96 protein-coding genes and 3 tRNA genes (1 of these 99 only partly in view) are annotated in these 114,111 nt (G+C 64.4%); 67 read left to right on the forward strand and 32 right to left on the reverse strand.

Annotation, left to right across the window (positions count from 1 at the left end):
• The 8 genes from lpxD to tilS all read left to right on the forward strand — a co-directional run.
• Nucleotides 1-867 carry the 3' portion of a UDP-3-O-(3-hydroxymyristoyl)glucosamine N-acyltransferase gene (lpxD, locus tag ACFODV_RS09410; RefSeq protein ID WP_379758128.1) on the forward strand. 171 nt of this gene lie to the left of the window's left edge, so the window shows 867 of its 1,038 coding nt (coding positions 172-1,038); its start codon lies beyond the left edge, outside the window; it ends in the stop codon at nucleotides 865-867.
• 105 nt (nucleotides 868-972) lie between these two features.
• Nucleotides 973-1,416, forward strand: coding sequence for a 3-hydroxyacyl-ACP dehydratase FabZ (fabZ, locus tag ACFODV_RS09415; protein WP_290784159.1), 444 nt, complete (start codon nucleotides 973-975; stop codon nucleotides 1,414-1,416).
• On the forward strand, nucleotides 1,413-2,180 hold the full coding sequence (lpxA, locus tag ACFODV_RS09420; protein ID WP_379758132.1) for an acyl-ACP--UDP-N-acetylglucosamine O-acyltransferase: 768 nt from the start codon (nucleotides 1,413-1,415) through the stop codon (nucleotides 2,178-2,180). Before fabZ ends, lpxA begins: the two co-directional genes overlap by 4 nt.
• Before the next feature lie 2 nt (nucleotides 2,181-2,182).
• Nucleotides 2,183-3,421 (forward strand): lipid-A-disaccharide synthase, encoded by a 1,239-nt coding sequence (lpxB, locus tag ACFODV_RS09425; RefSeq protein WP_379758135.1) that lies wholly within the window; start codon nucleotides 2,183-2,185, stop codon nucleotides 3,419-3,421.
• A 38-nt stretch (nucleotides 3,422-3,459) separates the two neighbouring features.
• Complete coding sequence (rnhB, locus tag ACFODV_RS09430) at nucleotides 3,460-4,044, forward strand: ribonuclease HII (RefSeq protein ID WP_379758689.1); 585 nt, start codon at nucleotides 3,460-3,462, stop codon at nucleotides 4,042-4,044.
• A 25-nt stretch (nucleotides 4,045-4,069) separates the two neighbouring features.
• Entirely contained in the window at nucleotides 4,070-7,576 is a 3,507-nt protein-coding gene (gene dnaE, locus ACFODV_RS09435; RefSeq protein WP_379758137.1) for a DNA polymerase III subunit alpha, read from the forward strand.
• Between the two features lie 112 nt (nucleotides 7,577-7,688).
• Nucleotides 7,689-8,642: an acetyl-CoA carboxylase carboxyltransferase subunit alpha gene (locus ACFODV_RS09440; protein WP_379758140.1), complete on the forward strand. Its 954-nt coding sequence runs from the start codon at nucleotides 7,689-7,691 to the stop codon at nucleotides 8,640-8,642.
• A 4-nt stretch (nucleotides 8,643-8,646) separates the two neighbouring features.
• On the forward strand, nucleotides 8,647-9,924 hold the full coding sequence (gene tilS, locus ACFODV_RS09445) for a tRNA lysidine(34) synthetase TilS (protein WP_379758143.1): 1,278 nt from the start codon (nucleotides 8,647-8,649) through the stop codon (nucleotides 9,922-9,924).
• 25 nt (nucleotides 9,925-9,949) lie between these two features.
• On the opposite strand, the gene ppx is transcribed toward tilS, so the two are convergent.
• A complete protein-coding gene (ppx, locus tag ACFODV_RS09450) occupies nucleotides 9,950-11,464 on the reverse strand; it encodes an exopolyphosphatase (protein ID WP_379758146.1) in 1,515 nt (504 codons plus the stop codon).
• Between the two features lie 425 nt (nucleotides 11,465-11,889).
• On the opposite strand from ppx, the gene rho reads away from it, so the two are divergent.
• The 6 genes from rho to ACFODV_RS09480 all read left to right on the forward strand — a co-directional run bounded on the left by rho (nucleotide 11,890) and on the right by ACFODV_RS09480 (nucleotide 18,051).
• Complete coding sequence (rho, locus tag ACFODV_RS09455; RefSeq protein ID WP_379758692.1) at nucleotides 11,890-13,149, forward strand: transcription termination factor Rho; 1,260 nt, start codon at nucleotides 11,890-11,892, stop codon at nucleotides 13,147-13,149.
• Nucleotides 13,150-13,263: 114 nt separating this feature from the next.
• Complete coding sequence (ubiD, locus tag ACFODV_RS09460; RefSeq protein ID WP_379758149.1) at nucleotides 13,264-14,751, forward strand: 4-hydroxy-3-polyprenylbenzoate decarboxylase; 1,488 nt, start codon at nucleotides 13,264-13,266, stop codon at nucleotides 14,749-14,751.
• 18 nt (nucleotides 14,752-14,769) lie between these two features.
• Complete coding sequence (locus ACFODV_RS09465; RefSeq protein ID WP_379758152.1) at nucleotides 14,770-15,549, forward strand: NAD(P)H-flavin reductase; 780 nt, start codon at nucleotides 14,770-14,772, stop codon at nucleotides 15,547-15,549.
• A complete protein-coding gene (gene folM, locus ACFODV_RS09470; protein WP_379758155.1) occupies nucleotides 15,546-16,259 on the forward strand; it encodes a dihydromonapterin reductase in 714 nt (237 codons plus the stop codon). Before ACFODV_RS09465 ends, folM begins: the two co-directional genes overlap by 4 nt.
• Before the next feature lie 111 nt (nucleotides 16,260-16,370).
• Entirely contained in the window at nucleotides 16,371-17,471 is a 1,101-nt protein-coding gene (locus tag ACFODV_RS09475; protein WP_379758158.1) for a 3-deoxy-7-phosphoheptulonate synthase, read from the forward strand.
• Between the two features lie 67 nt (nucleotides 17,472-17,538).
• On the forward strand, nucleotides 17,539-18,051 hold the full coding sequence (locus ACFODV_RS09480; protein ID WP_379758161.1) for a DUF3087 family protein: 513 nt from the start codon (nucleotides 17,539-17,541) through the stop codon (nucleotides 18,049-18,051).
• Nucleotides 18,052-18,143: 92 nt separating this feature from the next.
• Here ACFODV_RS09480 and ppk1 read toward each other — a convergent pair whose 3' ends face one another.
• Together ppk1 and hemB are read right to left on the reverse strand one after the other, a co-directional pair.
• Nucleotides 18,144-20,354, reverse strand: a complete 2,211-nt coding sequence (gene ppk1, locus ACFODV_RS09485) for a polyphosphate kinase 1 (RefSeq protein WP_379758164.1) — start codon at nucleotides 20,352-20,354, stop codon at nucleotides 18,144-18,146.
• A 43-nt stretch (nucleotides 20,355-20,397) separates the two neighbouring features.
• On the reverse strand, nucleotides 20,398-21,396 hold the full coding sequence (hemB, locus tag ACFODV_RS09490; RefSeq protein WP_379758695.1) for a porphobilinogen synthase: 999 nt from the start codon (nucleotides 21,394-21,396) through the stop codon (nucleotides 20,398-20,400).
• 218 nt (nucleotides 21,397-21,614) lie between these two features.
• On the opposite strand from hemB, the gene elbB reads away from it, so the two are divergent.
• On the forward strand, nucleotides 21,615-22,277 hold the full coding sequence (gene elbB, locus ACFODV_RS09495; RefSeq protein WP_379758167.1) for an isoprenoid biosynthesis glyoxalase ElbB: 663 nt from the start codon (nucleotides 21,615-21,617) through the stop codon (nucleotides 22,275-22,277).
• A gap of 120 nt (nucleotides 22,278-22,397) precedes the next feature.
• Here the strand turns inward: elbB and tatC are convergent, their stop codons facing one another.
• The 13 genes from tatC to ACFODV_RS09560 form a co-directional block, all read right to left on the reverse strand.
• Nucleotides 22,398-23,174 carry a twin-arginine translocase subunit TatC gene (tatC, locus tag ACFODV_RS09500; RefSeq protein ID WP_379758170.1) on the reverse strand — a complete coding sequence of 259 codons (777 nt, stop codon included), beginning with the start codon at nucleotides 23,172-23,174 and terminating at the stop codon, nucleotides 22,398-22,400.
• Nucleotides 23,171-23,611 carry a Sec-independent protein translocase protein TatB gene (tatB, locus tag ACFODV_RS09505; RefSeq protein ID WP_379758173.1) on the reverse strand — a complete coding sequence of 147 codons (441 nt, stop codon included), beginning with the start codon at nucleotides 23,609-23,611 and terminating at the stop codon, nucleotides 23,171-23,173. The genes tatC and tatB overlap by 4 nt, the downstream gene beginning before the upstream one ends.
• Nucleotides 23,612-23,617: 6 nt before the next feature.
• Complete coding sequence (gene tatA / locus ACFODV_RS09510) at nucleotides 23,618-23,887, reverse strand: Sec-independent protein translocase subunit TatA (protein WP_379758176.1); 270 nt, start codon at nucleotides 23,885-23,887, stop codon at nucleotides 23,618-23,620.
• Nucleotides 23,888-23,988: 101 nt separating this feature from the next.
• On the reverse strand, nucleotides 23,989-24,324 hold the full coding sequence (locus ACFODV_RS09515) for a phosphoribosyl-ATP diphosphatase (protein ID WP_379758179.1): 336 nt from the start codon (nucleotides 24,322-24,324) through the stop codon (nucleotides 23,989-23,991).
• Between the two features lie 61 nt (nucleotides 24,325-24,385).
• Entirely contained in the window at nucleotides 24,386-26,008 is a 1,623-nt protein-coding gene (gene ubiB / locus ACFODV_RS09520; protein ID WP_379758698.1) for a ubiquinone biosynthesis regulatory protein kinase UbiB, read from the reverse strand.
• Complete coding sequence (locus ACFODV_RS09525; RefSeq protein ID WP_379758182.1) at nucleotides 26,008-26,658, reverse strand: ubiquinone biosynthesis accessory factor UbiJ; 651 nt, start codon at nucleotides 26,656-26,658, stop codon at nucleotides 26,008-26,010. Before ACFODV_RS09525 ends, ubiB begins: the two co-directional genes overlap by 1 nt.
• A gap of 7 nt (nucleotides 26,659-26,665) precedes the next feature.
• Nucleotides 26,666-27,433, reverse strand: a complete 768-nt coding sequence (gene ubiE, locus ACFODV_RS09530) for a bifunctional demethylmenaquinone methyltransferase/2-methoxy-6-polyprenyl-1,4-benzoquinol methylase UbiE (protein ID WP_379758185.1) — start codon at nucleotides 27,431-27,433, stop codon at nucleotides 26,666-26,668.
• A 91-nt stretch (nucleotides 27,434-27,524) separates the two neighbouring features.
• Nucleotides 27,525-27,908 (reverse strand): gamma-butyrobetaine hydroxylase-like domain-containing protein, encoded by a 384-nt coding sequence (locus tag ACFODV_RS09535; protein WP_379758188.1) that lies wholly within the window; start codon nucleotides 27,906-27,908, stop codon nucleotides 27,525-27,527.
• Nucleotides 27,905-29,227, reverse strand: a complete 1,323-nt coding sequence (gene hslU, locus ACFODV_RS09540; RefSeq protein WP_379758190.1) for an ATP-dependent protease ATPase subunit HslU — start codon at nucleotides 29,225-29,227, stop codon at nucleotides 27,905-27,907. Before hslU ends, ACFODV_RS09535 begins: the two co-directional genes overlap by 4 nt.
• A gap of 11 nt (nucleotides 29,228-29,238) precedes the next feature.
• On the reverse strand, nucleotides 29,239-29,757 hold the full coding sequence (hslV, locus tag ACFODV_RS09545) for an ATP-dependent protease subunit HslV (RefSeq protein WP_379758193.1): 519 nt from the start codon (nucleotides 29,755-29,757) through the stop codon (nucleotides 29,239-29,241).
• 131 nt (nucleotides 29,758-29,888) lie between these two features.
• On the reverse strand, nucleotides 29,889-30,599 hold the full coding sequence (locus tag ACFODV_RS09550; protein WP_379758195.1) for an SPOR domain-containing protein: 711 nt from the start codon (nucleotides 30,597-30,599) through the stop codon (nucleotides 29,889-29,891).
• A gap of 3 nt (nucleotides 30,600-30,602) precedes the next feature.
• The gene (gene argS / locus ACFODV_RS09555; protein WP_379758198.1) at nucleotides 30,603-32,288 is read right to left on the reverse strand and encodes an arginine--tRNA ligase; all 1,686 of its coding nucleotides are present in this window, start codon (nucleotides 32,286-32,288) and stop codon (nucleotides 30,603-30,605) included.
• Nucleotides 32,289-32,442: 154 nt separating this feature from the next.
• On the reverse strand, nucleotides 32,443-34,680 hold the full coding sequence (locus ACFODV_RS09560; protein ID WP_379758201.1) for a primosomal protein N': 2,238 nt from the start codon (nucleotides 34,678-34,680) through the stop codon (nucleotides 32,443-32,445).
• Between the two features lie 173 nt (nucleotides 34,681-34,853).
• On the opposite strand from ACFODV_RS09560, the gene rpmE reads away from it, so the two are divergent.
• Nucleotides 34,854-35,066, forward strand: coding sequence for a 50S ribosomal protein L31 (gene rpmE / locus ACFODV_RS09565; protein ID WP_379758204.1), 213 nt, complete (start codon nucleotides 34,854-34,856; stop codon nucleotides 35,064-35,066).
• 260 nt (nucleotides 35,067-35,326) lie between these two features.
• Nucleotides 35,327-36,595, forward strand: a complete 1,269-nt coding sequence (locus ACFODV_RS09570) for a malic enzyme-like NAD(P)-binding protein (RefSeq protein WP_379758207.1) — start codon at nucleotides 35,327-35,329, stop codon at nucleotides 36,593-36,595.
• Nucleotides 36,596-36,708: 113 nt separating this feature from the next.
• Here the strand turns inward: ACFODV_RS09570 and ACFODV_RS09575 are convergent, their stop codons facing one another.
• Nucleotides 36,709-39,237 carry a penicillin-binding protein 1A gene (locus tag ACFODV_RS09575; protein WP_379758210.1) on the reverse strand — a complete coding sequence of 843 codons (2,529 nt, stop codon included), beginning with the start codon at nucleotides 39,235-39,237 and terminating at the stop codon, nucleotides 36,709-36,711.
• 258 nt (nucleotides 39,238-39,495) lie between these two features.
• Here ACFODV_RS09575 and pilM point away from each other — a divergent pair, with 258 nt between their 5' ends.
• The 12 genes from pilM (at nucleotide 39,496) to eno (ending at nucleotide 56,642) form a co-directional block, all read left to right on the forward strand.
• Complete coding sequence (pilM, locus tag ACFODV_RS09580) at nucleotides 39,496-40,554, forward strand: type IV pilus assembly protein PilM (RefSeq protein ID WP_379758213.1); 1,059 nt, start codon at nucleotides 39,496-39,498, stop codon at nucleotides 40,552-40,554.
• On the forward strand, nucleotides 40,554-41,144 hold the full coding sequence (locus ACFODV_RS09585; RefSeq protein WP_379758216.1) for a PilN domain-containing protein: 591 nt from the start codon (nucleotides 40,554-40,556) through the stop codon (nucleotides 41,142-41,144). The genes pilM and ACFODV_RS09585 overlap by 1 nt, the downstream gene beginning before the upstream one ends.
• Nucleotides 41,141-41,764: a type IV pilus inner membrane component PilO gene (gene pilO, locus ACFODV_RS09590; RefSeq protein ID WP_379758219.1), complete on the forward strand. Its 624-nt coding sequence runs from the start codon at nucleotides 41,141-41,143 to the stop codon at nucleotides 41,762-41,764. Before ACFODV_RS09585 ends, pilO begins: the two co-directional genes overlap by 4 nt.
• On the forward strand, nucleotides 41,761-42,282 hold the full coding sequence (locus ACFODV_RS09595) for a pilus assembly protein PilP (RefSeq protein WP_379758222.1): 522 nt from the start codon (nucleotides 41,761-41,763) through the stop codon (nucleotides 42,280-42,282). Before pilO ends, ACFODV_RS09595 begins: the two co-directional genes overlap by 4 nt.
• Before the next feature lie 83 nt (nucleotides 42,283-42,365).
• A complete protein-coding gene (gene pilQ, locus ACFODV_RS09600; protein ID WP_379758225.1) occupies nucleotides 42,366-44,492 on the forward strand; it encodes a type IV pilus secretin PilQ in 2,127 nt (708 codons plus the stop codon).
• Nucleotides 44,492-45,034: a shikimate kinase AroK gene (gene aroK, locus ACFODV_RS09605; RefSeq protein ID WP_379758227.1), complete on the forward strand. Its 543-nt coding sequence runs from the start codon at nucleotides 44,492-44,494 to the stop codon at nucleotides 45,032-45,034. The genes pilQ and aroK overlap by 1 nt, the downstream gene beginning before the upstream one ends.
• Before the next feature lie 4 nt (nucleotides 45,035-45,038).
• Nucleotides 45,039-46,145: a 3-dehydroquinate synthase gene (gene aroB, locus ACFODV_RS09610; protein WP_379758230.1), complete on the forward strand. Its 1,107-nt coding sequence runs from the start codon at nucleotides 45,039-45,041 to the stop codon at nucleotides 46,143-46,145.
• 461 nt (nucleotides 46,146-46,606) lie between these two features.
• Nucleotides 46,607-51,058: a glutamate synthase large subunit gene (gene gltB, locus ACFODV_RS09615; RefSeq protein ID WP_379758233.1), complete on the forward strand. Its 4,452-nt coding sequence runs from the start codon at nucleotides 46,607-46,609 to the stop codon at nucleotides 51,056-51,058.
• 199 nt (nucleotides 51,059-51,257) lie between these two features.
• Nucleotides 51,258-52,676, forward strand: a complete 1,419-nt coding sequence (locus ACFODV_RS09620; RefSeq protein ID WP_379758236.1) for an FAD-dependent oxidoreductase — start codon at nucleotides 51,258-51,260, stop codon at nucleotides 52,674-52,676.
• A gap of 126 nt (nucleotides 52,677-52,802) precedes the next feature.
• Nucleotides 52,803-54,458, forward strand: a complete 1,656-nt coding sequence (locus tag ACFODV_RS09625) for a CTP synthase (protein ID WP_379758239.1) — start codon at nucleotides 52,803-52,805, stop codon at nucleotides 54,456-54,458.
• Between the two features lie 5 nt (nucleotides 54,459-54,463).
• Nucleotides 54,464-55,315, forward strand: coding sequence for a 3-deoxy-8-phosphooctulonate synthase (gene kdsA / locus ACFODV_RS09630; RefSeq protein ID WP_379758242.1), 852 nt, complete (start codon nucleotides 54,464-54,466; stop codon nucleotides 55,313-55,315).
• A gap of 34 nt (nucleotides 55,316-55,349) precedes the next feature.
• On the forward strand, nucleotides 55,350-56,642 hold the full coding sequence (gene eno / locus ACFODV_RS09635; protein WP_379758245.1) for a phosphopyruvate hydratase: 1,293 nt from the start codon (nucleotides 55,350-55,352) through the stop codon (nucleotides 56,640-56,642).
• A gap of 491 nt (nucleotides 56,643-57,133) precedes the next feature.
• Here the strand turns inward: eno and fdxA are convergent, their stop codons facing one another.
• The gene (gene fdxA / locus ACFODV_RS09640) at nucleotides 57,134-57,457 is read right to left on the reverse strand and encodes a ferredoxin FdxA (RefSeq protein ID WP_379758248.1); all 324 of its coding nucleotides are present in this window, start codon (nucleotides 57,455-57,457) and stop codon (nucleotides 57,134-57,136) included.
• A gap of 153 nt (nucleotides 57,458-57,610) precedes the next feature.
• Complete coding sequence (gene mutS, locus ACFODV_RS09645) at nucleotides 57,611-60,187, reverse strand: DNA mismatch repair protein MutS (protein WP_379758251.1); 2,577 nt, start codon at nucleotides 60,185-60,187, stop codon at nucleotides 57,611-57,613.
• Between the two features lie 105 nt (nucleotides 60,188-60,292).
• On the opposite strand from mutS, the gene ACFODV_RS09650 reads away from it, so the two are divergent.
• The 9 genes from ACFODV_RS09650 (at nucleotide 60,293) to ACFODV_RS09690 (ending at nucleotide 67,435) form a co-directional block, all read left to right on the forward strand.
• Nucleotides 60,293-60,805 carry a CinA family protein gene (locus ACFODV_RS09650; protein ID WP_379758254.1) on the forward strand — a complete coding sequence of 171 codons (513 nt, stop codon included), beginning with the start codon at nucleotides 60,293-60,295 and terminating at the stop codon, nucleotides 60,803-60,805.
• Between the two features lie 105 nt (nucleotides 60,806-60,910).
• Nucleotides 60,911-61,975: a recombinase RecA gene (recA, locus tag ACFODV_RS09655; protein ID WP_379758257.1), complete on the forward strand. Its 1,065-nt coding sequence runs from the start codon at nucleotides 60,911-60,913 to the stop codon at nucleotides 61,973-61,975.
• A 3-nt stretch (nucleotides 61,976-61,978) separates the two neighbouring features.
• Nucleotides 61,979-62,485, forward strand: a complete 507-nt coding sequence (locus tag ACFODV_RS09660; RefSeq protein WP_379758260.1) for a regulatory protein RecX — start codon at nucleotides 61,979-61,981, stop codon at nucleotides 62,483-62,485.
• A gap of 111 nt (nucleotides 62,486-62,596) precedes the next feature.
• Nucleotides 62,597-65,209 carry an alanine--tRNA ligase gene (gene alaS, locus ACFODV_RS09665; RefSeq protein ID WP_379758263.1) on the forward strand — a complete coding sequence of 871 codons (2,613 nt, stop codon included), beginning with the start codon at nucleotides 62,597-62,599 and terminating at the stop codon, nucleotides 65,207-65,209.
• Nucleotides 65,210-65,315: 106 nt separating this feature from the next.
• Entirely contained in the window at nucleotides 65,316-66,566 is a 1,251-nt protein-coding gene (locus ACFODV_RS09670; RefSeq protein WP_379758266.1) for an aspartate kinase, read from the forward strand.
• A gap of 199 nt (nucleotides 66,567-66,765) precedes the next feature.
• Nucleotides 66,766-66,963, forward strand: a complete 198-nt coding sequence (csrA, locus tag ACFODV_RS09675; RefSeq protein WP_379758269.1) for a carbon storage regulator CsrA — start codon at nucleotides 66,766-66,768, stop codon at nucleotides 66,961-66,963.
• A gap of 115 nt (nucleotides 66,964-67,078) precedes the next feature.
• Nucleotides 67,079-67,171, forward strand: a tRNA-Ser gene (locus tag ACFODV_RS09680).
• 51 nt (nucleotides 67,172-67,222) lie between these two features.
• A tRNA-Arg gene (locus tag ACFODV_RS09685) sits at nucleotides 67,223-67,299 on the forward strand.
• 59 nt (nucleotides 67,300-67,358) lie between these two features.
• Nucleotides 67,359-67,435 (forward strand) — tRNA-Arg (locus ACFODV_RS09690).
• 169 nt (nucleotides 67,436-67,604) lie between these two features.
• Here the strand turns inward: ACFODV_RS09690 and ACFODV_RS09695 are convergent.
• Nucleotides 67,605-68,531 (reverse strand): tRNA dihydrouridine synthase, encoded by a 927-nt coding sequence (locus ACFODV_RS09695; RefSeq protein ID WP_379758272.1) that lies wholly within the window; start codon nucleotides 68,529-68,531, stop codon nucleotides 67,605-67,607.
• On the opposite strand from ACFODV_RS09695, the gene ACFODV_RS09700 reads away from it, so the two are divergent.
• The 4 genes from ACFODV_RS09700 to ACFODV_RS09715 are packed head-to-tail and all read left to right on the forward strand — an operon-like array spanning nucleotide 68,530 to nucleotide 72,191.
• Nucleotides 68,530-68,724 carry a hypothetical protein gene (locus ACFODV_RS09700; RefSeq protein ID WP_379758275.1) on the forward strand — a complete coding sequence of 65 codons (195 nt, stop codon included), beginning with the start codon at nucleotides 68,530-68,532 and terminating at the stop codon, nucleotides 68,722-68,724. The genes ACFODV_RS09695 and ACFODV_RS09700 overlap by 2 nt on opposite strands.
• Nucleotides 68,711-68,965, forward strand: coding sequence for an OadG family protein (locus ACFODV_RS09705; protein ID WP_379758278.1), 255 nt, complete (start codon nucleotides 68,711-68,713; stop codon nucleotides 68,963-68,965). Before ACFODV_RS09700 ends, ACFODV_RS09705 begins: the two co-directional genes overlap by 14 nt.
• Before the next feature lie 54 nt (nucleotides 68,966-69,019).
• On the forward strand, nucleotides 69,020-70,858 hold the full coding sequence (oadA, locus tag ACFODV_RS09710; RefSeq protein ID WP_379758281.1) for a sodium-extruding oxaloacetate decarboxylase subunit alpha: 1,839 nt from the start codon (nucleotides 69,020-69,022) through the stop codon (nucleotides 70,856-70,858).
• A 10-nt stretch (nucleotides 70,859-70,868) separates the two neighbouring features.
• Entirely contained in the window at nucleotides 70,869-72,191 is a 1,323-nt protein-coding gene (locus tag ACFODV_RS09715; RefSeq protein ID WP_379758284.1) for a sodium ion-translocating decarboxylase subunit beta, read from the forward strand.
• Nucleotides 72,192-72,295: 104 nt separating this feature from the next.
• Here ACFODV_RS09715 and ACFODV_RS09720 read toward each other — a convergent pair whose 3' ends face one another.
• Entirely contained in the window at nucleotides 72,296-72,913 is a 618-nt protein-coding gene (locus ACFODV_RS09720; protein WP_379758287.1) for an IMPACT family protein, read from the reverse strand.
• Complete coding sequence (locus tag ACFODV_RS09725; protein ID WP_379758290.1) at nucleotides 72,913-73,398, reverse strand: LexA family protein; 486 nt, start codon at nucleotides 73,396-73,398, stop codon at nucleotides 72,913-72,915. The genes ACFODV_RS09720 and ACFODV_RS09725 overlap by 1 nt, the downstream gene beginning before the upstream one ends.
• Before the next feature lie 217 nt (nucleotides 73,399-73,615).
• Between ACFODV_RS09725 and ccmA the strand changes: the two genes are divergently transcribed.
• From ccmA to ACFODV_RS09790, 13 genes are all read left to right on the forward strand, one after another.
• Nucleotides 73,616-74,263 (forward strand): cytochrome c biogenesis heme-transporting ATPase CcmA, encoded by a 648-nt coding sequence (gene ccmA / locus ACFODV_RS09730; RefSeq protein WP_379758293.1) that lies wholly within the window; start codon nucleotides 73,616-73,618, stop codon nucleotides 74,261-74,263.
• On the forward strand, nucleotides 74,250-74,993 hold the full coding sequence (gene ccmB / locus ACFODV_RS09735; protein WP_379758296.1) for a heme exporter protein CcmB: 744 nt from the start codon (nucleotides 74,250-74,252) through the stop codon (nucleotides 74,991-74,993). Before ccmA ends, ccmB begins: the two co-directional genes overlap by 14 nt.
• A gap of 29 nt (nucleotides 74,994-75,022) precedes the next feature.
• Nucleotides 75,023-75,763, forward strand: a complete 741-nt coding sequence (locus tag ACFODV_RS09740) for a heme ABC transporter permease (protein ID WP_379758701.1) — start codon at nucleotides 75,023-75,025, stop codon at nucleotides 75,761-75,763.
• The gene (gene ccmD, locus ACFODV_RS09745; RefSeq protein WP_379758299.1) at nucleotides 75,763-76,002 is read left to right on the forward strand and encodes a heme exporter protein CcmD; all 240 of its coding nucleotides are present in this window, start codon (nucleotides 75,763-75,765) and stop codon (nucleotides 76,000-76,002) included. The genes ACFODV_RS09740 and ccmD overlap by 1 nt, the downstream gene beginning before the upstream one ends.
• Nucleotide 76,003: 1 nt before the next feature.
• Nucleotides 76,004-76,537: a cytochrome c maturation protein CcmE gene (gene ccmE / locus ACFODV_RS09750; protein ID WP_379758704.1), complete on the forward strand. Its 534-nt coding sequence runs from the start codon at nucleotides 76,004-76,006 to the stop codon at nucleotides 76,535-76,537.
• A gap of 12 nt (nucleotides 76,538-76,549) precedes the next feature.
• Nucleotides 76,550-78,568 (forward strand): heme lyase CcmF/NrfE family subunit, encoded by a 2,019-nt coding sequence (locus ACFODV_RS09755; protein ID WP_379758302.1) that lies wholly within the window; start codon nucleotides 76,550-76,552, stop codon nucleotides 78,566-78,568.
• Nucleotides 78,565-79,098, forward strand: a complete 534-nt coding sequence (locus ACFODV_RS09760) for a DsbE family thiol:disulfide interchange protein (RefSeq protein ID WP_379758305.1) — start codon at nucleotides 78,565-78,567, stop codon at nucleotides 79,096-79,098. The genes ACFODV_RS09755 and ACFODV_RS09760 overlap by 4 nt, the downstream gene beginning before the upstream one ends.
• Nucleotides 79,089-79,565 carry a cytochrome c-type biogenesis protein gene (locus ACFODV_RS09765; RefSeq protein ID WP_379758308.1) on the forward strand — a complete coding sequence of 159 codons (477 nt, stop codon included), beginning with the start codon at nucleotides 79,089-79,091 and terminating at the stop codon, nucleotides 79,563-79,565. The genes ACFODV_RS09760 and ACFODV_RS09765 overlap by 10 nt, the downstream gene beginning before the upstream one ends.
• Nucleotides 79,562-80,809 (forward strand): c-type cytochrome biogenesis protein CcmI, encoded by a 1,248-nt coding sequence (gene ccmI, locus ACFODV_RS09770; protein WP_379758311.1) that lies wholly within the window; start codon nucleotides 79,562-79,564, stop codon nucleotides 80,807-80,809. The genes ACFODV_RS09765 and ccmI overlap by 4 nt, the downstream gene beginning before the upstream one ends.
• A gap of 19 nt (nucleotides 80,810-80,828) precedes the next feature.
• The gene (smc, locus tag ACFODV_RS09775; RefSeq protein WP_379758314.1) at nucleotides 80,829-84,329 is read left to right on the forward strand and encodes a chromosome segregation protein SMC; all 3,501 of its coding nucleotides are present in this window, start codon (nucleotides 80,829-80,831) and stop codon (nucleotides 84,327-84,329) included.
• A gap of 907 nt (nucleotides 84,330-85,236) precedes the next feature.
• On the forward strand, nucleotides 85,237-86,325 hold the full coding sequence (gene zipA, locus ACFODV_RS16800; RefSeq protein ID WP_449271893.1) for a cell division protein ZipA: 1,089 nt from the start codon (nucleotides 85,237-85,239) through the stop codon (nucleotides 86,323-86,325).
• 139 nt (nucleotides 86,326-86,464) lie between these two features.
• On the forward strand, nucleotides 86,465-88,612 hold the full coding sequence (gene ligA / locus ACFODV_RS09785) for an NAD-dependent DNA ligase LigA (RefSeq protein WP_379758320.1): 2,148 nt from the start codon (nucleotides 86,465-86,467) through the stop codon (nucleotides 88,610-88,612).
• Entirely contained in the window at nucleotides 88,609-88,875 is a 267-nt protein-coding gene (locus ACFODV_RS09790) for a YheU family protein (protein ID WP_379758323.1), read from the forward strand. The genes ligA and ACFODV_RS09790 overlap by 4 nt, the downstream gene beginning before the upstream one ends.
• A 15-nt stretch (nucleotides 88,876-88,890) precedes the next feature.
• Here ACFODV_RS09790 and mnmC read toward each other — a convergent pair whose 3' ends face one another.
• Together mnmC and ACFODV_RS09800 are read right to left on the reverse strand one after the other, a co-directional pair.
• Nucleotides 88,891-90,945 carry a bifunctional tRNA (5-methylaminomethyl-2-thiouridine)(34)-methyltransferase MnmD/FAD-dependent 5-carboxymethylaminomethyl-2-thiouridine(34) oxidoreductase MnmC gene (gene mnmC, locus ACFODV_RS09795; protein WP_379758326.1) on the reverse strand — a complete coding sequence of 685 codons (2,055 nt, stop codon included), beginning with the start codon at nucleotides 90,943-90,945 and terminating at the stop codon, nucleotides 88,891-88,893.
• A gap of 187 nt (nucleotides 90,946-91,132) precedes the next feature.
• A complete protein-coding gene (locus ACFODV_RS09800; protein ID WP_379758329.1) occupies nucleotides 91,133-91,432 on the reverse strand; it encodes a YciI family protein in 300 nt (99 codons plus the stop codon).
• Between the two features lie 115 nt (nucleotides 91,433-91,547).
• Between ACFODV_RS09800 and ACFODV_RS09805 the strand changes: the two genes are divergently transcribed.
• Together ACFODV_RS09805 and ACFODV_RS09810 are read left to right on the forward strand one after the other, a co-directional pair.
• Nucleotides 91,548-92,462 (forward strand): PHP domain-containing protein, encoded by a 915-nt coding sequence (locus tag ACFODV_RS09805; RefSeq protein WP_379758707.1) that lies wholly within the window; start codon nucleotides 91,548-91,550, stop codon nucleotides 92,460-92,462.
• 31 nt (nucleotides 92,463-92,493) lie between these two features.
• Nucleotides 92,494-93,117, forward strand: coding sequence for an L-threonylcarbamoyladenylate synthase (locus tag ACFODV_RS09810; protein WP_379758332.1), 624 nt, complete (start codon nucleotides 92,494-92,496; stop codon nucleotides 93,115-93,117).
• A gap of 31 nt (nucleotides 93,118-93,148) precedes the next feature.
• Here ACFODV_RS09810 and ACFODV_RS09815 read toward each other — a convergent pair whose 3' ends face one another.
• Both ACFODV_RS09815 and ACFODV_RS09820 read right to left on the reverse strand, forming a co-directional pair.
• Nucleotides 93,149-94,099, reverse strand: a complete 951-nt coding sequence (locus ACFODV_RS09815) for an ion transporter (protein ID WP_379758335.1) — start codon at nucleotides 94,097-94,099, stop codon at nucleotides 93,149-93,151.
• Nucleotides 94,100-94,134: 35 nt separating this feature from the next.
• A complete protein-coding gene (locus tag ACFODV_RS09820; RefSeq protein WP_379758338.1) occupies nucleotides 94,135-95,001 on the reverse strand; it encodes a CYTH domain-containing protein in 867 nt (288 codons plus the stop codon).
• A gap of 104 nt (nucleotides 95,002-95,105) precedes the next feature.
• On the opposite strand from ACFODV_RS09820, the gene ACFODV_RS09825 reads away from it, so the two are divergent.
• From ACFODV_RS09825 to glrR, 6 genes are all read left to right on the forward strand, one after another.
• On the forward strand, nucleotides 95,106-95,786 hold the full coding sequence (locus ACFODV_RS09825; RefSeq protein WP_379758341.1) for a TIGR00153 family protein: 681 nt from the start codon (nucleotides 95,106-95,108) through the stop codon (nucleotides 95,784-95,786).
• Between the two features lie 80 nt (nucleotides 95,787-95,866).
• Nucleotides 95,867-97,132 (forward strand): inorganic phosphate transporter, encoded by a 1,266-nt coding sequence (locus tag ACFODV_RS09830; RefSeq protein WP_379758344.1) that lies wholly within the window; start codon nucleotides 95,867-95,869, stop codon nucleotides 97,130-97,132.
• A 180-nt stretch (nucleotides 97,133-97,312) separates the two neighbouring features.
• Nucleotides 97,313-98,638: an amino-acid N-acetyltransferase gene (argA, locus tag ACFODV_RS09835; protein WP_379758347.1), complete on the forward strand. Its 1,326-nt coding sequence runs from the start codon at nucleotides 97,313-97,315 to the stop codon at nucleotides 98,636-98,638.
• A gap of 893 nt (nucleotides 98,639-99,531) precedes the next feature.
• The gene (locus ACFODV_RS09840; protein ID WP_379758350.1) at nucleotides 99,532-101,016 is read left to right on the forward strand and encodes a sensor histidine kinase; all 1,485 of its coding nucleotides are present in this window, start codon (nucleotides 99,532-99,534) and stop codon (nucleotides 101,014-101,016) included.
• Nucleotides 101,003-101,572, forward strand: coding sequence for a hypothetical protein (locus ACFODV_RS09845; protein WP_379758353.1), 570 nt, complete (start codon nucleotides 101,003-101,005; stop codon nucleotides 101,570-101,572). The genes ACFODV_RS09840 and ACFODV_RS09845 overlap by 14 nt, the downstream gene beginning before the upstream one ends.
• A 96-nt stretch (nucleotides 101,573-101,668) precedes the next feature.
• Nucleotides 101,669-103,027, forward strand: coding sequence for a two-component system response regulator GlrR (glrR, locus tag ACFODV_RS09850; RefSeq protein WP_379758709.1), 1,359 nt, complete (start codon nucleotides 101,669-101,671; stop codon nucleotides 103,025-103,027).
• A gap of 75 nt (nucleotides 103,028-103,102) precedes the next feature.
• Here the strand turns inward: glrR and ACFODV_RS09855 are convergent, their stop codons facing one another.
• From ACFODV_RS09855 to ACFODV_RS09865, 3 genes are all read right to left on the reverse strand, one after another.
• Entirely contained in the window at nucleotides 103,103-103,756 is a 654-nt protein-coding gene (locus ACFODV_RS09855; protein WP_379758356.1) for a peroxiredoxin, read from the reverse strand.
• Nucleotides 103,757-103,927: 171 nt separating this feature from the next.
• On the reverse strand, nucleotides 103,928-105,304 hold the full coding sequence (gene xseA / locus ACFODV_RS09860; protein ID WP_379758359.1) for an exodeoxyribonuclease VII large subunit: 1,377 nt from the start codon (nucleotides 105,302-105,304) through the stop codon (nucleotides 103,928-103,930).
• 133 nt (nucleotides 105,305-105,437) lie between these two features.
• Nucleotides 105,438-105,989, reverse strand: a complete 552-nt coding sequence (locus ACFODV_RS09865; RefSeq protein WP_379758362.1) for a PRC-barrel domain-containing protein — start codon at nucleotides 105,987-105,989, stop codon at nucleotides 105,438-105,440.
• A gap of 166 nt (nucleotides 105,990-106,155) precedes the next feature.
• Between ACFODV_RS09865 and guaB the strand changes: the two genes are divergently transcribed.
• The 4 genes from guaB (at nucleotide 106,156) to ACFODV_RS09885 (ending at nucleotide 110,531) form a co-directional block, all read left to right on the forward strand.
• Nucleotides 106,156-107,625, forward strand: coding sequence for an IMP dehydrogenase (guaB, locus tag ACFODV_RS09870; protein ID WP_379758365.1), 1,470 nt, complete (start codon nucleotides 106,156-106,158; stop codon nucleotides 107,623-107,625).
• A gap of 82 nt (nucleotides 107,626-107,707) precedes the next feature.
• A complete protein-coding gene (gene guaA, locus ACFODV_RS09875) occupies nucleotides 107,708-109,285 on the forward strand; it encodes a glutamine-hydrolyzing GMP synthase (RefSeq protein WP_379758368.1) in 1,578 nt (525 codons plus the stop codon).
• An 89-nt stretch (nucleotides 109,286-109,374) separates the two neighbouring features.
• On the forward strand, nucleotides 109,375-109,836 hold the full coding sequence (locus tag ACFODV_RS09880; RefSeq protein ID WP_379758371.1) for a YchJ family protein: 462 nt from the start codon (nucleotides 109,375-109,377) through the stop codon (nucleotides 109,834-109,836).
• A 143-nt stretch (nucleotides 109,837-109,979) separates the two neighbouring features.
• Entirely contained in the window at nucleotides 109,980-110,531 is a 552-nt protein-coding gene (locus tag ACFODV_RS09885; protein WP_379758374.1) for a hypothetical protein, read from the forward strand.
• Between the two features lie 156 nt (nucleotides 110,532-110,687).
• Here ACFODV_RS09885 and ACFODV_RS09890 read toward each other — a convergent pair whose 3' ends face one another.
• The 3 genes from ACFODV_RS09890 to ACFODV_RS09900 all read right to left on the reverse strand — a co-directional run bounded on the left by ACFODV_RS09890 (nucleotide 110,688) and on the right by ACFODV_RS09900 (nucleotide 113,730).
• Nucleotides 110,688-112,304, reverse strand: coding sequence for a sensor domain-containing diguanylate cyclase (locus ACFODV_RS09890; RefSeq protein WP_379758377.1), 1,617 nt, complete (start codon nucleotides 112,302-112,304; stop codon nucleotides 110,688-110,690).
• A 175-nt stretch (nucleotides 112,305-112,479) separates the two neighbouring features.
• Nucleotides 112,480-112,695 (reverse strand): TIGR02450 family Trp-rich protein, encoded by a 216-nt coding sequence (locus ACFODV_RS09895; protein ID WP_379758380.1) that lies wholly within the window; start codon nucleotides 112,693-112,695, stop codon nucleotides 112,480-112,482.
• 36 nt (nucleotides 112,696-112,731) lie between these two features.
• A complete protein-coding gene (locus ACFODV_RS09900; protein WP_379758383.1) occupies nucleotides 112,732-113,730 on the reverse strand; it encodes an NADP-dependent oxidoreductase in 999 nt (332 codons plus the stop codon).
• Nucleotides 113,731-114,111 lie beyond the last annotated feature (381 nt).

Below are 114,111 nucleotides of genomic sequence, written 5' to 3' on the forward strand. Positions count from 1 at the left end.
GAAACCCGCGCCGCGGCGGTACTGTTGCATCCCCAGCATGGCGAGGCCTGCCCTGCCGCCCGGTTGGAGCTCGACAACCCCTACCTGGGTTATGCCGCACTGTCGCGGCTCCTGGATCCTCTGGTGGGTCGCGAGCCCGCCGGTGTGCATGCCTCGGCGGTCGTGGACCCCAGCGTCAATCTGGGTGAGCGGGTCGAAGTGGGTGCCAATGCCGTGATCGAAGCCGGTGCAGCATTGGGCGACGACGTCATCGTTGGCTCCGGCTCGGTGGTCGGGGCAGACGCAGTGATTGGTGAGGGTTCGCGGCTGCACGCCAACGTCACCGTCTGCCATGGGGTGGTGATCGGGGAGCGGGCCATCCTGCATAGCGGCTGCGTGATCGGCGGCGACGGCTTTGGCTTCGCCCATGACGGGGCTCGCTGGCACAAGATTGCACAGCTCGGCGGGGTGGTTCTGGGCAATGACGTTGAGGTGGGCAGCTGTTCGAGCATCGATCGCGGAGCCCTGGGAGATACCTTGATCGGTGACGACGTCAAGATCGACAGCCAGGTGCAGATCGCCCACAACGTGCAGATCGGGGACCACAGCGCCCTGGCGGGCTGCGTGGGGATCGCTGGCTCGACGAAAGTTGGCAGACACTGCATGCTGGGCGGCGGTGTCGGGCTCTCCGGCCATCTGACGATTTGCGATGGCGTTCAGGTTACCGGCATGAGCCTTGTCACCAACTCGATCACCGAGCCCGGTGTGTATTCCTCCGGCACCGGGGCGATGAAGAACGTTCAGTGGCGCAAGAATGCAGTACGATTCAAGCAGCTCGACGACATCGCCAAGCGGCTTTCGCGTCTCGAGAAGGAGCGTGACGGTTGAGGGTAGCGCCCGGGGCGCTATAATTCACCGCCTGTTCGACGGCTCCGGCCGTCGGCTCGCACCCGTTAGCAAGGCGGGTCTACCGACACCCCAGAGGTTGTAACGATGGTAATGGACATCAACGAGATTCGAGACTATCTGCCTCACCGCTACCCCTTTTTGCTGGTGGATCGGGTCACGGAGATTGCCCTCGGTGAATCCATCGTCGCCTACAAGAATGTCAGCATCAACGAGCCCTTCTTCAATGGCCACTTCCCCCACCATCCCATCATGCCCGGCGTGTTGGTGTTGGAAGCGCTAGCCCAGGCCTGCGGGATCCTCGGCTTCAAGACCGTCAATAAACTGCCCGCCGATGGCTATGTCTATTACCTGGTGGGTAGCGATAACGTGCGATTCAAACGTCCGGTGATGCCAGGCGACCGACTCCAGCTGCGCGCTGACGTGATACGCGAGAAGCGTGGCATCTGGAAGTTTGCCTGCAAGGCGACCGTCGACGGTGAGCTGGCCTGCGAGGCAGAGATCATCTGTGCCGAGAGGAAGGTCGCTTGATTCATTCCACCGCCCTCGTCGACCCCGCCGCGCGCCTCGCAGATGACGTAGAGGTGGGCCCCTTTACCGTAATTGGCCCCGACGTGGAGATTGGTCCCGGTAGCCGAATCGGTCCCCATGTGGTGATCAAGGGCCCCACGGTGCTCGGTGCGCGCACGCGCATCTTTCAGTTCGCCTCGGTTGGCGAGGACTGTCAGGACAAGAAATACGCCGGCGAGCCCACCCGCCTGGTGATGGGTGATGACAACGTCGTGCGCGAGGGGGCAACCCTGCATCGCGGCACTGTCCAGGACCGCGGCGAGACCACCATCGGTTCGCGAAATCTTTTCATGGCCTATGTGCACGTGGGCCACGACTGCGTGATAGGCAACGACTGCATCCTGGCCAACCAGGTGACGCTCGCTGGCCACGTCAAACTGGGCGACTTCGCCATCCTCGGCGGCCTCGCTGCAGTGCACCAGTTCTGCCACTTCGGGACCCACGCCATGGCCGGCGGAGGCTCCATCATCACCAAGGACACCCCCGCCTTCGTGATGATCAACGGCAATCCGGCCCAGGTCCACGGACTCAACCTGGTGGGTCTGAAGCGCCGCGGCTTCTCCCGCGAGGCGCTTAAGGCCCTTAGTGAGGCCTATCGGCTGGTCTACCGCCAGGGGCTCACCGTGGAGCAGGCGCTGTACGAGATCCGCAGCCGCTTCCCGTTTGCCGAGACCGAGACCTTCGCCGCCTCCATCGAAGTTTCTACTCGCGGCATCATCCGCTAAGCATGGCGGCGCCCGAGCGACAGGCGGTCAAGCGGGTCTACCTGGTCGCCGGCGAGCTCTCCGGCGACACCCTCGGCGCAGGCTTGATGCGCGCCCTCAAGGCACGCCACCCCGGCGTCGAGTTCCGTGGCATCGGCGGTCCGCGAATGATCAGTGAGGGTATCGACAGCCGCTTTCCTTTGGAGACCCTCTCGGTGATGGGCCTGGTGGAGGTGCTCAAGCACCTGCCGAGGCTGATTGGGGTTCGACGCACCCTCAAGGCCGATGCTCTGGCGTGGCGCCCGGATATCATGGTGGGTATCGACGCCCCGGACTTCAATCTAGGCCTGGAGCGACAGCTGCGAGAGACCGGGCTCACTACCGCCCACTATGTCAGCCCCTCCGTCTGGGCCTGGCGCCAGGGCCGGGTCAAGGGCATCGCGAAGTCCGTAGACGCCATGCTCACCTTTCTGCCCTTCGAGGCGGCCTTCTACGCCCAAAACCGTGTGCCGGTGGCCTTCGTCGGCCACCCGCTTGCCGATGAATTTCCTCTGGAAAACGATCGCACCGCCGTACGGGCCGAGTTGGATCTTGCGGCTGATGGCGAGGTGCTGGCGCTGCTGCCCGGTTCCCGGTCCAACGAGATCCGCTTCCTGGGCAAGACCTTTCTCGAGGCCGCCGAACGGCTCTGTGCCTCTCGGCCCGACCTGCGGGTGCTGGTGCCGGCGGCTACGCCCGAACGGCGCGCTGAACTGGAGGTGTTGCTGGGCGAACACCCTACCCTTCAGGGCCGTCTGATCCTGCTCGACGGCCAGGCCCGGGAGGCCATGGTGGCCAGCGATGCCGTGCTGCTCGCGTCTGGCACCGCGGCGCTGGAGGCGATGCTCTGCCATCGACCCATGGTGGTGGCCTACCGCCTGGCGCCGGCCACCCACTGGCTGGCCAAGCGTCTGGTCAAGACCGAGTGGATCTCGCTGCCCAACCTGATCGCCCGCGAGACCCTGGTGCCGGAGCTGATCCAGGACGAGGCGAGTGCCGAGACCATCGCACAGTGCCTCGGTGACATGCTCGATGATGCCACGGGCCGCGCCGAGTTGGAGACGCGCTTCGCCGAGATGCACCAAGGCCTGCAGCGCGATGCCAGCCGCCGCGCCGCGGAGGCCATCGAGGCTCTGGTGGCGGGCCTGCCGCTGCCAGCGAGCGTGGCCCCGGAACGCGCCGACGAGAGCGTTGGCAAGAGGGCTGGCGGGGGTGCGCAGTGACCTCGGCCAGGAAACGGTCCAGCGAGCTGCCACCGCTGATGGTGCCCTATGTCGGCGAGCGTCTGGCGGGGGTCGACGAGGTGGGGCGCGGGCCCCTGGTGGGTGCGGTGGTCGCCGCTGCGGTGATCCTCGATCCGGCCCGGCCCATTCCGGGGCTTGCCGACTCCAAGGTGCTCTCCGCCAGGCGCCGAGAAGCGCTGGATCTAGAGATACGCGAGGGCGCGCTGGCGTTCGCCGTGGCCGAGGCCTCGGCCGCCGAGGTCGATGAGCTCAATATCTTCCACGCCACCCACCTCGCCATGCGGCGTGCCATCGATGCCCTGGCCCCGGCGGCGGAGTACCTGCTGGTGGACGGCAATCGTCTGCCCGGGCATCATGTTCCGGGCCAGGCGGTGGTCAAGGGCGACGCCCGCCATCCGTCGATCGCCGCCGCCTCGATCCTGGCCAAGGTGGCCCGAGATGCCCAGATGGCCGCGCTTGGCGCCCGCCATCCCGACTATGGCTTTGCCCGCCACAAGGGCTACCCGACCCGCGAGCACCTGGCCGCCCTGGAACGATTGGGGCCGTTGCCGGAGCATCGCCGCTCCTTCGGCCCGGTGAGGCGCCAACTGGCGCTGTTTTGATATTTCTTAACCCCCCGAGCCCATCATGACCACCCCCTTTGTTCATCTTCGCGTCCATACCGAATACTCCCTGGTCGACGGCCTGGTGAGGCTCAAGCCGCTGGTCAAGGCGGCTGCCGGTCATGGTATGCCGGCGCTGGCGGTGACCGACGAGGCCAATCTGTTCGGCCTGGTCAAGTTCTACAAGGGCGCCCATGGCGCAGGGCTGAAGCCGATCATCGGCGCCGACCTGTGGCTGGCCAATCCCCATGACGAGGGGCACCCCTACCGGCTGACGCTGCTGGCCATGAATGATGTGGGCTATCGCAATCTCACCGAACTGATCTCCCGCGGCTGGATGGAGGGGCAGCGACTGGGGCACGCCGAGCTGAAGCGTGATTGGGTGTTGGCCCAGAGCGAGGGTCTCATCGCGCTCTCCGGTGGCCGCGATGGCGAGATCGGTCGCCACCTGCTGAGCGACCATGGCGTTGAAGCGCGGTCACTGCTCGACGAGTGGAACACCGCCTTCCCCGGCCGTTTTTACCTGGAACTGGCGCGCACCGGTCGGCCCCTGGAAGAGGAGTGCGTGCACCTCTCGGTGGCGCTGGCCGTGGAGACCGGCACTCCGGTGGTGGCCACCAACGACGTGCGCTTCCTCGACAAGGAGGACTTCTGGGCCCATGAGACTCGCGTCGCCATCGGCGAGGGGAGAGCCCTAAACGACTCTCGGCGCGAGCACAAGTATACCGAGGAGCAGTACCTCAAGAGCCCCGAGGAGATGGCGGAGCTGTTCGCCGATATTCCCGAGGCGCTGACCAACAGCGTGATGATCGCCGCGCGCTGCAGCGTCGAGGTGCGCCTCGGGGAGATCTTCCTGCCGGAGTTCGAGATCCCCGAGGGCATGACCCAGGACGAGTTCTTCCGCAAGGTCTCCCACGACGGCCTCGCCGAGCGCCTCGACTTCCTCTTTCCCGCCGAGCGCTATCCCCGCGACGGCGACGAGTTCGCCGAGATCGACGCCCGCTACCGCCAGCGGCTCGATTTCGAGCTGGACATCATCATCCAGATGGGCTTTCCCGGCTACTTCCTGATCGTGATGGACTTTATCCAGTGGGCCAAGGACAACGACGTCCCGGTGGGGCCGGGGCGCGGCTCCGGCGCCGGCTCCCTGGTGGCCTACTCCCAGAAGATCACCGATCTGGATCCTATTGGCTACGATCTGCTGTTTGAGCGCTTTCTCAACCCCGAGCGTGTCTCCATGCCTGACTTCGACGTCGACTTCTGCATGGAGAAGCGTGACCGGGTGATCGAGTACGTGGCCGACCGCTACGGCCGCAACGCCGTGTCGCAGATCGTCACCTTCGGCACCATGGCCGCCAAGGCGGTGGTGCGTGATGTGGCCCGTGCCCAGGGACGCCCCTACTCGCTGGGCGATAAGCTTTCCAAGTTGATTCCCTTCGAGGTGGGCATGACGCTGGGCAAGGCCATCGAGGCGGAGCCGGCCCTGCGTGAATTCGTCGAGAATGACGACGAGGCCGCCGAGATCTGGGAGATGGCGCTCAAGCTCGAGGGCATCACCCGGGGCACCGGCAAGCACGCCGGCGGCGTGGTGATCGCGCCCACCAAGCTCACCGACTTCTCGCCGCTGCTGTGCGACGAGGACGGCTCGGGGCTGGTCGTGCAGTTCGACAAGAACGACATCGAGGAGGCCGGGCTGGTCAAGTTCGACTTCCTCGGCCTGCGCACCCTGACCATCATCGACTGGGCGCTGACGATGGTCGACAAGGTGCGGGCCGTGGAGGGCCAGGGGCCGCTGAAGATCGAAAGCATCCCGCTGGATGACGCCCCCACGTTCGAGATGCTCAAGCGCGCCGAGACCACGGCGGTGTTCCAGCTCGAGTCCCGCGGCATGAAGGAGCTGATCAAGCGCCTGCTGCCCGATTCCCTGGATGACATGATCGCACTGGTGGCGCTGTTCCGCCCTGGCCCGCTGCAGTCGGGCATGGTGGACGACTTCATCAACCGCAAGCACGGCCGGGCGGCGATCTCCTACCCCCATCCTGACTACCAGCACGAGCTGCTCAAGCCGGTGCTCGAGCCGACCTATGGCATCATTCTCTACCAGGAACAGGTGATGCAGATCGCCCAGGTGATGGCGGGATATAGCCTGGGCCAGGCCGATATGCTGCGTCGAGCGATGGGCAAGAAGAAGCCAGAGGAGATGGCCAAGCAGCGCGCGGGCTTCATGGAGGGCTGCGCGACCAACGGCATCGACAAGGACCTGGCAGGCAACATCTTCGACCTGGTAGAAAAGTTCGCCGGCTACGGCTTCAATAAGTCCCACTCTGCGGCCTATGCCCTGGTCTCCTACCAGACCGCCTGGCTCAAGGCGCACTATCCCGGCCCCTTCATGGCGGCGGTGATCTCCACCGAGATGGACAACCTCGACAAGGTGGTGCCACTGATCGAGGAATGTCGTCACCAGAAGCTTACGGTGACCCCACCGGACGTCAACGTCGGTGAGTACAAGTTCACCGTGGATACCGAGGGACGTGTGGTCTACGGACTGGGGGCGATTCGCGGCGTAGGCGAGGGGCCCATCGGCGCCATTGTCGAAGCGCGCGAGGCGGATGGTCCCTTCAACGACCTTTTTGACTTCTGCCGCCGCGTTGATCCCAAACGCATGAACAAGCGCACCCTCGAGGCGCTGATCCGCTCCGGGGCCCTGGACACCCTCGGCCCCAACCGCGCGGTGATGGCGGCGGCCCTGGACGACGCCCTCAAGGCCGCCGCCCAGACTCAGACTAACCAGAACCTGGGCATGATCGATATGTTCGGCGAGGCCTTCGTTGACGAGGAAGCGTCGGGCGGCGACGTCTACGACGAGTATCGGCGGGTGCGTGAATGGACCGACAAGGAGCGCCTGGCCGGCGAGAAGGATACCCTGGGGCTCTATCTGACGGGTCACCCCATCGATGAATACGAGAAGGAGCTCGAGCGTTTCGTCTCCACCCGCATCAGCGACCTCAAGCCGTCGCGGGAGCCTCAGCGTGTGGCGGGCCTGGTGGTGGGGGTGCGCACCATGAAGTCGAAGCGCGGTGACACCATGGCCTTCCTGACGCTGGACGACCGTACCGGGCGCATCGAGGCATCGCTGTTCGGCGAGCTCTACGATCAGCTGCGCGGCCAGATCGAGGCGGACCAGGTGCTGATCGTCGAGGGAGAGGTCTCCTCCGACGACTACTCGGGCGGCCTGCGCCTGCGCGGCAAGGAAGTCACCCCCATGGTGGCTGCACGCACTCGCTTCGGCCAGGCGGTGGAGCTCTCCCTGGACGGCGCGGCCATCAACGGTCGCCTGGTCGACTCCCTGCGGGCGAGCCTCGATCCGCACCGCGACGCCGACGGCCTGCCGGTGCGTCTGCGCTACCGCAACGCCGAGGCCACCGGCTGGCTGGAGCTCGATGCGGCGTGGAAGGTCTCGCCCACCGATGATCTGTTGATCCGCCTGCGCGAGGTGCAGGGGCAGGACGGCGTGCGACTCAAGTACCGCTGAGGTGCCGCCTTGCGCCGCGCGTTTAGGGTGCGATAATGCCAAACACTTTATTTTTCGCGCCGCGCCTGGTCTCGACGGGCAGGGCGGTGAAACACGACAAGGCATTCGGCCAATGAATCCCAACTATCTCGACTTCGAACAGCCCATCGCTGAACTTCAGGCCAAGATCGAAGAGCTGCGTCTGGTTGGCAATGACAGCCAGGTCAGCCTCAGCGACGAGATCGGTCGCCTTGAAGAGAAGAGCCGTCGGCTCACCGAATCCATCTTCAAGGACCTTTCCCCCTGGCAGGTCTCCCAACTCTCCCGCCATCCCCAGCGCCCCTACACGCTGGACTACCTGGAGCACGTCTTCACCGACTTCGACGAGATACATGGTGATCGCCAGTTTGCCGACGATGCCGCCATTGTCGGGGGCGTGGCCCGCCTTGATGGGCGCTCGGTGATGGTGATCGGTCACCAGAAAGGCCGCGACGTGAAGGAGAAGGTTCGTCGCAATTTCGGCATGCCGCGCCCCGAGGGCTATCGCAAGGCGTGCCGACTGATGGAGATGGCCGAGCGCTTCATGATGCCGGTGCTGACCTTTATCGACACGCCGGGAGCCTATCCGGGTATCGACGCGGAGGAGCGCGGCCAGTCCGAGGCCATTGCCCACAATCTGGCCGTCATGTCGCGCCTGCGCACGCCGATTATCGCCACCGTGGTGGGCGAGGGTGGTTCCGGCGGGGCGCTCGCCATCGGCGTCTGCGATGAACTCGCGATGCTGCAATACTCCACCTACTCGGTGATCTCTCCTGAGGGCTGTGCCTCTATCCTGTGGCGCAGCGCCGAGAAGGCCTCCGATGCCGCCCAGGCCATGGGCGTCACGGCTGAACGACTCCAGGAGCTGGGCTTCGTCGATACCCTGATACCCGAACCGTTGGGCGGTGCTCATCGCCAGCCGGTCACCACCGCCGAGCGGGTCAGGGAGGCGCTGCTGGCGAGCCTCGACCGCCTCGACGCCATGGATGCCGACGCCCTACTCGAACGACGCTACAAGCGTCTGATGAGCTACGGGGCGCCTGCGTAACAGGATGCCCGTGCAAGCTTTTATCGACAGCGCCCTGGCCCATACTTCGCCGGGGCGCTGCGTGTGGGTGGCGCTCTCCGGCGGTCTCGATTCTTCGCTGCTGCTGACGCTGGCCACCGAGGCGTGCCGTCGTCACCCTCGCCCGCTGCATGCTCTGCATGTCCATCACGGACTCCAGGCTGACGCCGACGGCTTCGAGATCCACTGTCGCCGGCTTTGTTCGCGGCTCGGCGTGCCGTTGTTCGTTGAACGGGTCAGTGTCGACACAGCGGCGGGGCAGGGACTCGAAGGGGCGGCCCGAGAGGCGCGCTACGCCGCCTTTGCTCGCCGCGTGGCGCCGGGCGACACCCTGTGGCTGGCCCAGCATCGTGACGACCAAGCCGAGACCTTTCTGCTCGCCGCCCTGCGCGGCAGCGGCGTACGCGGCCTGGCCGGCATGCCTCCGGTACGGGCCTGGCGGGGCCGCCGGCTGGTGCGACCGCTGCTAGGCATTGCCCGGGCCGAGCTCGAAGCGGAGGCGGCGCGCCTGGGGCTCGACTGGATGGAGGACGCCTCCAACGTCGATGAAAGTCTCGATCGCAACTATCTGCGCCACAGCGTATTGCCGAGATTGGCGGCGCGCTGGCCCCATGCCGCCGCGTCGCTGTCACGTAGCGCCGCACTGGCCCTTGAGGCCGAAGGGCTGCTCGGTGAACTGGCAGAGCTCGATCTCGAGCGCCTGGGCGGAGAGCCGGCCCGCCTGTCCACCGAGGGGCTGAAGGCCCTGTCTGCGGCCCGACAGCGCCTGCTGCTGCGCCACGCCTGCGCGAGATTGGGGCTGCCGAATCCGCCGGCGGCTCGCCTGACAACGCTGCTGGATCAGCTGGCATCGCAGCGGGATGCCGAGGTGCGGGTAGCCTGGGAGGGCGTCGAGGCGCGGGTCTGGCGCGAACAGCTTTACCTGTTGGCACCACTGCGACACATGCCGGAGGGCTGGGGAACGAGTTGGAGTGGCGAGACGCCGCTGATGACGCCGCTGGGTATTTGCGCCGTGGGACTGAGCCATACGGCGGAAGAGACAGATCTGCTTCTGCTGCGGCAACGCCAGGGAGGCGAACGGATTCGGCTGGCGGGTCGCGGCTCTCGCGACCTCAAGCGGCTGCTGCAGGAACTGGAGGTGCCGCCATGGGAGCGCCAGCGTCTGCTGGTGGCCTGGAGCGGTGAGACGGTGGTGGCGGTTCTCGACCCGGTGACCGAGCGCTGGCTAGTGGTAGCGTCAGGGTGGCGGGGCGAGTCGCCATAGAGACTATCGCTCAGGGTTGTCAGGCTCAGGGCGCGGACATTAGCGTCAGTGTGAAGCCGGCAGCCTGCTGGTAGGCGCACTCCTGCTCCAGGTCCGTGAGCAGCAGCATGGGATCCTCGCCGGGCGCGAGCCAAAGCTGCAGCGTCTCGCCGTCGGCCTCCAGGCGGGGTGTGCCGGGCGGCTGCTCCGGCCGACTGTGGTTGAGCAGCATCGCCAGGCGCAGAAGCCGGGCCAATCGGGCGTGGGAGCGCTGCACGGAGGCGGGCAGTGCCTGCCATTCCCGGGTCGGGAACTTGCGGCGGTGGGCGCGTACCAGAAAGGCCAGCAGGCGCTGCTCCGGGCGCGAGAAGCCCGCCATATCGGAGTGCTCCAGCAGGTAGGCACCGTGCCGATGAAACTGACTATGGGAGATCGCCAGCCCGATCTCATGAAGCCGGCTGGCCCAGCCAAGGAACCGGGCCTGGTCGTCGTCGAGCCCCCAGGCGTCGCGTACCTGATCGAACAGGGCCGCGGCACTGGTGGCAACGTTGGTCGCCTGACGCTCATCCACCCCGTAGCGGCGTTCGAGCAGCTCCAGGCTCTTGAGTCGAGAGTCCTCCGGGCTGTTGCGCCCCGCCATGTCGTAGAGCACGCCCTCGCGCAGAGCGCCGTCGGCGTAACGCATCTGTTCCAGGCCGAAGGCCTCGAAGACAGCGCCGAGTACCGCGATGCCGGCGGGAAAGACCCTGGCCCGATCGGGCTTGAGACCCTCCATGGAGACCTTGTCGAGGCGCTTGCAGCGGATCAGCCGCTCGCGCAGGGCGGCTAGCCCTTCCCGGGTGATCACACCTTCGGTGGCGTCCCCGGCGGCGTGGATCACCGCAGCGGCCGCCTTGATAGTGCCGCTGGAGCCTACCGGGTCTTCCCAGCCCAACTCGCGGTACTGACGCCGGATATTGGCCAGCTCCGAGAGCGCGGCGAGTTCTGCCTTGCGCATGCGCTTGTCGGTGATTTCTCCGTTTTCGAAGAAGCGCCGGGTGAAGGTCACGCAGCCCATTCGCAGACTTTCCAGCGCCAGCGGCTCGAAGCGTTCGCCGATGATGAATTCGGTGGAACCCCCGCCGATATCGACAATCAACCGGCGCCCTCCCTCGGCCAGGGCATGGGCAGCCCCCAGGTAGATCAGACGTGCTTCTTCACGTCCGGCGATGATCTCGATGGGGCATTTGAGCAGTGCCTCGGCGCGTTCGATCAACGCCTGGCTGTTGGCGGCATCCCGCAGGGCATTGGTGCCTACCACCCTGAGCTGTCCCGGGGCGATGTCTTCCACGAAGGGGGCAAAGCGGGCCAGACAGTCAAGGGCTCGCCCCATGGTGACCTCGTCGAGCAAGCCCTCCTCGTCGAGGCCGGCCGCCAGCTGCACCTTTTCTCCCTGTCGTGCCACCACCTGCAGACGCTCATCCTGATAGTTGGCGACCAACAGGTGAAAACTGTTGGAGCCCAGATCGATAGCGGCGAGGCGTCGTGTGGGGGGCAGAGCCGGCTCCACTGGCGAGGTCATGGTGAGTCCTTGAAATTGTCTTGGTGAGAAAGGTTGCGGTGCGACCCTCGCTCTGTCAATCGCCGCGGGGCTTGCGTTACCCTAGGGCCTTGTCTAGTATCGAAGCGTTCACCTGTTTTGTATGCTCCATGACCGTCTTGCGGTAATCCCGTCTCGGTCAATTCCAAGTCGTCAGTCAGCCCACTATTCCCAGCGATACCCAGACAAGTCGTAGCCGCTGGTCAGGCGAAAACGCATCTATTCCCTCGACTTCCTATCGGCCGGCCATCCCCTGCGGTTGCCTATCCCATGGCCATCTGGATACAAAAATGACGAGTGATACCTCTCCGGGCTCTGAACGCACCTCACAAGGCGTTATCGTCTCGCCTCCCGCCACACGCGGCGCCCCGACGCCCGGCTTCCACGAGCAATCTCTGATCACACCGATGAATCTTACCGACCTCAAGCAAAAGTCCGTGCCGGATCTCCTGGAGATCGCCCGCGAGATGGGCATCGATAACCTGGCGCGCTCCCGCAAGCAGGACATCATCTTTGCCATTCTCAAGAAGCACGCCAAAAGCGGTGAGCCGATCTTCGGCGACGGCGTGCTGGAGATTCTGCAGGATGGGTTCGGCTTCCTTCGCAGCGCCGACAGCTCCTATCTGGCCGGACCCGATGACATCTACGTCTCGCCTTCCCAGATCCGGCGCTTCAACCTGCGCAAGGGTGACTCCATCTCCGGCAAGATTCGGCCGCCCAAGGAGGGCGAGCGCTACTTCGCGCTGCTGAAGGTCAATGATATCAACTTCGACCGCCCGGAGAATGCCAAGCACAAGATCCTGTTCGAGAACCTCACGCCGCTGTTCCCCGATGAGCGCCTGCGCATGGAGATCGGCAACGGTTCCACCGAGGATCTCACGGCGCGGATCATCGATCTTACGGCGCCTATCGGCAAGGGCCAGCGAGGTTTGCTGGTCTCTCCGCCCAAGGCGGGCAAGACGCTGATGTTGCAGAACATTGCCACCTCTATTACCCGCAACAGCCCCGAGTGCCACCTGATCGTGCTGCTGATCGACGAGCGCCCGGAAGAGGTGACGGAGATGTCGCGTACCGTGCGCGGCGAGGTGGTGGCCTCGACCTTCGACGAGCCGCCGGCACGCCACGTGCAGGTGGCCGAGATGGTGATCGAGAAGGCCAAACGGCTGGTCGAGCACAAGAAGGACGTAGTGATTCTGCTGGACTCCATCACCCGTCTCGCGCGCGCCTACAACACCGTGGTCCCGAGCTCCGGCAAGGTGCTCACCGGCGGCGTGGATGCCCATGCCCTGGAGAAGCCCAAGCGCTTCTTCGGCGCGGCGCGCAACATTGAAGAGGGCGGCAGCTTGACCATCATCGCCACGGCGCTGGTGGATACCGGCTCCAAGATGGACGAAGTGATCTTCGAGGAGTTCAAGGGCACCGGCAACATGGAAGCTCACCTGGATCGCAAGCTGGCCGAGCGCCGCGTCTACCCGGCGATGAATATCCGCCGTTCCGGTACTCGCCGCGAGGACCTGCTTGCCTCCGAGGACGAGATGCAGCGCATGTGGATCCTGCGCAAGCTGCTCAACCCCATGGAAGACACCGCCGCCACGGAGTTCCTGATCGATCGCCTCAAGGATACCAAGACCAACCTCGAGTTCTTCGAGGCCATGAAGCGGCGTTGAGACGCGTTCGGCGCGGGCAGTGCGTGCAATAAAATTGTGCAATAGTTGTACGAATTGCCGGGAGGTAGCATGCTATGCTACCTCCTTTTGTCGTATTGGAGCCGGGAAAACCGAATGAAGTACAAGGACCTGCGAGACTTCATCAGCGCCCTGGAGGCCCGGGGCGAACTCCAGCGCATTACCGCCGAGGTGGACCCCTACCTCGAGATCACCGAGATCTGCGACCGCACCCTGCGTGCCGGTGGCCCGGCGCTGCTGTTCGAGAACGTCAAAGGCCATGATATGCCGCTGCTGGGCAATCTTTTTGGCACGCCGAAGCGGGTTGCCCTGGGTATGGGCCAGGATTCCGTGGCCGCCCTGCGCGAGGTGGGCGAGCTGCTGGCCTTTCTCAAGGAGCCGGAGCCTCCCAAGGGTTTCCGCGACGCCTGGGACAAGCTGCCGATCTTCAAACAGGTGATGAGTATGGGGCCGAAGAAGGTTCGCTCGGCACCGGTACAGGAGATGGTCTATGAGGCCGACGAGGTGGACCTCGGTCGATTGCCGATCCAGCACTGCTGGCCGGGCGACGCCGCCCCGCTGGTCACCTGGCCGCTGGTGATCACCCGGGGTCCCCACAAGAGGCGCCAGAATCTAGGCATCTATCGCCAGCAGAAGCTGGGCAGGAATCGCCTGATCATGCGCTGGCTCTCCCACCGCGGCGGCGCCCTGGACTTCCAGGAGTTCCAGAAGGCCCACCCCGGCGAGCCCTTTCCGGTGGCGGTGGCACTGGGCGCCGACCCGGCGACTATCCTCGGCGCGGTGACGCCGGTGCCTGACTCGCTCTCCGAATATGCCTTCGCCGGGCTGCTGAGAGGTTCGCGCACTGAGCTGGTCCAGTGCGGCCACGCAGATCTGGAGGTGCCGGCTTCGGCAGAGATCATCCTGGAGGGTTTCATCTATCCGGATGATACGGCCCCGGAAGGCCCCTACGGCGACCACACCGGCTACTACAATGAGATCGATCACTTTCCGGTGTTCACGGTGACGCGCATGACCATGCGCCGTGACGCCATCTACCACTCCACCTACACCGGTCGGCCACCCGACGAACCGGCGATACTGGGGCTGGCGCTGAACGAGGTGTTCGTGCCGATTCTGCGCCGCCAGTTCCCCGAGATCGTCGATTTCTACCTGCCGCCGGAAGGCTGTTCCTACCGCATGGCGGTGGTGACCATGAAGAAGCAATACCCGGGCCACGCCAAACGGGTGATGATGGGCGTATGGAGCTTCCTGCGCCAGTTCATGTACACCAAGTTCGTGGTGGTGCTCGATGATGACGTCAGCGCCAGGGACTGGAAGGATGTGATCTGGGCCATCACCACGCGCATGGATCCGGCCCGGGATACTGTGCTGGTGGAGAATACCCCCATCGACTATCTGGACTTCGCATCGCCGGTCTCCGGTCTGGGTTCCAAGATGGGCATGGACGCCACCAGCAAGTGGCCCGGTGAGACCGACCGCGAATGGGGAGTGCCCATCGTTATGGACGAGGCCGTCAAGGCCCGCGTCAGCGAGCGCTGGAACGAGCTGGGTATCGAGCTCCCCGATAACACGACCCCCTGACAACCGCATGAGGTATGCATGACGCCAAGGACCCTGACCTGCCTGGTCGAAGAGGTCGAGGACCTCACCCCGGATGTTTTCCGGGTACAGATGGAGGGCCGCCCCGAGGCGGTGGCCCACGCTCCGGGCCAATACCTGGAGCTCAGACTCGACGACGAGACCTGGGTACCTTTTTCCATCGCCAACGCCCACTGCGGCGACGGCATGATCGAGCTGCATATCCAGCACTGGCCGGAGCGCGAAAACTCCGCGCGGATGCGCGAGCTGGTCCAGGTAGCCAGCCGGCTGACCCTGCGTCTGCCCGGCGGGGACTGCGCACTCGATCCGGACAGTACCCGCCCGCTGCTGCTGATTGCTGCCGGCACCGGTTTTTCCCAGATGAAAGCGATCTCGGAAGCCGCCCTGGCACAGAACCCCGGGCGTCAGATCGACCTGTGGTGGGCGGCCCGCGAGCGGCGTCAACTCTATCTGGAGCGCCTGCCCGTGGAGTGGGCCGAGGCCTATCCCGGCTTTCGCTTTCACCCGGTGACCGAGCTGGCGCCCGAGGAGCCCTGGGCGGGAGAGGGAGTAATCGGCCACCGCGGGCGCATCGACGAGGCCCTGGCCGAGGGGCTCGACGATGTCTCGGGCCAGGACGTTTATCTCTCTGGGTCGCCGGGCATGGTCTACGCCTGCGTAGACGTGCTGGCCTCGCTGGGGTTATCGCCCTCGCGGACCTTCTCAGACGTCTTCGCCTATGCGCCCCGTGACCCGCTGGTCCCGGTGACCGGCAGCCTGGTCAAGGAGCGCCGTGAATGAGCGCCTCGCCGATCCTGATCACCGGTGGCGCCCAGCGTCTCGGGCGTCACTGCGCCGAGCGTCTGGTCGACGACGGCCATCCGGTGATCATCAGCTATCGTCGTGAGCGGCCCGAACTCGACGCGCTGCGGGAGCGGGGCATCGTCACCTTGCCGGCCGATTTCTCGACCGAGGCGGGCATCCTCGATTTTCTCGAACGGCTCAAGGCCGAGACCTCGTCGCTGCGTGCCATCGTCCACAACGCCAGCGACTGGGCGCCGGATTCCAGCGGGCCGGAGGCCGGCGCCACCTTCGAGCGGCTGTTCCGGGTGCATATGCTGGCCCCCTATCTGATCAATCTGCACGCCCGCGGACTGCTCGAGGCGTGCAGCGAGCCTCAGTGCGATATCGTGCACATGACCGACTATGTAGTGCAGAAGGGCTCAAAAAAGCACGCGGCCTATGCGGCCAGCAAGGCGGGGCTGGACAACCTGACCCTGTCGTTCGCTGCCATGTATGCGCCGGCGATTCAGGTCAATGCCATCGCACCGGCGCTTATCATGCTCAACGAGGGCGACGACGAGGCCTACGCGGAGAAGGCCAGCGCCAAGTCTGCCATGGAGATGGTCCCAGGGCCCGGGGTGATCTATCAGAGCCTGCGCTACCTGCTCGACAACCGCTTTGTAACAGGTGTTACCCTCCCCGTGGACGGTGGGCGACACCTGCGCTGAGCCGCGCCCCACGGCGCTCTTGTCAGGCCCGCCCCGGGAGTTTTGCGTTCTGGGCCAGTCGATTGCACCCGAACATCACCACATTTGACCGCAACTCGGAGTTGATGACCCATGAGCGCTTCCCTTGACGCCGCTCCCACCCGGACTGATTCGGACGCCGTCGCGCATGAGGCTGCCAGTTCAGGCGCCGCCGCGTCTCACATCACCCGCCGTCAGCTGCCAACGGCCGGTGAATTGCGCCGCGCGCTCCCGCTGGGAGTCGACTTGGCTCGACAGATTGAGGATCAGCGTCAGGCCATCCGCGACATTCTCGCCGGCCGTGACGATCGCCTGCTGGTGGTCGTCGGGCCCTGCTCCATCCACGATCCCCAGGCGGCTCTGGAATACGCTCGCCGCCTGGCCGCGCTTTCCGCGCAGGTGTCCGACCGCCTGCTGCTGGTCATGCGGGTCTACGTGGAGAAGCCGCGCACCACCGTGGGTTGGAAGGGGCTGGCCTATGATCCGGATCTGGACGGCAGCGATGACATGGCCCGCGGCCTCAAAGTCTCTCGGGAGTTGATGCGCGAGATAACCGCGCTGGGTTTGCCGGTGGCCACCGAGCTGTTGCAGCCGATGCTGGCGCCCTACCTGGAGGACCTGCTGGCCTGGGTGGCCATTGGTGCCCGCACGACGGAATCCCAGCTGCATCGCGAACTGGCCAGCGGCCTCGATGCCGTGGTCGGTTTCAAGAATGCCACCGGCGGTGACATCGGAGTCGTTCTGGACGCGATGCGCGCCGCTGCTCACCCTCACAGCCATTTCGGCCTGGACCCGGAGGGGCGCCCAGTGGTCCAGCAGACGGTCGGCAACGCCCACACCCACCTTGTGCTGCGCGGGGGCCACGGCGAGCCTAACTATCAGACCGCGCACGTACAGGCGGCGCGCCGCGCGCTGGAGGAGGTCGGGCTCACACCGAGAATGATGGTGGACTGCAGCCATGCCAACGCCCGCAAGGACCACCGCCGCCAGAGCCAGGTGTTCCTCGATGTGCTGGCCCAGCGCCTGGCAGGGGAGACGGCCCTGGCCGGGCTGATGATCGAGAGCCACCTGCACGAGGGCAAGCAGGCGTTAGCGCCTGGCCGGTTGCGCCACGGGGTCTCGGTCACCGACGCCTGCATCGGCTGGGAGACCACCGAGCATCTGCTGCAAAGTGCCGCCGAACGCTTGCGTTAACCCTATACCCCGCGAGGCGTAGTCGGGATAATCCTGTTCATTTCCGATTCACCACCCAGGAGTCCTCATGTCCTTCCGGTTCAAAGAGCACGATCCCGAGACCTACCGCCGCAAGGGCAGACTGATCAGCCTGGCCATGGCTGGCCAGCTGATCGTCTTCGGACTGATCTTCTCCCAGCTGTTGCAGCTCGCCTTCGACGGTGGTTTCTGGCTCAACGTGGTGGGCGTGTTGCTGGGACTGGTGACCACCAGCATGATCTTCGCTGTGCTGCGAGAGCGCCCCTGGATGACCGAAATGCGCTACGTCTGGCAGCTCAAACACCATCTGTCCCGTGTCAGCGCCTACCTGCCCGCGCTGCGCCGCGCCGTGGAGGAGGGGAACGGGACGGCGCTGGCCATTCTCACCTTCTACCATCAGGGTATGGCCCAGCTCGCCGAGCTCAACGGGCGCACTCTGGACGACGATTCCGAGCTGCTCGCCGAGCGCCAGAAGGTGTATCTGGCCCGCCAGGAAAGTGGCCTGCCCGAGCGGGTCGACGGCTTTGATCCACAGGACCTGGCCGCCTTCAAACGCGGCTGATTCGCCTTTCCTGCCTTCCTTTCCCGATTCCTTTGTCGCCCCCTCTTTCTGCGAGCTTCACGCTTTGGGGGCGCCCTTTTCTCCGGTAGCCATCAGGCCTTGGCAGCATAGGCATAGAGCAACGTCTCCTGGGCGCTGATCGGTGCCGCGTCGCCTGGCTGCTGCTTGACGTAGCTGCCGTCGGGCTGCAGCCGCCAGCTCTGACAGTTGTCCACCAGGTAGGTCTCCAGGTCCTTGCGCACCCGAGCGGCAAGTTTCTTGTCGACCAGTGGGAAGCAGGTCTCTACCCGGTGGAACATGTTGCGGCTCATGAAGTCTGCGCTGGACGCCCATACCTCGGCCTTGCCGTTGTTCTGGAAGTAGAACACCCGGGTGTGCTCCAGGAAGCGACCAATGATCGAGCGCACCCGAATGTTATCCGACACGCCGGGGACCCCGGGCCGCAGGCAGCACATGCCGCGGATGATCAGGTCGCATTCGACGCCGGCGCGGGAAGCGCGATAGAGCGCCTGGATCAGCTTCGGTTCGGTCAGCGAGTTGCACTTGATGATCAGATGGGCGCGGCGGCCACGGCGGGCATGCTCCGCCTCGCGCTCGATCATCGCCACCATCCCCTCGTGGAGCGTGAAGGGCGCATGCAGCAGGGTCTCGATATGTCGCGCGCGGCCCATTCCCGATAACTGCTGGAACACCTGGTGGACGTCCTCGCAGAGCGCCTCGTCGGCGGTGAGCAGGCTGTAGTCGGTATACAGCTTGGCGGTCTTCGAGTGGTAGTTACCGGTGCCCAGGTGCACGTAATAGCGTAGCCGACCCTTCTCGCGACGGACAATATGCATCATCTTGGCGTGGGTCTTGTAGGCCATCACGCCGTAGATGACGATGGCACCGGCCTCCTGGAGGCGCGAGGCCAGCACCAGATTGTCTGCCTCGTCGAAGCGGGCGCGCAGTTCGATGACCACCGTCACCTCCTTGCCGCCACGGGCCGCCTCCACCAGCGAGTTGACGATGGGGGAGTCGGCACCGGTGCGGTAGAGAGTCTGTTTAATGGCCAGCACCGAGGGGTCCCGGGCCGCCTCGGCGAGCAGATCCTCCACCGGTGAGAAGGACTGGAAGGGGTGATGGAGGAGGATATCGCCTGCGGCAATGACATCGAACAGGCTGCCATCCTTCTTGAGGTTCTTGGGCAGCCCCGGAATGTAGGGGCGGTAGAAGAGTTCGGGACGTTGCAGATCGCCCAGCAGCGACATCATGCGGGTCAGGTTGACCGGGCCCTTGACCCGATAGAGGTCGTCCTCGCCCAGCGCAAACTCCCTAAGCAGGAAGGCCGCCAACTCGTCGGGGCAGGTGTCGACCACTTCAAGCCGCACGCCGCTGCCGTAGCGGCGGGCCAGCAGCTCGCCTCGCAGCGCCGAGGCCAGGTCCGAGATCTCTTCCGGATCCACTGTCATGTCGGCGTTCCGGGTCAGCCGGAACTGGTAGCAGCCGCGTACCGTCATGCCCGGGAACAGCTCTTCGGCGTGGGCATGGATCATCGAGGAGAGGAAGACGGCCTCGCTGAAGCCCTCTTCGCACAGTTCGGTGGGGAGGGCGATAACCCGCGGCAGCGAGCGGGGTGCCGGCAGGATGGCCAGCCCTCCCTCGCGGCCGAAGGCGTCCTTGCCCTCGAGCTTGACGATGAAGTTGAGACTCTTGTTGACCAAGCGTGGGAACGGATGGGAAGGATCCAGCCCGATGGGGCTGATTACCGGCATGATTTCCTCATCGAAGTAGTCGCGCACCCAGGCGTGCTGGGCCTCGGTCCACTCGCTGCGCCGCCGGAAGCGCAGCCCTCGCTCCTCCAGCGCCGGTAGCAGCACTTCATTGAGAATGCGGTACTGTCGTTCGATCTGCTCGTGGGCGATCTTCGAGATTTCGGCGATGACCGAACTCGGAGAGCGTCCGTCGAAGCCGGTGCCTTCATCGCCCAGCGCCACTCGGTGCTTGAGGCCGGCAACCCGGATCTCGAAGAATTCGTCCAGATTCGAAGAGAAGATCAGCAGGAACATCAGCCGGTTGAGCAGCGGGTGAGCGTCGTCCAGGGCCTGTTCCAGCACCCGGATATTGAACTGCAGATGGGAGAGCTCACGGTTGAAGTAGAGACTCGGGTCGTCGAGCTCCGCCTCCGGCAGTGCCTTTGGCTTGATGCCGGTGCGGGTCTGATTGAGACGCGGTGCCGGCGTGTCGGATGCGGCCTCATCGCCCGGCGCGTCGGCGACGTGAAGCTCGGGCAAGGGCGTGGCGGATTCTGGGCTGCGGTCTTCCATGGGTAACTCTCTTCGGGTCCTGGAAGGGGCGCAGCCCCCTCCGTCACTGGGCCAGCAGGCGCGCCGCCCGCTTGGCAAAATAGGTTAATACGCCGTCGGCGCCGGCCCGCTTGAAGCAAGTCAGGGACTCGAGAATCACGCTGTCGGCGTCCAGCCAGCCGTTCTCGAACGCTGCCATGTGCATGGCATATTCGCCGCTGACCTGATAGGCGAAGGTAGGCACTTTCAGCTCATCTTTCACCCGGCGCACCACGTCCAGATAGGGCATGCCGGGCTTGATCATTACCATATCCGCGCCCTCTGCGAGGTCGAGGGCCACTTCGTGGAGCGCCTCGTCTCCGTTGGCCGGGTCCATCTGGTAGGTTCTCTTGTCAGCGTTTCCAAGGTTGGCAGAGGAGCCCACCGCATCGCGAAAGGGGCCGTAGTAGCGCGAGGCGTACTTGGCGCTATAGGCCATGATGCGGGTGTTGACCAGATGTTCCTTCTCCAGCACCCGGCGGATCTCGCCGATGCGCCCGTCCATCATGTCGGAGGGTGCCACCACGTCGGCGCCGGCCTCGGCGTGGGAGAGTGCCTGCTTGAGAAGTGTCTCCACGGTACGGTCGTTCAGCACATAGCCTTCATCGTCGATGATGCCGTCCTGGCCGTGGCTGGTGTAGGGGTCCAGCGCCACATCGGTGATGATACCGAGTGCAGGCAATGCTTCCTTGAGGGCCCGAACGCTGCGTTGAACCAGGCCCGAGGCGCTGTAGGCCTCTTCGGCCAGCTCGCTCTTAAGCGAGGCATCGACTACCGGGAACAGCGCCAGAGCAGGGATGCCGAGCAGATGTGCCTCGCGGGCTTCCTCGATCAGCAGATCCAGTGACAGGCGCTCGACACCGGGCATGGAAGGCACTGCTTCACGCTGATTCTCGCCATCCAACACAAACACCGGCCAGATCAAGTCGGCGGGCGTCAGGGTGTTCTCGCGCATCAGCCGACGCGAGAAGTCGTCGCGACGCATGCGGCGCAGGCGGGTCACAGGAAACTGGCGGGTGGTCATGAAACTCAAGGCAATTCTCCAGCAGTGTCACCGCGCTGACGACAGTCTGGCGCGACGGGATGACAGTTTGATGACTTTCGTTCGGCGCTGTCCACGAGTATATCAGCGCACCCGTGCGCCGAAAGTCTCGCCTTGTCGCACCCGGGCGTACGCTCTAGAGTATCGGATCAGATCATTGGGCCCGCTGATTGGCGGGTGACCCTTGCAAGGAGACAGGCATGACGAAACAGGTGGCGGTGATCCTCTCGGGCTGCGGCGTCTTTGATGGCGCCGAGATCTACGAGACCACCCTGACTCTGCTGCGGCTCGACCAGTTGGGCATCGGCTATCGCTGCTTTGCCCCCGATGTCGAGCAGCACCACGTGATCGACCACCGCAGCGGCGAGTTGGCCAAGGGCGAATCCCGTAATGTACTGACCGAGTCGGCGCGCCTGGCACGTGGCGAGATCTCACCGCTCTCGGAGCTTGCCGCCGACGACTTTGATGCTGTGATCCTGCCGGGCGGCTTTGGGGCAGCCAAGAATCTCTCCAGCTTCGCCGAGGCGGGGGCCGACATGGAGGTGCTCGACGAACTCAAGGAGGCCCTGGCCGACTTTCAGGAGACACGCAAACCGATCGGGCTGATGTGCATCGCCCCGGTGATGGTGCCCAAACTGCTGGGCCCGGGAATCGCCGTGACCATTGGCCACGATCCGGGCGTCTCCGGGGCGATCAGTGCCATGGGCGGCCTGCACCGCACCTGTGCTGTGGAAGATATCGTGGTGGACTTCGAGAACCGCGTGGTCACGACCCCGGCTTACATGCTGGCGACTCGCATCAGCGAGGCGGCCACCGGTATTTTCAAGCTGGTCGACCGCATTGACGAGATGATGGACCTGTAGGCAACAGACCGGTAGGCGACAGGGAGGCTCAGCTCAGACTACCAACCGCTCTTCCCGGGACACCCCTGCCGGTTCTCATCCGGCAGGGGTGTCTTGTCTTGTCAGGGGGGGCGTGCTTTGTTAGTCCCTCTCCGTCTCACCTTGCGCTTCGCGACGTTGCTTCTTGCGCTGAGCCAGGCGGCCGAACAGCAGGCCGACTTCGTACAGCAGGTACATGGGTACCGCGAGGAGGCTCTGGGAGATCACGTCCGGCGGGGTGAGCAGCATGCCCACCACGAAGCAACCGAGGATGATGTAGGGCCGCTTCTTGGAGAGGCTCTCCACGGTGGTGGCGCCTGAGGCGATCAGCAGAAAAGTGGCGATGGGGATCTCGAAGGCGACGCCAAAAGCGAAGAACAGTTTGAGAACAAAGTTGAGGTAGGAGTTGATATCGGTCATCACCGCCACGTTCTCCGGCCCGGTCTGGGTGAAGAACTGGAACAGCAGCGGGAAGACCACGTAGTAGGCGAAAGCGGCCCCGGCGTAGAAGAGCAGCACGCTGGAGGCCAGGATCGGCATCGCCAGGGCCTTCTCGTTGTCATAGAGGCCCGGAGCCACGAAGGCCCAGGCCTGGTGCAGCACATAGGGAATGGCGATGAACACCGCCACGACCAGGGTCAGCTTGAAGGGCGCCAGGAAGGGCGAGGCCACCTCGGTGGCGATCATCTGCGACCCCTCCGGCAGCAGTGCCATCAGCGGCTGGGCGACGAAGGTGTAGATGTCGTTGGCGAAGGCGTAGAGACCCAGAAAGATCACCAGGATCGCGACCACGCTGCGCAGCAGTCGCGAGCGCAGTTCGATCAGGTGTTCAATCAGCGTGGCCTGCTGCTGTTCCGGGCTGTCACCGGTCTTGCTCATCGTGAGGAAGCGTCCTTGTCGGCGGCGGAAGGCACGGGGCGTTCATCGGGGCGTTCATCATCGCCGTCTGAACCGCCACGGCGGGCACGGGCCAGGGCGTCGTCCAGGCGCTGTTCAGGGCCCGGCGCCGGTGTCTTGTCCGTGCCGCGCTTGCGGGGCGGGTCGGCGGGGCGGTCGGGCTCGGCCAGGCTTTCGACGTCGCGCTGGACCTGGCGCACGCTCTCGTCGAGCTTCTTCTGCTGCTCGTTGAGCTTCTGGCGCAGCTCCTCGGCCTCCAGCTGGGCGCTGATGTCACGCTGCATGCCGGAGACGGTGCGCTTGATCTTGCCGATCCACAGCCCGAGAGTGCGAGCTGCCTTGGGCAGTCGCTCCGGGCCCAGCACCAGCAGACCCACCACGCCGATGAACATGAGTTCGAGAAAGCCGATATCAAACATGGTGGCTTACTTTCGCTCTTCCTGTTCTTCGGGTTTTCGCTCGGCCTGGACGTCGTAGGTGTTGGTCTCTTCCTTGTGGTCCACCTTCGCCTGGGCCTGCTGTTCCGTTTCTTCCTCGGCTTTTTCAGCCTTTTCCTCTTCGCTCATCGCCTTCTTGAAGCCCTTCACGGCCCCGCCGAGATCTGTGCCGACGTTGCGCAGCTTCTTGGTGCCGAAGACCAGGATGATGATGCCGAGTACGATCAGCAGCTGCCAGATACTGATACCACCTAACATGAGTGCTTCCTCTGGATAGGGGCCCCCGGCCGGTCCGGGGGCCCTGTGAATCTGGTGTGTCTTGGCGTCTATTGAGGCTTGGAATTCTTGAGGCCTGGAATCTACTGGGGCCTGGCGGCCTTCTCGTCGTGGCCGGAGATGCCGAAGCGGCGCCCCAGTTCGTCGAGTACCGCGCGGTGATCGAGGTCGAGGTGCGACAGCATCACCAGGCTATGAAACCACAGGTCGGCGGTTTCGGCGATCAGGGCCTGGCGCTCCGCCTCTCCGCCGCCTTCTGCGTCCTTGGCGGCCAGCAGGGTCTCGGTGGTTTCCTCGCCGACTTTCTCGAGTATCTTGTTCAGGCCCTTGTGATGCAAGGCGGCTACGTAGGAATCCTGAGGATCCGCGTGGCGGCGTTGATCCAGGACAGCTTGCAGGCGGTCGAGAATGTCGCTCATGGATGAAGGCTCCGTTGCTGTCGAGCATGAAGGTGGTGGGGAGTCGGGGCGCAAATTCGGGTCAGTGCCAGGCCAGCAGGGCCAGGCCGATGATGGCGGCGGCGAGGGCCGGCCAGGGCTGGCCGGCGGCCCACTGAGCCAATGGCTGCCAGGCCAGCGCCAGGGCCAGCAGCAGCAGCCCCAGGCGCAGTCGGCGGCCACGGCGGCCTTCGAGGGCCAGCTGCCGGCGGATGCCGCCGAGCGCCTCGCCCTGGTGGCGGCGCTGCCGTTTCTCCTGATCCATCTGGGATAGCGCCTGATGGGCCAGTACGGGCAGTTCGGGCATCCGGCGAGTCAACTCCGGAGCCTGACGCTTGAGGGACTCCCAGAAGCCCAACGCGCCGGCGCGTTCCTTCATCCACTGCTCGAGGAAGGGCTTGGCGGTCGTCCACAGGTCCAGGTCGGGGTAGAGCTGGCGGCCCAGCCCCTCGATGTTGAGCAGGGTCTTCTGCAGCAGCACCAGCTGGGGCTGGACCTCCATGTCGAAGCGCCGGGCGGTCTGGAACAGGCCCAGCAGCACCTGGCCGAAGGAGATGTCCTTGAGCGGCTTCTCGAGAATCGGCTCGCACACCGTACGTATCGCCGCGGCGAACTCGTTGGCCCGGGTATTCTCGCCGACCCAGCCGGACTCGATGTGCAGCGCCGCCACCTCGTAGTAGTCCTGATGGAAGAAGGCCAGCAGGTTGCGCGCCAGGTAGTCCTGATCCTCTCGGGTGAGGCTGCCGACGATGCCGCAGTCGATGGCGATGTACTGGGGATCATGGGGCTTGCCCCGGGTGACGAAGATATTGCCCGGGTGCATGTCGGCATGGAAGAAGTTGTCGCGAAACACCTGGGTGAAGAAGAGCTCCACCCCCCGCTCGGCGAGCTTCTTGAGGTCGGTTTCCTGCGCCTCGAGTGCCGCCATGTCGGCGACCGGAATGCCGTAGATGCGCTCCTGCACCATGACGCGCTGGCGGGTCAGCTCCCAGTGAATCGCCGGCACGTAGAGCAGCGGCGAGTTCTTGAAGTTGCGCTTGAGCTGGGAGGTGTTGGCCGCCTCCTTGTGCAGGTCGAGCTCGTCGAACAGCGTGGATTCGTAGTCTCGCACCACCTCGACCGGGCGCAGGCGGCGGGCCTCTGGCACCAGGGCCAGGAACTGGGCGAAGCGGTACATCAGGGCCATGTCCTGACGCATGATCCGCTCGATGGTGGGACGGATGATCTTGACGACCACCTCCTCGCCGGTGTGCAGGCGCGCGCCGTGCACCTGGGCGATGGAGGCCGAGGCCATGGGGTCGGCGTCGAAGCGGGCGAAGGCCAGCGCCACGGTCATGCCGAGCTCATCCTCCACCACCGCGAGGGCCTGGTCGCTGGGGAAGGGCGGTACCTGATCCTGCAGCCGCTTCAGCTCGTCGGCGATGTCCTCGGGGAGCAGGTCGCGGCGGGTGGAGAGCATCTGGCCGAACTTGACGAAGATCGGTCCCAGCGATTCCAGCGCCAGGCGAAGGCGTGCCCCGCGAGAGCGCTCACCGATGGGCACCAGCCGCAGCGGCGAGAGGCGCAGCAGGGTGCGCAGCACCCAGGGCAGCCGCTCCAGGGGAATCAGGGTATCGAGCCGGAAGCGAGTGATCACCCAGATGATGCGCAGCAGCCTCAGCAGCATCATGGCGCCACCCGCCCGTCTCTCCGAGCCGCCAGGAGGCGGTGCAGTCTGGCCAGACGCGCCTCCAGGCGATCGGCAGAGACCTCGAGCTCGGTGAGGTGGTCGCGCAGCACCTCCAGCTGGGGGCGGCCCGGCAGCAGGCGGGCCTCTTCCACCAGGTACTCCGAAAGGTCGGCGCGAAACTCCTCGCGGGTGCGCAGCCCGAAGCGGCCCAGGCGGCGCAGTCCTTCGGCGAGGCTGTTGGCGGGGATATCCCCGAGCCAGCGGGCCAGTTCCCCCTCCCAGTCCAGGTCGAGATCGAGCAGCAGATCTCGGGTCGCCTCCAGCAACGGGAGGCGTCCGCGCGCCCCCAGTCGGCCCTGGAACATCAGTCGTTCCATCGAGGCGCCGCCGAGCAGCGCGCCGGCGGTCTCGGCGTCGAGTTCCACCACGGCGTCAAAGGCCTCGTCGGCAATACCGTCCGGGCGAAGCAGGTCGAGGCCGTGGGGGTGGTAATGGATGGCCAGGGCCAGCTCGGGGTTTTCCAGGCGCAGCAGCAGCCGCTGACCGGCGAGCCGGGCCAAGCGAGAGGGGGCCGCAGGGTCTCGAGCGAGCAGAGCGTTGAGGGTGCGCTCCAGGCCGGCCAGCAGCAGGGTCGAGGTCAACGCCATGCCCACCTCAGAGCTTGATGCCGCGGTGAAGGGCAACGATGCCCCCGGTGAGGTTGGTGTACTCCACCCGCTCCAGGCCGGCCATCTCCATCATCGCCTTGAGCGTCTCCTGATCCGGGTGCATGCGGATCGATTCGGCCAGGTAGCGGTAGCTGTCGGCGTCATTGGCCACCAGCTCGCCGATCTTCGGCAGCAGGCGGAAGGAGTACTCGTCGTAGGCCTTCGAGAGCAGGGCGCTGGGCGGCTTGGAGAATTCCAGCACCAACAGGCGTCCGCCGGGCTTGAGCACCCGGGCCATGGAGCGCAGGGCGGCGTCCTTGTCGGTGACGTTGCGCAGGCCGAAGGCGATGGTGATGCAATCGAAGGTATTGTCGGGGAAGGGCAGGCATTCGGCGTTGGCCTGGACATACTCGACGTTGCCGCCGACGCCGTGATCCAGCAGCTTGTCGCGCCCCACGCGCAGCATCGACTCGTTGATGTCGGCCAGCACCACCCGGCCACGTGGCCCCACCAGGCGCGAGAACTTGAGCGTCAGATCACCGGTGCCTCCGGCGATATCGAGCACGCTGTGGCCCGGGCGCACCCCGGCTCGTTCGACGGTCAGGCGCTTCCACAGGCGGTGGATGCCCATCGACATCAGGTCGTTCATGACGTCGTAGCGGGCGGCCACGGAGTGGAAGACGTCGGCCACGCGGGAGGCCTTCTCCTCGAGGGGTACTTCCTGGTAGCCGAAGTGGGTGGTCTGATTGTCCCTGGAGCTGGGGTTGGCGCTCATGCGATAGGGCTCCCGAATCGCTGCATGGCAGAGGCGGTGCCTCGGATGAGCGCCATTGTAGCCTCCCCGCGCGGCGATTGTCTTGAAGGGGTTAGAGCTGCTTGATCTCGATGCCCAGCGGCTCGCGGCTGGCGCCGGCATCCTCCAGTCGCTGCAGGTAGTCGGCCCAGTTGGTCTCGCGGTTCTCGATCAGCCACCTCAGGTAGTCCCAACTGAACAGGCCGCTGTCATGGCCGTCGTCGAAGTGCAGCTTGAGGGCATAGCGGCCGGTCTGGGTGATGTCCTTAAGGCCGACAAATTTCTTGCCCACCTGCAGGGTGGCAGTATCGCGGCCGTGGCCGCGCACCTCGGCGGAGGGGGAGAAGACCCTGAGATACTCGATGGGCAGGCGGTGGCTCTTGCCGTCGTCATAACCGAGTTCGAGCTCCTGGGCCTTGCGGTGGTAGTGCACTCGGGTCGGGATAGGAGCTGTCATAGGATATACCGAGAGAGATCCTCGTCCTTGGCCAGTTCACCGAGCTGGGAGTCCACGTAGTCGGCGTCGATGGTCAGCGGCGTACCGACATCGCTGCCTCTGAATGAGGCTTCTTCAAGCAGGCGCTCCATCACAGTGTGCAAGCGGCGCGCGCCGATGTTTTCGGTGCCCTCGTTGACCTGCCAGGCTATCTCGGCGATGCGCTCGATGCCATCGGGGGTGAATTCGATCGCCAGGCCTTCGGTGGCCAGCAGCGCCTGATACTGCTTGGTCAGCGCCGCAGAAGGCTCGGTGAGGATGCGCTTGAAGTCCTCCGGCGTCAGGGCGTTGAGCTCGACGCGAATCGGCAGGCGGCCCTGTAATTCGGGAATCAGGTCTGAAGGGCGCGACAGGTGGAAGGCGCCGGAGGCGATGAACAGGATATGGTCGGTCTTCACCATGCCGTGCTTGGTGGACACCGTGGAACCCTCGATCAACGGCAGGAGGTCGCGCTGAACGCCTTCGCGGGAGACCTCGCCGCCGCTGGACTGGCCGCTGCCCTTGGTGACCTTGTCGATCTCGTCGAGGAAGACGATGCCGTGCTGCTCCACCGCCTCGATGGCACGCGCCTTGATCTCCTCCTGGTTGACCAGCTTGCCGGCCTCCTCGTCACGCAGCAGGGCGAAGGCATCCTTGACCGCGACCCGGCGGGTCTCGGTCTTCTGCTTGCCCATGCCGGAGAACAGGCTGGAGAGCTGCTGGGTCATCTCTTCCATGCCCGGCGGGGTCATGATGTCGACATTGGGCCCCTGCTGGGTGAGCTCGATGTCAATTTCCTTATCATCAAGCTGACCCTCGCGCAGTTTCTTGCGAAATATCTGGCGAGTCGAGCTGTCCTGGCGTGGCTCATCCTCCTGACCGCGGGGCGGCGGCAGGAGGGCATCAAGGATGCGATCCTCGGCGGCGTCCTCGGCGCGGTGGCCGACCTCTTCCTTGGCCTGCTCGCGCACCAGCTTGATGGCGGCTTCGGTCAGGTCACGGATGATCGAGTCGACGTCGCGGCCCACATAGCCCACTTCGGTAAACTTGGTGGCCTCCACCTTGATGAAGGGGGCCTTGGCCAGCTTGGCCAGCCGCCGGGCGATCTCGGTCTTGCCCACCCCGGTGGGGCCGATCATCAGGATATTCTTGGGCGTCACCTCCTGGCGCAGGTCGGCGTCGAGCTGCATGCGCCGCCAGCGGTTTCGCAGGGCGATGGCGACGGCGCGTTTGGCATCCTGCTGGCCGATGATGTACTGGTCCAGGGCGTGGACGATCTCGCGGGGGGTCATCTGGGTCATGGTGGCGGCCTTCAGAGCGTTTCGAGGGTGACGTTGTGGTTGGTGAACACGCAGATGTCGCCGGCGATGTTCAGCGACTTCTCGGTGATCTCCTTCGCCGACAGGTCGGTGTTCTCGAGCAGCGCCCGGGCCGCGGCAAGGGCGAAGTTGCCGCCGGAGCCGATGGCGATGATGCCGCGCTCGGGTTCCACCACGTCGCCGTTGCCGGTGATGATCAGCGAGGCATCCTTGTTGGCCACGGCCAGCAGCGCCTCGAGGCGGCGCAGGGCGCGGTCGGTACGCCAGTCCTTGGCCAGCTCCACGGCGGCCTTGACCAGGTTGCCCTGGTACTTATCCAGCTGCGCCTCGAAACGCTCGAACAGGGTAAAGGCGTCGGCGGTGCCGCCGGCGAAGCCTGCCAGCACTTCACCGCGGTAGAGGCGACGCACCTTGCTGGCATTGCCTTTCATCACGGTGTTACCCAGCGACACTTGACCATCACCGGCCAGTGCCACCTGATCACCCCGGCGTACGGATACGATCGTGGTCATGGAGGAGGATCTCCTTGGGGGAGCGGGTGGCTCCCGATAACTGTCGGCGCCGCGGAAATGGTCCGGGCGCCGTGAATGGTCTGATGTGATAGGTGCGGGCGCACCGGGAGGATTTCAACCGTCAGAGGTGGTCAGTTCTGGAGACGAATCAGTAGCGGCTCGATGCCCTGGGTCACCATGAGGTCCTGGGCGCGGTTGAGTTCGAGGTTGTCACTGTAGGGGCCGACCTGAACGCGATGCCAGGTATCGCCGCCGGAGGCCTTGACCTCGCTGACCTGGGCCAGCAAGCCGAAGTCGCGCAGCCGGCGCTGCAGCTGCTGGGCATCGCTGGGTTCTCGGAAGGAGGCCGCCTGCAGCATGTAGCGGTGGTCGTTGGCGGCGGGCTCCGGGGCACTGTCGGCGGCCAGGTTGGCGGCGATCACCTGGGCGATGGGATCGTCGCCGGCATCGGCGGTAGCCGTCTCCTCGGCGGCAGGCGGTGCCGGCGGACGCGCCGTCGAGGCGGGCATCTCGCTGCGCGGGGCAATCACCTCGGACTCCGGTAGCAGCGTATAGAACTCGAAGGTAGGCATGCGCGGTTCGCTGGGCGCTTCCGGGGCCGAGGGTTTTTCCTGGGTCTCCGGCGGGGCGCTGCGCGGCAGCACTGTGGCCAGAGGGGAATCCTCCACCTGCCAGGGGGCCACGCCGAGCTGATGCTGGGAGAGGAGGAAGCCGGCTGCCAGGCCGGCCAGGCCCCATATCCATCCAGGCAAGCGCCACTCGCCGCGCGGCTTTTTGGCAGGTTGGCGGCGGCTGCTGGTGGCGCCTCGCCGCTTCGGGGGCGGCTGTTTACGGGTCGCCATGACTTACATCTCCTCGGGGGCACTGACTCCCATCAGATCCAGGCCGTTGCGCAGCACCTGGCGGGTGGCCAGGCCCAGGGACAGGCGGGCGTTGCGGAGGGCGTCGTCCTCGACCATCACCTTCACCGCGTTGTAACAGGTGTGGAAGTCGGCGGCCAGGTCCAGCAGGTACTGGCCGATCTGCTGGGGTTCACGGGAGGCGGCGGCATGCTCCACCACCTCGGGATAGCGAGCCAGGCGGTTCATGAGAGCCTTCTCTTGAGCTTCCTCGAGCAGACCCAGGTTAGCCATGGCCAGGGGGTAGTCGAAAGGCAGGCCATCGGACTCGGTGCGTCGCAGCATGCTGCACACCCGGGCGTGAGCGTACTGCACGTAATAGACCGGGTTGTCGTTGGATTGGGAGCGGGCCAGGTCGATGTCGAAGGTCAGCTGGGAATCCGCACGGCGAGCGGCCAGGAAGAAGCGCGTGGCGTCGCGGCCGACCTCGTCGATCAGATCGCGCAAGGTGACATAGCTGCCGGCGCGCTTTGAGAGCTTCACCTCCACGCCTGAGCGGGTGACCATCACCATCTGGTGCAGTACGTAGTCGGGCCAGCCCTGGGGAATGCCGGCCTCCAGGGCCTGCAAGCCGGCGCGTACCCGGGTCACGGTGGAGTGGTGGTCGGCGCCCTGCTCATTGACCACGCTGCTGAAGCCGCGCTGCCATTTGTCGAAATGGTAGGCCACGTCGGGCAGGAAATAGGTGTACTGCCCGTCGGACTTGCGCATCACCCGGTCCTTGTCGTCACCGAAGTCGGTGGTACGCAACCACAGGGCTCCGTCCTGCTCATAGGTGTGCCCCTTCTCGATCAGGCGCTCGACGGCGGCCTCGACCTTACCGTCCTGGTAGAGAGAGGATTCCAGGAAGTAGACGTCGAAGTGAACGCTGAAGGCTTTAAGGTCGAGATCTTGCTCGCGGCGCAGGTAGGCCACGGCGAAGGCCTGGATGGCGTCGAGATCGTCCGGGTCGCCCTTGGCGGTAACGTGGCGGTCATCGGCATGGACCGTATCGCCGGCAAGGTAGGCGTTGGCCACGTCGATGATATAGCCGCCGCGGTAGCCGTCCGCAGGCCAACTCTCATCCTCGGGGTCGAGTCCCTTGGAGCGGGCCTGGACCGAGAGCGCCAGATTGCTGATCTGGGCGCCGGCGTCGTTGTAATAGAACTCGCGCGTGACATCGAAACCGGTGGCCTCGAGCAGGCGGCAGATGCAGTCGCCAATGGCCGCGCCGCGGCCGTGACCCACATGCAGCGGCCCGGTGGGGTTGGCGGAGACGAACTCCACCTGAACCTTGCCACCCTGTCCGGTCAGGCTTCGGCCATAGGCATCACCCGAGTCGAGCACCTGGCTCACCACCTGAGCGGCGGCATCGGTAGCGGCAAAGAAGTTGACGAAGCCAGGGCCGGCGATCTCCACCTGGCGTATGGCGTTGCTCTCAGGCAGGGCGGCGATCAGGGCCTCTGCCAGCTCGCGGGGCGTCTTGCCGGCGGGCTTGGCCAGCATCAGTGCGAGGTTGGTGGCGTAGTCGCCGTGGGCCTTGTCCCGGGTCGGATCGACCTTGATGGGCGGGGCGAGGTCGGCGGGCAGCATGCCCTGCTGCTTGAGCGTGTCGAGGGCGCCTTCGAGCAGCGAAACGATGGTCTCTTTCATGGAGCGTTGATTGTCCTGTGGCGCCGAGCGTGGCGAGCGGCCGATGAACCGGCGGTGACGAGGCGCTTGCCCGCGGCGCGGGAATGGAAACGAGGCCTTGATGGGCCCGGCCGGCCATTATCGGCAATTGTGGTGCGGCTTTAAAGGGCGGTCTTCAGCTTAGCGTCTGGGGGTCGATATCCAGCGACCAGCGAGTGCGACGCGCCTCGGGCGTGGCTTCCAACCAGCGGGTCAACCAGGCGCAGGCCTGGTGGAGGGCGCTGCGCTTCTCGGCACCCAGCATCACCTGCAGATGGTAGCGCCCCTGGCGGCGCTCCATGGGGGCCGGCACCGGGCCCAGGCAGTCCACCGCGAGCTCGCCATCGGTCAGCCAGCTGCGCAGGGCGCCGGCGGCGCGACGGCCGAGCTCGTTGGCGGCCTCCTCTTTTGCGCTTTCCAGCCGCAGCAGGGCCAGGAAGCGAAAGGGAGGCAGGGCCGCGTCGCGTCGCTCCTCCAGCAGCTGCTCGGCCAGGGCGGCGTAGCCACGCTCGGCCAGCAGGCGCAGGTGCGGGTCGTCCGGATGCAGGGTCTGTACGAGCACGCGCCCGGGATGGGCGGCGCGTCCGGCACGCCCGGCCACCTGCTCCAGCAGCTGGGCGCTCTGCTCCAGAGCGCGGAAGTCGCTGGCGTAGAGGCCGGCGTCGGCGTTGACCACCACTACCAGGGTGACATGGGGCAGGTGGTGCCCCTTGGCCAGCATCTGGGTGCCCACCAGCAGGCAGGGCTCGCCGCGGCGCACCTCGGCCAGTATCTGCTCGAAGGCGTCACGTCGCCGGGTGCTGTCGCGGTCGATGCGATGCACCGGCACCTTCGGAAATAGCCCGGCCAGGGTCTCCTCGGTGCGCTCGGTGCCGCTGCCCAGTGGGCGAAGATCGATACTGCCGCACGTCGGGCAGCTCTCGGGCAGGGCGCGACGGCGATCGCAGTGGTGGCAGGCCAGTAGAGGCGGTTGGCGGTGCAGGGTCATGCGCGCATCGCAGGCGTCACACTCGGCCAGCCAGCCGCAGGCGTGGCAAGCCAGCGTTGGTGCGAACCCCCGTCGGTTGATGAACACCAGCACCTGGTGGTTGGCGTTAAGGGTCTCGCGGATGGCGTCAAGCACCGGCGGAATCAGCCCTCCCTGGCGGGGGCGGCCGCGCAGGTCGATCAGTTCCAGTTTTGCGGGTCCATGACGGGTGGCGCGGCGGGTCAGTGTCAGGTGGCGCCACTCGCCGCTGCGCGCCTTGGCCAAGCTTTCCAGCGAGGGGGTGGCGCTGCCCAGCAGCAGCGGAATGCCGTGGTGATGGGCGCGGGCCACGGCCAGGTCGCGGGCGTGGTAGCGCAGGCCATCCTGCTGTTTGTAGGAGCCGTCATGCTCCTCGTCGACGATGATCACACCGGGCCGCGCGAGCGGGGTGAAGATCGCCGAGCGCGTGCCGATCACGATGGGCGCGCGTCCGCTGGCGGCGGCTTCCCAGGCGTCCAGACGCTCATGGTCGGTGAGCCCCGAGTGCAGCGCCACTACCGGCACCCGGAAGCGCTTGCGAAAACGCGACAGCGTCTGAGGGGTCAGGCCGATCTCCGGCACCAGCACAAGCGCCTGGCGGCCGCGGCCCACCACCGCCTCGATCAGCTGCAGGTAGATCTCGGTCTTGCCGCTGCCGGTGACTCCCTCCAGCAGGCAAGGGTGGTAGGCGTCGAGCCGCTCATGCAGGGTCGAGAGCGCCACGGCCTGCTCGCGGTTGAGCGGCAGGGCGGGGTCGGCCAGCAGGTGGTCGGCGTCCGGCTGAGAGCGGGCGGTGAGAGGCTCTTCTCGAGAGTCCACTAATCCCTTTGCCGCCAGAGCCTTGAGCTGTTCGCGGGAAAACGACTGGGCCAGAATCGCCTGGGTGGCCAGGCCGTGAGGGTGCTGGTCGAGCATTGCCAGCAGTTCGGCCTGGCGAGGAGCCCGGGCCAGGGCCTCGGCAGGAGCGTCGCGTCCCGCCGCGGTGAGCTGCCAGCGCTCCCGGGTGCGTCCCTCCAGGGCGCGCCCCTGTCGCAGCAGTACCGGCATCGCCTGGTGGAGGGTGTCCCCCAGGGAGTGCTGGTAATAGCGAGCCGTGAAGCGACATAGCCACAGCCAGTCTGCGGGCAGCGGGGCCGAGTCCAGGCAGGTGCTGACAGACTTGAGCTCGGTCAGTAGCAGGTCGCTGCGTTCGCGGCACTCCATCACCACACCCACCACCTCGCGCCGGCCGAACGGTACTCGTACGCGCAGCCCCGGTGCCCAGCCTCCGGGCGGGGCCGAGCCACCAGGACGGTAGTCGAACAGGCGTCGCAGCGGCGAGGAAACTGCTATCCCCAGCACGCGGGGGGGAGAAGTCGAAGTGGGCAATTGGCCTCCGGGTTTGGCTCTGCTAGAATGCCGGCCCTCCTTGCCTGCCTAGTTCGGCGAGGGTAGTACAGCCGGTTTGCACTCGCGCCTGCCACCGGCGCGACCGATAGACAATCCGTATGCGGTGCCTGGCAGCAGATCAGGTGGCGGCATACAGCTCAACGAGGCACAAGATGAAACAAGGTATCCATCCCGAATACAAGACGGTCAATGTGACCTGTTCCTGCGGCGCTAAATTCGAGGTGGGCTCCACCTCTAGCCATGACTTTTCACTGGACGTCTGCTCTGAGTGCCACCCCTTCTACACCGGCAAGCAGAAGCAGGCGACCACTGGTGGTCGTGTCGAACGCTTTAACAAGCGTTTCGGTGCTGCAATCAAACGCTGATCACGTCGTTCTCAAGACCGTCGATAAACCCGCCCACCGTGGCGGGTTTTCTCGTTATAGAGGGATAACGTTGCTATTTGCAGCCCGAGGAGGGCGATAAGCGAAGGGTCGTGGCCACGTTTTCGGCCATCAGTTGCTGCAAATATCCGGTATCGGCGTCAAACGAGCATGCAACAGGCGTGAAACTCCATCAGCTTGAGCAATGGGACGTTTTTCTATATCGTAGTGTCATGATTCCACCCTGACCGGAATGTATCTGAATGAATGACGCAAGACAGGCAGCGCTGGATTATCACGCCAAGCCAATCCCCGGAAAGCTCTCCGTTGAACTGACCAAGCCCACCGCCACCGCCAGGGATCTGGCCCTGGCCTATAGCCCGGGCGTGGCCGAGCCGGTGCGCGAAATCGCCCGCGACCCCGAGAACGCTTACCGCTACACCGGGAAGGGCAATCTGGTGGCAGTGATTTCCGACGGCAGCGCTATTCTGGGGCTGGGCAATCTTGGTGCTCTGGCCAGTAAACCGGTTATGGAAGGTAAAGGCGTACTCTTCAAGCGATTCGCCGGCATCAATTCCGTGGATATCGAGGTCAACTCCGAGAGTCCCCAGGCTTTCATCGATACCGTGGCGCGCATTGCCGATACCTGGGGTGGCATCAATCTCGAGGATATCAAAGCGCCTGAGTGCTTCGAGATCGAACAGGCGCTGATCGAGCAGTGCAATATTCCGGTTTTCCATGATGACCAGCACGGCACCGCCATCGTGACTGCGGCGGGTATGCTCAACGCCCTGGAGATCGCCGGCAAGCGCCTGGAAGAGGCGAATATCGTCTGCCTGGGAGCCGGCGCGGCGGCCATCGCCTGCATGAAGCTGCTGGTGGCTTGCGGTGCGCGAGCCGAAAATCTGGTAATGCTGGATCGCAAAGGCGTTATTCATACCGGTCGCGAGGATCTTAACCCCTACAAGTCGATGTTTGCCGTCGACACGGACAAACGCACCCTGGACGATGCCATCGACGGTGCCGACGTCTTCGTTGGGCTATCAGGGCCAGGACTGATGACGGCAGACCATATCCGCAAGATGGCGCCCAATCCTGTGGTTTTTGCCTGCACGAACCCGGACCCGGAGATCCACCCGGACCTGGCCCGCGAAGTGCGCCCCGATGTGATCATGGCCACCGGTCGTTCGGACTACCCGAACCAGGTCAACAATGTGTTGGGCTTTCCCTTCATCTTTCGCGGGGCGCTGGACGTGCGTGCTACCCGTATCAACGAGGAGATGAAGGTCGCTGCGGTTCACGCCCTCAAGGACCTGGCCCGCGAGCCGGTGCCCCAGGTGGTGCTGGACGCTTACGAGATGCAGACGATGAGCTTCGGTCCTGAGTACATCATTCCCACACCGGTGGATGTTCGCCTGCTCGAGCGAATTACTTCGGCGGTGGCCCAGGCGGCGGTGGATTCCGGTGTGGCGCGTCGGCCCTATCCGTCCCACTATCCCCTGAAGAGCGTGGACGACGTCTACGGTATCTGACGCCGTAACGGTTTGACCTGACCGCTGCCAACAACCAGTGATCAACAAGAAGGCCGGCCCCATGGGGCCGGCCTTCTTGNGTGCGTCGCTCCTGTGTCGTGTAAGGCAGCGGCTCAGAAGATCGCCTCGTAGGACCCCGTACCCTGAGAGCCGCTGTGCTGTTCCACCTCACTCTCGACGCGGCGGGACTGGAAGCTGGGCATGTGGTCCGGATGGAAGAGTTCGCTGATGCCGCCGGTGTAGCCGTCGGGCAGCAGGCGGCCGCTATCGGCATCGACCCTAGCCGTGACCAGGGTGGCGGGACGTTCGTGTTTTGCCTCAGGACGGCCTTCCAGGGCATCCCCCATGAAGTCGATCCAGATCGGCAAGGCGGCGTTGGCGCCGTACTCGGCAGTGGTCTCGTTGTTGTCCTTGCCCACCCATACGGTGGCCACCAGCTCGGCATTATAGCCGGCGAACCAGGCATCCCGCTGGTTGTTGGTGGTGCCCGTCTTGCCGACAATATCGCTGCGGCCCAGAGACTGGGCGGCGCGGCCTGTGCCGTTTTCAATCACGTCGCGCAGCATGTCGGTCAGGATGTAGGCGGATATCGGATCCACGACCTGCGGGGCCACCGGATGCCGGCGACCGTCGATTTCGACCTCGGTCTGGCCATTGCGGCAGTCGCGGCACACCACCGCTGGGGTGGCTTCCTCGATCAGCGTGTCGTCATCGCCGCGGGTGACGCGTTCGATGAACCAGGGGGCGACCTGATAGCCGCCGTTGGCCAGCACCGCATACGCGTTGGTCATCTCCAGCGGGGTCAGGTTGGCGCTGCCCAGTGCCAGTGAGAGCCCGCGGGGTAGACGTGAGCTGGCGAAGCCGAAGCCCTCGAGGAAGTCGATGGTGGCATCGAGCCCTACCTGTTGCAGCACGCGGATGGTGACCAGGTTGCGCGAGCGTGCAAGCGCTACCCGCAGACGGGTCGGGCCGAGGAAATCACCGCTGGAGTTGCTCGGGCGCCATAGCTCGCTGCTGCCGTCCTGGATCACCACCGGAGCATCGTTGACCACGCTGGCGGCGGTCATCAGGCCGCTGTCCAGCGCTGCCAGGTAGACGAAGGGTTTGAAGATTGACCCCGACTGGCGCTGGGCCTGAACGGCGCGGTTGAATTTGCTGGCCTGGAAGCTGAAGCCGCCCTGCAGCGCCAGAATGGCGCCGGTATCGGGATCCATTACCACTAGAGAGCCCTCGGCATCGGGGCGTTGGGCCAGGCGCAGGCTGCCATCCTCGAGTTCCAGCACGCGTACCAGATCGCCATTGGCGGCGATCTCTGCAGCGGAGCCGGGCTCCGGGCCGCGTGACTGCGCACTGCGATAGGCGCGTGCCCAAGAGAGGCCATCCCATGCGATGGTGCGCAACTCCCCGCCGCGGGTTAGTACCCGCATCTCGCGGCCGCTGCTCTCCACCACAATGGCGGGCTGCAGCGGGCCGAAGCCCGGCGTGCGCTCCAGCACCTGCAACCAGTTGCTGACGTCTCCCTCGATGCCCTCGATCTCCGTCTGACTGCGCTCAGCGGCTAGCTGGGCGGTCTCCAGGATCTCGGGAGACTCGTCCAGTTCTTCTTCCAATCCACGCCGGTCGGTTCGCGCCTGGGCTTCCACCAGGCTGGCGGGGAGATCGCGCTCCTCAGCGCCCCGCCACCCGTGTCGGGTATCGTAAGCGATCAGGCCATTGGCCAGAGCGCTACGAGCAAAGGGCTGCAGGTCGCCGTCCAGAGTGGTGTGAATGCGATAGCCGCCGGTATAAGCCTCATCGCCAAAGCGCTCCACAGCGAACTGACGGGCCATTTCGGCAACGTAGTCGGCGTCTACCTCGGTCCGAGCGATATAGCCACGGGCAGTGATCGGTGCCTGGACCGCCTCGTCATAAGTGACCGGATCGATATAGCCAAGCTCCCGCATGCGGTAAAGAATCCAGTTGCGGCGGATCAGCGAGCGCTCCGGGTTGGCTAGCGGATTGAAGGCCGAGGGTGCCTTCGGCAGGCCGGCGATCATCGCCTTCTCGGCCAGGGTCAGATCGGCCAGTGGCCGGTTATAGTAGGTCTCTGCGGCAGCGGCGATACCGTAGGCGCGGTTGCCGAGGAAGATCTTGTTGACGTATAGCTCAAGAATCTCTTCCTTCGGGAGTACCTGTTCCATTTGCAGCGCCAGCAGGATCTCGCGGATCTTGCGCGTGAAGGTTCGGTCCAGCGTCAGCAGGTAGTTGCGCGCCACCTGCATGGTGATGGTGGAACCCCCCGACTGAATCTCCCCGCCGCTGGAGGCCAGCTCGAGGCCGGCGCGGGCCAGGCCCCTGGGGTCGACCCCCCTGTGTTCGAAGAAGTTGGCATCCTCGGCAGACAGCAGCGCCTGGATGAAGTCCTCCGGGATCTCGTCGAAATCAACCGGCATGCGGCGCTCCTCACCAAACTCGCCGATCAGCTTGCCGTTTCGGGTGAAGATGCGCAGGGGGGAGTGAAGCTCAAAGTCCTGAAGCTGGCGCACATCGGGCAGCCCAGGGGCGAAGTAAAGGGCGGCGCCCACCACCCCCAGGGTCACGGCCGCGGTGAGTGATATCAGCAGCCAGAACAGGGAAAAAAGCAACGTTCTGATAAACATCATGAAATGGCAGTATCCATGCAGAGAACTGAGGCGTGTCGATGGCGATGCGTTGAAAAGATTGAAACGCTATTATAGGAAGTTAGACAAGGGGTCACCAGCGTTGAGGGAGCGGGTTTGCGGTTAGCCGTGTCGGGATCGGCAATATCATGTAACCTCAACTTACAGGAGTCAGTCCTCGGGGCTCAGCCGCCTCCTGTTTTGAGGGGTGAGCGTAACAACAAGCGGCAATCCGCATGGATCAGCAAGGGCAGGATCGAGATGCGATTCGGAGCATCCAGCAAGGGATTGATCGGTGTCGATATCACTTCGGCAACCGTAAAGCTCGTGGAACTCAGGCGCGCTGGCGCCAGCTATCAGGTTGAAAGCTATGCGGTGCGGCCTTTGCGAGAAGGCGCCGTGGTCGAACGGCGAATTCAAGACATGGGGGAGGTAGTAGATGCCCTCTCCCGCGCGGTGCAGCAGGCCAAGCCTCATTCCCTACGCGCCGTGGTGGCTGTGCCCGCCAGCGCTGCCATTACCAAGACACTGATTCTACCCGCCTCGCTCAGCGACGACGAAATCGAAACCCGCATCCAGTTAGACTCAGACAAACATATTCCGTTTCCGTTCAGCGAGGTTGCCTTCGATTTTCAGCGGCTGGGTCTCAACGCGCGCTACGCCGACCAACAGGATGTGTTGTTGGTGGCATGTCGCCAGCAGGATGTCAGTCAGTTGACTGATGCCCTGATCCAGGGAGGGTTGACCCCCGCGGCGGTGGACGTTGAAACCTTCGCCATGGAGCGTGCCTTCACCGAAGTGCGCCATCAGTTGCCTCAGCTGGCCGGTGAGGAGGACTGCGTCGCCCTGGTGGACATTGGCGCCACGATGAACACCTTCCACGTGCTGCGCGACGGGCGTGTCGTCTACAGCCGAGACACGGTTTTCGGCGGCCGCCAGCTTACCGATGAGATCCGCAACCGCTACGGCCTGAACCTTGATGAGGCTGGCCTTGCCAAGAAGCGTGGTGGTCTGCCCGAGGACTATCAACGCAGCGTGCTAGACCCCTTCCTGGATACCCTGGTACAGCAGGTCGGGCGTTCGCTACAACTTTACTATACCGCGGGCCGCAAGCAGGAGGTGCGCCGTATGGTGCTGGCTGGCGGCACCAGCATGCTGCCGGGCCTGGCCGAGCGGCTGGCACAGGAGAGCGGCATGGAGGTCTCCATCGCCAACCCCCTGGCGCGGATGAAGGTCAACACTCGCATCGACGTGCAGACGCTTTCCGGTGATGCTCCGGCGCTGCTGACCGCCTGCGGCCTGGCGATGAGGTCCCGCTGATGACGATCGAGATCAATCTGCTGCCCTGGCGCGAGGAGCTTCGCGCTCGCCGCAGCAAGCGCTTCTTCGTGACCTTGGGGTTGGCCGCTGTGCTTGGCCTCGGAGGCGGCTACGGACTGACCTGGTACTACGAGCAGGAAACCGCTTCCCAGCAGCAGCGCAACGCCCATATCCAAGATCAGAGTCGCCAGCTCGATGATGATATTCGCGAGGTCAGCGAGCTGGAGGCGATCCGCGAGGAGATGCTGGAGCAGGTGCGTGTGTTTACCGAGCTGCAGATGGGGCGCGCACAGACCGTTCACGTGCTCGGCGACTTGACGACCAGTCTGGTGGACGGTGTGTACTACACCCAGCTCAATCGGCAGGGTAATAGCCTGCGTCTGGCCGGCTTAGCCGAGAACAATCGCCAGGTTTCCGACCAGCTAAGGGCCCTGGATGCCGCGGACTCCTTCACGGTGCCGGTACTCTCGGAAGTGGAGGCCGAGGGGGGCGGCGAGCAGCGCCGCTTTAGTCTTAGCATGAATCAGCAGCTCCCCGCAGCCGTGAAAGATAGTGAGGAAAGCCAGGCCTCGGTGGAGGAGGGTTCATGAGCCTCAAGGGAGAGATGCGTCGTCTGCGTGAGCTGGACTGGCGAGAACTGGATATCAAGGAAGCCGGCGTTTGGCCCTGGTCCCTGCAGCTGCTTTGTTGCCTGCTGGTGCTGGGCGTGACCGTTTTTGGCATGCATTGGTACCTGGCGTCACCCGCCAAGGAAGAGCTGGACCGCGTGCGAGGCCAGGAGGCGCAGCTGATCCGCGACTACCGCAGCAAGGCGGCTCAGGCGGCTAACCTGGAGGCGATGCGTGAGGATATGCAAAATCTTGAGAGCCGGATGGAGGTACTTCGCGAGATGTTGCCCACCGGCGCCGAGGTGCCGTCGCTCCTCGATAACATCAGTGAGGCGGCGATCGATAACCAGCTCTCCATCGACTTTCTCCGTCTGCGTGATCCCATAGCGGATGAGCATTACACCGAGCGCCCCTTCGATATTCAGGTCAAGGGCGACTACCACCGCATCGCGACTTTCCTGGCTGATGTGGCCAGTCTGCCGCGTATTGTGACTCTCCATGACATGACGCTGGTGGTCGATGATGGCGACAGCCAGCGCCTGCGGCTGGCGATGCTGGCACGGACCTACAGCTACCGCCAGAGTGAGGAGGGCACGCAATGATCCATGCCAACCGTATTTTGGCGGCACTGGTCGCCGCGCTGCTGCTGGGCCTGGCAGGATGTGCCGATCCTCAGTTGGGGGCGCTAGATCGTGAGCTCGCCGACATTCGAAGCAATCCTGGGCCGACAGCTGATGTGCAGCTGCCTGATATTCCGGATTATGAGTCGGTGGGCTATCTAGCATCGGACCAACGCAGCCCTTTTGTTCCACGTCAGGTCGATGAGCAGCGCGAAGCGCCCTCTGGGGGGAGTCTCGCCCCGCCGGTGGATCGCCAGCGCGAGCCATTGGAAGCCTACGATTTAAGCGAACTCGAGCTGGTGGGCACCCTGACAGTGAGTGGACAGCCCTCGGCGCTGGTGCGCTCTCCGGAAGGTCAGGTACATCGTTTACGAACAGGTAGCTATCTCGGAACCGATCATGGCCGAATCGTCGGCATTACCGAGAGTTCCATCCTGCTTGTCGAGCTGGTCATGGAGCGAGGTGAGTGGGTAGAGCGCAGTCGGCAGGTCACACTTTGATAAGTATCTGAGTCAGGACACATCATCATCGCGCCAGGTGGAATGAACAGTGCGTAAGGGGGAAGGGAACAATGCTACCGATCATGAAGCGCGGATTTGCGACACTCTTACTGCTGACGGTCTCCGTCGGCGCTCTGGCGGCCACGTCTCTTGAGGGGCTCGACTTCCGGCAAGGCAGCGGAGGAGAGCTGGAGGTTGACCTGTCATTCGCAGGCCCGGTACCGGAGGTGCGCGGCTACCGTCTCGACGATCCGGCGCGGTTGACGATTGACCTGATGGAGACCGCCAACCGCCTTGGCCAGCGCAACTATGCCCTGGGCATTGGCGGCGTGCAGCGGGTCACCGCGCTTGAGGCCGGCTCTCGCACCCGGCTGGTATTCGATCTCGAAGGTCCGCTGCCCTATAACACCCGTGAGCAGGGCAATCGTCTGCGCCTGGCCATCGGTGGCGGTGCGGCCGATACCGGGGTGGCGCCTGTTTCCGCGTCTTCTCCGGCCCCGGTTGCCAGCGAGCCGGCCCCCAGCCGAACCGTCGCGAGTGGCCCCAGCGTCGAGAATATCGACTTCCGCCGCGGCGAGGGCGGCGCCGGGCGCCTGGTGGTCACCTTCGACCGCGCTGGAGTGGATGCCCGGGTTCGCGAAAGCGGCCGCAACCGGATCACCGCCGATCTGCGGGGCGTGGAGCTGCCGGTCTCTCTGGACCAAGTCTATGACGTCAGCGACTTCGGCACGCCGCTTCGCCGCGTCACTCCTCGGAGGGGCCGCGACGGTGTGACCCTCGAGATCGAAGGGGCTGGCGACTATGCCATGGTCTCTACACAGAGCGGCCGCCAGCTGACCATCGAGGCCCAGCCGGTGACCCAGCAGGAGCGCGAACAGCGAGTCCGCGAGCAGTTCTCCTACACCGGCGAGCGCATCACCCTTAATTTCCAGGACATCGAGGTGCGCTCGGTGCTGGCGATTATCGCCGATTTTACCGGACTCAACCTGGTGGCCAGCGACAGCGTCCAGGGGCGGGTGACGCTCAACCTCGAGGATGTGCCCTGGGATCAGGCCCTTGACCTGGTGCTCAAGAGCCACGGTCTGGCCAGCCGTCAGGAGGGCAACGTGATTGTGGTGGCCCCGGCGGCCGAGCTGGCCCAGCGCGAGCAGCTCGAGATCCAGTCTCGTGAGCAGATTGAAACCCTGGCACCGCTGACAAGCGAGTATGTCCAAGTGCGCTATGCGCGAGCCGAGGACCTGGCAGAGCTTCTCAGGGTTGAAGGTGGCTTCGGTCTGCTTTCCGAGCGGGGTCGGGTAGCGGTGGATCAGCGCACCAACACCCTCCTGATACAGGACACCGCCGACCAGATCGACGAGATCCTGCGTACCTTGGTCCGCCTTGATGTGGCGGTGAGACAGGTGCAGATCGAGGCGAGAATTGTCATCGCCAGCGACAGCGCCTCTCGTGAGTTGGGTGTCAACTGGGGCATGTCGAGTAATTCCAGTAGTCGATTTAATCTCGGTGGTTCTTCAGCAGGTGCTCCCAGGGCGACCTTTGGTGATGATTTCTTAGGCCAGCGTGAAAGCAGGGGTCAGTTTACAGGCTTTTATGACACTCCTGATGGAGAGGTTTTCCAGCGGGGTGGGCTTGCGGTGGACTTGGGTGGAGCTAATCCTATGACCAGCTTTGCCTTCGGCTATCTCTCAGGAGATATTTTGCTTGACCTGGAGCTGAGAGCTCTGGAGAGCGAGGGTAAGAGCTATACTATTTCCCAGCCGCGAGTGATTACCGCCAACCAGCGTACCGCCGTGATCAAGCAGGGCCAGGAGCGGGCCTATCGCGAAGCGGCGGCCAGCGGTGCCTCGGCCGTCGAGTTCAAGGAGGCGGTGCTGTCGCTGGAGGTGACCCCGCAGATCACCCCGGATAACCGCATCATCATGGACGTCAATATCACCAACGACACCTTCGGCGAGTTCAGGGTCGGTGAAGAGCCGCCAATCAACAAGAACGAGATCCAGACCCAGGTGCTGGTCGATAATGGGGAGACCGTGGTGCTGGGCGGCATTCTGCAGACGGAGGAGCTTAGCAGCTTATCCAAAACTCCCTTCCTGGGCGACTTGCCGGTACTGGGAAAACTGTTCCGCTATACCCAGCAGAGCAACGAGAAGGTAGAGTTACTGGTCTTTATCACCCCTAGAATACTGGATGAGGGAGTGGTCCTTCGCTAATGCAGGCACTACCCAACCTGATACTGATCGGCCCCATGGGGGCCGGCAAGAGCACCATCGGCCGCCTCCTGGCGGCCGAACTTTCTCGCGACTTCTTCGATAGCGACCACGAGATTCAGGCGCGCTGCGGCGCCGATATTCCGTGGATTTTCGACGTGGAGGGCGAGGCCGGCTTTCGCGATCGTGAGACCCAGATGATCGATGAGCTGACCCAGCTCGAGGGCGTGGTGATCGCTACCGGCGGTGGTGCTGTGCTACGCGAGGAGAACCGCCAGATGCTGCGCGAGCGTGGCACCGTCATCTACCTGTTTACCACCGTCGAGCAACAGCTCAGGCGCACCGCAAAGGATCGCAACCGGCCCCTGCTGCAGCGGCCGGACAAGGAAGCGGTGCTGCGCGAGATGTTCGGCGTGCGCGACCCCCTCTACCGTGCCACCGCCGATGTCACCGTGCGCACCGATCGCCGTGGCCCCCGGGCCGTGGTCAACGATATCGTCAGGCGTGTCACCCGGCTGGTCGACCCCCTCCAATGCAAGGCATAAATCCATGAGCGAGACTCCCATCGGTTCCCGTACCCTCGAGGTATCCCTGGGCGAGCGCAGCTATCCCATCCATATTGGCCCCGGTCTGCTGGGTGAGCCGGACGCATTGGCTCCTTGGCTGGCCGGCCGTCAGGTCATGGTCGTCACTAACGAGGTGGTGGCACCTCTGTATCTCGCGCGCTGCCGAGCCTCGCTGCCTGCCGACGCCGAGGTGCGCGAGCTGGTGCTACCCGACGGCGAGGCCACCAAGACCCTGGAAAGCGTGTCGCGCATCTGGGACGCCCTCCTCGAGGCGGGCTTCAATCGCCGCTGCACCTTGATCGCCCTGGGCGGCGGGGTAATCGGGGACATGGTCGGCTTTGCGGCGGCCTGCTACCAGCGCGGCGTGGCCTTCATCCAGGTCCCCACCACGCTGCTTTCCCAGGTGGACTCTTCGGTGGGCGGCAAGACCGGGGTCAACCACGCGCTGGGCAAGAACATGATCGGCGCTTTCTGGCAGCCTCGGGCGGTGCTGATCGACACCGAGACCCTGGAGACGCTCCCGGCGCGGGAGTTCTCGGCGGGGCTCGCCGAGGTGATCAAGTACGGTCTGATTCGCGACGCCGACTTTCTTGGCTGGCTTGAGGGCGCCATGGAGGACCTGCGCGCCCTTGAGCCGATGGCACTGATCCGTGCCATCGAGTGCAGCTGTGCCTTGAAGGCGGAGATCGTCGCCGAGGACGAGACCGAGCAGGGCGTGCGTGCGCTGCTCAACCTGGGGCACACCTTCGGTCACGCCATCGAAGCGCACCAGGGCTATGGTAAGTGGCTGCACGGGGAGGCGGTAGGAGCCGGTATGCTGATGGCGGCTGAGCTTTCGGCCCGGCTTGGCTGGCTCGATGAGGCCGAGGTGTCTCGGGTGCGAGATATTCTTTTGGCGGCGGCTCTGCCGCTGTCGGTGCCTGCCGATATGTCGGTGGAGGACTTCCTGGTCCGCATGCGTCTGGACAAGAAGAATATCGATAGCAGGTTGCGACTGATTCTGCTGCGTTCGTTGGGCGATGCCTGCCTCTCCCACGAGACGACGCCCGAGCTGCTGGAAGCCCTGATCGAAGCGTTCCCACGCGCCTGACGCTCCGCTGGTTCTGCTATCTCGACCTGAGTTCTGACGCCCGCACGATGGTTTGCGGGCGTCGTCATTGGTGGGCGGCGTTTGTCGCCGAGCTCCTCTTTGCTCCCCTCTCCAGGCGATAATCCGCATGCCATATGCGTTATCAGCATGGAGCGGTCTCGCCGAATGCAGCTAAAGTCTAATAGTGCGCTCGGGCCGTTGAAATTACGTCTATGCCATTTGCAAGTTGTTGAGTTGCGTGCTTTTTTTGATTGGCCTGTTTTTTCAAGTAGCGGATTTTTGGGTATTTTTTGTCTGGGCAGGTGGTCGCAACGTTGCGCATTTCCGGGCCGATTGACTATGCTGGACGGCCTTTTGCCGTGCAGCTCCGTCGTCCATACCAAGGCACAAAATTAAAATAAAACCTGAAACCGTATCACGATACGGCTGCAGAAAAAACACCCTATCTTCGAGGCGCGCCAATGAACAGAGGTCTCCACCAGCCCGGCGAATTCCGTGACAACTGCGGTTTCGGCCTGATTGCCCACATGGAGGGCCGAGCTAGCCACCAGCTGCTCACGACCGCCATCGAGTCGCTGACCTGCATGACCCACCGCGGCGGCATTGCCGCCGATGGCAAGACCGGTGACGGCTGCGGTTTGCTGCTGAAGATGCCAGACGTCTTCATGCGCCAGGCCGCCCATGACGCTCTCAATGTCGAACTGGGCGAGCGCTTTGCGGTGGGCGTGGTGTTCCTGCCCGACGACGACATCCGCGCCGAGAAAGCCGGCGATATTCTCGAGGGAGAGCTGCGAGCCCGCGGCCTTGTGATTCGCGGCTGGCGCGACGTGCCGGTGGACCCCAGCGTTTGTGGCCCCATGGCCCTCGAGTGCCTGCCGCGGATCCGGCACCTGTTTGTCGAGCCGGGCAAGAACGGGAGCGCCGAGACCTTCGAGGTTGACCTGTTCATGGCTCGCCGCCTGGCCGAGCAGACCCTGACAGACGAGCCGGAGTTCTATGTCTGCTCGCTTTCCGCGGAAGTGGTCTCCTACAAGGGGCTGGTGATGCCGGTAGACCTGCCGGCCTTCTACCGTGACCTGGGTGATGAACGCCTGGAGACCGCCATTTGCGTCTTCCATCAGCGCTTCTCGACCAATACCGCGCCGCGTTGGCCTCTGGCTCAGCCGTTCCGGCTGCTGGCCCACAACGGCGAGATCAACACCATCGAGGCCAACCGCGGCTGGGCCAACTCCCGCAAGGAAAATTTTGTCTGCGAGCGCCTGCCCGACATCGAAGGGCTCGACGAGATCGTCAATACCGTCGGCTCTGACTCCTCGAGCATGGACAACATGCTCGAGGTGCTGCTGACGGGTGGCATGGAGCTACACCGTGCCGTGCGCATGATGGTGCCGCCGGCCTGGCAGAACGTTGAGTTGATGGATAGCGATCTGCGCGCTTTCTACGAGTACAACTCCATGCACATGGAGCCCTGGGACGGCCCCGCCGGTGTGGTGATGACCGACGGCCGCCAGGCGCTCTGTATGCTCGACCGTAACGGACTGCGCCCGGCCCGCTGGGTGATTACCAAGAACGGCTTTATCACCCTGGCGTCGGAGATCGGCACCTACGATTACAAGCCCGAGGATGTGGTGGCCAAGGGCCGAGTGGGCCCCGGACAGATTCTCGCCGTGGATACAGAGACCGGTGAAGTCCTGCACACCAGTGACATCGACGCGCGCCTGAAGTCGGCCTATCCCTACAAGCGTTGGCTGAAGCAGGAGGCCCACTACCTCGAGTCGGCCCTGACCGAACTGGCCAGTTTCCAGAACATGGACGTCGACGCCCTCAACGTCGCCCAGAAGATGTTCCAGGTGAGCTTCGAGGAGCGCGATCAGATGCTGCGCCCGCTGGCCGAGAGCGGCCAGGAGGCGGTGGGTTCCATGGGTGACGACACGCCCATGGCGGTGCTCTCCGGTAAGCAGCGGCTTCTCACCGACTACTTCCGCCAGAAGTTCGCCCAGGTGACCAACCCGGCCATCGACCCGCTGCGCGAGGCGATCGTGATGTCCCTGGAGACCTGCATCGGCACCGAGCGCAACGTCTTCAAGGCGACTCCGGAACACGCCCACCGCATCATCTTGACCACGCCGGTGCTGTCGCCGCGCAAGTTCACCGCCTTGGTAGAACAGGAAGATCCCGCCTTCGCCAGTCAGGTGTTGAGCCTGGGCTATGACCCGGAACAGATGGGATTGAAGGCGGCGCTTCAGGCGCTCTGCCGTCGGGCCGAGGAGGCCGTAAGAGCCGGCAAGGTGATCATGGTGCTATCCGACGCCACCCTCGCGCGTGGCGAGCTGCCGATCCATGCCGCTCTGGCCGTTGGGGCCGTCCACAACCACCTGGGTCGGCTGGCGCTGCGCCCTCGGGCCAACATCGTGGTGGAGACCGGCTATGCTCGCGATGCCCACCAGATGGCGGTGCTGTTCGGGGTGGGGGCGACCGCGGTCTTCCCGTGGCTCGCCTATCAGGTGATGGCCGACATGCAGCGCACCGGCGAGCTCACCGGTAATCCCGCCGATGCCCGTGAGAACTACCGTAAGGGTCTGCAAAAGGGGCTCTTCAAGATCCTCTCCAAGATGGGAATCTCGACCCTGGCCTCCTACCGCGGCTCTCAGCTGTTCGAGGCGGTGGGCCTGGCCGATGAGGTGATGGAGCTGTGCTTCACCGGGATGGCTTCGCGCATCCAGGGCACCGGCTTCGCCGAGCTGCAGCTGCAGCAGGAGTGGTTGGCCCGCGACGCCTGGACGCCGCGCAAGGGCATTGCCCAGGGCGGGCTGTTCAAATACGTCCACGGCCACGAGTATCACGCCTATAACCCCGACGTGGTGATGTCGCTGCAGCAGGCCGTGCAGGAAGGCAGCTATGCCAAGTGGAAGACGTTTGCCGCCCTGGTCAACGAGCGTTCCCCGGCGACGCTTCGCGACCTGCTGAGGCTCAAGCCGGCCGCCGAACCGCTCCCGCTTGAGGAGGTTGAGGCGGTTGAAGATCTGCTCCCACGGTTTGATAGCGCCGGTATGTCGCTGGGGGCATTGTCGCCTGAGGCCCATGAATCCCTGGCCCAGGCCATGAACGAGGCCGGAGGGCGCTCCAACTCCGGCGAGGGCGGCGAGGATCCGGCCCGTTACGGCACCATCCGCTCCTCCAAGATCAAGCAGATCGCCTCCGGCCGCTTCGGCGTGACGCCGGCCTACCTGGTCAATGCCGAGGTCCTGCAGATCAAGGTGGCCCAGGGTGCCAAGCCGGGCGAAGGCGGCCAGTTGCCCGGTGGCAAGGTCAACGAGCTGATCGCCCGGCTGCGTTACGCAGTGCCCGGCGTGACCCTGATATCGCCGCCACCGCATCACGACATCTACTCCATCGAGGATCTGGCCCAGCTGATCTTCGATCTCAAGCAGGTCAATCCCGATGCCCTGGTCTCGGTGAAGCTGGTCTCCGAGCCCGGCATCGGTACCATCGCCACCGGCGTGGCCAAGGCCTATGCCGACCTGATCACGGTCTCGGGCTACGATGGCGGCACCGCGGCGAGTCCGATGACCTCCATCAAGCACGCCGGCTCTCCCTGGGAGCTGGGTCTGCCCGAGGTACATCAGGCGCTACGCATCAACGGCCTGCGTGACAAGATTCGCCTGCAGACTGACGGCGGCCTCAAGACGGGCCTCGATGTGGTCAAGGCGGCGATCCTTGGTGCCGAGAGCTTCGGTTTCGGCACCGCGCCCATGGTCGCTCTGGGCTGCAAGTACCTGCGCATCTGCCACCTGAACAACTGTGCCACCGGCGTGGCCACCCAGGACGATTACCTGCGCGGCGAGCACTTCCGTGGCACCGTCGATATGGTCAAACACTACTTCCGCTTTATCGCCGAGGAGGTGCGCGAGCTGATGGCCCTGCTTGGCGTGCGCCGGCTCACCGACCTGATTGGTCGCACCGATTTGCTCGAGGTGCTCGAGGGGGTGACCGCCTCCCAGCGCAAGCTCGACCTGACTCCGCTGCTCGGCAACGACTTCGTGCCGGCCGAGGCTCCCCAGTTCTGCCAGGTGAGCCGCAATGTGCCCCATGATCCGGGCGCCAAGAACCAGGAGGTACTGGCCGCTTTCCAGAATGCCATTGAGGCGAAATCCGGGGGTGAGGTTGCCTTCACCATCACCAACTGCGACCGCAGCGTGGGGGCGCTGACGTCTGGTGCCATCGCCAAGCGCTATGGCGAGGCGGGACTCGAGGATGCCCCGGTGACCGCGCGCTTTACCGGCGTGGCCGGCCAGAGCTTCGGTGTATGGAATGCCCGCGGTCTCAACCTCTATCTGGAGGGCGACGCCAACGACTATGTCGGCAAGGGCATGAACGGCGGCAAAGTAGTGATTACCCCGCCCAAGGGCAGTCGCTTTGCCAGTCACGAGACGGCCATCGTCGGCAACACCTGCCTGTACGGCGCCACCGGTGGCAAGTTGTTCGCGGCGGGCACCGCCGGCGAGCGCTTCGGGGTGCGTAACTCCGGCGCTCATGCGGTGATCGAGGGAGTCGGTGACCACTGCTGCGAGTACATGACCGGTGGCATGGTCTGCGTGCTCGGCGAGACCGGGGTCAACTTTGGCGCGGGCATGACCGGCGGCTTCGCCTATGTGCTCGATGAGGACCGCAGTTTCGTCGACAAGTACAACCACGAGTTGGTTGAGATCCACCGCGTGAACACGGAAACCATGGAGGCCTATCGTCGCCACCTGCGCGAGGTCATCGAAGAGTTCGTTGCCGAGACCGATTCCCCGCGGGGCCACGCGATTCTCGAGGACTTCAGCGACTTCACTCGCCACTTCTGGCTGGTGAAGCCCAAGGCGGCAAGCCTGAACAGCCTGTTGGCCCAATCCCGGCGTCAGCCGGAATAAGAGGCGGCGTCAGCCGGAATGAGTGAGCCCCGGCGCCAGCCCGAGTAACGAATCGGCGTCAGCCGGAATGGCCGCGGCGTCAGCCGGGATGAGGCAGGTGGCTTCAGTCCGGTTGGTGCCCTCGACGACAGGTGAATATCGCCCCGGCGGACTCCAGGCCCGAGCCGGGGCGGCCGACAGGATTTCCAGGAGAAGCATTATGGCAAACCGTCTGAGCAACGATTTCCAGTTTATCGACGTGGGTCGCCAGGACCCGCAGAAGAAGGATGCCCGCGCCCGCTCGCGGGAGTTCGCCGAGATCTACGAGCCCTACAAGCCCCAGGATGCGGCCAGCCAGGCCCACCGCTGCCTGCACTGCGGCAACCCCTACTGCGAATGGAAGTGCCCGGTTCATAACTACATTCCCAACTGGCTGCAGCTAGTCAGCGAAGGCAATATCCTCGAGGCCGCCGAGCTTTCCCACAAGACCAACTCGCTGCCCGAGGTGTGTGGTCGGGTCTGTCCCCAGGACCGACTCTGCGAAGGGGACTGCACTCTCAATGATGGCTTCGGTGCCGTGACCATCGGATCGGTGGAGAAGTACATCACCGATACCGCCTTTGCCATGGGCTGGCGCCCGGACATGTCCCGGGTAACCTGGACTGATAGAAAGGTGGCGATTATCGGCGCCGGGCCGGCGGGGTTGGGCTGCGCAGACATCCTGGTGCGCAACGGCGTGAAGCCGGTGGTGTTCGACCGCAATCCGGAAATCGGCGGCCTGCTGACCTTCGGCATCCCCGAGTTCAAGCTCGAGAAGAGCGTGATGGAGCGTCGTCGGGCGGTGTTCGAGGAGATGGGCATCGAGTTCCGCCTTAATGCCGAGGTAGGTCGCGATGTGACCATCGAGCAGCTGCTCGATGAGTACGACGCGGTGTTCATGGGCATGGGCACCTACAAGTACATGGAGGGCGGCTTCCCCGGCGAGAACCTGGCCGGGGTTCACAAGGCGCTCGACTACCTGATCGCCAACGTCAACCACTGCCTGGGCTTTGAGAAGGACCCTGCCGAGTACATCTCCTTCAAGGGTCAGCGCGTGGTGGTGCTGGGCGGTGGTGATACCGCCATGGACTGCAACCGCACCGCGATTCGCCAGGGCGCCACCCAGGTCTCCTGCGCCTATCGCCGCGACGAGGAGAACATGCCGGGCTCGCGCAAGGAGGTAGCCAATGCCCGTGAGGAGGGCGTGGAGTTTCTGTTCAACCGTCAACCGGTGGCGGTGGTGGGCGAGGGCAAGGTGGAAGGCGTGAAAGTGGTGCGCACCCGCCTCGGCGAGCCGGACGAGAACGGCCGTCGTCGCCCTGAGGTGGTGCCGGGGTCCGAGGAGGTGATTCCCGCCGACGCGGTGGTCGTCGCCTTCGGCTTCCAGCCCGACCCGCCCGCCTGGTTCAACGACCATGGTATCGCGATCGACGAGCGCGACAGGGTCAAGGCGCCGGAGCATGGCGCTCTGCCGTTCCAGACCACCCACGAGAAGATCTTCGCTGGCGGCGACATGGTGCGTGGCTCCGACCTGGTGGTGACGGCTATTTACGAGGGACGCCAGGCCGCCGAGGGCATCCTCGATTATCTGGGCGTCTGAGTCTTCTTCGGCCAACCGCCGGGCGGTTGGCCGAAATTGAGCCATTGGTCGTATTCTGCTAGTCTGTCGTCCCATTCTGGTGCGGCTTTCTGCCGAGCCTCATGATCACGTTTCGACAGGTTCTCCATGACACGATATATCTTCGTGACCGGCGGCGTTGTGTCCTCTCTTGGCAAGGGCATCGCGTCAGCCTCGCTGGCGGCGATTCTCGAGGCGCGCGGCCTCAAGGTCACCATGCTCAAGCTCGACCCTTACATCAACGTGGATCCGGGCACCATGAGCCCCTTCCAGCACGGCGAGGTATTCGTCACCGAGGATGGCGCCGAGACGGACCTCGATCTGGGTCACTACGAGCGCTTCATCCGTACCAAGATGACCCAGCGCAACAACTTCACCACGGGCCGCGTCTACGAGAATGTGCTGCGCAAGGAGCGTCGCGGCGATTACTTGGGCGGTACCGTGCAGGTGATTCCCCATATCACCGACGAGATCAAGCGCCGGGTGTATGAGGGGGGCGAGGGCTTCGACGTGGCGCTGGTGGAGATTGGCGGCACCGTGGGCGACATCGAGTCGCTGCCCTTCCTGGAGTCGATTCGCCAGATCAGGAGCGAGTTAGGAGCCAGCCGAGCACTCTTCATGCACCTTACGTTAGTGCCTTACATAAAGACGGCAGGGGAGACCAAGACCAAGCCGACTCAGCACAGCGTCAAGGAACTGCGCTCCATCGGTATCCAGCCGGATATCCTGATCTGCCGCAGCGAGGTAGAGCTCGAGGAGACCGAGCGCCGCAAGATCGCGCTGTTCACCAACGTGGAAGAGCGCGCGGTCATCCCGCTGCAGGATGCCGACACCATTTATCGCATCCCGCTGATGCTCCACGAGTATGGCCTGGACGAGATCGTCTGTGACAAGCTGCGCCTCACGGCCGATGAGGCCGATCTCAACGAGTGGATCAAGGTACTTGACGCCAAGCTCAACCCGCTCAAGTCGATCAACATCGTCATGGTCGGCAAGTACATGGAGCTGCTCGACGCCTACAAGTCGCTCAACGAGGCGCTGATCCATGCCGGCATCCAGACCCGGGTCAAGGTCAACGTCGACTACATCGACTCGGAGGACATCGAGCGCCACGGCACCGATCGCCTGGCCGGCAAGGATGCCATCCTGGTGCCCGGCGGCTTCGGCGAGCGCGGCGTTGAAGGCAAGATCGCCACGGCGCGATTCGCCCGGGAGAACAAGATTCCCTATCTCGGGATCTGCCTCGGCATGCAAGTGGCGGTGATAGAGTTCGCCCGCAGCCTGCCCGGCTGGGAAGACGCTGATTCCACGGAGTTTACCCATGACACTCAGCATCCAGTGGTGGGCCTGATCACCGAGTGGATCACCCCCGAAGGTAAGATCGAACTGCGCGACGCGGCCTCCGACATGGGTGGCACTATGCGACTGGGCGGCCAGGTATGCCGCCTGAAAACCGGCAGCAAGGCCCGGCAGGCATACGGAAGCGACGAGATCGTTGAGCGACATCGGCACCGTTATGAGGTCAATAACCAGTTTATCGAGGAGCTCGAGCAGGCGGGCCTGTTGGTGTCCGGCAAGAGCGTCGACAACTCCCTGGTGGAGATGGTTGAGCTGCCTGACCATCCCTGGTTCGTGGCCTGCCAGTTCCATCCCGAGTTCACCTCCACCCCCCGCGATGGCCACCCGCTGTTTACCGGTTTCGTCAACGCGGCGCTGGAGCACAAGGCGGCGCGCACTCGCGCCCAGTCCTCCCACCAGGAGTGAGCCGGATGAGCGCACCCGAACGACATGTTTCCATTGCCGGCCTTCAGGCCGGCAATTCGTTGCCGCTGATGCTGTTCGGCGGCATTAACGTGCTGGAATCCCGCGAGATGGCCCTGGAGGTTGCCGAGACCTACGTCGAGGTAACGAATCGGCTGGGCATGCCCTATGTCTTCAAGGCGAGCTTCGATAAGGCCAACCGCAGCTCCATTCACTCCTACCGCGGCCCGGGCCTCGAGAAGGGGCTCGAAATCCTCGCTGAGGTGAAGTCCCGCTTCCAGGTGCCGATCATCACCGATGTTCACGAGCCCTGGCAGGCCGCGCCGGTGGCCGAGGTGGCCGATATCATCCAGCTGCCCGCCTTCCTGGCTCGTCAGACCGATCTTGTCGTGGCCATGGCTCGGACCGGGGCGGTGATCAACATAAAGAAACCCCAGTTTCTCGCTCCCCACGAGATGCGCCACATCATTCGCAAGTGCGAGGAGGCCGGCAACGACCGAGTGATTCTCTGCGAGCGCGGCTCCAGCTTCGGTTACAACAACCTGGTGGTGGATATGCTCGGCTTCGGCGAGATGAAGCAGACCGGCCGCCCGGTGTTCTTCGACGTCACCCATTCGCTGCAGCGCCCGGGAGGGCGCGCCGACAGCGCCGATGGCCGCCGTCAGCAGGTGGCCGAGCTGGCTCGGGCGGGCGTGGCCGTGGGGCTGGCCGGCCTCTTCCTGGAGGCCCATCCGGCCCCGGATGCGGCGCTGTGCGATGGCCCCTGCGCGCTACCGCTGGACAGGCTCGAGCCCTTCCTGACCCAGCTCAAGGCCATCGACGACGTGGTGAAGGGCTTCGCGCCGCTCGACATCCAATAATATTTTATCGCTGACACAACTGAGGAAGACTCGCATGACCAAGATCGTCGACATTCGTGCCCTCGAGGTGCTCGATTCCCGCGGCAACCCTACCGTCCAGGCCGAGGTGCATCTGGAGAGCGGTGCTGTGGGCGAGGCCTGTGCCCCCAGCGGCGCCTCTACCGGCTCCCGCGAGGCCCTCGAACTGCGTGACGGCGATAATAGCCGCTATCTCGGCAAGGGCGTGCTGAAGGCGGTCGAGGCGGTCAACGGGGTTATTCGGGAGTGTTTGGTCGGCATGGATGCCCGCGACCAGCGCGGCCTGGACGACGCCATGCTGGCGCTGGACGGCACCGACAACAAGGGTCAGCTCGGCGCCAATGCCATCCTGGCGGTCTCCCTGGCGGCCGCCAAGGCAGCGGCCAACGCCAAGGGCATGCCGCTCTATGCCCATATCGCCGAGCTTTACGGTCAGCCGGGCCAGTACAGCATGCCGGTGCCGATGATGAATATTCTCAACGGCGGCGAACATGCCGACAACAACGTCGATATCCAAGAGTTCATGGTCCAGCCGGTGGGCGCCCCCAACTTTCGCGAGGGCCTGCGCATGGGCGCCGAGATCTTTCATGCGCTGAAGAAGGTGCTCAGCGCTCGAGGATTATCCACGTCGGTGGGTGACGAGGGCGGCTTCGCTCCGAACCTGGCCTCCAACGCCGAAGCGCTCGCTGTCATCAAACAGGCAGTGTCGAATGCCGGCTATGCGCTGGGCCGCGACGTGACACTGGCCCTGGACTGCGCCTCCTCGGAGTTCTACAAGGACGGCCAGTACGATCTCGCCGGGGAGGGCAAGCAGTATGACGCCCAGGGCTTCACCGACTACCTGGCCGGCCTGTGCGACGACTATCCCATCGTCTCCATCGAGGATGGCATGGACGAGTCCGACTGGGGCGGCTGGAAAGCGCTGACCAACAAGCTGGGCGATCGCGTCCAACTGGTAGGCGATGACCTGTTCGTCACCAATACGAAGATCCTCAAGCGCGGGATCGACGAGCGGATCGGCAACTCCATCCTGATCAAGTTCAATCAAATCGGCTCGCTTTCCGAGACCCTGGACGCCATCAGGATGGCCCAGGATGCCGGCTTCACCGCGGTGATTTCGCATCGCTCCGGCGAAACCGAGGACACCACTATCGCGGATCTCGCTGTGGGTACCTGCGCCGGCCAGATCAAGACCGGTTCGCTGTGCCGTAGCGATCGGGTAGCCAAGTACAATCGCCTGTTGGTGATTGAGCGTGAGCTCGGCGATCGTGCCGCCTATCCGGGGCTTTCGGCCATAAAGGGCCAGTAAACCAGGGTTGCCTTTCGCGGGATTCCGTGTAGGAAATCGCCGACATTTGATCGACGATATTGACTCAGTATCAGACGGAAGACCGACGCCGAAGGCGCCGGTCTTTTTTTATATAATTGATATTGATGAGTTTTATGGGCTTTCTCTCTTGTGGCGTTCGATTGAGGTGGCGAGGAATGCGCCACCGGTCGTGCTTGTGTTGCATTGCAGCTCTGCCAGAATGAGCTCGGGACAAGGAGAGACAGCAGTGGTCCTCCAGCAGGATGCAACGGGATGCTTGAAGTGATGCGTTCGGTGCGGCAGGAGGCCGCTTCCGGGCAGGGAAGACATCACGGGAGTCGGGCGGAAGGAGCCGCTCAAGGAACGGCTTGGAGCTGGCGGCCTACGGGCCGCCTTTTTTGTTTAGGTGTTCTCCTGGCAGTTATGAATAGAAGCGACGACGCCGAATGTCGAGAGACATTCGGCGTCGTCGCTTCTGGGCGATGGCGTGCTCAGCGTTCCAGCTTCTCCAACTTGCCGGGCTTGCCGTCCCACTCTTCGGCATCGGGCAGCGGGTCCTTCTTCTCGCTGATATTGGGCCACACCTCGGCGAGTTCCGCGTTGATCTCGATGAAGGGCTCCTGTCCTGCGGGCAGTTCATCCTCCGAGAAGATTGCCTCGGCGGGGCACTCCGGCTCGCAAAGGGCGCAGTCAATGCACTCGTCGGGGTGGATCACCAGGAAGTTGGGTCCCTCGTAAAAGCAGTCCACCGGGCAGACTTCGACACAGTCGGTGTATTTGCACTTGATGCAGTTCTCGGTGACGACGAACGTCATGCCACTCTCCCTTCCTCGGGCCGGCGTCGCTCGGCCGCTGTGGATAGTTGATTAAATGGTTATAACAGCCAATTTTTTTATACTGGGGCGGCGGTGAATCTGACCATTCTAGTCGCGCCCCCAGTAGCGCCGCAAGAGAAGTAGGGGGTGCCGTCACAGAGACTCCCGCCAGCGGTAGAGCAGCTCCAGCGCTTGGCGCGGCGTCAGCTCGTCCAGAGCGAGGCCGCCGAGCTCCTCCATCAGCGGGTGCGGCGCGCTGGCGAAGAGGTCGCTCTGTTGTGGCTGGGGAGCGCCGCCAAGGCGCTCGCTGCTCCTGCTGCCCTGGTCGATCTCCTGCTGTTCCAACTGGGCGAGTTTCTCTCGAGCCCTGGCGATCACTGCCTGGGGTACGCCGGCCAGCTGGGCCACCTGCAGGCCGTAGCTCTGGCTGGCAGGGCCATCCTTTACTCTGTGCATGAAGACAATGCCGTCCTTGTGCTCGGCCGCCGTCAGGTGCACGTTGGCCACGCCCTCGGCCTGCTCGGGCAGGGCGGTCATCTCGAAGTAGTGGGTGGCGAACAGCGTGAAAGCGCGAGTGCGGGTCAGCTGCTCGGCACTGGCCCAGGCCAGTGATAGACCGTCGAAGGTACTGGTGCCGCGGCCGATTTCGTCCATCAGCACCAGGCTGTGGTCGGTGGCGTTGTGCAGGATGTTGGCGGTTTCGGTCATTTCCACCATGAAGGTGGAGCGGCCGCCGGCCAGGTCATCCGAGGATCCGATACGAGTGAAGATGCGGTCCACCGGACCGATCTCGGCGGCGTCGGCCGGCACGAAGCAGCCGGTATGAGCCAGCAGAACGATCAGCGCCGCCTGGCGCATGTAGGTGGACTTGCCGCCCATATTGGGCCCGGTGATCACCAGCATGCGTCGATCATCGCCCATGAACAGGTCATTGGGCACGAAGGGGGCGTCGCTGACATGCTCTACCACCGGATGGCGACCGCCGCGGATGGCGATACCCGGTGCCTCAGCCAGCCGGGGTCGCACGAAATCCAGCGCCTGGGCCCGCTCGGCGAAGGCGCACAGCACATCCAGCGAGGCCAGCGCCCGGCCGCTGGCCTGCAGGGCGTCGAGCTCGGCGTTTAGGGTATCGAGCAGGCTGTCGTAGAGCAGCTTCTCCCGGGCCAGGGCGCGGGACTTCGCCGACAGGGCCTTGTCCTCGAACTCCTTGAGCTCGGGGATGATGAAGCGCTCGGCGTTTTTCAGGGTTTGGCGGCGCACGTAGTCCGCCGGGGCGTCCCGGGCTTGGGCGCGGGGAATCTCGATGAAGTAGCCGTGCACGCGGTTGTAGCCCACCTTGAGGTTGGGCAGGCCGGTGCGCTCGCGCTCGCGGGTCTCCAGCTTCACCAGGTAGTCGCCGGCGTGTTCGGCCAGCCCGCGGTATTCGTCGAGTTCGGCGTCGAAGCCTCCGGCGATTACCCCGCCCTCGCGGATCACTACCGGCGGGTTCTCCATCAGGGCGCGGGTCAGGGTGTCAGCCAGTTCGGGATAGGGGCGGATATGGCGCCTGAGTTCATCCAGGGACGTGCCTTCGGCATAGTCGTCAAGCGCCCCTTCGAGCGCCGGCAGGACGTTGAAGGCGTCGCGAAGCCGGGCCAGGTCCCTTGGGCGAGCGCTGTAGAGGGCGACTCGGGCCAGGATGCGCTCCACGTCACCGATCGCCTTGAGCGACTCGCGAAGCACCACGAAGCCTTCGGCCTCCAGCAGCAGTGCCACTGCGGACTGGCGCCCCTGTACGCGCTCGCGGTCGCGTAGCGGTCGATTTAGCCATCGCTTGAGCAGCCGTGACCCCATGGCGGTAGCGGTGGTGTCGAGCACGCTGGCCAGAGTGTTGTCGACGGTGCCGCCCAGGTTGATGTCGATCTCCAGGTTGCGGCGGCTGGCGGCGTCGATGACCACGGCGTCGTCGCGGCTCTCCACACCGATGGCGGTGACGTGGGGCAGCCCCGAGCGCTGGGTGTCGCGGGCGTACTCGATCAGCACGCCGGCGGCGGTAAGAGCGGCGCTGAGGTGGGCGCAGCCGAAGCCGCGCAGGTCCTGGACCTGGAACTGGTCGCACAGCAGGCGAGTGGCGCTCTCAAGGTCGAAAAGCCAGTCTCCCTGGCGACGCAGCCCGCGCTTGCCGTCCAGCGCCGGCGGTAAGGCCAGGCTCTCGGCCACCAACAGCTCGGCAGGGTCGAGGCGCTGCAGCTCGGCGAGCATTTCGCCTTCGCCTTCCACCTCCAGCACGCTGAAGCGCCCGCTGGAGAGCTCTAGCCAGGCCAGGCCGACACGCTCGCCGGCGGCGTGCACGGCCACCAGCAGGTTGTCGCGGCGGGCATCAAGCAGGGCCTCGTCGTAAAGGGTGCCGGGGGTGACGATGCGCACGACGCGGCGATCTACCGGGCCTTTGCTGGTGGCCGGGTCTCCGACCTGCTCGCAGATCGCCACCGATTCGCCGGCGGCCACCAGGCGTGCCAGATACCCCTCGGCGCTGTGGTAGGGCACGCCGGCCATGGGGATCGGCTTGCCGACGGACTGCCCGCGCTGGGTCAGGGTGATGTCGAGCAGTGCGGCGGCGCGGCGGGCGTCGTCGAAGAAGAGCTCGTAGAAGTCGCCCATGCGGTAAAAGAGCAGCACGTCGGGGTGTTCGCGCTTGATCTTCAGGTACTGGGCCATCATCGGCGTTTGGGGGGGGCTGGCCTGTGACATCGCGGATCCCTGTTGAGGCTCTGCACTCGCTGGCAAAAGCCAGTATTCTACCGTCCAGGCATCGACTTCGTCAGGAGCGATTGCAGATGACTCAGGAGGCCACCCATGTCCCATTCCGCTGCCAGCCTTGCCAATCTCGACCTCAACACCTTGGCCGAGCGCCTTGGCCGGCTATGTCGAGAGCAGGGCGTGATGATCACCTGCGCCGAGTCGTGCACCGGCGGTGGAGTGGCCAGCGCCATCACCTCAGTGGCCGGCAGCTCCGACTGGTTCGAGACCGGCTATGTGACCTACTCCAACGCCGCCAAGTCTCGTCTGTTAGGCGTGTCCGAGGCGCTGCTCGAGACTCACGGTGCGGTCAGCCGCGAAGTGGTCGAGGCAATGGTGGCCGGCGCTTGTCGCGATAGTGGCGCGGCGCTTGGCGTGGCGATCAGCGGCGTGGCCGGTCCCGGTGGCGGCAGTGCCGAGAAGCCGGTGGGCACCGTTTGGCTTGCCTGGGGCAATGATCAAGACGCCGAGGCCGAATGCCATCGCTATTCGGGCGACCGCTTCGCCGTGCGCGAGCAGGCGGTGCGAGAATCGCTGGTCGGGTTGGTCCGCCGCCTCGAGGCCCGCTGAGCCCTACCCGTATCCGGGCGGAATTTACACTGGTCCTGCCGGACCTTTTTCGCCATAATACTGTGCAGTCATACAGTATTTTATACCCCGATCAGGAGATCCGACATGGCTCAGGATGACAATCGCTCCAAGGCGCTGAATGCCGCGCTATCTCAGATTGAGCGCCAGTTTGGCAAGGGCACCGTGATGCGTCTTGGCGACGCTCCACGCGTGGTCATGCCCTCGATCTCCACCGGCTCGCTGGGTCTCGATATCGCCCTGGGCATCGGTGGCGTACCGCTGGGTCGGGTGGTCGAGATCTTCGGTCCGGAGTCCTCGGGCAAGACCACCTTGTCACTGTCAGTGATTGCCCAGGCGCAGAAGCAGGGCAAGACCTGCGCCTTCATCGACGCCGAGCACGCATTGGATCCGAGCTACGCCGAGAAGCTCGGCGTCAACCTGGATGACCTGCTGGTCTCCCAGCCCGATAACGGCGAGCAGGCCCTGGAGATCTGCGACATGCTGGTGCGCTCCGGCGGCGTCGACGTGATTGTCATCGACTCGGTCGCGGCGCTGACACCTCGCGCCGAGATCGAGGGCGAAATGGGCGACTCCCACGTCGGCCTGCAGGCCCGCTTGATGTCCCAGGCGCTGCGCAAGATCACCGGCAACATCAAGAATGCCAACTGCATGGTGGTATTCATCAACCAGATCCGCATGAAGATCGGCGTGATGTTTGGCAGCCCCGAGACCACCACCGGCGGTAACGCACTGAAGTTCTATGCCAGCGTGCGTCTGGACATTCGCCGCACCGGCTCGGTGAAGCAGGGCGACGAAGTCACCGGCAACGAGACCCGCGTCAAGGTGGTCAAGAACAAGGTGGCCCCGCCGTTCCGACAGGCCGAGTTTCAGATCCTCTACGGCAAGGGCATCTATCACGCCGGCGAGGTGGTAGATCTCGGCGTGCAGTGCAAGCTCGTCGACAAGGCCGGTGCCTGGTACAGCTACCAGGGCAACAAGATTGGCCAGGGCAAGGCCAATGCCGCCCAGTTCCTCGAGGATAATCCGGCCATCATGGAGGAGATCGAGAGCCAGATCCGCACTCAGTTGCTCGCTCCGGTTGAGCCCAAGAAGGAAGATGCCAAGGAGGCGGTGCCCGCCGAGAATGACCGCGATGACGAGCTGCTCTAACCCATGAACGCTAAGGCGCCAGGCGACTCCACGCCCAGGGAGGATGCCCTTCGTCTGCTGGCTCGGCGCGAGTATTCCCGCGCCGAGCTGGTCAGCAGGCTCTCGGCGAAGGCCCATGGCGTGGACGCCATCGCCGAGTGCCTCGACGCCCTGGCCGAGCAGGGCCTGCAGTCCGATGAACGCTTCGCCGAGAGCTTCCTGCGCTCGCGCATCATGCGTGGCCAGGGGCCGCTGAAGATCCGTCAGGCGCTTTCCCAGCGTGGTATCGAGCGCGAACTGATTCGCACCGTGTTCGCACAGGCGCAGGGGGACGAGCAGGGGGGCGAGCAGGGTGGAGCCGACTGGTTCACTCTGGCCTGCGAGATCCTTGCCCGGCGCTTCTCTGGCCCTGGCGATACCCCCCGTGAGCGTGCCCGGCGCGAGCGCTTTCTGGCCGGCCGAGGTTTCGATTTCGATCAGGTTCGCTATGCTCTGTCGCACGCCTGGGATGACCCCTCTTCCCAGGATTGAGGCGGAGCGCCTCTACAGTCCCTTGACAGCTGCGCTATAATGGACCCCTTTGCGGACGCTTCGGGTGGCCTCGTCGCGGACGGCCACACCGCCCATCGCCACGGATACCCCATGAAAAGCGCAGACATCAGACAGGCCTTTCTGAGTTACTTCGAGACGCACGGCCATACCGTCGTTCCTTCCAGTTCCCTGGTGCCGGGTAACGACCCTACGCTGCTGTTCACCAACGCCGGCATGGTGCCGTTCAAGGACGTCTTCCTGGGCCGTGACCCGCGCCCCTATATGCGTGCCACCTCGTCCCAGCGCTGCGTTCGCGCCGGCGGCAAGCACAACGATCTTGACAACGTCGGCTACACGGCCCGCCACCACACCTTTTTCGAGATGCTGGGCAACTTCAGCTTTGGCGACTACTTCAAGCGCGACGCGATTCGCTTCGCATGGACGTTCCTCACCGAGACCCTGGGCCTGCCCAAGGAGAAACTCTGGGTCACAGTGCATGTCAGCGACGACGAGGCCGAGGCGATCTGGAAGCAGGAGATGGGCATCGATCCGGATCGCTTCTCCAAGCTCGACGAAGACAATTTCTGGCAGATGGGCGACACCGGCCCCTGCGGCCCCAGCTCCGAGATCTTCTATGATCACGGCCCCGAGGTGTGGGGTGGACCGCCCGGCAGTCCCGAGGAGGACGGCGACCGCTATATCGAGATATGGAACCTGGTGTTCATGCAGTTCGATCGCGATGCCGCGGGCACACTGAATCCGCTGCCCAAGCCCTCCATCGACACCGGCATGGGCCTGGAGCGCATCGCCGCGGTGATGCAGGGCGTGCACTCCAACTACGAGATCGACCTGTTCCAGAACCTGCTGGCCTCGGCGGCGCGCCATACCGGACACGCCGACACCCGTAACCCTTCGCTGCGGGTGATCGCCGACCACATCCGCTCCTGCGCCTTCCTGATCACCGACGGCGTGCTGCCCTCCAACGAGGGGCGCGGCTATGTCCTGCGCCGGATCATTCGTCGCGCCGTTCGCCACGGCCACAAGCTGGGCGCCAAGGGCGACTTCTTCCACAAGCTGGTGGGGGCGCTGGATGCCGAGATGGGCGGCGCCTATCCGGAGCTGCGCGAGGCTCGTCACCAGATCGAGCGCGTGCTGCTCAAGGAAGAGGAGCAGTTCGCGCGTACCCTGGAGCACGGCATGGGCTTGCTCGAGGAGGCTCTGGCCGGCCTCGATGGCGAGGTGCTGCCCGGCGAGACGGTGTTCAAGCTCTACGACACCTTCGGCTTCCCCTACGATCTGACCGCCGACGTCTGCCGCGAGCGCGGCGTGACCCTCGATGAAATCGGCTTCGAGCGTGCGCTGGAGGCTCAGCGCGAACGCGCCCGGGCGGCCAGCCAGTTCGGCGCTGACTACGGTGCCGCACTGGACCTCGAGGGTGAGACCACCTTCACCGGCTATGACCGCCTGGAAGACATCGCCAAGGTCACCGCCATCGTCGACCGGGAGGGTAACGTCCTCACCGGCCTTGCGCCCGAGCAGCGCGGTCTCGTGGTGCTCGACCGTACCCCCTTCTACGGCGAGTCAGGCGGCCAGGTGGGTGACACCGGCTACCTGCACCTGAGCGGCGGCGCTCGCTTCCTGGTCACGGACACCCAGAAGCAGTCCGGTCACCACCTGCACCATGGCGTGTTGCTGGAGGGTGAGCTGGCGGTGGGTGACGAGGTACGCCCCGAAGTCAGCGCCGAGCTGCGTGGCGCCACCATTCGCAACCACTCCGCTACCCACCTGATGCACAAGGCCCTGCGCCTGGTGCTGGGCGACCACGTGGCCCAGAAGGGCTCGCTGGTCACTCCCGAGCGGCTGCGTTTCGACTTCAGCCACTTCGAGGCGATGACCCCGGAGCAGCTGGCTGAGGTGGAGCGCCTGGTCAACGAGCAGATCCTGGCCAACGCGGCCACTCGCATCGAGCAGATGACCCTCGACCAGGCCAAGGCCCGAGGCGCGGCGGCACTGTTCGAGGCCAAGTACGCCGACGATGTGCGGGTGCTGACCATCGGCGCCGACGATTTCTCCATCGAGCTGTGCGGCGGTACCCACGTGGCGCGCAGCGGCGACATCGGCTGCTTTCACATCGTCAGCGAGCAGGGCATCGCCAGCGGTGTGCGCCGCATCGAAGCGATCACTGGCGAGGGGGCACTGGACTGGTTCCGCGAGCAGGAAGCCCGCCTGCTGCGTATCGGCGAGCGCCTCAAGGCCAAGCCGGAGCAGGTCGAGGAGCGCGTCGAGTCGCTGGTCGAGCGTAACCGCACCCTGGAGAAGGAACTCGAGCGGCTCAAGGGCAAGCTGGCCAGCGCCGCCGGCAGCGACATGCTCGGTCAGGCTACCGAAGTTGGCGGCATCAAGGTGCTGGCCACCCGCCTGGAAGGGGTCTCCGCCAAGGAGTTGCGGGGAGTGCTTGACCAGCTCAAGAACAAGCTGGGCTCGGGTATCATCGTGCTGGGCGTGGCCGACAAGGAGGCCGGCAAGGTCAGCCTCATCGCGGGGGTCACCGACGACCTCACCGGCCGGGTCAAGGCCGGCGAGTTGGTCAACCATGTGGCGTCCCAGGTAGGCGGCAAGGGCGGCGGTCGTGCCGACATGGCACAGGCCGGCGGCAGCGACGTCGGGGCCCTGCGGGGGGCTCTCGAGAGCGTGTCGGCCTGGATCGAGGCACGCCTCCAGTAACAATCGTCGGGGCCGGTGACCACAGCGTCCCGGCCCTTTCACCATGCGTTCATCTTTCACGCATCCGAGCGCCTCTGGCTCTCGACTCACGAGGGAACAACGGCATATGGCACTATACGTACAGAAATTTGGCGGCACCTCGGTGGGCTCCGTGGAGCGCATCAAGGCCGTGGCCGAGAAGGTCAAGGGCTTTCGCGACAACGGTCACCAGATCGTGGTCGTGGTCTCGGCCATGAGCGGAGAGACCAACCGCCTGATCGGCATGGCCAACGAGATCAACGACGAGCCGACACCTCGCGAAATGGACATGCTGGTCTCCACCGGAGAGCAGGTCACCATCTCGCTGCTGGCCATGGCGCTGCACAAGCTGGGTGTGCCGGCCACCTCCTACACGGGTTCCCAGGTGGGCATTCTCACCGACAGCTCCCATACCAAGGCGCGTATCCAGCGCATCGAAACCGACGAGATCCAGGAAGACCTGGACGATGGCAAGGTGGTGGTGGTGGCCGGCTTCCAGGGCGTGGACGAGGAGGGCAACATCACCACCCTCGGCCGCGGCGGCTCCGACACCACCGGCGTGGCCCTGGCCGCGGCTTTGAAGGCCGATGAATGCCAGATCTACACCGATGTCGACGGCGTCTACACCACCGACCCCCGGGTGGTCTCTCGGGCCCAGCGTCTGGATACCATCACCGTCGAGGAAATGCTGGAACTGGCGAGCCTGGGCTCCAAGGTCCTGCAGATCCGCGCCGTCGAATTCGCCGGCAAGTACAATGTTGCGCTGCGCGTGCTGTCCAGCTTCGAGGATGGCCCCGGCACCCTGATCGTTGCTGACTCCGACCAAGACGAGGACTCCATGGAAGAACCGCTGATCTCCGGTATTGCCTTCACCGCTAATGAAGCCAAGCTGACGCTGCTCAACACGCCTGACGTGCCCGGCGTGGCCTCGCGTATCCTCGGCCCGATCGCCGATGCCAACATCGAAGTGGATATGATCGTCCAGAACGTGGCACCGGCAGGTGACTACACCGACTTCACCTTCACCGTCGCCAAGGGCGACTACAAGCAGACCATGCGCATCCTTAAGGATCAGGTGATCCCTGATCTGGGTGGCGGCGAGCTTCGCGGCGATGACAACATCGCCAAGGTCTCCCTGGTGGGCGTAGGCATGCGCTCCCATGCCGGCGTCGCGTCCAAGATGTTCCGCGTGCTGGCCGACGAGAACATCAACATTCGCATGGTCTCCACCTCCGAGATCAAGATTTCCGTGGTGATCGACGAGAAACAGATGGAACTCGCCGTGCGCGCGCTGCACAAGGCCTTCGGCCTGGACAAGAGCGACATCGAGAGCGAATAAGGCTGCCCTGAGCGGCTGACACCTTCTACGCTGACAGGGAAGCCCATGACGGGGCTTCCCTTCAACGGGGAGGTCGGGTGTCATCGGCTGCCGAATTGGTCACGGACGATGCCGTGCCACATAATGGCTCGGTGCACTTCCTGCGGCGAATATCCCGTTGCTTCCGAGTTCCAGAACAAGCCTGAGAAGGAGATCAGCCATGCTCATCCTGACCCGCCGAGTCGGCGAGACCCTGATGATCGGAGACGACATCACCGTGACGGTGTTGGGCGTCAAGGGAAATCAGGTTCGGATTGGTGTCAATGCCCCCAAGGACGTCGCCGTGCACCGCGAGGAGATCTATCAGCGCATCCAGCGCGAAAAGGGTGAGGAAGCTGCCCCGGGCCACGACGATTGACGCCGCCGGCTCGCTTGTCCTCTCCGTGCAGATCGGAGACTGCGGTATGAAAAAAGAGGCGAGCCCCGCTGGACAAAGCGCTTCAGAATCGGTACGATATGCGCCGTGTCGATAGGGAGAGGTGGCCGAGTGGCTGAAGGCGCTCCCCTGCTAAGGGAGTATGGGGTTTATAGCCTCATCGAGGGTTCGAATCCCTCCCTCTCCGCCATGACAGCAAGGCTAACGTCTCGCAGTGATGGACGATACGATTGAAGACCGGGCGCCCGTAGCTCAGCTGGATAGAGTACCTGACTACGAATCAGGGGGTCGGAGGTTCGAATCCTCCCGGGCGCGCCACTTCAAGCCAGTATGAGATCAGTGTCACGTGATGGCGTTCACGCTAATCATCGCACCACGCGCCCGTAGCTCAGCTGGATAGAGTACCTGACTACGAATCAGGGGGTCGGAGGTTCGAATCCTCCCGGGCGCGCCAGTTTTGGACCCGCTCTCTCAGGAGGGCGGGTTTTCTGTTTTTTACCCAGTGTTGTTTCGGTCGCTATTTCAGTTGGTTCGGTCCTTCTTCTGCTAGCCGGAATTACCCGACTCGCGGGTGATTTCGCGATCGTTTGAGGCGCCGTCGCATTGCGACGTGCGCCTCTTTTTTATGCCGCAAGCCCGGTGAGCAGCTCGCTCAGGTTGTTGATGCGCTTGAGCCGCTCGAAGCGCCGGGCGGCTTCGAGATCTCGGGCGCGCATGTGGTTCAGCCACTGCTTGATCAGTGAGGCCACAACACGTTCGGTCAGGGTGCTACGCTGCAGGTGGGCAAAGCCGATCAGTGTCTCGGCTCGGGCTGCCCAGGACGTTTCCGGCAGTCGTTCTCCGGTAAGCTGCCAGTGACGAATGCGTGGGGCCAGCCAGGGGTCGGCCAGAGCGCCGCGACCGATCATCACGTCGCGGCAGCCCGAGAGAGTGCGAGCACGCCAGTAGTCCTCCAGGCTCCAGATGTCGCCGTTGGCGACGACCGGTATGGACAGGCGAGCGCGGATGCGCCCGATCCACTCCCAGTGGGCGGGAGGTCGGTAGCCTTCGTTGCGAGTGCGGCCGTGCACCACTACCTGGCAGGCGCCACCGGCCTCGGCGGCCATGGCGCAGCTCAGGGCCAGGCGCCGGTCGGCGAAGCCGAGGCGAAGCTTTGCGGTGACCGGGATCGCGTGGCCCACGGCCTCGTGGACCGCAGCCACCGCCGCGCGGACTCGTGCGGGGTCGCGAAGCAGGGAGGCCCCGCCATCGTGGCGGTTGACCAGTTTGGCAGGACAGCCAAAGTTGAGGTCCAGGCTGGTGGCTCCGAGGCTCAGCGCCTGGCGGGCGTTGGCGGCCAGCGCCTCCGGGTCGGCCCCCAATAGCTGCAGGTGAACCGGTATGCCACGGGGGGTCGCGACGACGGGGCAAAGAAGCTCGGGGCAGTGCTTGTGGAAGACACGTGGTGGCAAGCGGGCGTCGATGACGCGGATAAACTCGGTGACCGTCCAATCAAAGCCAGGCTGGCGGGTCAGCAAGTCTCGCGTGTGAGCGTCTATGACGCCTTCCATGGGTGCCAGACCGAGCTGTCCGGGGGCTTCTTGTAGTAAATTAACAACGCTGACTTCCACCATGTTTCCTTTGCAATTTTTCACGATTGTGGCAGGTTATATCATCGAAAAAATTGCGCAAGATGCCATGTTGGCGAACGATCGCGACATGGTGGTTGAAGATGACAAGAGGACCCCGCATGAGGGATTTTGAGCTGCTGGAGGAAGGCCTGGCCCTGATGGGCTTGGGTATGGGCTTCGTTTTTGTTTTTCTTACCATTCTGGTGATTACCATCACCTTGATGTCGATGCTCCTCAGGCGTTTCGCTCCCGAACCGGTCGAGTCGGCCACCCCAGGTCCCGCCCGTTCGGCGCCCCCTGCACAGCAGAATGAGGAGGTGATGGCGGTGATTGGTGTCGCCCTGCATCGCTATCGCCAGCGCCATCGTCGCTGACGCGCCCTGTTTCCTTTGTCCTCTCCTTACCCCCCAAAACACAAGGTCGCTTCCATGACTGACAACGCTCGTCCGCTCGGTATCACCGATGTCGTCCTGCGCGATGCCCACCAGTCGCTGTTTGCCACGCGCATGCGCCTGGACGACATGCTACCCATTGCCGAAAAGCTGGATCGTATCGGTTTTTGGTCGCTGGAATCCTGGGGGGGCGCCACGTTCGACGCCTGCATTCGCTACCTGGGTGAGGATCCCTGGGAGCGCATCCGCGCGTTAAAGGCGGCCATGCCCAACACCCCTCAGCAGATGTTGCTCCGAGGCCAGAACCTGTTGGGCTATCGCCACTATGGGGACGACGTAGTGGACAGGTTCGTCGAACGAGCCAAGACAAACGGCGTTGACGTGTTCCGCGTCTTCGATGCCATGAACGACCCGCGCAACCTGGAGCGCGCCATCCAGGCTGTGCGCAAGGTCGAGGGTCACGCCCAAGGCACCCTCTCTTACACCGTGAGTCCTGTCCATACCCTGGACGGCTGGGTTGAACTTGGCAAGACCATCGCGGCCATGGGCGCTGATTCTCTTTGCATCAAGGACATGGCCGGTCTGCTCAAGCCCTACGATGCCTATGAGTTGGTCACCAAGCTCAAGGCCGCGGTCGATATTCCGATCCACATGCAGTGTCACGCCACCACAGGATTATCCACCTCCACTATTCTCAAGGCCGCCGAGGCGGGCATCGATAACGTCGATACTGCGATCTCCTCGATGTCCATGACTTACGGCCACAGCCCCACCGAATCGGTGGTGGCCATCCTCCAGGGTACAGAGCGCGACACGGGGCTGGATCTCGAGCTGCTCGAGGAAATCGCCGCTTACTTCCGCGAGGTGCGCAAGAAGTACGCCGCCTTTGAGGGTTCTCTAAAGGGAATCGACTCGCGGATCCTGATCGCTCAGGTGCCTGGCGGCATGCTCACCAATATGGAGGGTCAGCTCAAGGAGCAGGGTGCCGGCGACAAGTTCGACGACGTCCTTCAGGAGATTCCCCGGGTGCGCGAGGACCTGGGCTTTATCCCACTGGTCACCCCGACGTCGCAGATCGTCGGCACCCAGGCGGTGATGAACGTGATGATGAACGAGCGTTACAAGTCGATCTCCAAGGAGGTTCAGGCGCTGCTCAAGGGCGAGTACGGCGCCGCCCCGGCCGAGGTCAACAAGGAGTTGCAGGCCCGCGTGCTGGAAGGCAAGGAGCCGATCACTTGCCGCCCCGCGGACCTGATCGATGCAGAGATGGACAATCTCGCCACAGAGCTGAAGGCGAAGGCCAAGGCGGAGGGTATCCGTCTGGCAGAAGGCGAGCGCGAGATCGATGATGTGCTGACCTATGCGCTCTTCCCTCAGATCGGCCTGAAGTTCCTCAAGAATCGCGACAACTCGGACGCCTTCGAGCCGGCACCTCAAGCCCCCGGGAAAGAGACGCCGGATGCCAGCGCCAACCTGCCAGCAAAGGCCTCTGCCAAGGCACCTGCCGTCAGCAGCGGCTCACCGGCCGGGCCCGAGACCTATACCGTCAAGGTCAACGGCAAGGCCTATGTTGTCGAGGTCGCAGAGGGGGGTGAAATCGCCGATGTCCAGGAGCAGAACGGCGCTGCCCAGTCGGCGGCTGCAGAAGTGGCACCGGCCCCCACTGGCGAGGTGATTAGTGCGCCGTTGGCCGGCAACATCTTCAAGGTTAATGTGCGCCCGGGGGATGCGGTCAAGGAGGGGGATGTGGTGATCATCCTCGAGGCGATGAAGATGGAGACCGAGGTGCGCGCAGCAACCGCCGGCACCGTCTCTGCCGTCAAGGTTGGCGAGGGCGACAGCGTCGCCGTCGGCGACGTGCTCATCGAGCTCTAAGGGCCTTCCTATGGAAAAGCTGGTAACTCTTTGGTACGGCTCGGGAGCCTACAATCTGACCCTCGGACAGGCTGCGATGATCGTGGTGGGCATGGTGCTGCTCTACCTGGCCATCGCCAAGAAGTTCGAGCCTCTGCTGCTGGTGCCGATCGGCTTCGGTGGCATTCTGGCCAATATTCCCGAGGCGGGACTGGCTATCTCGGCGCTGGATCAGGCCATCGAAGTGGCACGTCCGGCGGTGCTCCAGCAAATGGCCAGCGCCCTCGCCGCCACCCTGGACCCGCTGGCGGCGGAAGAAACGTGGCGTGCCACTCTCAAGGCGCTGGTGGACGACGGTGCCTCTCCCGATCAACTGCGTGCTGCCAAGGATGTGGCGGTCAACGTCGGCTACGGTGACGGCCTGCTCTACGTCTTCTACAAGGTCGCTGTGGAATCGGGAATCGCTCCGCTGATCATCTTCATGGGCGTGGGGGCAATGACCGATTTCGGCCCGCTTCTGGCTAATCCGCGCACCCTGTTCCTGGGTGCGGCGGCGCAATTCGGCATTTTCGCGACTCTTTTTGGGGCGGTGGGCATGTCAGCCATGGGCTGGATGGATTTCACCCTCGAGCAGTCAGCGGCTATCGGCATTATCGGCGGTGCCGATGGTCCCACCTCGATCTATGTCTCGAGCATGCTGGCGCCGGAGCTGCTGGGGGCGATCGCCGTGGCCGCCTACGCTTACATGGCGCTGGTGCCGATGATCCAGCCGCCGATCATGAAGCTACTGACCACGAAGCGTGAGCGCGAGATCACCATGACCCAACTGCGCCCGGTGTCGAAGCTCGAGAAGATTATCTTCCCGCTGGCCCTGCTGGTATTGGTGGCACTGTTCCTGCCGGATGCCGCCCCGCTGCTGGGGATGTTTTGCTTCGGGAACCTGATGCGTGAGTGCGGCGTGGTGGAGCGATTAACCGACACCGCTCAGAATGCCCTGATCAACATCGTCACCATCGTGCTGGGCCTGGCCGTGGGTTCCAAACTGATGGCCGAGAGCTTTCTGGCGGTGGAGACCCTAGGGATCATGGCGCTGGGTATGGTGGCCTTTGCCATCGGCACCTCAGCTGGCATCCTCATGGCCAAGCTCATGAACGTGATGAGCAAGATGCCGATCAACCCGCTGATCGGCGCAGCCGGCGTCTCCGCAGTGCCCATGGCGGCGCGAGTCGCCAACAAGGTGGGGCTGGAGTCCAATCCTCACAACTTCCTGCTGATGCACGCCATGGGACCCAACGTGGCCGGCGTGATCGGTTCGGCGGTGGCTGCTGGGGTGATGATCAAATATCTGGGCTGAGACTCGCCAACGCGCTGATTCAAAGCCATGCAAACGGCGTCCCGCGGGGCGCCGTTTGCATGGGATGGCGTGCAGCAGTGATTAACGCGAAGTAAAAATCGGCATCACTCGTCGAGCAATGACAGACGCCCGCGCAGGCGCGATTCCAATTTGCTGAGTTCTACCGGGGTATCGATGGGCCAGCCCACTCTAAGGGTCACGCCCTCGGCAGCATAGTCGGCGGCCTCCACGGGGATATGCTGCTCGCCCAGCCAAGTTCGCGTTTCGGCCTCGCCGGCGAAGTCGACTTTCAAATGGAGAGGACGGCGCTCGACGACCTCGCGGCGTGGCAGTGACTCCAGAGCCTGGGCCACGGCCTGGGCATAGGCCCGGGCAAGACCGCCGGTTCCCAGCTTGGTCCCACCGAAGTAGCGGGTTACCACGCAGCCGACCTGGCCGAGTCCGGAACCTTCGAGCACGCGGTACATGGGCCGCCCTGCAGTACCGCCGGGTTCGCCGTCGTCCGAGAAGCCGATGGCACTCTGCTCGCCGGGCGGGCCGGCGATGAAGGAGGTACAGTGATGGCTGGCACCGGGATGGCACCTCCGCGCCTCTGCCAGCAGCGACTCAAAATCGGTCACGTCGGGGATGTAGGACAGCCAGGTGATGAAGCGGCTCTTCTCCACCTCCAGTTCGCACTCTCGCCAAGTGCCGGGAACAAGGTCGGGGACGGGGTAGCGCATCAGGCGGCCAGTTCCTCCTGGCGTACCACGCCCATCACCAGTCCCAGCACCTGAATGTCGCTGTTTTTCAGGTAGATGGGCGCCATACGTTCGTTGGCGGGCTGCAGGCGGACGCCGGACTTCTCGATGTAGAGCTTTTTCAGGGTGACCTCCTGATTGTTGATCATCACTACGGCAGTCTCGCCGTTCTCGGCGCTTTCCTGACGCTCGATGATGATCACATCACCATCGAAGATGTTGCAATCGATCATGGAGTTGCCGCGCACCCGCAGGGCATAGGTGTTGCGGCGCACCATGCGTCCGGGCACCCGGATGGTGGCGCTGTCCAGACAGGCCTCGATAGGCAGCCCCGCTGATACGCTGCCGAGCAGCGGAATATCAACCAGATGCTCGTCGGTCGCGTCCGGTCCATCCAGGTGGATCCAGGCCTCGGCCAGGGGGAGGTTGGGACGGCGAAGAAGGAACCGGGCGTAGACTTCGGGCATGGTGAGGGTCTCCTGTCGTCAGCTGCGCTGATTTTTATACTGTCGAGATATACAGTATATGGGAAGAATAGCAGTGGCGACCGATCACGCAAGGGGAGACCATCGTTACAAGGTTTGACTGGGGTCAACCGCGACTGGCTGACGCAGATGAGAATCTGGCAGGAAAACCGCTTTCCGTGTAGAGTCTCGAGCCAAATAACTCATCCCGGAGAGTGCCTTGAGCTTGAGCCTGCAAGCCCGGAAGTTGGCCTGCGAACGGGATGATCGCTGGCTCTTCGAAGACCTCGATCTGGATATCTGTGGCGGCGAGATCGTCCGCATCGAAGGGCCCAATGGTAGCGGCAAGACCACCCTGCTTAAGATCCTCTCCGGCCAGCTGGCCGATTATCTGGGCGAGCTTTTTTGGAACGGCATGCCGATGCGTGAATCGCGTCAGGCTTTCCTCGAGAATTTGCTCTACCTGGGCCATGCGCCGGGCGTCAAGGCCGCCCTGACGCCGCTTGAGAACCTGGCCTGGTATCAAGCCCTAGCCGGCGATAACGACAACGAGGCGGCTCGCCTGGCGGCGTTGGAGTCGGTGGGACTGGTGGGCTTCGAGGATGTGCCGGCAGGGCAGCTTTCGGCGGGGCAACAGCGCCGCGTCGCCCTGGCTCGTCTGGAGCTGACGCCGCGGCCTCTCTGGGTGCTCGATGAGCCTTTCACCGCCATTGACCGGGACGGCGTCGCGGCGCTGGAGGAGAGGATGATTGTGCATGCTCGGTCAGGCGGCTGCGTGCTGGTCACCACCCACCATGAGCTCAGGAATACCGACGAGCTGCGCCGGGTTCATCTGGGCAGAGGGGGGCAGCCACATGGCGGGTTCTGAGACTCAGCTGACATCTGGAGATGGCCGCAGCGTGTCGCGGCGGGAACCTGGCGGCGGACTGGCAGTCGCACTCTGGGCGACCCTTCGACGGGACCTGTTGCTTCTGATGCGTCGGCGTAGCGAGGTGCTCAATCCCCTGGTGTTCTTTGCGCTGGTCATTACCCTCTTTCCGATCGGTATCTCGCCGGATCCTCAGCTGCTTGCCACCATTGCGCCGGGTCTGCTGTGGGTGGCGGCGCTGCTAGCGGCGCTGCTTTCTCTGGACAGCCTGTTCCGCGGGGATTACGACGACGGTTCTCTGGAGCAGCTGCTGCTGACCCCGCAGCCGCTGCCTATGCTGGCGCTGGCCAAGGTGACAGTACACTGGCTGCTGACGGGTCTGCCGCTGGCGCTGATGGCGCCGGTGTTGGGTATCATGTTGTCGTTGCCGGCCGGCAGCTACCTGGTGCTGGCGTTCTCGCTGGCGCTGGGCACGGCCAGTTTGAGCCTGATCGGCGCCATCGGTGCGGCGCTCACCGTAGGACTTTCCCGCGGAGGTGTGCTGCTATCGCTGCTGGTACTACCGCTCTACATTCCGGTGCTTATCTTCGGTGCCGGCGCGGTACAGGCGGCCATTGTGGGCGATGGAGCAGCGGCTCACCTTGCCATTCTGGGGGCCCTGCTGGCCCTGTCGTTGATGCTAGCGCCCTGGGCCATTGCAGCGTCGCTGCGCATCAGCATCAACGGTTGAACATTCAAGCGAGAGTTACCATGGGCATGATCTGGTCCTTCATTCACAAGCTCGGCTCGCCCAAGTGGTTCTACGGCATAAGCGCTCGCCTTATGCCCTGGTTCTGGATCGCTGCGGTGGCTCTAATTCTTGTCGGTTCCGTTTGGGGCCTGGCCTTTGCGCCGGCTGACTATCAGCAGGGCAACAGCTTCCGTATTATCTATGTGCACGTGCCGGCAGCTTTCCTTGCCCAGTCCATTTTCGTGTCCATGGCGGTGGCCGGGCTGGTCTACATGGTCTGGAAAATCAAGGTGGCCGATATGGCAGCGGCCATGATGGCCCCGCTGGGAGCGGCCATGACCTTCGTGTCGCTGTTTTCCGGTGCAGTGTGGGGGGTGCCTACCTGGGGAACCTGGTGGATGTGGGATGCACGACTCACCTCGATGCTTATCCTGCTATTTCTCTACCTGGGCGTGATCGCCTTGCGCGGGGCTTTCACGAGTCGTGACAGTGCCTCCCGGGCCGCTTCGGTGCTGGCCATGGTGGGCGTCATCAACATCCCGATCATCAAGTACTCGGTGGATTGGTGGTACACCCTGCATCAACCGGCAACCTTCACCATTACCGGGCGCGCCGCTATGCCCATGGAGATGTGGGCGCCGCTGCTGATCATGGTGCTGGGCTTCTACAGTTTCTTCATTGCCCTGACCCTGATGCGCACCCGCAGCGAGATTCTGCGCCGGGAATCCAACAAGCGCTGGGTGCGTGACCTGGCGGGGGAGACGCGCTGATGGCCTTCGATTCCTTCAATGAATTCATTGCCATGGGGGGGCATGCTCCCTACGTCTGGTCGGCCTGGGGGGTGACGGGTGCGCTGTTGGTGGCGGTTGTGCTGCACGCAAGGGCAGAACGTCGCCTGCTGCTGCGCAACCTTCAGCGCCGGGTCCGACGCGAGAATCGCCAGGGCGCCAATCAGGGCGAGATGGCTGGAGTTTCACATCAAATGGGTGGTGATCGTCATGACACTTAGTCTGACACCGAAGCGTAAGCAGAAGCTGTTCGTGATCCTGGGGTTGGTTGCCTTGTCGGCTATCGCTGTGGGACTGACGCTTTATGCCCTGCGGGCCAACATCAATCTCTTCTTCAGTCCTGTGCAGATCGCTGCGGGCGAAGCTCCGTTCGAACGCCAGATTCGCGCCGGCGGCATGGTCAAGGAGGGTACGGTAGCTCGCAACCCCGACAGCCTCGACGTGGAATTTACCGTGACCGACTATGTCGACGATCTTCGCGTCCATTACAGTGGCATTCTGCCGGACCTGTTCCGAGAAGGGCAGGGGGTGGTGGTGGTTGGCCAGATGCAACACGATGGCTACCTGAAGGCGGACCAGGTAATGGCCCGCCACGACGAAAACTACATGCCACCAGAGGTGGCTCAGGCCCTGGAAGAGGCCGGCTACAAGCCTGAGGACTTCCAGCAGAAGGCCGCCGATGTCGCCAAGCGCCTGGAAGCCGAGAAAGGTGCCGGTGACAGAAATGGCGACGGCGCCACCAGCAGTTCGTACTGACCAGGAGTGCCCATGCTCATCCAGATAATTCCCGAGATCGGCCACTATGCCCTGGTCATCGCCCTGCTGATGGCAGGGGTGCAGGCGGTAATGCCCTTGGCCGGTGCGGCAACCCGTCGTCCGCTATGGATGGCCTACGCGCGGCCTATGGCGACCGGGCAGTTTCTGTTCGTTGCCATTGCCTATGCCTGTTTGACCGCCAGCTACATGCTGGACGACTTCAGCGTGGCCAACGTGGCCAACAACTCCAACTCCATGCTGCCCTGGTACTACAAGTTCAGTGCGGTATGGGGCAACCATGAAGGCTCTGTCCTGCTGTGGAGCCTGATGCTGGCCGGCTGGGGCTACTTTGCGGCGAGTTTCTCCCGAGAGCTCCCCCGTGACATGGTCGCCCGGGTGCTGGGCGTGATGGGACTGGTCTGCGTGGGTTTCCTGCTGTTTATTCTGGTCACCTCCAATCCCTTCGAGCGGATCCTGCCTCATGTGCCGACGGACGGCGCGGATCTCAACCCGCTGCTCCAGGACATCGGCCTGATCATGCATCCGCCTATGCTCTACATGGGCTACGTGGGCTTCTCGGTGGTCTTCGCCTTTGCCATCGCCGCCCTGCTGGGCGGTCGACTAGACGCGGCATGGGCGCGATGGGCCCGACCCTGGACCAATCTGGCCTGGGCCTGCCTCACCGTGGGCATCGCCCTGGGCAGTTGGTGGGCTTACTACGAGCTGGGCTGGGGCGGCTGGTGGTTCTGGGATCCGGTGGAAAATGCCTCCCTGCTGCCCTGGCTGACCGGCACGGCGCTGATGCACTCCCTGGCAGTCACCGAAAAGCGTGGCGCCTTCAAGAGCTGGACATTGCTGCTGGCGATCACCACCTTCTCGCTGTCGTTGCTGGGTACTTTTCTGGTTCGCTCAGGGGTGCTGACCTCTGTGCATGCCTTCGCCAACGATCCGTCCCGCGGCTTCTTTATCCTGATGCTGCTGGGCATCACCGTGGGCCTGTCGCTGCTAATTTTTGCTCTGCGTGCACCGCGGGTCAGTCACAAAGTCGGTTTCGGCTGGCTTTCCCGTGACGCCCTGCTGCTGATCAACAACCTCATGCTGGTGATTATCACGGTCACTGTGCTGATGGGGACCGTCTATCCGCTGCTGCTCGACGCCCTGGACCTCGGCAAAATTAGCGTGGGGCCTCCCTACTTCAACGCGTTGTTCGTGCCGCTGACGCTGATCATGGCCGTTTTCATGGGCCTTGGCCCGATCTCTCGCTGGAAGGATACCGCCCCGAGCCTGCTGGTCCGGCGGCTTTGGCTGGCCGCTGTCGTGGCCGTGGTGCTGGGGGCAGCGCTGCCGCTGATCTTCGCCGATCGCTGGAGCGCGCCGGTGGCCATTGGACTGATCGCCGCGCTGTGGATCGTGCTGCCCATGCTGCGCGACCTCTTCGACAAGATCCGTCGCGCCAGTACTATCGGCGCGGGTTTCAAGAAGCTCTCGCTGGCCTACTGGGGCATGCAGCTTGGCCACCTTGGGGTAGCGGTGACCATCGTCGGTGTGGCGGTCGTCTCCAACTACAACATCGAGCGCAATGTGCGCATGGGCCCGGGTGATAGCGTCCAGGTCGCAGGTTACACCTTTACCATGACTGGGTTAACCGAGCGGCGTGGCGCCAATTTCCTGGCCGATCGAGCGGTGATCGAGGTGCAGCGTGGCGACAGCAATCGGCGCTTCACCATGAGCCCCGAGAAGCGTCTCTATCTGGCCACCGGCATGCCGATGACCCAGGTGGCGTTGCGGCCGGGCCTCTTCCGTGACCTCTACGTGGCAATGGGCGAGGATCTGGGCGACGGTAGCTGGGCCATGCGGGTCCAGTACAAGCCCTTCGTGCGCTGGCTCTGGCTCGGTGCCCTGCTGATGTCCATCGGCGGTGTGCTGGCAGTGGCTGACAAGCGCTATCGCCGCATGGCCACAGCGCCAGATCCGGAGGAGGCCGCACTCAATGTCGCTTCCGGCGATCGCGGTAAGGAGGCAACCGCATGAAGCGTCGCCTGCTGCTCTTGCTACCTCTGATCGGCTTTCTGGCGCTTTCGTTGTTCCTCTATCAGGGGCTGTCGCTTAATCCCTTCCATCGGGAATCGGCCCTGATGGCGCGGGATTTTCCCGAGTTTGATCTTGCCACCCTCGAGAATCCCGAGCGGCGGGTCGATCGCTCGCTGTTGGCCAATGGCGAGCTGACCCTGGTCAACGTCTGGGGGGAATGGTGTCCGGAGTGCAAACGCGAGATGCCTCAGCTGCTTGATCTTTCTCATCGCCATGAGATCCGCATGGTCGGTGTCAGTTGGAAGGATACCCGCGAGAAGGGGCTGGGCTTTCTCGATGAGTTTGGTAACCCTTTCGAGATCAATATCTTCGACCCGGATAATGAGCTGGGATTCGAACTCGGAGTGTTCGGTGCTCCGGAGACTTTTCTCGTAGATGGTAGCGGGGTGATTCGCTATCACCATACCGGCTATATCTCACCGGGTGAGGTCAGTGAAAAGATCCTGCCGGAGGTGCAAAAATGGCGTTGATTCGATTCCTTCTGCCCGTTCTCCTGTTGTCGCTACTGGCCGTCGGCGCTGCCCTGGCGGGCGCCGTCGAAGTGCGCGAGTTCGACGACCCCGTCATGGAGCAGCGCTACCGCAGTCTGACCGCCTCGATGCGTTGCCCCACCTGCGAGAACCAGGCGATCAATGATTCCAATGCGCCGGTTTCCGGTGATATGCGTGATCGTATCTATCTGCTGCTCCAGGACGGTGTGTCCGACATCGAAATCCGTGATCACATGGTGCAGCGCTTCGGCGACTACGTGCTCTACAACCCGCGGCTGGAGGGGCGCACCTTCCTGTTGTGGGGGCTGCCGGCCGGACTGGTGGTGCTCGCCGCCATTCTGGTGGCGCTGATCGTGAGATCCCGCCGCAACGCGTCCGCGACGGCGCTTTCCGCCGAGGAGCGCAGACGACTGCAAGCCCTGATCAACCGCGAGAGAACCGAATGACCCTGTTATGGATTGCCTTCGCCGCGCTGCTGCTGCCGGCACTCTGGCTGCTGCTAGCCCCCTTGCGTAGGGCCCGCGCTGTGCATGATGCCCAGCGCGACCATGAGGCCAACGATCGCACCGCCGAGCAGAATGTCGCCATCTTCCGGCGCCGCCTGGCATCTCTGGAGGCGGCTCTAGCGCGTGGCGACATCGATCAGGTCCGCTTCGAGGAGAGTCGCCTGGAACTGGAGCGAGGCCTGCTCGAGGATACCGAGACCGTCAAACGCGCACCCCTGAAGGCGTCCGCATCCGGGCGCCTTGCCGTGCCGCTGGTGATGGTGCTGGTGGTGGTGGCCAGCGTGCTCTGGTATCAGCGCGAGGGGGCCGAGGGCGACCTCACCCTGCTGGCGATTCAGCAGGAGGTGCAGAACCATCCGGAAGGCTCCATCGAGATGCTGATTGAGCGCCTGGAGGAGCAGGCCGTGCGTCAGCCCGGCAATCCCAACGTCTGGTCTTCATTGTTTCCGCTTTACCGTGACATTGGCCGGGGGCGTGAAGCGATCCACGCTCTGGAGAGACTGATCGAGATCGAAGGCAGGCATCCATCACTGCTCGGCCAGTTGGCCCAGATCGAATTCTTCGTGGCCGACCGCCAGCTGACCCCGCGTGTTCAGACATTGGTCGACGAGACTCTGGAACGTGACTCCAGTCAGCCTACGGTTCTCGGCGTGCTGGGTATCGAGGCCTTCGACCGCAGCGACTACGAGAAAGCCATCGACTATTGGCGCCGCGCCATCGCGGGTATGACCGATCCCGGGTCAGGCGAGGCGCTGCGCGAAGGCATACGCATCGCCCAGGAGCGCCTGGGCGTGACCCCGGGCGCCGAGCCGGTGATGGGCGATGTCCAGGGGGTGGGCATCCGGGTGCGGGTGAGCCTGGATGAGGCCCTCGAGGGGCGTCTGGGCGAGCAGGCCACCGTGTTCGTGGTGGCTCGCGACCTGGAGGGCGAGCTGCCGCCCCTGGCGGTGGCCCAGTTCCGTGCCAGCGACCTGCCCGTGGAGGTGGTGCTCGACGAGCGCAATGCCATGTCGCCACAGGCTAGCCTGGCTCAGGTGAGCGAGGCGCGCCTGGTGGTGCGAGTCTCGGCCAGCGGCGACGCCACTCCCCAGACCGGCGACCTGTTCGGTGGCCGCAACGATGTGCCGGTGGGGGACACCGACGTTGAGCCTGTCGATGTGGTGATCGATCGTGTCTTCGAATAACACCGGCGTTTAAGCGCCAATGCGTCTCAAGTCCATACGCCTGGTCGGCTTCAAATCCTTCGTCGACCCGGTCACCGTGCCCTTCGATGGCAACATGACCGCTATTGTGGGGCCTAACGGCTGCGGCAAGTCCAACATTATCGATGCGGTGCGCTGGGTCATGGGCGAGTCGTCGGCCAAGACTCTGCGCGGGGAGTCGATGACAGACGTCATCTTCAATGGCTCCACCGGCCGCAAACCGGTGGGACAGGCTGCCATCGAGCTGCTATTCGACAACCGCGACGGCACCATGGGCGGCGTTTACGCCCAGTACGCAGAGATCGCCGTCAAGCGAGTGGTGACCCGGGACGCCCAATCCTCCTATTTTTTCAACGGCCAGAAATGTCGCCGCCGCGACATTGGTGATCTCTTCCTCGGTACGGGTCTCGGGCCGCGCTCCTACGCCATCATCGGTCAGGGCATGATCTCGCGGCTGATCGAGGCGCGCCCAGAGGAGCTGCGCGCCACTCTGGAGGAAGCCGCCGGTATCTCCAAGTACAAGGAGCGCCGCCGCGAGACCGAGAGTCGCATGCGGCGCACCCAGGAAAACCTCGACCGCTTGGAGGATATTCGCGAGGAACTCGACAAGCAGCTCGAGCGCCTCAGGCGCCAGGCCGAGGCGGCGCGCCGCTACCAGACCCTCAAGAACGAGGAGCACCGGGTCAAGGGTGAGCTGGCACTGCTGCGCGCCCTTGCCCTGCGCGCCAGGCAAAGCGAAGAGGAGAGCCGCGTCGGGGAGCTCGAGACCGCCGTGGAGCGCGAGGTGTTGGGCCTGCGGCAGTGCGAGACCCGCCTCGAGGAAGCCCGGGCAGACCACGACCGTCTGGCCTCCGAGCTCGACGTCGAACAGTCACGCTTTTTCGAGACCACCACCACCATCGCCCGTCTGGAGCAGGATCTCGAACATGCCCGCGCCCGCGATACTCAGCTGGCCCGTGACCTCGAGGCCGCACACCGCGATCTACAGGAGCTTTCTCGCCTGGGTGAAGATGACGGCGAGCGGCTGGCGCGCCTGGACGAGCGTCTTGAGACACTCACGCCAGAACACGAGGAACTGGCCGAGCAGTTGGAGGAACTCGAGGCGGCGCTCGAGGAAGCCGAGCCCGAAGTGGAGGAGGCCGATGCCGACTGGGAGGCCTTCAGCGAGCAGTGGCGTGAGACAAGCCGGGAGGCCGAGCGAGGGCAGGATCGTTTGCGCGACCAGGAGTCGCGTCTGGAGCGTCTTGGCGCCGACGAACAGCGCCGCCGGCAGCAGCAGGCGGAGCTGCCCGACATTGCCGGCCTCGTCGGACAGCGTACCGAGCTGAAGGAGCGGCTGGACGAGTTGGATCTCCAGCGGGAGTCCCTGGAGGCCCGTCGCGAGGCGTTGCAGCAGGCCCGGGACGAGGCCCGGGAGGCGGCCCGTGAGAGCGAGGCTGCCCGCGAGGTGGAGCGTCAGCGGCGCAGCGAGCTGCAGGGCGAGCTCGCCTCCCTGGAAGCGCTGATCCAGGCCGGGCTGGCCGACCACGACGAGGCGCTGGAAGATCACCTGACTGGGCTTGGGCTTGCGGACGCCCCTCGCCTCGGTGAGCGTCTGGAGGTCGACCCCGGTTGGGAAGCCGCCGTCTCCTGGGTACTGGCGTCCTGGCTGCGTGCACGGCTGTTCTCTCCGGCGAAATCTGCCCTGGAGCGCTCCGTTCCGGTCGTCCCACCTGCAGAGCTGGGGCTAATCGAGGCGTGCGACGTCCAGGCGCCTGCCGAAAGCCTTGGCAGTCGCGTTCAGGGCGCCGGAGCCGCCGGCCATTGGCTGGCCGGCATCCGCTGCGTCGAGAGTCGCGAGACGGCCTGGGCCGAGCGCGGCACCCTGGCGCCGGGCGCGAGCTTGATCACGCCGGATGGTCTGTGGTTGGGGCCGGGCTGGGTGCGTCACCGCGGTCAGAGCGATGGCCCCGATGCCCTGCTGGTCAGCCGCCGTCGCCAGGCCGAGGCGGAGGAGGCCTTCGCGGCGGTGGAGTCGCGTCTTGTCGAGCAGGAGCAGGGCCTGGCCGAGCAGATTGAGCGGGCCGAACGGGCCGAGCGGGACCTGGAGGCGTGTCGCCTCGAGGAGCGCGACCTGGACCAGCGCCGCCAGCAGCTGGCAGTGCAGCACAGCGGTCTTGCCAGCCGGCTTGAGCACCTCGAGGAGCGGGCCGCCGAGCTGGCCGAGGAGCTGGCCGGTCTCGGCGAGGCGCGGGAAGAGGCCCGGCTGGGGATCGAAGAGGCCCGCGACCTCTGGCAGCAGGCCATGGCGAAGCTGGAGGAGGGCACCGAGCGTCGTGAGCGTCTCGAGCGCAAGCGCCAGGCCGCCCGCGAGCGGCTCGCCTCGCTGCGGGCCCGCCAGCGTCCCCAGGCCGAGCAGCTGCAGCGCCTGGCCCTGGAGCAGGAGCGCCTGGCCGCCGAACGCACCGGTCTGGCGGAGCAGCAGGGTCGCGCCGGCGAGTCCCGTGAGCGTCTCCAGGGGCGGCTCGAGGAGCTCCAGGAGGAACGAGAGCTGCTGCGTGAGCCCCAGGAGGAGCGTCGCGAGCGCCTCGATGAGCTGCTCGACCGTCGTGAGCGAGAAGAGCGCGCGCTCAACGCGGTGCGCGCTCGTTCCGCCGAGCTGGTGGAGCGGCTGCGTGAGGACGAGCAGTCGCGCCAGGGCCACGAGCGCAGCCTGGAAGGCATTCGCGAACGCCTTCAGGAGGCGCGGATGCAGGTTCAGGCGCTGCAGCTAAAGGCCGAGACCCAGGCCGTGCAGCTTCGCGAACTGGGTCTCGAGGAGCGCCCGTTGGCCGAACAGCTCGACCCCAACGCCACGGAGTCCGCCTGGCAGTCCCGCCAGGAAGAGCTCGGTGAGCGCATCCGCCGGCTCGGGGCCATCAACCTGGCGGCCATCGAGGAGTACGACCAGCAGGCCGAGCGCCGCGATTATCTGCAGGCTCAGCACGCCGAGCTCAGCGAGGCTCTGGAGACCCTCGATCGGGCAATTCGTCGGATCGACCAGGAAACACGAGCCCGTTTCCGGGATACCTTCGAGCGGGTCAATGCCGGCCTGCAGGCACTTTTTCCGCGCATCTTCGGCGGTGGAACCGCATGGTTGACCCTGACCGGCGAGGATTTACTGGAGACGGGAGTGGCCATCATGGCCCGGCCACCGGGCAAGAAGAACAGCACCATTCACCTGCTTTCCGGCGGTGAAAAGGCGCTGACGGCTCTGTCGCTGGTGTTCGCTATCTTCCAGCTCAACCCGGCACCCTTCTGCATGCTGGACGAGGTGGATGCGCCGCTGGATGACGCCAATGTAGGCCGCTATGCAAAGCTGGTGAAAGAGATGTCGGAAAGCGTTCAGTTTATCTATATCACCCACAACAAGATCGCCATGGAAGCCGGTGATCGACTGATGGGGGTTACCATGCAGGAGCCGGGGGTATCGCGCCTGGTTTCTGTGGATGTCGAGGAGGCTGCGGCCCTGGCGGAAGCCTGATGGGCTTGAAGCCGAGTGATAAAAGGGGTAACAAGGAGAGTGATAATGCTGCATTGCACGGATGCGAGGGGATCATCGAAGGGCGATTGCGCGGGGTGTCATCGACTCGGGGCAAGAAATCCCCGAGGGTTGACAAACAAAAAAAGTGGCCCCTTTTTTGGCAATCGCGCTATGCTGTTGACGGACAACCATCAGGCATGGCGCCTAAGCGAAAGGCTGACGACCCATGGAACTTAGAGAGTGGCTAATCATCCTGGGGTTGGCGCTGGTGACCCTCATCGTGGTGGATGGGGTGCGTCGCCTTCAGCGCCAGCGGCATGTTCCTCGCCTCGATGAGGTGAAGGAGGATACCCGGAGTACCGACCCCGACGAATTGGCCCGCGAGGCCGAGATCAACTGGGAGCTGCCCAACGGAGGGGCTCGGGTGCTAAAGCCTGCGGATTATAGCCGTGTGCAACCCAAGCCCAAGCTGGAGCGCCAAGAGCATCCTGGCCCTTCTCGCGTGTTGGCAGGTTTCCGCCGTCAGGCAGAAATGTCTCGAGCCGATAACGCGGGGTCTGCTGGTGGGGTTAAAGCTGCCGAAGGCGCCGTAGGTAGTGCCTCCGTCGAGGCCAGTGCGATGAAGCGTGAACCCGTTCGCGAGTTCGTCACTCCCAGCGATCCTGAGCCTTTGAAAGAACGCAGTGCGGCTGGTCATGATCCGACCGGCAACTCGTCGCCTGTCCGAGGTGCGGCATCAACGAAGACAACTTTCCACGAGTCCGTCGACTCGACGTCCGCCGACCCAATTCAGTCCGATTACGAGTGTTCCGATTCTGTTGATGCCGGTCAAGTTGAGACCAGGCCCGTTCAAACGAGGTCCGCTCAGACCAAGCCCGCTCAGACCAAGCCCGCTCAGAATGAGACCGTGCAGGAGACACACGAGCGCCGCGAGCCCAGCCTCTCCGCGCTGGACGAGGAGTCTACCCGGGCGGCTGCCGCCGACGAACCATTGGTAGCCCACCCAGACGATCATGATAGCCACACTCATGACGATGAGCATTATCGCCTGGTGGATCTGGAAGGCATGGGTGACTCCTTCAAGAATGGTTCCAGGAGGATGGGAGCTTCCGTCCAGCGTTTTGGTGCCTCACTGCAGAAGACGTTGGCTGAGCGCCGTGAGCACAAGCGTCTCGAGAAGGTGCGCCGCGAAAAGGAGAAGGCCGAGAAGGCAGCCCTGGATGCAGAGCATCAACGCCTGGCTCGTGAGCAGGCTCTGGCGGAGCAGGCAGCCCAGGAAAATGAAAGCCGTCGGCAGGAGGGCCAGTCGTTCGCGTCGCCCAGCGCCCGAAAGCTCGATCGGTCCTCCGAGTCGGCAGACGCCGAGCTCGATGCGTCGTATACGGATGATGCCTACGAAGCAGAGCCCGATCTGGATCAAGAGCTGGATCAAGACCTGGATCAAGAGCTGGAGCCCGCGCTTAACAGTGACAAGGTTCGCGCGCACCCGGTGTTGGAGAAAGCCCTGCGCCACGATGTCAGCGCCGAACACGCCCGTGAGACTCTGGGTGCCGCCAGCGAACTCATCGTTATCAGCGTGATGTCCCGCGATGACGAGGGCTTTTCCGGCGCCGCGCTGCTTGATCTGATGATGGCCTGTGGCCTCCGCTATGATCGCGATATGAAGGTGTTCCACCGCTTCGAAACCGAAGACTCGGAGAGTCGCCTGCAGTTCTCCATGGTCAACGTGGTGAAGCCCGGTAACTTTCCCATCGCGGCCATGGACGAGTTCCGCACCCCCGGTATCACTCTGCTGATGCCGCTACCTGGCGCCGACGACCCCTCCGCGGCCTTTGAGGCCATGGTGGAGACCGCCATGGTGATCGTGCGCCACCTGGGTGGTGAACTGAAAGACGAGAATCACAGCGTGATGACCGCCCAGACCGTGGAGTTTGCCCGGCAGCGGGTGCAGGAGTTCGTTCGCCGCCATCGCCTGCACCGCTACCAGGTGAACTAGCGCCAGGCGCCAGGCAGCAAGTCAACACCCCCCGGCATCCCACCGGGGGGTGTTGTTTTGGTAAGCTTGCTGCCTAGCGTGCTTTCGGCCTTGAGCGATCCGCTTCAAGGCCCTGTCAATGATCGAGACACAGCTATCCATGACCAACGCCGATCAGCCGCTCCTCGACGAGGTGATGCGCCTGCGAGCCGAGCTCGACGATGCCAACCATCGCTACTACGTGCTTGATGACCCGAGCCTCACCGACGCCGATTATGACCGTCGCCTTCGCCGTCTTCAGGAAATCGAGACCGCGCATCCTGAGCTGGTGACGCCGGACTCGCCCACTCAGAGGGTCGGGGCGCCGCCGGATGCAGGCTTCCCCGAGGTCGAGCACGCCGTGCCGATGCTGTCGCTAGACAACGCCTTCAGTGAGGATGAGCTGGCTGCTTTTGTTACCCGGGTGGCCGAGCGGCTCGAGGTGGAAGGCGAAGAGATCGCCTTCTGCTGCGAACCCAAACTCGATGGCGCCGCCGTGTCGCTGGTCTATGAGACGGGCGTGCTGATCAGCGGTGCTACCCGCGGCGATGGCCGCACCGGCGAGGGTATTACCTCTAACCTGCGCACCCTGCGCTCGGTGCCGTTGCGATTGCGCGGCGAGGCTCCCCCGGCCCTACTCGAGGTCCGCGGCGAGGTGACCATTGACCACGCCAGCTTCGAGGCGATGAACGAGCGGGCCCGGGACGATGAGGCCAAGGTCTTCGCCAACCCGCGAAACGCTGCCGCCGGTAGCCTTCGCCAGCTCGACCCGAGGGTCACCGCTACCCGCCCCCTATCGTTCAGTGCCTACCAGGTGGCGCGAATCGAGCCCCCGTTGGGTGACGCTACCCACAGCGCATTGATGGCGCACCTCGGCGACTTCGGCTTTCGTACCAGCAAGGAGCTCGCGGTGGTCAAGGGAACGGCTGGTGTAGTCGACTACTGTCGGCGCCTGGGCGAGAAGCGCGATGGTTTGGGTTATGACATCGACGGTGCGGTAATCAAGGTCAACAACCTGCGCCTGCAGCGTGAGCTGGGCTTCGTGGCCAGGGCGCCGCGCTGGGCGATCGCCTTCAAGTTTCCCGCCCAGGAACAGACCACGCGGCTCAACGACGTGGAGTTTCAGGTGGGCCGTACCGGTGCCATCACCCCGGTGGCTCGCCTAGAACCTGTGTCGGTAGCCGGCGTCACCGTCTCCAATGCCACCCTGCACAATGCCGACGAAATCCGTCGGCTCGGTGTCATGATCGGTGACACGGTGGCCATACGCCGCGCCGGTGATGTGATTCCCAAGGTGGTGCGGGTGATGGAGGAGCTACGCCCCTCAGACGCCCGGAAGATCGTCTTTCCTGAGCGTTGCCCGGTGTGTGGTGCCGAGATCGAGCGTCTGGAAGACGAAGTCGTGGCGCGCTGTTCCGGCGGGCTCTACTGCCCCGCCCAGCGCAAGGAGGCGCTCAAACACTTCGCCTCGCGCCGCGCGCTGGACATCGATGGCCTCGGCGAGAAGCTGATCGAGGCGCTTATCGAGCACGACTGGGTCACTACGCCGGCGGATCTGTTTCGCCTGGAGGCCGAGCGGCTGGCCGAACTGCCGCGCATGGGGAAGAAGTCCTCAGAGAACCTGGTAGCGGCGCTGTCGAAGGCCAAGGCCACGACCCTGGCGCGCTTTATTTATGCCCTTGGAATCCGCGAGGTGGGCGAGGCCACGGCGGCTAACCTGGCTAGCCACTTTGGTACTTTGGAGGCACTGATGAGCGCCGAGTTGACCGCTCTCGAGGCGGTAGAGGAAGTGGGTCCCGTTGTCGCCGCCCATGTGCATACCTTCTTTCGTCAGCCCCATAACCGCGAGACCATCGACGAGCTGATCGCCTGTGGCCTGAGCTGGGAAGAGGAAGCCGTCGTTGAGCAGCCACAGCCCTTGGTTGGCCAGACCTGGGTGCTCACCGGCACCCTGGAGGGCATGACCCGCGACCAGGGCAAGGCTCGCCTGCAGGCGCTTGGCGCCAAGGTCGCCGGCAGCGTGTCAAAGAAGACCGCCGGCCTGGTCGCCGGCGAGGCTGCCGGCAGCAAGCTGGAGAAAGCCATGCAGCTGGGCGTACCGGTGCTCGACGAGGCGGCCTTCCTCGACCAGTTGGCCACTTGGGAAGCCGGAGAGAGTGATGTAAAAGAGGATGGTCTCAATGCGAGTGACGGGGAGCAGGGTAATGGGGAGCAGGGTAATGGGGAGCCGAGAGATATGAAGCGTGACGACGCGGAGGGCGCGACATGAGCGGACGTTTCCTGGAGGTCCCATACCGCATGCTGCCGGGAGAGACCCTGGATGCCCTGCTGGAGGCCTTCGTCACCCGTGAGGGCTACGACACCACCGATACCGGCGATGGCATGGGTGGCTGGGTCGTCGAGGTCAAGGGCCAGCTCGAGCGCAGCGAGCTGATCATCGCTCACGACCTTCAGACCGAGACCACCGAGGTGATGACCCTTGCCCAGTGGCGCGCCTTCGGGCGCGACCTGGCCGACGACGAGGAAGGCTAGGGCAGAGGACTCTGGCTATGCGCGGTTTTCGGCGCCTCTCGCTGCTGCTGATTCATGTTTCCCTTGTATGAGGTCGCGGATCAGCCGTCGCCCTGGATGCAGGTGGTCCACCAGCGGCTGCTCCAGGGGCAGCGGTTCGTCGCAGATCCGCGAGGCCAGCAGCTCCGCGCAGAGCGGCGCACTGGCCAGGCCCCGGGAACCGTGGGCGGCGCTGATCCAGAGCCCGGTATGGTGGCGGCCGGGGGTGCCGGGAATGCGCGTCGCGTCTTTGGTCAGCTCGGCGTAGGCCTCTTGCCACGCCTCGGCATCGGGCACCGGGCCGGCATAGGGTGATTTATCCGGGCTTGCCGCCCGCACGCCGGCGCGCCCCTCGAGGTTAGCCGGCGTGAGGTCGGCGCCCGCTTCGTTCAGGGCGGCCACATAGGCGGGCAGGGTGCGCTCGAGCTCGGCCAGGTTGGCAAGGTGGTCACTCTCGCGAACCCCACTGTCGGCGTCGTTGGGCAAGAAGGTGGCCCCGAAGGTAAGCCAGCCGTCTAGTGGCGGCGGCACATAGCCGCCGGCGCAGACGACCCGGCCGAGACCCGGAGCGTCTGGCGGAAGGCGCACTCGACTGACCTGGCCCCGCACCGGCTGCAGGGGCAGGGCGCTGGTCTGATGGAAGCGGTTGGCCAGCGTCGCCGTGGCGATCACCACCTGATCGACGTCGAGCGTCGTGCCGTCGCGGGCCACCAGGCGCCAGCCGTCGGATTCGGCCGTCAGGCGGATCACCTCGGCCTGACGAAAGAGAATGCCGGGCGTCTCGGCCAGCCGCCGGCAGAGGGCATCCGGCCGCACCCAGCCGGCCTGGGGGTAGTCCAGGGCGGGAGCCCACGTCCCGACGCCGGCGCGTTCGGTGGCCTGTTCGGCGCTCGCCCCCTCCACCACGCCTGACGGCAGCGGTTGTCGTTCCAGGAAACGCGCCTGGCGCGCATGCTCCTTCTCGCTGAGCGCCAATTGCAGCACGCCACAGGGCGACCATAGCGTCTGCCCTGGGTCGAGGCGCGAAAGCCAGCGACGGCTGTGGAGCAAGCCGGCAAGATAGACACGGCTCTGGTAGTTGGTCTCCGCGGCAAGTTTGACGTATAGCGCCCCCTGGGCGTTGCCGGAACCACCGGCCCCGGGGCCCTTACGGTCGAACAGCGTCACCGCCACGCCACGCTCGGCCAGGGCGGCGGCCACACTGGTGCCGGCGATGCCGGCACCGATCACCGCCACCCGGTGCGATGGTCGTGCCGGGGGCGGGGTAAACCAGGGCGTGCTACTCCGTCGCGCATCCTCGGGCGGTGCGGTGATCTCCCCGACCAGCATCTCGCGCTTGCGGCCGAAGCCCGGCACCTTGCGCCAGGCGAAGCCCGCCGCCTTGAGTCCTCTCTTGACTACCCCGGCACAGGTGAAAGTAGCGAAGGTGGCGCCGGGGCGCGAGCGAGCGGCCATGGCTTCGAACAGCTCGGGCTGCCACATCTCCGGGTTCTTCGACGGGGCAAAACCGTCCAGGAACCACGCATCGACCCGCCCGTCGAGGAGCGCCAGGCGTTCGACCGCATCGCCGAAGTGCAGGTCCAGGGTGACTCGCGGGTCGAGGTGCAGTCGATGCACCCCCGCCACCGGCTCGGGCCACTGGGCCAAGAGCGCCTCTGTGTGGCGGGCCAGGTCGGGCCAGATCGCCAGCGCCCGGGCCAGATCCTCGCGGCATAACGGAAACTTTTCGGTGGAGACCAGGTGCAGCCGCGCCTCTGCTGCCGCATGGGCGTCAAAGCATGCCCAGGCGCACAGCATGTTGAGCCCGGTACCGAATCCGGTCTCGCCGACCACGAAGGGACGCATTCCTCGCCAACTGGCGAAGCGTTCTGGCAGCCGGTTGCCGCCCAGAAAGACATGCGAGGTCTCTGCGCGACCATCGTGGCGCGAGAAGTAGACATCGTCGAAGTCTGCGGAGCGGGGGGCCTCCTCTCCGGTGTCATCGCGCTGCCAGTCGAGGCGGGCGGTCTCCATGGCGGCGAGGGGGGGCATGCCATCGGGGGTGGCGGTCACGGTAGCTCCATCGGTGGGGCTGGGCATGGGAAGGGCTGGTCATTATCTGATCAGCGGCGCCGCGGCGCCGCCCTATGCCGGCTGGGGCAAAGCGTCCGCGGCGTTTCAACAGCGTTATCCACAGTCTCTGTGCAGAACCTGCCTGTGCAAAACCTGCCTGTGGGCAAGGTGTCGTGACGCGACAGGGTCAGGGCAGGACCTTCTTGAACGGTTTCACCGTTACCCTTTCGTAGACCCCTGCGATCATGTAGGGGTCGGCGTCGGCCCAGGCCTGGGCCTCCTTCAGGTTCTCGAATTCGGCGACCACCAGGCTGCCGGTGAAGCCGGCCTCTCCCGGATCTTCGCTGTCGATGGCCGGATGGGGGCCGACAAGCACAAGGCGGCCTTCGTCACGCAGGGTCTCCAGGCGCGACAGGTGGTCTGGTCGAGCGGCCAGGCGGCGTTCCAGGCTGTTGTTCACATCTTCGCTGATGATGGCGTAGAGCATTAGAGTGATTTCCTCGGATTGGGCGGCTGACGCCGCAGGGTGCGCTCGTGATTGACCGTCAACGGCCGGGCGCGCACCATGGAAAGCCATTTTGACAAAGTCCCTAGCCGGCGTCATGCCAATGCCCCGACTTCCCGCCCGTTTCGAAGGCGACCCCGAACCGCTGTCCATCGATCTGCACATGCACTCCACCGCTTCGGATGGCGCACTGTCGCCCGAGGCGCTGGTGGCGCTGTGTCGTGAGCGGGGTCTTACCCATATGGCGCTGACCGACCACGATACCCTGGCCGGGGTGCCTGAAGCGACCGCCGCGGCGGCGCTTCAGGGCATTGTTCTGATGGCGGGCACCGAACTTTCCACCCAGTGGCGAGGCCACAACATTCACGTGGTGGGGCTGCTGCCGGAAGGTGCTCGTGGTCCCCTGGTCGAGGGGCTGGTGGCCCAGGCACAGGCCAGGGAGCGACGTGCGCTCAAGATCGCCGAGCGGTTGGAGAAGATCGGCCTGGCCGATGCCCTGGCAAGAGCCCGGGAGCAGGCCGGCAGCGAGCGACCACTGGGTCGGCCCGACTTCGCCCGGGCGCTGGTTGCCGCGGGGCTGGTGCCCGATGTCGGCATCGCCTTCAAGAAGCATCTGGGTGATGGCAAGGCCGGCGATGTGAAGTCCCTCTGGCCGCAGATTGCCGAGGCGGTGTCCTGGATTGTCGCGGCGGGTGGAGTGGCGGTGCTGGCCCATCCTCTGCGCCACGGTCTCACAAGGCGCAAGCGCGGCCTGCTGCTGGACGATTTCCGCGAGGCGGGAGGTCAAGCCGCCGAACTGGTCAGCGGTTTCCAGAACGCCGATGCCACCCGCGATCTGGCTCGCCAACTCCAGGAGCGGGAGCTCTACGCCTCGCTGGGCAGCGATTTTCACTTTCCCGGCGGCCACTTGGCACCTGGCAGCATGAGCCCGGTGCCGCGAACCGCCACGCCGCCGGTGTGGACTCACCCCAGGCTTGCCGCTTGCTTCGGCGCACCAGTAAACACTTCATGATTCGCATGGCCATTTCACAGGGAGCTTGACCATGAGCCAGTTTTTCCAGATTCATCCCGACAATCCCCAGAAACGACTGATCGACCAGTCGATTCAGATTATCCGTTCGGGCGGGGTGGTGGCCTATCCCACCGACTCGGGCTATGCGCTAGGCTGCCACCTCGGCGACAAGAAGGCCGTCGAGAAGATCAAGCGGCTGCGTTCGCTGGACGACAAGCACAACTTCACCCTGGTCTGTTCCGATCTCTCGGAGATTGGCACCTACGCCAAGGTGGATAACGCCGTGTTCCGGCTGCTCAAGGCCCACACGCCGGGTGCCTATACCTTCATCCTCAGTGCTACCACCGAGGTGCCGCGGCTGCTGCTGCACCCCAAACGCCGCTCTATCGGGGTGCGGGTGCCGGATCATGCCATCACCCATGCGCTGCTTGACGCGCTGGGCGAGCCGCTGATGAGCGTGACGCTGATCCCGGTGGGTGAGGAGCTGCCGATGACCGATGCCGAGGAGATCCGTGACCGCTTCGGGTCTCAACTCGACCTGGTCATCGACGGCGGTGCCTGCCATCTGGAGCCCACCAGCGTGGTGGATCTGCGTGAGCTGCCGCCGACGATCCTTCGCGAAGGGCGCGGCGACGTCGAGCCATTCCGGGAGTAGGTGCCCTCGCCGGCACGATGGCGCTGCCGGCTCAGCCCGGCGGAGATTCCTGTTTCCTGTCGTTCTTGTCGACCGTGTCGCCCCCCTTGCCCTCACGGGCTTGCCACCAGGCCTCTTGTTCCTCCTCGGAGAGGTGCGGATCAGGCGTCTCCTCGTCGAGCCAGGTGCCGCATTTGAGACAGTACTTCGCGGTTCGGTCATGCTGGTCGTGGCCGCAGCCCGGGCATGCCTGATCGGAGTACTGCTCCTGACGGACCGAACGGATCACTTCCGCCGAAAACACCCCGGTGGGCACCACGATGATCGAATAGCCGGTGAGCATCACCATGACCGAGAGCCCCTGGCCCAGCGGGGTGACCGGAACGATGTCGCCGTAGCCCACTGTGGTCAGGGTGACGATGGCCCAGTAGATCGCCTGAGGGATGCTGGTGAAGCCGGCCTCGGCGGGCTCGATCAGGTAGATCAGCGAAGCGAAGATCGTCACCAGGAAGAGCACGGTAATCAGGAACAGGAAGATCGGATGCAAGGCGCGTCGCAGCGATTCCATCAACAGTCGTCCTTCGCCGACGAACTGCATCATCCGCAGGATGCGGAAGATCCGCAGCACCCTGAGTACACGCACGATCAGCAGGGCCTGGGCACCAGGGATGATCAGCGCCAGCCAGGTGGGCATGACGGCGATCACATCGACCACGCCGTAGAAGCTCTTCAGGTAGTCGAGGGGGCGTTCCAGGCAGTAGAGGCGCACCGCCAGCTCCAGGGTGAAGGCGATGGTGAAGCCCCACTCCAGCCAGAAGAAGAGGTCGCCCCAGCGGGCCGCATAGCTATCCACGCTGTCGAGCATTACCACCAGCACGCTGGCCAGTATCATCACGATCAGTACGATATCGAAGCCCCTGGCGGGGCCCGTGTTCGACTCGAAGATGATCTGGAAGGCACGGGTGCGCAGGCCCTCACCGCCGGGTTGGAATTCGTGAGTCATGGCACATTTCCTTGGGCCGGATCGAGGGGAGGGAGTCAGGCGAGGTCGCGGTCGGCGGGCAGCCGGCGGGCGAGGCGCACCATGGCCAGGCTGAACGCCGGCGTCAGCCAGGCCGAGTTCGAGAGCAGCGCGGCCAGCCCGGATGCCGCTTTGGCGGTGTCGCCGCCGCTCGCTTCGGCCAGTTGCTGCAGGGCCTTGCCGGCCTCGCGGCGCCAGGTCTCATCGCCGGTATCGGCCAGGGCGTCCAGGGCCACTATGGCACGATGCAGCCAGGCGCTGGGCGTTCCCCCCTTGGGCAACTGCCAGGCGTCGGCCAGCAGGGCGCTGCCTCGGGCGGCTTTGCTGGTATCTGCGGGGCGCAGAGGCAACGACTCGGCCAGTGTCTCGGCGAGGGACCAGAGCGCCTCGGGTTCACCGGCCTTGAGTTCTAGCTCCAGTTCGCGAATCGCCACTCGCCGGTTGTCGGCAAGGATCTCCCCTTCGTCCAGGGCCACCTCGATGCGCGCTCCGGCATGATCGATCATGCGGGTCTCGCGATGAAAATCGGTGGTGAAGCGAGGAACTAGCCGTTCCAGCACGTCCTGACCCAGCGCTGCCGGCGGCAACCCTTTCAGGCCCTCGAGGTCGAGTCCCGAGCCGGATACCTCCCATTCCCACTCGCCGCGTGTCGAGAGCCCACCGCCGCCTTCGCCGCGAGTCTTCACCGTCTGCAGCACGCGGCCGTTGACCCGACGCAGCCGCAGCGCCATCCGCGCCCGTTCCAGCGCCCCTTCGGGGGTATCGAAATAGGTATTGCCGAGGTGGGACGCCTGGGCCGGCTGTGCCGCCAGCAGCGGGTGGCAGCGCAGCGCCTTCGGACCTTCCTGGCCGAGCGCTAGTTTCAGCTCTATCTCCTGACTCATCGGATTGCCACCTCGGTTTGGTTACGTTTAGATGATATTTTCATGACGGGGCCGGGCATGAACACTATACTGTTGCCGCCATTTCCCAAGTGCATATGACGCCAATGGTTACCCCCAACCCGTTTTCCGCCATGTTCGGTCGATCGCCATTCCAGCCGCTGCTGACGCATATCGTCAAGGCCAACGAGTGTGCCGACCTGCTGCTGCCCTTCTTCGAGGCTTCCCTGGCCGAGGAGTGGGAAGAGGCAGCCCGGATTCGCGAGTCCATCACCCGCCTGGAGCACGAGGCCGATGAGCTCAAGACCGAGCTGCGCCTCAACCTGCCCAATACCCTGTTCCTGCCGGTCTCCCGTACCGACCTGTTAGACCTGATCAGCGTCCAGGACAAGATGGCCAACAAGGTACGCGACATCACCGGCATCATGCTCGGTCGCAAGATGCGGATGCCCGAGCCTCTGGCCGACCCCATGCGCGACTATATCCGGACGGCGGTGGCCTGCGTGGCCCAGTCCCGGGAGGCCATGGAAGAGCTTGAGACTCTGCTTGAGTCCGGCTTCGGCCGAAACGTCTCGGATGTGATGCAGCGCCTGATCCGCCAGCTGCACGTCCTTGAACACCAGGCAGATGGCCAGCAGGTGGATATCCGTCGCCGCCTGTTCGCGCTGGAGAGCGAGCTGCCACCGGTGGACGTGATCTTCTTCTACAAGATCATCGACTGGGTCGGGGAGCTCTCCGACCGCGCCGAACGTGTTGGCAGTCGACTGCAGATCCTGACAGCCCGCTGATCCCTTCTCGACGCGGCTCGGCGATCCCGGGTCCTGTCCAGATACGCCACTCACGACAAGCCACATAGGACGAATCCCCTATGGCGATCATCGCGCAGCACGGCGAAATCTTCATCATCCTGGCCTGCCTCTTCGGCTTCTTCATGGCCTGGGGCGTGGGTGCCAACGACGTGGCCAATGCCATGGGCACCTCGGTGGGCTCCCGGGCCATCACCATCAAGCAGGCGATCATCATTGCGGTGATCTTCGAATTTCTGGGCGCCTGGCTGGCCGGCGGAGAGGTCACCTCGACCATCCGCGGTGGTATCGTCGACCCGGCACTGCTCCAGGCCAACCCTCAGCTGCTGGTCTACGGCATGCTCTCGGCGCTGCTGGCGGCGGCTATCTGGCTGCTGATTGCCTCGGCCAAGGGCTGGCCGGTGTCCACCACCCACTCCATCGTCGGGGCTATCGTCGGTTTCGGCGCGGTGGGGCTGGGCATGGAGGCGGTGGCCTGGGGCAAGGTGGGCACCATCGCCTCGAGCTGGCTGGTCTCGCCGCTGTTGGCCGGTACCCTCGCCTTTGTGCTGTTCAAGTCGGTGCAGCATCTGATCTTCGAGTCCCATGACCCCTTCGCCGCCGCCAAGCGCTACGTGCCGGTCTATGTCTTCCTGGTGGGCTTTATCGTCGCCATGGTTACCCTGACCAAGGGCCTGAAGCACGTCGGTCTCGATCTCGGCTTCGGTCAAAGCTTCCTGTTCTCCCTGCTGATTGGCTTGATGATCATGGGGCTCGGCATCCTCATGGAGCGTCGCGTGGTCTATGAACGCCGTGCCGATGACCACTTCGGCTTCAGCAACGTGGAGCGCGTGTTCGGCGTGCTGATGATCTTCACCGCCTGCGCCATGGCCTTTGCCCACGGCTCCAACGACGTGGCCAACGCCGTTGGTCCCCTGGCCGCAGTCATCAGCGTGGTGCGCAGCGACGGCGTCATCGACAGCGCCGCCCTGGTGCCCTGGTGGGTGCTGGTGCTGGGCGGCGGCGGTATCGTCGTCGGCCTGGTTACCTATGGCCACAAGGTGATTGCCACCGTGGGCACCGGCATCACCGAGCTGACCCCGAGCCGCGGCTTTGCCGCCACCCTGGCCGCCGCCACCACCGTGGTGCTGGCATCGGGCACCGGTCTGCCCATCTCCACTACCCACACCCTGGTGGGGGCAGTGCTGGGCGTGGGTCTGGCCCGCGGCATGGCGGCGCTCAACCTGCGCGTCATCGGCACCATTGTGATGTCCTGGCTGATTACCTTGCCGGCCGGTGCCGGCCTTTCCATCCTGTTCTTTTTTACCTTCAAGGGAATCTTCGGCTAGTCGTCATCACCCGCCAAGCAACAGACACCCAAAGGGCCCGCGCATGTCGCGGGCCTTGCCGTCTCAGGCAGCAGGGCTTCTGGCAGAAGAGCTAATGTCGATGGAGCCGCGGTTATTTCGGTGCTCTGCTATCATCGACGTCTGCGCTTTTCTCCATTCACCTGCTGCCGGAGTGCGGCCTTGGATACACGCTTCCCCTTTGTCGACTGGTTCCGCAACTCGTCGCCCTATATCAACGCTCACCGCGGGCGTACCTTTGTCATCTTGATCGAGGGCGAGGCCATGGCGCGCGGGCGAGGTGAGCAACTGATCCAGGATCTGGCGCTGTTGCACACCCTGGGCGTGCGCCTGGTGGTGGTCTTCGGCACTCGCCCTCAGGTGCAGAAGGCCCTGGATGACGCCGGCATCGCGCCTGGCCTCCATCAGGGTCGCTGGGTGGCGGACGAGGCGGTGATGACCTGCATCGAGCGTGTCGCCGCCGAGCAGCGGCTGTGGCTCGAGGCACGGCTGTCGCTGGGGCTGCCCAACACTCCGATGCACGGCGTCGAACTCACCGTTGTCTCGGGCAACCTGGTCATGGCCAAGCCGCTGGGAGTTCGCGAGGGGATCGACTTCGATCGCAGCGGCGAGGTTCGCCGTGTGCGTGCCTTGGCCATTCAGGGCCTGCTCGAACGCGGCTCGCTGGTCGTGCTTCCGCCGCTGGGCTTCTCCAGCACCGGTGAGGTGTTCGACCTCAACGCTTCCGACGTGGCCCAGCACGCGGCCATGGCGCTGGGCGCCGACAAGCTGATCCTGCTCGGCGAGGCCAGCGGCCTGTTCGACCAGAGCGGCCAGATGCAGCGCCAGCTGACACCGGCCGAAGCCGAGCCGCTCCTCGAAGAGGTGGCGTCCGGTAGCGAGCTGTCTTACCACCTGGAGGCTGCCTGTCAGGCGGCTCGCCACGGAGTGGCCCGCACCCACCTGCTTTCCTGGCACGACCACGACGCCCTATTGGGTGAACTGTTCACCCGTGACGGGGTAGGCACCATGATCACCCAGCACCGTTACGAGCAGCTGCGCCCGGCAGAGCTGGCGGACATCGGCGGCCTGCTGGAGCTTCTCGAACCCCTCGAGCATCATGGCATGCTGGTGCCGCGCTCCAGGGAGCGTCTCGAGCACGAGATCGACGACTATCTGGTGATCGAGCGAGACGGCATGATCATCGGCTGCGCCGCCCTGCACACCTTCGACGCCGCCGACATGGGGGAGCTGGCCTGCGTGGCAGTGCACGGCGACTACCGCGGCGGCAACCGCGGCGAGTTGCTGCTGGCCGAGGTCGAGCGGCGTGCTCGGCGCCTCGGCTTGGCTGCGTTGTTCGCCCTGACTACCCATACCACCCATTGGTTCTTCGAGCACGGCTTCCGTCTGGCCGATATCGAGGCGCTGCCACTGCTCAAGCGTGACGCCTACAATCACGCACGCAAGTCCAAGATCCTGGTCAAGTCGCTGGCCGCTGGACGAGGCTGATGTGCCTTTCTCCTTCCTAATAGGCTGTACGTGGGGGCGTCGCATTCCTGCGTCGCCCATCCGGCCGATGTCGCTAGATAGTGACACTGCAAACTGCTGTTTATTAATGGCTATTTGCAACGTCAAAAAAAACTGTTGCCAGATTGCAACGAAAAACCGCCGTCATTGGTCCGCCAACGCTCCGCGTTGGCCTTTCCGATAGTCTGCCGCGCATGCTGAACATTTTAAATTCATGATTTTATTGGAATTGATATTTCAATGGCACGATATTCGCTATTGTATTGTCGAGCAACGAAGCGGTTCATTACGACTCGAATCGTCTTCGATCGCCAAGGACATCGGGAAAACACTGCCCTGTGCGCCCGATTCCAGAAGCGATCAACGTCTGCTCATAGCGATGTGTGACTCAAGGTTGCGATGAGACGGGTACCGACGTAGTCAGGGACGTGTACCACAAGGGGCAAGGATGCTCAGGCATGGAGGCCTCTCCCCCTCAGGGGGGATCGAATAGCGCAGCATCACTATCGGCTTGGCCAAGGCGGTGTTGCCAGTAACGAAGCAGGGCGGTGGATCATTCGATGGTTTGCCCCCGCATGTGGAGCCAGCCCCTGGCGGCAAATGGGTCCCTATGGCTTCGTGGCCTTCGGGCTCGTAGAAAGTGCATCGAGCGTACCGGCCAGGCGGTCTCTCGGTTCTCTTTCCAGATACTTCAGTTCCCTGCGTACTTGGGCCGGCTCTGCCGGCCCTTTTTTTCGCCTCCCAGGCGCTGCACTGGTTGGTCGAAGGCGGCGCGATGCCGCGTGTGCCGGCTGATCTCTGGTATTCTACAGGTGAACAAGATGGCGGTATCTCCTGCTTTTCTACCACGCATCACCTTGCAAAGAATGCTGGACATGACCACCCGTTTGACGCGTCCCTGGCGACCCCGCTCGCTGTTTCAACTCGTCCTGCTCGCCTTTGTTGTGGTGATGCTGCCCCTTGGCGTGCTGATGTTCCAGGCCGGTCAGGTGCTTTCCGAGCTGTCGCGCTTGGCCGATGTCAGCGCCCGCCAGGCGGTGGAGGAGACCCGTCGAGCCCGGACTCTCGGGGCATTGGCCTTGGAGTTGGAGCGCAGCGCCCGACAGTACGCCGTGGTGGAACAGGAGAGCCTGCTCGAGATCTACGCCGAGCGCCTCGAGGAGTATCGTGCGGTCCTCGCGCAGCAGCAGGAATTGCTTGGTGAGGAGCGCGACATGGCGGTGCTGGAGCGCCAGCTCGAGGCGCTGGAGCGGCTGCCTGCTCTTCCCATCGAGGTATTTCGGGAGCAACTGGCAGTGTTTCCCGCCTTCGCCGAACGCACCGATGTGATAAGGCGTGACACCAACCGTCAGATCGACAGCCGTATCGAGGCTATCCGCGAACGCGCCGAGACGGTGCAGGTCAGGCTATGGCTGCAGACCGCAGCGCTGGTCTCGGCGAGCCTGGTACTGATGCTGCTTTTCTCCTGGCTGATCATCCGCCCGGTGCGCCAGCTGGAGCGACGTATTCTCGGCATCGGCAGCGGGGCTCCCCGCGATGCGGTGAAACCCGTGCAGGGCCCGGCCGAGCTGGTTCAGCTCGACGAGCGGCTCGACTGGCTCGCCTCGCGGCTGGATGAGCTCGAGGCCGAGAAGCAGCAGTTTCTGCGCCACATGTCCCACGAGCTCAAGACCCCCCTGGCCAGTGTGCGCGAGGGGTCGGCGCTGCTCGCCGACGGCGTGGCTGGGGAGCTCACCCCCCGCCAGCTCGAGGTGCTTGAGATCATCGACGCCAGCGGTGCCGAACTGCAGCGGCTGATCGAGCAGTTGCTCGACTACAACCTGCTGCAGCATGGTCGCCAGGTCCCTGCGGAGCGAATGGATGTCGCCGTCGTGGTCCGTGAGGTGCTGGCCAAGCACCGCCTGGCACTTGCCAGTAAGGGCATGGCCGTCAACTGTTTCGATGGCCCACTGGAGTGGTCGCTGGATCGGACCGCCACCGTGCGAATTCTCGACAACCTGGTGTCAAACGCCATTGCTTACGGCGCGGATGGCGGCGAACTCGAGATTCGCGCCCGGCGCCGCCGGAACCGACTCGAGCTGGAAGTGGCCAACAGCGGTGAGCCCATCGCCGAGGCGGACCGCCCTCGGCTGTTCGAGGCGTTCTACCAGGGGCGCGTCCGACGCAAGGGGCCACTGAAGGGCTCCGGCATCGGCCTCTCGGTTGCCGCCGACTGCGCCCGGCTGCAATGCGGTCGGCTTGAACTGGTGGCAGAGACTCGGCTGGCGGTCTGCTTTCGACTGACGCTGCCGATGCCCACCGCCGAGCTTTCTCATTCCCGGATGCTCGCCCTGGAGGAGGGCCACCATGCAAGGAATTGACACCATTCGATACCGCTCGCTGTTGGCTTGCGCGACCGTGCTATTGCTGGCCGGCTGTGAGCTGCTGCCCGAGTCGCCCTTTGCCGCGCCCGCTGGGCGCACGACCGGGGACTGCCGGGCCGAGGTTCCCGATTTTGCTGACAAAGCATGCCTGCTACCTGACTGGGCAGCTTTCGGCCTTGCCTCCCAGCGTGGCGATCGCGCCTGGCGCGACGCCATGCTGGCGCAGTTGGAAGGCCGTGCCAGCGAACGCCGTCTGGCGCGGGCGGTGGCCCTGGCCTGGGGCAGCGAGCGTCAGTGGGACCAGGCCTCGGAACTCTACAAGGCCGACCTGAACGCCGCGCCGGCCGAGCTCCAGCCGCTGCTGCGCTATTGGCTAAACGAGTTGGAGGGGCGCCGCGCCATGGCCCGTCGTCTGGTGGGGGTTCGTGGAGAACTGGTCAGCGCCGAGCGTCGCCGGGTGGCGCTGGAAGAAGAGAACGCCGCGTTGGCCGAGAAGCTTGAGGCGCTTACCGCCATCGAACAGAGCATCAACCTGCGACAGCAGAACGACTGACAGTAGAACGACTCACAGGAGAATCATGTGAAGCACGCCACCTCCCTGCACCTGCAGGCCCACGCCCAAGGCGCCCGAATGGGGGGCGTCGCAGCGATGGGCCCGCGCGGTGTGGCCGGCCCGCATATCCTGCTGGTAGATGACGATGTCAGCCTGCTCAAGCTGCTGGGCATGCGCCTGGAGAGCCGCGGTTTCCGGGTCACCACCGCCGAGAGCGGCCGCGAGGCGCTCAAGGCCCTTGAACTGGATCGTCCGGAGCTTGTGCTGACCGATCTGCGCATGGACGAGATGGACGGCCTGGCGCTGTTTCAAGAGGTGCAGCGACAGGCGCCGGGAATGCCGGTGATTCTGCTGACCGCCCACGGCTCGATCCCCGACGCGGTCAGCGCCACCCGCCAGGGCGTGTTCGGTTTTCTGACTAAACCGGTAGACCGCGACGAACTGTTTGCCGCCATCGACGAAGCCCTGGCTCAGGCGCCCGGACCCGCCCTGGAGGGCGACGACGCCTGGCGCGCCGAGATCATCACCCGCAGCCCGGTCATGGAACGCATTCTCGAGCAGGCGCGCATGGTGGCCAGCTCCGACGTCAGCGTGCTGGTCACCGGCGCTTCCGGCTCCGGCAAGGAGCTGCTGGCCAATGCCATTCACCGGGTGAGCCCTCGGGCCGACAAGCCCTTCGTGGCAATCAACTGTGGCGCATTGCCGGAGCAACTGCTGGAGAGCGAGCTGTTCGGCCACGCCAAGGGCGCTTTCACCGGCGCGGTGAGCGAGCATCAGGGCCTGTTCAAGGCCGCCGACGGTGGCACCCTGTTCCTCGACGAGATCGGCGACATGCCGCTACCGTTGCAGGTCAAGCTGCTGCGGGCCCTGCAGGAGCGTCAGATCCGCCCACTGGGCTCCACCCAGTCAACTCCTATCGATGTGCGTATCATCTCGGCCACCCACCGCGACCTGGACCGAGCCATGCGCGAGGGAGAGTTCCGCGAGGATCTCTACTATCGCCTCAATGTGGTCAACCTGCGTCTGCCGGCGCTCAAGGAGCGCGCCGAGGATGTGCCGCTGCTGGCCAAGCACCTGGTGGCCAAGGCGGCCGAGCGTCACAAGCCATTCGTGAAGGGGTTCTCTCCGGAGGCGCTCAACCTTCTGGCCGCCAGCGCCTGGCCCGGCAACGTGCGTCAGCTGGTCAACGTGGTGGAGCAGTGCGTGGCGCTGACCAGCACGGCGATGATTCCCGAGGCGCTGGTGTCCCAGGCCCTGATCGCCGAGGACAGCGCCCTGCCCACTTTCAATGACGCCCGTGCCGCCTTCGAGCGCAGCTACCTGGTCAAGGTGCTCAAGATCACCGAGGGCAACGTCACCCAGGCGGCGCGCATCGCCGGGCGCAACCGTACCGATTTCTACAAGCTGCTGGGTCGCCACGATCTTGAGCCCAGCGCTTTCAAGCCCGATCGCTGATACTTCCCGCCCCCCAACGAGAAACCCCCGCCATCGGGCGGGGGTAACGCGGGTACGCGCGCTGCGAAAAGCGGCTTATTTTGGCAGCTTGGTACGGCGCAGGTAGGGGAAGACGGTCTCGTATTCGCCGTACTTTGCCTTGGCGTCTTCATTGGAAACCGACGGTGGAATGATCACGTCTTGTCCCACGGTCCAGTCGGCGGGGGTGGCTACGCCCTGGCCGTTGGCGGTCTGCAGAGCATCCAGAGCGCGCAGCACCTCAGCGAAGTTGCGGCCAACGTTCATCGGGTAGGTCATTGAGAGCTTGAGCTGCTTGTCCGGGCCAATAATGAATACCGAACGGACGGTGGCGCTGTCGGCCGGCGTGCGACCGTCTGGCATATAGGCTTCTGCGGGCAGCATATCGAACAGCTTGGCGACCTTCAGGTCTTCATCGGCGATGATAGGAAACCCAACGTCGCAGCCTGCGAAACTGGCGATATCGTTGATCCAGCCCTTATGCTCCTCCACGCCATCCACCGAGACGCCAATCACCTTGGTGCCGCGCTTGTTCCACTCATCGTTCAAGCGCGCAACGGCGCCGAATTCGGTGGTGCAGACCGGCGTGAAATCCTTGGGATGGGAGAACAGAATGGCCCAGCTGTCGCCAATCCACTCGTGGAAACGAATGGGGCCCTGGCTGGTGTCGGCTTCGAAATCCGGTACAACATCATTGATACGTAGTGACATGGTGTGTCTCCTTACTGGCTGGTTGCTGGCTGTGACATGCCCCGCAGGCTCTGGCGGAGTGCCAGGGTAGGACATGTCGAGTGCTTCGATATAGGTCTTAGCCTGTTGACGTCTATCGGGGCTTCGAAACAATCATATATATTGTTTTTTGGAATATCTATATTCCAAAATCTATCGACCTGATGGGGTCCCACTCTGTGGTGTGGTGTCACAGGCGTCGGTGCGGATCACCTTGAGGTCGAGTCGCCCCTCGCCAATCCGGGCGCTGAGTGCCTGGCCGGGTGCAGTGTCCGCCGCTCGACGCACCACCTGCCCTTTGTCGTCTTCCAGGATAGCGTAGCCCCGACCCAGTACCGCCAGGGGGCTTACCGCCTGAAGTTCTCGCGCCACCGCCGACAGCTGCTGGCGGTGGCCCGCCAGTTGCCGAGGCATGGCGATATGCAGCCGTGTCCTGGCTCGGGCGAGACGCTCGCCGGCCTCGGCAAGGCGACGTGCAGGGGCATGGGCGGCCAGGCGGACTGCTAACTGGCGCTGGTGGCGACGCTCGGTTTCCAGACGGGAGGCTATGGCGCGTTCCAGTCGCCCCTGAATGAGTGCCAGGGCCTCGCGGCGGCGCACCAGGACCTCGCCGGGGTGGCGCAGCCGAGCGCGCAGGTGGTCGAGCCGCTGGGCTTCTCGCTCCAGTCGCGCCTCGAAGGCGCGGCCCAGGCGCATTTCCAGCGCCACGATACGGCGGGCCAGCTCGCGCTGGTCCGGCACCAGCTGTTCGGCAGCGGCCGATGGGGTCGGTGCACGGGCGTCGGCGGCGAAGTCGGCCAGGGTCACGTCTACCTCGTGGCCCACCGCCGACATCACCGGCAAGCGGGAATGGAATATTGCCCGGGCCAGATGCTCGTCATTGAAGGCCCACAGGTCCTCCAGACTGCCACCGCCACGGGTGATCAGAATGGCGTCGCTGTGCGGGTCCAGCGCCGGCTGTCGATTGAGCAGTCCCAGCGCCGCGATCAGCGCGGGTGCCGCCTCGCGGCCCTGCACCGGCACCGGTATCAGGGTGATATGGGCCAGTGGCCAGCGGGCCGCCAGCACCGCCAGCACGTCGCGGACCGCTGCGCCGGTGGGTGAGGTGAGCACCAGCAGGTGGCGGGGCGGGCAAGGCAGGGGTCTGGCGTTGGCAAACACTCCCTCAGCGGCGAGTTTCGTCTTTAGCCGCTCGAAGGCGGCGAGCAGTTCGCCGACTCCGACCGCCTGAACGGCCTCGGCGATCAGCTGATAGTCGCCACGGGGCTCGAAGATTGAGAGCCGTCCACGCACGCGCACCCTGTCACCGTCGCGCATGGGGGTCGCCACGAAGCGAGCGCGGGTGCGAAACAGCGCGCAGCGCAGCTGAGCCTGGTCATCCTTGAGGGTGAAGTAGAGGTGGCCGGAACTTGGCCGCGATACCCCGGAGAGTTCGCCTTCCACCCACAGTTCGCCGATGTCCCGCTCAAGAGTCTGTCGGGCGCGGTGGTTGACGTCGCTGACGGAGAGGGCGTCGGGTGCGGTGGGCATGGATTCGGCTCCTGGAACTGACGGCCCCAGCCTACCACGTCGGCCACCGGCTCTGACCCCCTTACGCAGCGCCGCCGAGCGCGGGGCCCGGCGGCGAATCAGCAGCGGCGATTGTCGCTGAAGGGAAGGCGAATCAGTTGTCGGCGCCCACCGCGTCACGGGCCGCTTCCCAGGCCCGTCGGGCGTTCTCGCGGGTGATTTCCCAGGCCTGCTCGGCCCCTTCCTGGGTGGTCTGCCAGGCGCTCTCGGCACCCTCCTGGGTCTGCAGCCACGCCTCACGGGAGCGTTCGCGGGCCTGCTCCCACCAGTCGTCGCTGAAGATTGGATAGCCTTCGAGCTCCTGGGCGGTGGCCACGAGCATCACGCGGTGTTCGGCGTCGCCGTCGTCATCATAATGGGTGATGAGGGTGAACCGGCCGGACTCGACAATGAATTCCCGACCGCCCAGCCCCAACACGCTGCCGCTTTCCACCACCAGGGCAGTGACCTGCATCGCCTCGTCGAAGAGAATGTCTTCGACCTCGCCGACGCGCTCGTCGGGGTCGCGGGTCAGGTAGACGTCGGCGTCGAGAATGGCCTCGGCGGAGTAGAGGCCTTGGGGCTCGTAGGCCGGCTGGGCCTGGGCGCCTAAGGCCAGGCCGCCGGCCAAGGTGGCAATGGCGAGGGTGAGGGCATGTTGGCGCATCGTTCTCTCCTTGGACGCATGATCTTCTCGCAGCATAGTTCACGGAGGCTGAGTACGAGCATATTGACAGACGAAAGCCGTACCTCGGATGACGTCACCCACCCTTGGCCGCTATAATGGGGGATTAACTTCTTCCTTCCCTCCCGTTCACTGGGTGTTGCTGCTTATGCTCCGTATGGCCCAAGAAGCGCTTACGTTTGACGACGTACTGCTTATTCCAGGCTACTCCGAGGTCCTACCTAAGGATGTCAGCCTTCGGACTCGCCTGACCCGCGACCTTTTCCTCAACATACCCCTGGTCTCCGCGGCCATGGATACCGTGACCGAGGCCCGCCTGGCCATCGCCATGGCCCAGGAAGGTGGCATCGGCATCATCCATAAGAACATGACCATCGCCCACCAGGCCGCCGAGGTGCGCAAGGTCAAGAAACACGAAAGCGTTATCGTCAAGGACCCGGTCACCGTTGGGCCCGAGGCCAAGCTGGAGGACCTGTTGAACATGGCTCAGGCGCATGGATTCAGCGGCTTCCCGGTGGTGGAGGGCGAGACACTGGTAGGCATCGTCACCGAGCGTGACATGCGTTTCCAGCCCAACCATGGCGACAGCGTTGCTGACATCATGACCCCTCGCGAGCGTCTGGTGACGGTCATCGAAGGCACCGATCTTGCCGTCATCAAGGGCAAGATGCAGGAGCACCGCGTCGAGAAGATGCTAGTGGTAGACGAGCGCTTTCATTTGCGCGGGCTGGTGACCTTCAAGGATATCGAGAAGGCGCGCACCTTCCCGCATGCCGCCAAGGACGCCGACGGCCGCCTGCTGGTCGGCGCCGCCGTGGGTACCGGGGCCGAGACCCCTGACCGGGTGGCCGCCCTGGCCGAGGCCGGTGTGGATGTCGTCGTCGTCGATACCGCCCACGGCCACTCCAGGGGCGTGATCGATCGGGTGCGCTGGATGAAGGAACACTTTCCGCAGATTCAGGTGGTGGGTGGCAACATCGCCACCGCTGCGGCCGCCAAGGCCTTGGCTGAGGCCGGTGCCGACGCCGTCAAGGTGGGCATCGGCCCTGGCTCAATCTGCACCACGCGGGTTGTCGCCGGCGTGGGCATGCCGCAGATCACCGCGGTGTCCAACGTTGCCGCCGCGCTCGAGCCTTATGACATCCCTCTGATTGCCGATGGTGGCGTGCGTTTCTCTGGCGACCTGGCCAAGGCGATTGCTGCCGGCGCCAGCTGCGTGATGGTCGGTGGTCTGCTGGCCGGCACCGAGGAGGCTCCTGGCGAAGTCGAGCTTTTCCAGGGTCGCACTTACAAGGCCTATCGCGGTATGGGCTCCATGGGCGCCATGTCCCAGACCCAGGGCTCCAGCGATCGCTACTTCCAGGACAAGTCCGAAGGCGCCGAAAAACTGGTACCGGAAGGCATTGAGGGCCGCGTGCCCTACAAGGGCGTGATGAGCGCCATCGTCCACCAGATGATGGGCGGCCTGCGCGCCTCCATGGGCTATACCGGCTGCACCAACATTCATGAGATGCGCACCAAGCCGGAGTTCGTGCAGATCACCGGAGCCGGCTTTGCTGAATCCCATGTGCACGATGTGCAGATCACCAAGGAAGCCCCGAACTACCGGGCCGGGTGATCCCGCACACTGATCTGACGCGGCGGGGCTAACCCCGCCGCTCGTTTTTGGATCCGGCTTGCCGCCACACCGAGACGCTTTCATGACCGATATTCACGCCCACAAGATCCTGATCCTCGATTTCGGCTCCCAGTACACCCAATTGATCGCCCGCCGCGTGCGCGAGATCGGCGTCTATTCAGAGGTTCGCGCCTTCGATATCACCGAGGCCGAAATCCGCGAGTACGCCCCCAACGGCATCATCCTCGCCGGCGGCCCGGAGTCCGTCACCGAGCTGGGCTCGCCCCGTGCACCCCAGTGCGTGTTCGAGATGAATTTGCCGGTGCTGGGCATCTGCTACGGCATGCAGACCATGGCCGAGCAGCTCGGCGGTGCCGTCGAGGGTTCGAAGGTCCACGAGTTCGGCTACGCGCAGATCCGTATCGATGAAGAGACCGCGCTGTTTCGGAACATCTCGGATCATATTGACCACGAGACCGGCAGGAACCTGCTCGATGTGTGGATGAGCCACGGCGACAAGGTCTCCCGGGTGCCCGACGTCTTTACCGTCACCGCCTCCACGCCGAGCTGCCCGGTGGCCGCCATGGCCTGGGAGGAGAAGCGCTTCTATGGCGTGCAGTTCCACCCCGAGGTGACCCACACCCTCCAGGGCTTGCGCATCCTCGAGCACTTCGTGCTGGAGATCTGCGGCGCCGAGCGTCTCTGGACACCGGCGCAGATCATCGAGGACCAGATCGCCCGTGTCCGCGAGCAGGTGGGCGACCGCCACGTGCTGCTCGGCCTCTCCGGCGGGGTAGATTCCTCAGTGGTGGCAGCGCTGCTGCACAAGGCCATCGGCGACCAGTTGACCTGTGTGTTCGTCGACAACGGCCTGCTGCGCAAGGCCGAGGGCGACCAGGTGATGGAGACCTTTGCGCGCCACATGGGGGTCAAGGTGATCCGTGTGGACGCTGAAGCGCTGTTCCTGGGCAATCTCGAAGGCGAGGCCGACCCCGAGCTCAAGCGCAAGATCATCGGCAACACCTTCATCGACGTTTTCGATGACGAGGCCAGCAAGATCGACGGCGTGGATTTCCTGGCGCAGGGCACCATCTACCCGGACGTGATCGAGTCCGCCGCCGCAAAGACCGGCAAGGCCCATGTGATCAAGTCGCATCACAACGTGGGTGGCCTGCCCGAGACCATGAAGCTCAAGCTCGTCGAACCGCTGCGCGAGCTGTTCAAGGACGAGGTCCGAAAGCTCGGTGTAGAGCTCGGCCTGCCCTACGACATGGTTTACCGCCACCCCTTCCCGGGGCCGGGGCTGGGCGTACGCATCCTTGGAGAGGTGAAGAAGGCGTACGCTGACATCCTGCGCGAGGCCGATGCCATCTTCATCGAGGAGCTGCACCGCGCCGGCTGGTACCACAAGACCAGCCAGGCGTTCGCCGTTTTCCTGCCGGTGAAGTCCGTCGGTGTTGTCGGCGACGCACGCCGCTACGAGTGGGTCATCGCCCTGCGCGCCGTTGAGACCATCGACTTCATGACCGCCCGCTGGGCGCACCTGCCCTACGAGCTGCTGGAGACCGTCTCCAACCGCATCATCAACGAGATCACCGGCGTCTCCCGGGTGACCTATGACGTCTCGAGCAAGCCACCGGCGACCATCGAGTGGGAGTGACGGCGACTGCCGTCATGCCGGTTACGAAGGGTCCATCAATGATCGGCCCTTCGTGGTATGGGAGTCACTGACAAGAGGCTTTGGCTGAGATGATGCACCCCGCCCGCACAGCCTGCCCCTGCGGTAGTGGTCGTCCACTCACCGACTGCTGTGCTCGCCATCATGCCGGCGTGCCGGCGCCCACGCCCGAGGCACTGATGCGCTCGCGCTACAGCGCCTTCGTGCTCGACCTTCCCGACTACCTGCTGGCGACCTGGCACCCGAGCAGCCGGCCGTCGAGCCTGGGGGCAGACGCCGCGACCGTCTGGAAGCGGCTCGAGGTGCTCGAGAGCGGCGAGGAGGACGAGCGGGGATGGGTGCATTTCCGCGCCACCTTCCGCGAGGGCAAACACTGGTCGCTGCTGGAAGAGTCCTCACGCTTCGTGCGGGAGGCGGGGCGCTGGTTCTATCTCGATGGCAGCCCCGCCGTCCATCGGCTCAAACCCGGCCGCAATGCGCCCTGCCCCTGCGGCAGCGGGCGCAAGTTCAAGTCCTGCTGTGGCCCGGCATGAGGGGGTGACTACTGCATCACCTCCGGCTGCCAGCGGACCCGGCGTGGTGGGCCATGGGCAAATCGACTATCGTCAAGAGAGAACAGCGGCACGCGTCAGAGGACAAGGAATCGCCAGATAACCCGGGGTTAGAAGGCCTCGTCATGCAGCGTATCCGACATATTCATGCCATCACCAAGCGACTGATCGTCATGACGACGGTGGCGGTCGCCGTGCTGGGTGCGATCTTCGCGCTGACCTTTTTCTACAATCAGCGATTTCTGGTGACCTGGGCGGTGCCGCTGTGCGGCATCATCGGGGGATTTGTCAGTATTCAGCAACGCTTGAACAAGGTGACGGACGAGGAACTCGCGTTGTTGAATGCCTCCTGGTTCCAGATTCTACTGGTTCCCATCTTCGGTGGGGTATTCGCCCTGGTGCTTTACCTGGTGTTTCTCTCTGGTATCGTCTCGGGCGATCTGTTTCCCGCCTTCTCATTTCCGACCCGAGAGGATATCAAGGAGGGCGAGGACTTCATGCTGCACATCTTTCGGGAAACTTATCCGAGCTCCGGTCCGGACCTGGCCAAGCTGCTGTTCTGGTCGTTCGTGGCAGGCTTCTCCGAACGCTTCGTCCCTCAACTGATCAGTAAGGTGACTTCCTCGGTCCCCGAGGTCTCCCAGAGAGACAGTCGGGATGACACGCCGGAGCGCTAAACAGTCAGAAGGTATCGAAGAGAGGTGCCCGCTCTTTTCGGTATCTTAGCGGGTGGGCCTGAAATCCCGGCTGCCCTCACGATGCCGAGAGGAACGCCAGGGAACCGAGCGGCTCGCTGAACATGCCTTGCCGAAAATCTTATCGGGGCGCCATCGCTACCAGCGAACCGCCACGCGATTTCTGCCCGCGTGCTTGGCAAGGTAAAGGGCGGTATCGGCCCGTTTGGTGACGGTCTCGACGCTTGAATCGGCGGGAGTGAAGGAGGTGACGCCAATGCTCACCGTGAAGTGAAAGGGCAGCTCCTCTGCCTCGATCGTCGCTTCGGCGATCTGGCGCAGCAGGCGCCAGGCGACGGCAGTGGCTTCCTCGGGCGACATACCGGGCAGGATCACCATAAACTCCTCCCCGCCGGTTCGGCAGGGCAGGTCGCTCTGGCGGAGGTGATGTCGCAGAGTGTCTGCCAGCAGCCGCAGGCCCTTGTCGCCTTCGGCGTGGCCCAGGGTATCGTTGATGGCCTTGAAGCGATCGATATCGATCATCAGCAGGGCCGCCCGAAGCCCATCTTCCGCGACCGACCTGGCGACTCGTCTGGCGGATTCGTCGAAGGAACGCCGGTTGGCCAGGCCAGTCAAGGGGTCGGTGCTGGCCTTGCGGGCCCAGTCGTCCTCCTGATGCCGCTGCCGGGTAATATCCCGGTATACCCAGAGGTGGCCATGGTACTCGTCGGCGACGAACAGGGGTGTGTAGGCGCGCTCCAGAAAGCGGCCATCCGCCATGGTCAGCAGGTCGCGGGTCTGCTTGCGCTTTGCAACAAGCAGCTCCTCGATTCGCGTAACAAAGCCTTCCGGCTCCATGAAGTGCGCCTTGGACGACTGGGCGGCCTCCCGACAGTCAATGCCCACGAGGTCCTCGGGAGGCGCTCCGCCGGCGAAGAGGTCGCAAAAGGCCTGATTCGCCACGATGACCCGGCGATTCTCGTCCTCGAGAAGCAAACCCACGTCCAGGCCTTCGATGACCACCTCCAGTTGGCGTTTGGAGACGATCTGCGCGGTTTCCAGTGTCTTGCGCGCTGTAATATCGAACTCGCCCATCACGATCATCGGCAGGCCCGTCTTGGGGTCGGTGGCGCGACATAGATCAACATGATGCCAGCGCTCGCCTTCGCTGATTCGCATGAGCGCCTCCACGGAGCATCTCGGTTCGCTCTCCAGCTGGTGGAAGATCTGCCAGGCAGCGTCCTGATCTTCGAAGCAATCGACGAAGGAGATCAGGCCCGAGCGGGCCGCGAGGGCGGCGGGGTTGCTGACGAGCGGTTGACCCTGCCCGTCGAACACCGAGACCATCATGGGAGTGTGCCTTACGGCCTCCAGGGCACGCAGGCTGGAGGGATCCAGTGAGATTTCGTTCTCGAGGCCCTCCACCAGCATGCCGATTCGACCATCATCGATATCCACCGCGCTGCAGCGACAGTGCATGGAGAGGGCCTGGTTGCCGGGATAGAAGCTCCAGTGCTCATCGATGACCTCACCTTCCATCAGGCGAGGGTGGTAGTCCGCCAGTCGATGGCGGGTCGCCTCGCTCATCGTCGACGCGAAGTCACGGGCATAGAGTGCCTGTGGGGTGTCGGCTCCCCAGAGCCTCACGGCGGCGGTATTGGCATAGAGCATCCGCTCTTTCTCGATATCGAAGATCCAGACCGGAGTCTGGAGCCTATCGAGAAGGGAAGTGTGGCCGAGGATGGCCAACGGTGAAGCATCATGGAAGGACGTCATGAGGTCGCAAGGATATTGGAGGTTGCCGCGGGTATTTGCCATTTTCGGTCAATCATCGCGGATCCTCTGGGGTATTTTGCTGCAACCCTACCATCGAATACCGGATACGACAGCCATCCGATCGTCGACGACGTGAACCGGATATATGTCGTGACTTCTTGTGGTCCAACAACAATCAGCGCCAGCCCATCAGCCAGGTGTTGTCATCCTTGAGCACCTGCCAGGGCAGGGTGGTCTCGCGGTTTGTGTAGACGGCCTCGAGCGTCACCGCAACCACGTTTTCCTCCTCGTCGCGCTCCAGCGCCGTCACCAGGAAGTGCTTCTCCTTGTGCCGGGGCCGTGCCGCGGTCCACTTGCTGTGGTGCAGCTTGTCGGGGTTGATGGCATTCATGGCGTCTCTCCTCGGAAACCATCTATGGGGCGTGGGTCAGAGCCTTACCAGCATCTTGCCGGTGTTGGCGCCCTCGAACAGGGCCAGGAAGGCCTCCGGCGTGCGCTCCAGGCCTTCCTCGACGGTCTCCGCGTAGTCGATCTCGCCGTTGGCTACCTTCGGGCCGACCTCTTCCAGGAAGCGCGGATAGTCGGACCAGTGGTCGAAGATGATGAAGCCCTGCATCCGCAGGCGATGGATCAGCAGCATGGCCAGGTTGCTCGGCCCCGGTGCCGGCCCCTCGGCGTTATAGCGGGCGATCATTCCGCACACGGCGATGCGGCCGCCGGGTCGCAGGGTGTTGAGAGCCGCCTCCAGGCAGACGCCGCCGACGTTCTCGTAATAGACGTCAAAGCCATCCGGGCAGGCCGCCTGGAGCGCCTCGGTCAGTTGCTGGGCATCCCGATCGCGGTAGCTCACCGCCTTGATGCCGTGGGACTCCAGCCACTCGAGCTTCTCCGGGGCCCCGGCGATGCCCACCACGGTGCCGCCCCGAGCCTTGGCCAGCTGCACGGCCAGCGAGCCCACCGCGCCGCTGGCGGCGCTGACCAGCACGTTGTCGCCCGCCTTCATCTCGGCGATCCGGTTCAGGCCCGTCCAGGCGGTCATGCCCGGCATGCCCAGCACGCCGAGATAGGCCTGCTCCGGCACATCAATGCCCGGCAGCGGCTCCACCTGGTCGCTCGGCAGCTGGGCGATGTCCCGCCACCCGGCCATGTGCCGGACCTTGTCGCCCACGGCCAGGCGCGTATCCCGAGACTCGATCACCTCGCCCACCGCGGCGCCTTCCAGCGGCTCGCCGATGACGAAGGGGTCGATGTAGGTCTTCACACCGCTCATGCGCCCGCGCATGTAGGGGTCCACCGAGAGCCAGGTGTTGCGGATGCGTACCTCGCCCTCGGCCAGAACGGGAAGCTCGGCCTCATGCAACTCGAACAGTTCGCGAGCCGGCGTGCCCTGGGGGAAGTCGTTGATGGTGAAGTAGCGTGACTGCATGGTGTCTTTCCTTCGCGTGACAATTGACCCGCCAGTCTAGGACAGACGGCGACGCGTAGGCTAATCCTACCGAAGCGGCGTGGCCGGTCGTGATGGTGATGTCAGTGGTCGCGACGCAAGGGCGCTCCTCGCGGGATGACGTTCCCCCGAGGAGCGACTTGTTGCTGGGCCCCTCACGGGCGCCCTACCCAGCGTTTCGACTTACCTGCGTGGCGCTTCAGGCCTGAATACAAACAAAAGCGCAGCGCCGAACAGGCTGCAAGAAGCAGAATCAGCCCAGGTAGGCTAGATAGGCGTCGAATGCGGCGTTATGGAGTTGCGCCTGGCTGTGCCAGAACGCGAGGACTTCGGTATCGAAGGTAAATACGTTGGAATGTTGCA

Source organism: Halomonas tibetensis, assembly GCF_042643535.1.
In the GTDB taxonomy this organism is placed as follows: Bacteria; Pseudomonadota; Gammaproteobacteria; order Pseudomonadales; family Halomonadaceae; genus Halomonas; species Halomonas tibetensis.

Excerpts from the sequence above, each read along its gene's own strand:
- fabZ (WP_290784159.1), top strand. The coding sequence starts at position 973 with ATGGTAATGGACATCAACGAGATTCGAGACTATCTGCCTCACCGCTAC.
- lpxB (WP_379758135.1), top strand. The coding sequence starts at position 2,183 with ATGGCGGCGCCCGAGCGACAGGCGGTCAAGCGGGTCTACCTGGTCGCC.
- rnhB (WP_379758689.1), top strand. The coding sequence starts at position 3,460 with ATGGTGCCCTATGTCGGCGAGCGTCTGGCGGGGGTCGACGAGGTGGGG.
- dnaE (WP_379758137.1), top strand. The coding sequence starts at position 4,070 with ATGACCACCCCCTTTGTTCATCTTCGCGTCCATACCGAATACTCCCTG.
- ACFODV_RS09440 (WP_379758140.1), top strand. The coding sequence starts at position 7,689 with ATGAATCCCAACTATCTCGACTTCGAACAGCCCATCGCTGAACTTCAG.
- tilS (WP_379758143.1), top strand. The coding sequence starts at position 8,647 with ATGCCCGTGCAAGCTTTTATCGACAGCGCCCTGGCCCATACTTCGCCG.
- ppx (WP_379758146.1), bottom strand. The coding sequence starts at position 11,464 with ATGACCTCGCCAGTGGAGCCGGCTCTGCCCCCCACACGACGCCTCGCC.
- rho (WP_379758692.1), top strand. The coding sequence starts at position 11,890 with ATGAATCTTACCGACCTCAAGCAAAAGTCCGTGCCGGATCTCCTGGAG.
- ubiD (WP_379758149.1), top strand. The coding sequence starts at position 13,264 with ATGAAGTACAAGGACCTGCGAGACTTCATCAGCGCCCTGGAGGCCCGG.
- ACFODV_RS09465 (WP_379758152.1), top strand. The coding sequence starts at position 14,770 with ATGACGCCAAGGACCCTGACCTGCCTGGTCGAAGAGGTCGAGGACCTC.
- folM (WP_379758155.1), top strand. The coding sequence starts at position 15,546 with ATGAGCGCCTCGCCGATCCTGATCACCGGTGGCGCCCAGCGTCTCGGG.
- ACFODV_RS09475 (WP_379758158.1), top strand. The coding sequence starts at position 16,371 with ATGAGCGCTTCCCTTGACGCCGCTCCCACCCGGACTGATTCGGACGCC.
- ACFODV_RS09480 (WP_379758161.1), top strand. The coding sequence starts at position 17,539 with ATGTCCTTCCGGTTCAAAGAGCACGATCCCGAGACCTACCGCCGCAAG.
- ppk1 (WP_379758164.1), bottom strand. The coding sequence starts at position 20,354 with ATGGAAGACCGCAGCCCAGAATCCGCCACGCCCTTGCCCGAGCTTCAC.
- hemB (WP_379758695.1), bottom strand. The coding sequence starts at position 21,396 with ATGACCACCCGCCAGTTTCCTGTGACCCGCCTGCGCCGCATGCGTCGC.
- elbB (WP_379758167.1), top strand. The coding sequence starts at position 21,615 with ATGACGAAACAGGTGGCGGTGATCCTCTCGGGCTGCGGCGTCTTTGAT.
- tatC (WP_379758170.1), bottom strand. The coding sequence starts at position 23,174 with ATGAGCAAGACCGGTGACAGCCCGGAACAGCAGCAGGCCACGCTGATT.
- tatB (WP_379758173.1), bottom strand. The coding sequence starts at position 23,611 with ATGTTTGATATCGGCTTTCTCGAACTCATGTTCATCGGCGTGGTGGGT.
- tatA (WP_379758176.1), bottom strand. The coding sequence starts at position 23,887 with ATGTTAGGTGGTATCAGTATCTGGCAGCTGCTGATCGTACTCGGCATC.
- ACFODV_RS09515 (WP_379758179.1), bottom strand. The coding sequence starts at position 24,324 with ATGAGCGACATTCTCGACCGCCTGCAAGCTGTCCTGGATCAACGCCGC.
- ubiB (WP_379758698.1), bottom strand. The coding sequence starts at position 26,008 with ATGCTGCTGAGGCTGCTGCGCATCATCTGGGTGATCACTCGCTTCCGG.
- ACFODV_RS09525 (WP_379758182.1), bottom strand. The coding sequence starts at position 26,658 with ATGGCGTTGACCTCGACCCTGCTGCTGGCCGGCCTGGAGCGCACCCTC.
- ubiE (WP_379758185.1), bottom strand. The coding sequence starts at position 27,433 with ATGAGCGCCAACCCCAGCTCCAGGGACAATCAGACCACCCACTTCGGC.
- ACFODV_RS09535 (WP_379758188.1), bottom strand. The coding sequence starts at position 27,908 with ATGACAGCTCCTATCCCGACCCGAGTGCACTACCACCGCAAGGCCCAG.
- hslU (WP_379758190.1), bottom strand. The coding sequence starts at position 29,227 with ATGACCCAGATGACCCCCCGCGAGATCGTCCACGCCCTGGACCAGTAC.
- hslV (WP_379758193.1), bottom strand. The coding sequence starts at position 29,757 with ATGACCACGATCGTATCCGTACGCCGGGGTGATCAGGTGGCACTGGCC.
- ACFODV_RS09550 (WP_379758195.1), bottom strand. The coding sequence starts at position 30,599 with ATGGCGACCCGTAAACAGCCGCCCCCGAAGCGGCGAGGCGCCACCAGC.
- argS (WP_379758198.1), bottom strand. The coding sequence starts at position 32,288 with ATGAAAGAGACCATCGTTTCGCTGCTCGAAGGCGCCCTCGACACGCTC.
- rpmE (WP_379758204.1), top strand. The coding sequence starts at position 34,854 with ATGAAACAAGGTATCCATCCCGAATACAAGACGGTCAATGTGACCTGT.
- ACFODV_RS09570 (WP_379758207.1), top strand. The coding sequence starts at position 35,327 with ATGAATGACGCAAGACAGGCAGCGCTGGATTATCACGCCAAGCCAATC.
- ACFODV_RS09575 (WP_379758210.1), bottom strand. The coding sequence starts at position 39,237 with ATGATGTTTATCAGAACGTTGCTTTTTTCCCTGTTCTGGCTGCTGATA.
- pilM (WP_379758213.1), top strand. The coding sequence starts at position 39,496 with ATGCGATTCGGAGCATCCAGCAAGGGATTGATCGGTGTCGATATCACT.
- ACFODV_RS09585 (WP_379758216.1), top strand. The coding sequence starts at position 40,554 with ATGACGATCGAGATCAATCTGCTGCCCTGGCGCGAGGAGCTTCGCGCT.
- pilO (WP_379758219.1), top strand. The coding sequence starts at position 41,141 with ATGAGCCTCAAGGGAGAGATGCGTCGTCTGCGTGAGCTGGACTGGCGA.
- ACFODV_RS09595 (WP_379758222.1), top strand. The coding sequence starts at position 41,761 with ATGATCCATGCCAACCGTATTTTGGCGGCACTGGTCGCCGCGCTGCTG.
- pilQ (WP_379758225.1), top strand. The coding sequence starts at position 42,366 with ATGAAGCGCGGATTTGCGACACTCTTACTGCTGACGGTCTCCGTCGGC.
- aroK (WP_379758227.1), top strand. The coding sequence starts at position 44,492 with ATGCAGGCACTACCCAACCTGATACTGATCGGCCCCATGGGGGCCGGC.
- aroB (WP_379758230.1), top strand. The coding sequence starts at position 45,039 with ATGAGCGAGACTCCCATCGGTTCCCGTACCCTCGAGGTATCCCTGGGC.
- gltB (WP_379758233.1), top strand. The coding sequence starts at position 46,607 with ATGAACAGAGGTCTCCACCAGCCCGGCGAATTCCGTGACAACTGCGGT.
- ACFODV_RS09620 (WP_379758236.1), top strand. The coding sequence starts at position 51,258 with ATGGCAAACCGTCTGAGCAACGATTTCCAGTTTATCGACGTGGGTCGC.
- ACFODV_RS09625 (WP_379758239.1), top strand. The coding sequence starts at position 52,803 with ATGACACGATATATCTTCGTGACCGGCGGCGTTGTGTCCTCTCTTGGC.
- kdsA (WP_379758242.1), top strand. The coding sequence starts at position 54,464 with ATGAGCGCACCCGAACGACATGTTTCCATTGCCGGCCTTCAGGCCGGC.
- eno (WP_379758245.1), top strand. The coding sequence starts at position 55,350 with ATGACCAAGATCGTCGACATTCGTGCCCTCGAGGTGCTCGATTCCCGC.
- fdxA (WP_379758248.1), bottom strand. The coding sequence starts at position 57,457 with ATGACGTTCGTCGTCACCGAGAACTGCATCAAGTGCAAATACACCGAC.
- mutS (WP_379758251.1), bottom strand. The coding sequence starts at position 60,187 with ATGTCACAGGCCAGCCCCCCCCAAACGCCGATGATGGCCCAGTACCTG.
- ACFODV_RS09650 (WP_379758254.1), top strand. The coding sequence starts at position 60,293 with ATGTCCCATTCCGCTGCCAGCCTTGCCAATCTCGACCTCAACACCTTG.
- recA (WP_379758257.1), top strand. The coding sequence starts at position 60,911 with ATGGCTCAGGATGACAATCGCTCCAAGGCGCTGAATGCCGCGCTATCT.
- ACFODV_RS09660 (WP_379758260.1), top strand. The coding sequence starts at position 61,979 with ATGAACGCTAAGGCGCCAGGCGACTCCACGCCCAGGGAGGATGCCCTT.
- alaS (WP_379758263.1), top strand. The coding sequence starts at position 62,597 with ATGAAAAGCGCAGACATCAGACAGGCCTTTCTGAGTTACTTCGAGACG.
- ACFODV_RS09670 (WP_379758266.1), top strand. The coding sequence starts at position 65,316 with ATGGCACTATACGTACAGAAATTTGGCGGCACCTCGGTGGGCTCCGTG.
- csrA (WP_379758269.1), top strand. The coding sequence starts at position 66,766 with ATGCTCATCCTGACCCGCCGAGTCGGCGAGACCCTGATGATCGGAGAC.
- ACFODV_RS09700 (WP_379758275.1), top strand. The coding sequence starts at position 68,530 with ATGGGTGCCAGACCGAGCTGTCCGGGGGCTTCTTGTAGTAAATTAACA.
- ACFODV_RS09695 (WP_379758272.1), bottom strand. The coding sequence starts at position 68,531 with ATGGAAGGCGTCATAGACGCTCACACGCGAGACTTGCTGACCCGCCAG.
- ACFODV_RS09705 (WP_379758278.1), top strand. The coding sequence starts at position 68,711 with ATGAGGGATTTTGAGCTGCTGGAGGAAGGCCTGGCCCTGATGGGCTTG.
- oadA (WP_379758281.1), top strand. The coding sequence starts at position 69,020 with ATGACTGACAACGCTCGTCCGCTCGGTATCACCGATGTCGTCCTGCGC.
- ACFODV_RS09715 (WP_379758284.1), top strand. The coding sequence starts at position 70,869 with ATGGAAAAGCTGGTAACTCTTTGGTACGGCTCGGGAGCCTACAATCTG.
- ACFODV_RS09720 (WP_379758287.1), bottom strand. The coding sequence starts at position 72,913 with ATGCGCTACCCCGTCCCCGACCTTGTTCCCGGCACTTGGCGAGAGTGC.
- ACFODV_RS09725 (WP_379758290.1), bottom strand. The coding sequence starts at position 73,398 with ATGCCCGAAGTCTACGCCCGGTTCCTTCTTCGCCGTCCCAACCTCCCC.
- ccmB (WP_379758296.1), top strand. The coding sequence starts at position 74,250 with ATGGCGGGTTCTGAGACTCAGCTGACATCTGGAGATGGCCGCAGCGTG.
- ccmD (WP_379758299.1), top strand. The coding sequence starts at position 75,763 with ATGGCCTTCGATTCCTTCAATGAATTCATTGCCATGGGGGGGCATGCT.
- ACFODV_RS09755 (WP_379758302.1), top strand. The coding sequence starts at position 76,550 with ATGCTCATCCAGATAATTCCCGAGATCGGCCACTATGCCCTGGTCATC.
- ACFODV_RS09760 (WP_379758305.1), top strand. The coding sequence starts at position 78,565 with ATGAAGCGTCGCCTGCTGCTCTTGCTACCTCTGATCGGCTTTCTGGCG.
- ACFODV_RS09765 (WP_379758308.1), top strand. The coding sequence starts at position 79,089 with ATGGCGTTGATTCGATTCCTTCTGCCCGTTCTCCTGTTGTCGCTACTG.
- ccmI (WP_379758311.1), top strand. The coding sequence starts at position 79,562 with ATGACCCTGTTATGGATTGCCTTCGCCGCGCTGCTGCTGCCGGCACTC.
- smc (WP_379758314.1), top strand. The coding sequence starts at position 80,829 with ATGCGTCTCAAGTCCATACGCCTGGTCGGCTTCAAATCCTTCGTCGAC.
- ligA (WP_379758320.1), top strand. The coding sequence starts at position 86,465 with ATGACCAACGCCGATCAGCCGCTCCTCGACGAGGTGATGCGCCTGCGA.
- ACFODV_RS09790 (WP_379758323.1), top strand. The coding sequence starts at position 88,609 with ATGAGCGGACGTTTCCTGGAGGTCCCATACCGCATGCTGCCGGGAGAG.
- ACFODV_RS09800 (WP_379758329.1), bottom strand. The coding sequence starts at position 91,432 with ATGCTCTACGCCATCATCAGCGAAGATGTGAACAACAGCCTGGAACGC.
- ACFODV_RS09805 (WP_379758707.1), top strand. The coding sequence starts at position 91,548 with ATGCCAATGCCCCGACTTCCCGCCCGTTTCGAAGGCGACCCCGAACCG.
- ACFODV_RS09810 (WP_379758332.1), top strand. The coding sequence starts at position 92,494 with ATGAGCCAGTTTTTCCAGATTCATCCCGACAATCCCCAGAAACGACTG.
- ACFODV_RS09815 (WP_379758335.1), bottom strand. The coding sequence starts at position 94,099 with ATGACTCACGAATTCCAACCCGGCGGTGAGGGCCTGCGCACCCGTGCC.
- ACFODV_RS09820 (WP_379758338.1), bottom strand. The coding sequence starts at position 95,001 with ATGAGTCAGGAGATAGAGCTGAAACTAGCGCTCGGCCAGGAAGGTCCG.
- ACFODV_RS09825 (WP_379758341.1), top strand. The coding sequence starts at position 95,106 with ATGGTTACCCCCAACCCGTTTTCCGCCATGTTCGGTCGATCGCCATTC.
- ACFODV_RS09830 (WP_379758344.1), top strand. The coding sequence starts at position 95,867 with ATGGCGATCATCGCGCAGCACGGCGAAATCTTCATCATCCTGGCCTGC.
- ACFODV_RS09840 (WP_379758350.1), top strand. The coding sequence starts at position 99,532 with ATGACCACCCGTTTGACGCGTCCCTGGCGACCCCGCTCGCTGTTTCAA.
- ACFODV_RS09845 (WP_379758353.1), top strand. The coding sequence starts at position 101,003 with ATGCAAGGAATTGACACCATTCGATACCGCTCGCTGTTGGCTTGCGCG.
- glrR (WP_379758709.1), top strand. The coding sequence starts at position 101,669 with ATGGGCCCGCGCGGTGTGGCCGGCCCGCATATCCTGCTGGTAGATGAC.
- ACFODV_RS09855 (WP_379758356.1), bottom strand. The coding sequence starts at position 103,756 with ATGTCACTACGTATCAATGATGTTGTACCGGATTTCGAAGCCGACACC.
- xseA (WP_379758359.1), bottom strand. The coding sequence starts at position 105,304 with ATGCCCACCGCACCCGACGCCCTCTCCGTCAGCGACGTCAACCACCGC.
- ACFODV_RS09865 (WP_379758362.1), bottom strand. The coding sequence starts at position 105,989 with ATGCGCCAACATGCCCTCACCCTCGCCATTGCCACCTTGGCCGGCGGC.
- guaB (WP_379758365.1), top strand. The coding sequence starts at position 106,156 with ATGCTCCGTATGGCCCAAGAAGCGCTTACGTTTGACGACGTACTGCTT.
- guaA (WP_379758368.1), top strand. The coding sequence starts at position 107,708 with ATGACCGATATTCACGCCCACAAGATCCTGATCCTCGATTTCGGCTCC.
- ACFODV_RS09880 (WP_379758371.1), top strand. The coding sequence starts at position 109,375 with ATGATGCACCCCGCCCGCACAGCCTGCCCCTGCGGTAGTGGTCGTCCA.
- ACFODV_RS09885 (WP_379758374.1), top strand. The coding sequence starts at position 109,980 with ATGCAGCGTATCCGACATATTCATGCCATCACCAAGCGACTGATCGTC.
- ACFODV_RS09890 (WP_379758377.1), bottom strand. The coding sequence starts at position 112,304 with ATGACGTCCTTCCATGATGCTTCACCGTTGGCCATCCTCGGCCACACT.
- ACFODV_RS09895 (WP_379758380.1), bottom strand. The coding sequence starts at position 112,695 with ATGAATGCCATCAACCCCGACAAGCTGCACCACAGCAAGTGGACCGCG.
- ACFODV_RS09900 (WP_379758383.1), bottom strand. The coding sequence starts at position 113,730 with ATGCAGTCACGCTACTTCACCATCAACGACTTCCCCCAGGGCACGCCG.